This is a genomic window from Mesorhizobium sp. BR1-1-16, from assembly GCF_020165495.1.
GTDB lineage: Bacteria > Pseudomonadota > Alphaproteobacteria > Rhizobiales > Kaistiaceae > Kaistia.
The window spans coordinates 1-111,533 of record NZ_JAIUIE010000006.1; the positions used below are offsets into that span (position 1 = coordinate 1).

General features: G+C 64.4%; 114 protein-coding genes and 3 pseudogenes (1 of these 117 running past the window's edge). 64 read left to right on the top strand and 53 right to left on the bottom strand.

Features of this window, described 5'->3' with window-relative positions:
- The 6 genes from LB518_RS14315 to LB518_RS14340 form a co-directional block, all read right to left on the bottom strand.
- A partial coding sequence (locus tag LB518_RS14315; protein WP_224578202.1) for a tetratricopeptide repeat protein occupies positions 1-1,904 on the bottom strand: 1,904 nt, incomplete at its 3' end.
- Positions 1,895-2,962 carry a family 8 glycosyl hydrolase gene (locus LB518_RS14320; protein WP_224578203.1) on the bottom strand — a complete coding sequence of 356 codons (1,068 nt, stop codon included), beginning with the start codon at positions 2,960-2,962 and terminating at the stop codon, positions 1,895-1,897. The genes LB518_RS14315 and LB518_RS14320, both read right to left, overlap by 10 nt.
- Entirely contained in the window at positions 2,959-5,601 is a 2,643-nt protein-coding gene (locus tag LB518_RS14325; RefSeq protein ID WP_224578204.1) for a cellulose biosynthesis cyclic di-GMP-binding regulatory protein BcsB, read from the bottom strand. Before LB518_RS14325 ends, LB518_RS14320 begins: the two co-directional genes overlap by 4 nt.
- Positions 5,598-7,790, bottom strand: coding sequence for a UDP-forming cellulose synthase catalytic subunit (gene bcsA, locus LB518_RS14330; protein ID WP_224578205.1), 2,193 nt, complete (start codon positions 7,788-7,790; stop codon positions 5,598-5,600). Before bcsA ends, LB518_RS14325 begins: the two co-directional genes overlap by 4 nt.
- A gap of 180 nt (positions 7,791-7,970) precedes the next feature.
- Positions 7,971-8,954 carry a cellulose biosynthesis protein BcsN gene (gene bcsN, locus LB518_RS14335; RefSeq protein ID WP_224578206.1) on the bottom strand — a complete coding sequence of 328 codons (984 nt, stop codon included), beginning with the start codon at positions 8,952-8,954 and terminating at the stop codon, positions 7,971-7,973.
- 147 nt (positions 8,955-9,101) lie between these two features.
- Entirely contained in the window at positions 9,102-9,518 is a 417-nt protein-coding gene (locus tag LB518_RS14340) for an HIT domain-containing protein (RefSeq protein ID WP_224578207.1), read from the bottom strand.
- A gap of 228 nt (positions 9,519-9,746) precedes the next feature.
- Between LB518_RS14340 and LB518_RS14345 the strand changes: the two genes are divergently transcribed.
- Positions 9,747-9,956: a hypothetical protein gene (locus LB518_RS14345; RefSeq protein WP_224578208.1), complete on the top strand. Its 210-nt coding sequence runs from the start codon at positions 9,747-9,749 to the stop codon at positions 9,954-9,956.
- Here LB518_RS14345 and LB518_RS14350 read toward each other — a convergent pair.
- A complete protein-coding gene (locus tag LB518_RS14350) occupies positions 9,931-10,377 on the bottom strand; it encodes a hypothetical protein (protein WP_224578209.1) in 447 nt (148 codons plus the stop codon). The two genes, LB518_RS14345 and LB518_RS14350, sit on opposite strands and share 26 nt — an antisense overlap.
- Positions 10,378-10,683: 306 nt before the next feature.
- Between LB518_RS14350 and LB518_RS14355 the strand changes: the two genes are divergently transcribed.
- The gene (locus LB518_RS14355; protein ID WP_224578210.1) at positions 10,684-11,457 is read left to right on the top strand and encodes a hypothetical protein; all 774 of its coding nucleotides are present in this window, start codon (positions 10,684-10,686) and stop codon (positions 11,455-11,457) included.
- A gap of 49 nt (positions 11,458-11,506) precedes the next feature.
- Here the strand turns inward: LB518_RS14355 and folD are convergent, their stop codons facing one another.
- Both folD and purU read right to left on the bottom strand, forming a co-directional pair.
- Positions 11,507-12,424, bottom strand: coding sequence for a bifunctional methylenetetrahydrofolate dehydrogenase/methenyltetrahydrofolate cyclohydrolase FolD (gene folD, locus LB518_RS14360; protein ID WP_224578211.1), 918 nt, complete (start codon positions 12,422-12,424; stop codon positions 11,507-11,509).
- The gene (gene purU / locus LB518_RS14365) at positions 12,396-13,256 is read right to left on the bottom strand and encodes a formyltetrahydrofolate deformylase (protein WP_224578212.1); all 861 of its coding nucleotides are present in this window, start codon (positions 13,254-13,256) and stop codon (positions 12,396-12,398) included. Before purU ends, folD begins: the two co-directional genes overlap by 29 nt.
- Positions 13,257-13,421: 165 nt before the next feature.
- Here purU and LB518_RS14370 point away from each other — a divergent pair, with 165 nt between their 5' ends.
- Together LB518_RS14370 and LB518_RS14375 are read left to right on the top strand one after the other, a co-directional pair.
- Positions 13,422-14,114, top strand: coding sequence for a fumarylacetoacetate hydrolase family protein (locus tag LB518_RS14370; protein WP_224578213.1), 693 nt, complete (start codon positions 13,422-13,424; stop codon positions 14,112-14,114).
- A 38-nt stretch (positions 14,115-14,152) separates the two neighbouring features.
- A complete protein-coding gene (locus tag LB518_RS14375) occupies positions 14,153-14,935 on the top strand; it encodes an NAD kinase (protein ID WP_224578214.1) in 783 nt (260 codons plus the stop codon).
- Here LB518_RS14375 and LB518_RS14380 read toward each other — a convergent pair.
- Both LB518_RS14380 and LB518_RS14385 read right to left on the bottom strand, forming a co-directional pair.
- Positions 14,932-16,074 carry a DUF2336 domain-containing protein gene (locus LB518_RS14380; RefSeq protein WP_224578215.1) on the bottom strand — a complete coding sequence of 381 codons (1,143 nt, stop codon included), beginning with the start codon at positions 16,072-16,074 and terminating at the stop codon, positions 14,932-14,934. The two genes, LB518_RS14375 and LB518_RS14380, sit on opposite strands and share 4 nt — an antisense overlap.
- 114 nt (positions 16,075-16,188) lie before the next feature.
- Positions 16,189-16,764, bottom strand: coding sequence for a nitroreductase family protein (locus LB518_RS14385; RefSeq protein WP_224578216.1), 576 nt, complete (start codon positions 16,762-16,764; stop codon positions 16,189-16,191).
- 198 nt (positions 16,765-16,962) lie between these two features.
- On the opposite strand from LB518_RS14385, the gene LB518_RS14390 reads away from it, so the two are divergent.
- A complete protein-coding gene (locus LB518_RS14390; protein ID WP_224578217.1) occupies positions 16,963-18,123 on the top strand; it encodes an RgsD C-terminal domain-containing protein in 1,161 nt (386 codons plus the stop codon).
- A 30-nt stretch (positions 18,124-18,153) separates the two neighbouring features.
- Here the strand turns inward: LB518_RS14390 and LB518_RS14395 are convergent, their stop codons facing one another.
- Complete coding sequence (locus LB518_RS14395; protein ID WP_224578218.1) at positions 18,154-20,172, bottom strand: C1 family peptidase; 2,019 nt, start codon at positions 20,170-20,172, stop codon at positions 18,154-18,156.
- 430 nt (positions 20,173-20,602) lie between these two features.
- Positions 20,603-21,310: a helix-turn-helix transcriptional regulator gene (locus LB518_RS14400; RefSeq protein WP_224578219.1), complete on the bottom strand. Its 708-nt coding sequence runs from the start codon at positions 21,308-21,310 to the stop codon at positions 20,603-20,605.
- Between the two features lie 96 nt (positions 21,311-21,406).
- On the opposite strand from LB518_RS14400, the gene LB518_RS14405 reads away from it, so the two are divergent.
- Positions 21,407-21,823, top strand: coding sequence for a VOC family protein (locus LB518_RS14405; RefSeq protein WP_224578220.1), 417 nt, complete (start codon positions 21,407-21,409; stop codon positions 21,821-21,823).
- A 59-nt stretch (positions 21,824-21,882) separates the two neighbouring features.
- On the opposite strand, the gene thrS is transcribed toward LB518_RS14405, so the two are convergent.
- Positions 21,883-23,856 carry a threonine--tRNA ligase gene (gene thrS, locus LB518_RS14410; RefSeq protein WP_502845833.1) on the bottom strand — a complete coding sequence of 658 codons (1,974 nt, stop codon included), beginning with the start codon at positions 23,854-23,856 and terminating at the stop codon, positions 21,883-21,885.
- A gap of 202 nt (positions 23,857-24,058) precedes the next feature.
- On the opposite strand from thrS, the gene LB518_RS14415 reads away from it, so the two are divergent.
- Positions 24,059-25,351, top strand: a complete 1,293-nt coding sequence (locus LB518_RS14415; protein ID WP_224578222.1) for a hypothetical protein — start codon at positions 24,059-24,061, stop codon at positions 25,349-25,351.
- 12 nt (positions 25,352-25,363) lie between these two features.
- On the opposite strand, the gene yidD is transcribed toward LB518_RS14415, so the two are convergent.
- The 4 genes from yidD to LB518_RS14435 are packed head-to-tail and all read right to left on the bottom strand — an operon-like array spanning position 25,364 to position 26,855.
- Positions 25,364-25,669: a membrane protein insertion efficiency factor YidD gene (gene yidD / locus LB518_RS14420; RefSeq protein ID WP_224578223.1), complete on the bottom strand. Its 306-nt coding sequence runs from the start codon at positions 25,667-25,669 to the stop codon at positions 25,364-25,366.
- 31 nt (positions 25,670-25,700) lie between these two features.
- Positions 25,701-25,997 carry a hypothetical protein gene (locus LB518_RS14425; RefSeq protein WP_224578224.1) on the bottom strand — a complete coding sequence of 99 codons (297 nt, stop codon included), beginning with the start codon at positions 25,995-25,997 and terminating at the stop codon, positions 25,701-25,703.
- A gap of 30 nt (positions 25,998-26,027) precedes the next feature.
- The gene (locus tag LB518_RS14430) at positions 26,028-26,396 is read right to left on the bottom strand and encodes a VOC family protein (protein ID WP_224578225.1); all 369 of its coding nucleotides are present in this window, start codon (positions 26,394-26,396) and stop codon (positions 26,028-26,030) included.
- A gap of 9 nt (positions 26,397-26,405) precedes the next feature.
- The gene (locus tag LB518_RS14435) at positions 26,406-26,855 is read right to left on the bottom strand and encodes an iron-sulfur cluster assembly scaffold protein (protein ID WP_224578226.1); all 450 of its coding nucleotides are present in this window, start codon (positions 26,853-26,855) and stop codon (positions 26,406-26,408) included.
- Positions 26,856-26,943: 88 nt separating this feature from the next.
- Here LB518_RS14435 and folE point away from each other — a divergent pair, with 88 nt between their 5' ends.
- From folE to hisI, 3 genes are all read left to right on the top strand, one after another.
- Complete coding sequence (gene folE / locus LB518_RS14440) at positions 26,944-27,564, top strand: GTP cyclohydrolase I FolE (RefSeq protein ID WP_224578227.1); 621 nt, start codon at positions 26,944-26,946, stop codon at positions 27,562-27,564.
- A gap of 74 nt (positions 27,565-27,638) precedes the next feature.
- Positions 27,639-28,928 carry a 3-phosphoshikimate 1-carboxyvinyltransferase gene (locus LB518_RS14445; protein ID WP_224578228.1) on the top strand — a complete coding sequence of 430 codons (1,290 nt, stop codon included), beginning with the start codon at positions 27,639-27,641 and terminating at the stop codon, positions 28,926-28,928.
- The gene (gene hisI, locus LB518_RS14450; protein WP_224578229.1) at positions 28,925-29,380 is read left to right on the top strand and encodes a phosphoribosyl-AMP cyclohydrolase; all 456 of its coding nucleotides are present in this window, start codon (positions 28,925-28,927) and stop codon (positions 29,378-29,380) included. The genes LB518_RS14445 and hisI overlap by 4 nt, the downstream gene beginning before the upstream one ends.
- A 22-nt stretch (positions 29,381-29,402) precedes the next feature.
- Here hisI and LB518_RS14455 read toward each other — a convergent pair whose 3' ends face one another.
- Entirely contained in the window at positions 29,403-29,834 is a 432-nt protein-coding gene (locus LB518_RS14455; RefSeq protein ID WP_224578230.1) for a CBS domain-containing protein, read from the bottom strand.
- Positions 29,835-29,957: 123 nt separating this feature from the next.
- A complete protein-coding gene (locus tag LB518_RS14460) occupies positions 29,958-30,701 on the bottom strand; it encodes a rhomboid family intramembrane serine protease (protein ID WP_224578231.1) in 744 nt (247 codons plus the stop codon).
- A gap of 393 nt (positions 30,702-31,094) precedes the next feature.
- Between LB518_RS14460 and LB518_RS14465 the strand changes: the two genes are divergently transcribed.
- The 3 genes from LB518_RS14465 to LB518_RS14475 all read left to right on the top strand — a co-directional run bounded on the left by LB518_RS14465 (position 31,095) and on the right by LB518_RS14475 (position 33,499).
- A complete protein-coding gene (locus LB518_RS14465) occupies positions 31,095-31,751 on the top strand; it encodes a PAS domain-containing protein (RefSeq protein ID WP_224578232.1) in 657 nt (218 codons plus the stop codon).
- Between the two features lie 84 nt (positions 31,752-31,835).
- The gene (locus tag LB518_RS14470) at positions 31,836-32,444 is read left to right on the top strand and encodes a PilZ domain-containing protein (RefSeq protein ID WP_224578233.1); all 609 of its coding nucleotides are present in this window, start codon (positions 31,836-31,838) and stop codon (positions 32,442-32,444) included.
- Between the two features lie 443 nt (positions 32,445-32,887).
- Positions 32,888-33,499 carry a transglutaminase-like cysteine peptidase gene (locus LB518_RS14475; protein ID WP_224578234.1) on the top strand — a complete coding sequence of 204 codons (612 nt, stop codon included), beginning with the start codon at positions 32,888-32,890 and terminating at the stop codon, positions 33,497-33,499.
- Positions 33,500-33,502: 3 nt separating this feature from the next.
- Here the strand turns inward: LB518_RS14475 and LB518_RS14480 are convergent, their stop codons facing one another.
- From LB518_RS14480 to LB518_RS14500, 5 genes are all read right to left on the bottom strand, one after another.
- A complete protein-coding gene (locus LB518_RS14480; RefSeq protein WP_224578235.1) occupies positions 33,503-34,024 on the bottom strand; it encodes a gamma carbonic anhydrase family protein in 522 nt (173 codons plus the stop codon).
- Positions 34,025-34,036: 12 nt separating this feature from the next.
- Positions 34,037-34,369 (bottom strand): DUF6949 family protein, encoded by a 333-nt coding sequence (locus tag LB518_RS14485; protein WP_224578236.1) that lies wholly within the window; start codon positions 34,367-34,369, stop codon positions 34,037-34,039.
- Positions 34,370-34,555: 186 nt separating this feature from the next.
- Entirely contained in the window at positions 34,556-34,771 is a 216-nt protein-coding gene (locus LB518_RS14490) for a DUF3126 family protein (RefSeq protein WP_139251392.1), read from the bottom strand.
- Positions 34,772-34,878: 107 nt separating this feature from the next.
- On the bottom strand, positions 34,879-35,706 hold the full coding sequence (cysE, locus tag LB518_RS14495) for a serine O-acetyltransferase (RefSeq protein ID WP_224578237.1): 828 nt from the start codon (positions 35,704-35,706) through the stop codon (positions 34,879-34,881).
- 126 nt (positions 35,707-35,832) lie between these two features.
- Complete coding sequence (locus LB518_RS14500) at positions 35,833-36,591, bottom strand: alpha/beta fold hydrolase (RefSeq protein WP_224578238.1); 759 nt, start codon at positions 36,589-36,591, stop codon at positions 35,833-35,835.
- A gap of 175 nt (positions 36,592-36,766) precedes the next feature.
- Here LB518_RS14500 and LB518_RS14505 point away from each other — a divergent pair, with 175 nt between their 5' ends.
- The gene (locus tag LB518_RS14505) at positions 36,767-37,015 is read left to right on the top strand and encodes a zinc-finger domain-containing protein (RefSeq protein WP_224578239.1); all 249 of its coding nucleotides are present in this window, start codon (positions 36,767-36,769) and stop codon (positions 37,013-37,015) included.
- A gap of 14 nt (positions 37,016-37,029) precedes the next feature.
- Positions 37,030-38,199: an FAD-dependent monooxygenase gene (locus LB518_RS14510; RefSeq protein WP_224578240.1), complete on the top strand. Its 1,170-nt coding sequence runs from the start codon at positions 37,030-37,032 to the stop codon at positions 38,197-38,199.
- Between the two features lie 13 nt (positions 38,200-38,212).
- On the opposite strand, the gene LB518_RS14515 is transcribed toward LB518_RS14510, so the two are convergent.
- Positions 38,213-39,799, bottom strand: a complete 1,587-nt coding sequence (locus LB518_RS14515; RefSeq protein ID WP_224578241.1) for an AMP-binding protein — start codon at positions 39,797-39,799, stop codon at positions 38,213-38,215.
- A 209-nt stretch (positions 39,800-40,008) separates the two neighbouring features.
- Here LB518_RS14515 and LB518_RS14520 point away from each other — a divergent pair, with 209 nt between their 5' ends.
- Positions 40,009-40,704 (top strand): PadR family transcriptional regulator, encoded by a 696-nt coding sequence (locus LB518_RS14520; RefSeq protein ID WP_224578242.1) that lies wholly within the window; start codon positions 40,009-40,011, stop codon positions 40,702-40,704.
- Positions 40,705-40,717: 13 nt separating this feature from the next.
- Here LB518_RS14520 and LB518_RS14525 read toward each other — a convergent pair whose 3' ends face one another.
- Together LB518_RS14525 and LB518_RS14530 are read right to left on the bottom strand one after the other, a co-directional pair.
- On the bottom strand, positions 40,718-41,536 hold the full coding sequence (locus LB518_RS14525) for an SDR family NAD(P)-dependent oxidoreductase (RefSeq protein ID WP_224578243.1): 819 nt from the start codon (positions 41,534-41,536) through the stop codon (positions 40,718-40,720).
- 92 nt (positions 41,537-41,628) lie between these two features.
- Positions 41,629-42,240 (bottom strand): TetR/AcrR family transcriptional regulator, encoded by a 612-nt coding sequence (locus tag LB518_RS14530; RefSeq protein ID WP_224578244.1) that lies wholly within the window; start codon positions 42,238-42,240, stop codon positions 41,629-41,631.
- Between the two features lie 429 nt (positions 42,241-42,669).
- On the opposite strand from LB518_RS14530, the gene LB518_RS14535 reads away from it, so the two are divergent.
- Genes LB518_RS14535 through LB518_RS14565 form a run of 7 tightly spaced genes read left to right on the top strand, consistent with a single transcriptional unit; the run spans position 42,670 to position 51,385 of the window.
- On the top strand, positions 42,670-44,865 hold the full coding sequence (locus LB518_RS14535; RefSeq protein ID WP_224578245.1) for an alpha-amylase family protein: 2,196 nt from the start codon (positions 42,670-42,672) through the stop codon (positions 44,863-44,865).
- 51 nt (positions 44,866-44,916) lie between these two features.
- Complete coding sequence (locus LB518_RS14540; protein WP_224578246.1) at positions 44,917-46,245, top strand: ABC transporter substrate-binding protein; 1,329 nt, start codon at positions 44,917-44,919, stop codon at positions 46,243-46,245.
- Positions 46,246-46,250: 5 nt separating this feature from the next.
- Positions 46,251-47,213 carry a carbohydrate ABC transporter permease gene (locus LB518_RS14545; protein ID WP_224578456.1) on the top strand — a complete coding sequence of 321 codons (963 nt, stop codon included), beginning with the start codon at positions 46,251-46,253 and terminating at the stop codon, positions 47,211-47,213.
- Positions 47,203-48,078 carry a carbohydrate ABC transporter permease gene (locus tag LB518_RS14550; RefSeq protein WP_502845834.1) on the top strand — a complete coding sequence of 292 codons (876 nt, stop codon included), beginning with the start codon at positions 47,203-47,205 and terminating at the stop codon, positions 48,076-48,078. The genes LB518_RS14545 and LB518_RS14550 overlap by 11 nt, the downstream gene beginning before the upstream one ends.
- A gap of 4 nt (positions 48,079-48,082) precedes the next feature.
- On the top strand, positions 48,083-49,546 hold the full coding sequence (locus LB518_RS14555) for a hypothetical protein (RefSeq protein WP_224578247.1): 1,464 nt from the start codon (positions 48,083-48,085) through the stop codon (positions 49,544-49,546).
- 16 nt (positions 49,547-49,562) lie between these two features.
- Entirely contained in the window at positions 49,563-50,438 is an 876-nt protein-coding gene (locus tag LB518_RS14560) for an aldo/keto reductase (RefSeq protein WP_224578248.1), read from the top strand.
- Positions 50,435-51,385: an amidohydrolase family protein gene (locus LB518_RS14565; protein WP_224578249.1), complete on the top strand. Its 951-nt coding sequence runs from the start codon at positions 50,435-50,437 to the stop codon at positions 51,383-51,385. Before LB518_RS14560 ends, LB518_RS14565 begins: the two co-directional genes overlap by 4 nt.
- A 26-nt stretch (positions 51,386-51,411) precedes the next feature.
- Here the strand turns inward: LB518_RS14565 and LB518_RS14570 are convergent, their stop codons facing one another.
- Entirely contained in the window at positions 51,412-52,557 is a 1,146-nt protein-coding gene (locus LB518_RS14570) for a LacI family DNA-binding transcriptional regulator (RefSeq protein WP_224578250.1), read from the bottom strand.
- Positions 52,558-52,776: 219 nt separating this feature from the next.
- On the opposite strand from LB518_RS14570, the pseudogene LB518_RS14575 reads away from it, so the two are divergent.
- From LB518_RS14575 to LB518_RS14595, 5 genes and pseudogenes are all read left to right on the top strand, one after another.
- Positions 52,777-53,068 (top strand): annotated as a pseudogene (locus LB518_RS14575) (transposase); the annotation flags it as partial.
- Positions 53,061-53,870, top strand: a complete 810-nt coding sequence (locus LB518_RS14580; RefSeq protein WP_224578251.1) for an ABC transporter permease subunit — start codon at positions 53,061-53,063, stop codon at positions 53,868-53,870. The pseudogene LB518_RS14575 and the gene LB518_RS14580, both read left to right, overlap by 8 nt.
- A gap of 251 nt (positions 53,871-54,121) precedes the next feature.
- A pseudogene (locus tag LB518_RS14585) lies at positions 54,122-54,538 on the top strand (amino acid ABC transporter permease); the annotation flags it as partial.
- A 137-nt stretch (positions 54,539-54,675) separates the two neighbouring features.
- Positions 54,676-54,936 carry an ABC transporter permease family protein gene (locus tag LB518_RS14590; protein WP_353619958.1) on the top strand — a complete coding sequence of 87 codons (261 nt, stop codon included), beginning with the start codon at positions 54,676-54,678 and terminating at the stop codon, positions 54,934-54,936.
- Positions 54,937-55,762: 826 nt separating this feature from the next.
- Positions 55,763-56,503, top strand: coding sequence for a hypothetical protein (locus tag LB518_RS14595; protein ID WP_224578252.1), 741 nt, complete (start codon positions 55,763-55,765; stop codon positions 56,501-56,503).
- Between the two features lie 16 nt (positions 56,504-56,519).
- On the opposite strand, the gene LB518_RS14600 is transcribed toward LB518_RS14595, so the two are convergent.
- The 3 genes from LB518_RS14600 to LB518_RS14610 all read right to left on the bottom strand — a co-directional run bounded on the left by LB518_RS14600 (position 56,520) and on the right by LB518_RS14610 (position 58,280).
- Entirely contained in the window at positions 56,520-56,840 is a 321-nt protein-coding gene (locus tag LB518_RS14600; RefSeq protein WP_224578253.1) for a hypothetical protein, read from the bottom strand.
- A gap of 12 nt (positions 56,841-56,852) precedes the next feature.
- Entirely contained in the window at positions 56,853-57,350 is a 498-nt protein-coding gene (gene gpt, locus LB518_RS14605; RefSeq protein WP_224578254.1) for a xanthine phosphoribosyltransferase, read from the bottom strand.
- A 168-nt stretch (positions 57,351-57,518) separates the two neighbouring features.
- The gene (locus LB518_RS14610; protein WP_224578255.1) at positions 57,519-58,280 is read right to left on the bottom strand and encodes a competence/damage-inducible protein A; all 762 of its coding nucleotides are present in this window, start codon (positions 58,278-58,280) and stop codon (positions 57,519-57,521) included.
- Positions 58,281-58,467: 187 nt separating this feature from the next.
- Here LB518_RS14610 and map point away from each other — a divergent pair, with 187 nt between their 5' ends.
- The 4 genes from map to LB518_RS14630 all read left to right on the top strand — a co-directional run bounded on the left by map (position 58,468) and on the right by LB518_RS14630 (position 62,252).
- Positions 58,468-59,301 carry a type I methionyl aminopeptidase gene (gene map, locus LB518_RS14615; RefSeq protein ID WP_224578256.1) on the top strand — a complete coding sequence of 278 codons (834 nt, stop codon included), beginning with the start codon at positions 58,468-58,470 and terminating at the stop codon, positions 59,299-59,301.
- Positions 59,298-59,999: a RadC family protein gene (gene radC, locus LB518_RS14620; protein ID WP_224578257.1), complete on the top strand. Its 702-nt coding sequence runs from the start codon at positions 59,298-59,300 to the stop codon at positions 59,997-59,999. The genes map and radC overlap by 4 nt, the downstream gene beginning before the upstream one ends.
- Positions 60,000-60,051: 52 nt before the next feature.
- Positions 60,052-60,570: a flavin reductase family protein gene (locus LB518_RS14625; RefSeq protein ID WP_224578258.1), complete on the top strand. Its 519-nt coding sequence runs from the start codon at positions 60,052-60,054 to the stop codon at positions 60,568-60,570.
- A 293-nt stretch (positions 60,571-60,863) separates the two neighbouring features.
- Positions 60,864-62,252, top strand: coding sequence for a DUF1254 domain-containing protein (locus LB518_RS14630; protein ID WP_224578459.1), 1,389 nt, complete (start codon positions 60,864-60,866; stop codon positions 62,250-62,252).
- 85 nt (positions 62,253-62,337) lie between these two features.
- Here the strand turns inward: LB518_RS14630 and LB518_RS14635 are convergent, their stop codons facing one another.
- Positions 62,338-65,418 carry a type 2 periplasmic-binding domain-containing protein gene (locus LB518_RS14635; protein ID WP_224578259.1) on the bottom strand — a complete coding sequence of 1,027 codons (3,081 nt, stop codon included), beginning with the start codon at positions 65,416-65,418 and terminating at the stop codon, positions 62,338-62,340.
- A gap of 537 nt (positions 65,419-65,955) precedes the next feature.
- Positions 65,956-66,843 (bottom strand): 2OG-Fe(II) oxygenase family protein, encoded by an 888-nt coding sequence (locus LB518_RS14640; RefSeq protein WP_224578260.1) that lies wholly within the window; start codon positions 66,841-66,843, stop codon positions 65,956-65,958.
- 312 nt (positions 66,844-67,155) lie between these two features.
- On the opposite strand from LB518_RS14640, the gene LB518_RS14645 reads away from it, so the two are divergent.
- The 4 genes from LB518_RS14645 (at position 67,156) to LB518_RS14660 (ending at position 71,310) form a co-directional block, all read left to right on the top strand.
- Complete coding sequence (locus tag LB518_RS14645; RefSeq protein ID WP_224578261.1) at positions 67,156-68,574, top strand: circularly permuted type 2 ATP-grasp protein; 1,419 nt, start codon at positions 67,156-67,158, stop codon at positions 68,572-68,574.
- Positions 68,575-68,718: 144 nt separating this feature from the next.
- On the top strand, positions 68,719-69,660 hold the full coding sequence (locus LB518_RS14650) for an alpha-E domain-containing protein (protein WP_224578262.1): 942 nt from the start codon (positions 68,719-68,721) through the stop codon (positions 69,658-69,660).
- A 10-nt stretch (positions 69,661-69,670) separates the two neighbouring features.
- Positions 69,671-70,483: a transglutaminase family protein gene (locus LB518_RS14655; RefSeq protein WP_224578263.1), complete on the top strand. Its 813-nt coding sequence runs from the start codon at positions 69,671-69,673 to the stop codon at positions 70,481-70,483.
- Between the two features lie 83 nt (positions 70,484-70,566).
- Positions 70,567-71,310, top strand: a complete 744-nt coding sequence (locus LB518_RS14660) for a proteasome-type protease (RefSeq protein ID WP_224578264.1) — start codon at positions 70,567-70,569, stop codon at positions 71,308-71,310.
- Positions 71,311-71,412: 102 nt separating this feature from the next.
- Here LB518_RS14660 and LB518_RS14665 read toward each other — a convergent pair whose 3' ends face one another.
- The 4 genes from LB518_RS14665 to LB518_RS14680 form a co-directional block, all read right to left on the bottom strand.
- Positions 71,413-71,679: an usg protein gene (locus tag LB518_RS14665; protein ID WP_224578265.1), complete on the bottom strand. Its 267-nt coding sequence runs from the start codon at positions 71,677-71,679 to the stop codon at positions 71,413-71,415.
- 198 nt (positions 71,680-71,877) lie between these two features.
- The gene (locus tag LB518_RS14670) at positions 71,878-72,486 is read right to left on the bottom strand and encodes a nucleotidyltransferase family protein (protein WP_224578266.1); all 609 of its coding nucleotides are present in this window, start codon (positions 72,484-72,486) and stop codon (positions 71,878-71,880) included.
- A complete protein-coding gene (locus LB518_RS14675; protein WP_224578267.1) occupies positions 72,483-73,175 on the bottom strand; it encodes an XdhC family protein in 693 nt (230 codons plus the stop codon). The genes LB518_RS14670 and LB518_RS14675 overlap by 4 nt, the downstream gene beginning before the upstream one ends.
- Positions 73,175-73,516, bottom strand: coding sequence for an XdhC family protein (locus LB518_RS14680; RefSeq protein WP_224578268.1), 342 nt, complete (start codon positions 73,514-73,516; stop codon positions 73,175-73,177). The genes LB518_RS14675 and LB518_RS14680 overlap by 1 nt, the downstream gene beginning before the upstream one ends.
- A gap of 207 nt (positions 73,517-73,723) precedes the next feature.
- Between LB518_RS14680 and pcaD the strand changes: the two genes are divergently transcribed.
- Complete coding sequence (gene pcaD, locus LB518_RS14685) at positions 73,724-74,509, top strand: 3-oxoadipate enol-lactonase (RefSeq protein ID WP_224578269.1); 786 nt, start codon at positions 73,724-73,726, stop codon at positions 74,507-74,509.
- Positions 74,510-74,537: 28 nt separating this feature from the next.
- Here pcaD and LB518_RS14690 read toward each other — a convergent pair whose 3' ends face one another.
- The gene (locus tag LB518_RS14690) at positions 74,538-75,224 is read right to left on the bottom strand and encodes a hypothetical protein (RefSeq protein ID WP_224578270.1); all 687 of its coding nucleotides are present in this window, start codon (positions 75,222-75,224) and stop codon (positions 74,538-74,540) included.
- A gap of 164 nt (positions 75,225-75,388) precedes the next feature.
- Between LB518_RS14690 and LB518_RS14695 the strand changes: the two genes are divergently transcribed.
- The 10 genes and pseudogenes from LB518_RS14695 (at position 75,389) to LB518_RS14740 (ending at position 85,962) form a co-directional block, all read left to right on the top strand.
- A complete protein-coding gene (locus tag LB518_RS14695; protein ID WP_224578271.1) occupies positions 75,389-76,393 on the top strand; it encodes a L,D-transpeptidase in 1,005 nt (334 codons plus the stop codon).
- Between the two features lie 55 nt (positions 76,394-76,448).
- Positions 76,449-77,312: a uracil-DNA glycosylase gene (locus LB518_RS14700; RefSeq protein ID WP_224578272.1), complete on the top strand. Its 864-nt coding sequence runs from the start codon at positions 76,449-76,451 to the stop codon at positions 77,310-77,312.
- Between the two features lie 146 nt (positions 77,313-77,458).
- On the top strand, positions 77,459-78,712 hold the full coding sequence (locus LB518_RS14705; RefSeq protein ID WP_224578273.1) for an MFS transporter: 1,254 nt from the start codon (positions 77,459-77,461) through the stop codon (positions 78,710-78,712).
- 391 nt (positions 78,713-79,103) lie between these two features.
- Complete coding sequence (locus LB518_RS14710) at positions 79,104-80,021, top strand: branched-chain amino acid ABC transporter permease (protein ID WP_224578274.1); 918 nt, start codon at positions 79,104-79,106, stop codon at positions 80,019-80,021.
- A 2-nt stretch (positions 80,022-80,023) separates the two neighbouring features.
- Entirely contained in the window at positions 80,024-81,415 is a 1,392-nt protein-coding gene (livM, locus tag LB518_RS14715) for a high-affinity branched-chain amino acid ABC transporter permease LivM (RefSeq protein ID WP_224578275.1), read from the top strand.
- Positions 81,415-82,287: pseudogene (locus LB518_RS14720) on the top strand (ABC transporter ATP-binding protein); the annotation flags it as partial. The gene livM and the pseudogene LB518_RS14720, both read left to right, overlap by 1 nt.
- A gap of 20 nt (positions 82,288-82,307) precedes the next feature.
- Positions 82,308-83,045 carry an ABC transporter ATP-binding protein gene (locus LB518_RS14725; RefSeq protein WP_224578277.1) on the top strand — a complete coding sequence of 246 codons (738 nt, stop codon included), beginning with the start codon at positions 82,308-82,310 and terminating at the stop codon, positions 83,043-83,045.
- Between the two features lie 85 nt (positions 83,046-83,130).
- The gene (locus LB518_RS14730) at positions 83,131-83,475 is read left to right on the top strand and encodes a DUF6867 family protein (RefSeq protein WP_224578278.1); all 345 of its coding nucleotides are present in this window, start codon (positions 83,131-83,133) and stop codon (positions 83,473-83,475) included.
- Between the two features lie 169 nt (positions 83,476-83,644).
- Positions 83,645-84,760 (top strand): branched-chain amino acid ABC transporter substrate-binding protein, encoded by a 1,116-nt coding sequence (locus LB518_RS14735; RefSeq protein WP_224578279.1) that lies wholly within the window; start codon positions 83,645-83,647, stop codon positions 84,758-84,760.
- 101 nt (positions 84,761-84,861) lie between these two features.
- On the top strand, positions 84,862-85,962 hold the full coding sequence (locus LB518_RS14740; protein ID WP_224578280.1) for a branched-chain amino acid ABC transporter substrate-binding protein: 1,101 nt from the start codon (positions 84,862-84,864) through the stop codon (positions 85,960-85,962).
- Between the two features lie 3 nt (positions 85,963-85,965).
- Here the strand turns inward: LB518_RS14740 and LB518_RS14745 are convergent, their stop codons facing one another.
- Entirely contained in the window at positions 85,966-87,219 is a 1,254-nt protein-coding gene (locus LB518_RS14745) for an NAD(P)/FAD-dependent oxidoreductase (RefSeq protein ID WP_224578281.1), read from the bottom strand.
- A 165-nt stretch (positions 87,220-87,384) separates the two neighbouring features.
- Between LB518_RS14745 and rpe the strand changes: the two genes are divergently transcribed.
- From rpe to LB518_RS14760, 3 genes are all read left to right on the top strand, one after another.
- On the top strand, positions 87,385-88,053 hold the full coding sequence (gene rpe, locus LB518_RS14750) for a ribulose-phosphate 3-epimerase (RefSeq protein WP_224578282.1): 669 nt from the start codon (positions 87,385-87,387) through the stop codon (positions 88,051-88,053).
- An 85-nt stretch (positions 88,054-88,138) separates the two neighbouring features.
- Positions 88,139-89,455, top strand: a complete 1,317-nt coding sequence (gene purB, locus LB518_RS14755) for an adenylosuccinate lyase (RefSeq protein ID WP_224578283.1) — start codon at positions 88,139-88,141, stop codon at positions 89,453-89,455.
- A gap of 79 nt (positions 89,456-89,534) precedes the next feature.
- Positions 89,535-90,008: a glutathione peroxidase gene (locus LB518_RS14760; RefSeq protein WP_224578284.1), complete on the top strand. Its 474-nt coding sequence runs from the start codon at positions 89,535-89,537 to the stop codon at positions 90,006-90,008.
- Between the two features lie 58 nt (positions 90,009-90,066).
- Here the strand turns inward: LB518_RS14760 and LB518_RS14765 are convergent, their stop codons facing one another.
- From LB518_RS14765 to LB518_RS14775, 3 genes are all read right to left on the bottom strand, one after another.
- Positions 90,067-90,762 (bottom strand): aquaporin, encoded by a 696-nt coding sequence (locus tag LB518_RS14765; protein ID WP_224578285.1) that lies wholly within the window; start codon positions 90,760-90,762, stop codon positions 90,067-90,069.
- A gap of 99 nt (positions 90,763-90,861) precedes the next feature.
- The gene (locus LB518_RS14770) at positions 90,862-91,632 is read right to left on the bottom strand and encodes an HpcH/HpaI aldolase family protein (protein WP_224578286.1); all 771 of its coding nucleotides are present in this window, start codon (positions 91,630-91,632) and stop codon (positions 90,862-90,864) included.
- Between the two features lie 24 nt (positions 91,633-91,656).
- Complete coding sequence (locus LB518_RS14775) at positions 91,657-91,980, bottom strand: DUF1476 domain-containing protein (RefSeq protein WP_224578287.1); 324 nt, start codon at positions 91,978-91,980, stop codon at positions 91,657-91,659.
- A gap of 306 nt (positions 91,981-92,286) precedes the next feature.
- On the opposite strand from LB518_RS14775, the gene purC reads away from it, so the two are divergent.
- The 3 genes from purC to purQ all read left to right on the top strand — a co-directional run bounded on the left by purC (position 92,287) and on the right by purQ (position 94,055).
- Positions 92,287-93,051: a phosphoribosylaminoimidazolesuccinocarboxamide synthase gene (purC, locus tag LB518_RS14780; protein ID WP_224578288.1), complete on the top strand. Its 765-nt coding sequence runs from the start codon at positions 92,287-92,289 to the stop codon at positions 93,049-93,051.
- 93 nt (positions 93,052-93,144) lie between these two features.
- The gene (gene purS / locus LB518_RS14785) at positions 93,145-93,387 is read left to right on the top strand and encodes a phosphoribosylformylglycinamidine synthase subunit PurS (protein WP_224578289.1); all 243 of its coding nucleotides are present in this window, start codon (positions 93,145-93,147) and stop codon (positions 93,385-93,387) included.
- Between the two features lie 5 nt (positions 93,388-93,392).
- Positions 93,393-94,055 carry a phosphoribosylformylglycinamidine synthase subunit PurQ gene (purQ, locus tag LB518_RS14790; protein ID WP_224578290.1) on the top strand — a complete coding sequence of 221 codons (663 nt, stop codon included), beginning with the start codon at positions 93,393-93,395 and terminating at the stop codon, positions 94,053-94,055.
- Position 94,056: 1 nt separating this feature from the next.
- On the opposite strand, the gene LB518_RS14795 is transcribed toward purQ, so the two are convergent.
- Entirely contained in the window at positions 94,057-94,449 is a 393-nt protein-coding gene (locus LB518_RS14795) for a VOC family protein (protein ID WP_224578291.1), read from the bottom strand.
- Between the two features lie 135 nt (positions 94,450-94,584).
- On the opposite strand from LB518_RS14795, the gene purL reads away from it, so the two are divergent.
- From purL to grxD, 3 genes are all read left to right on the top strand, one after another.
- Positions 94,585-96,795: a phosphoribosylformylglycinamidine synthase subunit PurL gene (purL, locus tag LB518_RS14800; RefSeq protein ID WP_224578292.1), complete on the top strand. Its 2,211-nt coding sequence runs from the start codon at positions 94,585-94,587 to the stop codon at positions 96,793-96,795.
- Positions 96,796-96,835: 40 nt separating this feature from the next.
- A complete protein-coding gene (locus LB518_RS14805) occupies positions 96,836-97,069 on the top strand; it encodes a BolA family protein (RefSeq protein ID WP_224578293.1) in 234 nt (77 codons plus the stop codon).
- A gap of 75 nt (positions 97,070-97,144) precedes the next feature.
- Positions 97,145-97,480, top strand: a complete 336-nt coding sequence (grxD, locus tag LB518_RS14810; RefSeq protein WP_224578294.1) for a Grx4 family monothiol glutaredoxin — start codon at positions 97,145-97,147, stop codon at positions 97,478-97,480.
- A 9-nt stretch (positions 97,481-97,489) separates the two neighbouring features.
- On the opposite strand, the gene LB518_RS14815 is transcribed toward grxD, so the two are convergent.
- Positions 97,490-97,741: a hypothetical protein gene (locus LB518_RS14815; RefSeq protein WP_224578295.1), complete on the bottom strand. Its 252-nt coding sequence runs from the start codon at positions 97,739-97,741 to the stop codon at positions 97,490-97,492.
- 43 nt (positions 97,742-97,784) lie between these two features.
- On the opposite strand from LB518_RS14815, the gene LB518_RS14820 reads away from it, so the two are divergent.
- Positions 97,785-98,258 (top strand): BA14K family protein, encoded by a 474-nt coding sequence (locus tag LB518_RS14820; protein WP_224578296.1) that lies wholly within the window; start codon positions 97,785-97,787, stop codon positions 98,256-98,258.
- A gap of 51 nt (positions 98,259-98,309) precedes the next feature.
- Here the strand turns inward: LB518_RS14820 and ttcA are convergent, their stop codons facing one another.
- Positions 98,310-99,173 (bottom strand): tRNA 2-thiocytidine(32) synthetase TtcA, encoded by an 864-nt coding sequence (ttcA, locus tag LB518_RS14825; RefSeq protein WP_224578297.1) that lies wholly within the window; start codon positions 99,171-99,173, stop codon positions 98,310-98,312.
- Between the two features lie 204 nt (positions 99,174-99,377).
- Between ttcA and LB518_RS14830 the strand changes: the two genes are divergently transcribed.
- A complete protein-coding gene (locus LB518_RS14830) occupies positions 99,378-100,430 on the top strand; it encodes an NAD(P)-dependent alcohol dehydrogenase (protein ID WP_224578298.1) in 1,053 nt (350 codons plus the stop codon).
- A 43-nt stretch (positions 100,431-100,473) separates the two neighbouring features.
- Here the strand turns inward: LB518_RS14830 and LB518_RS14835 are convergent, their stop codons facing one another.
- The 3 genes from LB518_RS14835 to LB518_RS14845 all read right to left on the bottom strand — a co-directional run bounded on the left by LB518_RS14835 (position 100,474) and on the right by LB518_RS14845 (position 103,522).
- Positions 100,474-101,373, bottom strand: coding sequence for a DMT family transporter (locus LB518_RS14835; protein WP_224578299.1), 900 nt, complete (start codon positions 101,371-101,373; stop codon positions 100,474-100,476).
- Positions 101,374-101,495: 122 nt separating this feature from the next.
- Positions 101,496-102,113, bottom strand: a complete 618-nt coding sequence (gene rpsD / locus LB518_RS14840) for a 30S ribosomal protein S4 (protein WP_224578300.1) — start codon at positions 102,111-102,113, stop codon at positions 101,496-101,498.
- 200 nt (positions 102,114-102,313) lie between these two features.
- The gene (locus tag LB518_RS14845; RefSeq protein WP_224578301.1) at positions 102,314-103,522 is read right to left on the bottom strand and encodes a transglycosylase SLT domain-containing protein; all 1,209 of its coding nucleotides are present in this window, start codon (positions 103,520-103,522) and stop codon (positions 102,314-102,316) included.
- Positions 103,523-103,722: 200 nt separating this feature from the next.
- Here LB518_RS14845 and LB518_RS14850 point away from each other — a divergent pair, with 200 nt between their 5' ends.
- The 4 genes from LB518_RS14850 (at position 103,723) to LB518_RS14865 (ending at position 107,104) form a co-directional block, all read left to right on the top strand.
- Entirely contained in the window at positions 103,723-104,757 is a 1,035-nt protein-coding gene (locus LB518_RS14850) for an LLM class flavin-dependent oxidoreductase (RefSeq protein WP_224578302.1), read from the top strand.
- 87 nt (positions 104,758-104,844) lie between these two features.
- A complete protein-coding gene (locus LB518_RS14855; protein WP_224578303.1) occupies positions 104,845-105,816 on the top strand; it encodes a glycosyltransferase family 2 protein in 972 nt (323 codons plus the stop codon).
- Positions 105,813-106,664 carry a ChbG/HpnK family deacetylase gene (locus LB518_RS14860; protein ID WP_224578304.1) on the top strand — a complete coding sequence of 284 codons (852 nt, stop codon included), beginning with the start codon at positions 105,813-105,815 and terminating at the stop codon, positions 106,662-106,664. The genes LB518_RS14855 and LB518_RS14860 overlap by 4 nt, the downstream gene beginning before the upstream one ends.
- Positions 106,664-107,104 carry a GtrA family protein gene (locus LB518_RS14865; RefSeq protein WP_224578305.1) on the top strand — a complete coding sequence of 147 codons (441 nt, stop codon included), beginning with the start codon at positions 106,664-106,666 and terminating at the stop codon, positions 107,102-107,104. The genes LB518_RS14860 and LB518_RS14865 overlap by 1 nt, the downstream gene beginning before the upstream one ends.
- Here the strand turns inward: LB518_RS14865 and LB518_RS14870 are convergent.
- From LB518_RS14870 to LB518_RS14880, 3 genes are all read right to left on the bottom strand, one after another.
- The gene (locus LB518_RS14870) at positions 107,055-108,266 is read right to left on the bottom strand and encodes a glycosyltransferase family 87 protein (protein ID WP_224578306.1); all 1,212 of its coding nucleotides are present in this window, start codon (positions 108,264-108,266) and stop codon (positions 107,055-107,057) included. The two genes, LB518_RS14865 and LB518_RS14870, sit on opposite strands and share 50 nt — an antisense overlap.
- Before the next feature lie 81 nt (positions 108,267-108,347).
- Positions 108,348-109,148 (bottom strand): glutamate racemase, encoded by an 801-nt coding sequence (murI, locus tag LB518_RS14875; protein WP_224578307.1) that lies wholly within the window; start codon positions 109,146-109,148, stop codon positions 108,348-108,350.
- Positions 109,145-109,972, bottom strand: a complete 828-nt coding sequence (locus LB518_RS14880; protein WP_224578308.1) for an RNA methyltransferase — start codon at positions 109,970-109,972, stop codon at positions 109,145-109,147. Before LB518_RS14880 ends, murI begins: the two co-directional genes overlap by 4 nt.
- Positions 109,973-110,221: 249 nt before the next feature.
- On the opposite strand from LB518_RS14880, the gene LB518_RS14885 reads away from it, so the two are divergent.
- On the top strand, positions 110,222-110,779 hold the full coding sequence (locus LB518_RS14885; protein ID WP_224578309.1) for an HdeD family acid-resistance protein: 558 nt from the start codon (positions 110,222-110,224) through the stop codon (positions 110,777-110,779).
- Positions 110,780-110,794: 15 nt separating this feature from the next.
- On the opposite strand, the gene LB518_RS14890 is transcribed toward LB518_RS14885, so the two are convergent.
- Positions 110,795-111,037 carry a hypothetical protein gene (locus tag LB518_RS14890; RefSeq protein WP_224578310.1) on the bottom strand — a complete coding sequence of 81 codons (243 nt, stop codon included), beginning with the start codon at positions 111,035-111,037 and terminating at the stop codon, positions 110,795-110,797.
- Positions 111,038-111,290: 253 nt separating this feature from the next.
- On the opposite strand from LB518_RS14890, the gene LB518_RS14895 reads away from it, so the two are divergent.
- On the top strand, positions 111,291-111,533 hold the 5' portion of the coding sequence (locus LB518_RS14895) for an NADP-dependent isocitrate dehydrogenase (RefSeq protein WP_224578311.1). Its footprint extends 975 nt past the window's final position; only the first 243 of its 1,218 coding nucleotides appear in the window; it begins with the start codon at positions 111,291-111,293; the stop codon falls past the right edge of the window.

A 111,533-nucleotide genomic window follows, 5' to 3' on the forward strand; every position in this document is an offset into this window, starting at 1 on the left:
CCGCCAGAGCTTGAGACGCGCGTCGTCCGCACCGGAGCAGCCTCCACGGCTGGCGCGGCAGCGTCCGGCCCGAGAAAAGCCCCTTCCGGCGTCGGTACGGCATAGTCGCTCGCAACACGGGTCGTCGGCGCGACCGCTCCGGAACGGCCCGGCTGCACGGCGCCCGGATTGGCGATGCTGGGCGGCAGCACGAATGTGTCGACAGGGCGAATGCCAGCCTTCTTCGTCGGATCAGCGAGGTCGGCAATACGCTGCGAACGCGGTCCCCAGACACGGAGGACCTGGGCGAACGCAACCTTGTTGCCGAGCTTCTGCGCCGCGAGCGCGAGGCCGAATGCCGCCGGCTCGGTGTCGGGCTTCCAGGTCAGCGCCGCCGAGAACCAGCGCGCCGCGGCCACCGTCTGGCCGGTGTTATAGGCATACCAGCCGAGATTCTGCGCGCCCTGCGGATATTTGGCCTCGCTGATGGCCTTCGCCATGCGCGCCATGACCTCTGGCTCGATCTTGGCCGGAGGATCGATCGCCAGCAGAGCCGTGGCGACGACCAGATAGACCTCCTTGTTCTCCGCACCGGCATCGCGCCAGCGATAGGCGGCGGCCTCCGCTTCGGCGGGGCGATCGAGCGCGTTGAGGGCATAGGCGAGACCGCGGGCGATCTCAGGCGTATCGGCGCGCGTCTTGGCGAGCTGGAACCAGGTCACCGCGCCGTCCGCATCATTGTGCGTGAAGAGGTACGAGCCGAGCAGGACCGCGTCGTCCGCCTTGGTGCCCGCGCGAGCAAGCTGTTCGAGCAGTGCAATGTCCTCGGCCGGGGCGGTCTTTGCGGCATCCTTGGCCGCAGCGCCGACACGGCGTCGCGCAATGTCGCCGCGCACGGCCGCAAACTCGCCCTGGCCATTGGCGCCGGTTCGCTCGAGCGCCAGCAGATCGCCGAGTTCGGCATCGCCGAGATAGGCCATCGCCTTCTGCACGGTGGCGAGCCGCTCCTTGGGATCCTGGCAGTTCGTAAGGACATAGACGTCGACGTCACGCGCGCGTCCGGCCCGGTCGCTGCGGGCGAAGGCCTCAGCGAGGCGCCACAGCACATCCACATCCGCGCAGGTCAGAAGGCTCGGCGTCGCCGCAGCGATCTGAACCACCGTGTCCCACTGCTTGGCGTTCGATGCGTTGATGAGCCGCTCGCGCTGTTCGCCGACATCGAGCCGCGCCAGAAGATCGGCCGGCACTTTCCAGTTCGGATCGCTCGCCAGCCGATCGGCAATGGCCGCGCGCGCGGCGGCGTATTGCCCTTGGCTGTAGAGCTTCCACATATTGTCGAGCGGCGCATCGGTGACCGGAACGGGCGCGCTCATGTCGGATGGCGGATACCAGTTCGGGTAGAGCGCGCGCAGCCGAGCGATCTCTGCATTGAGACGCCGCACGTCGCCCTGCTGCGCGAAATACCGGAGCGCCGTCTCGTCGACTGCCGGACCAGCCGCAGCCGGCGCTTGCATGGGAGCCGCGGACTGCGATCCACCGGCGACCGGCGCCGCGTTGGTGGGGACGGTCGCGGAAGGCACCACCGGGACGGATCCTGGCATAGTCGAGGCTGCGGGCTCTTTCGCAGCGGCAGCGCCCGGCAGCACCGCGGCACCCCCCGGCATCATCACAGGCGGAACGGCCTCGACCGGCTGGGCCTGAACGAGAGCGGTGCCGCTGATGGCGCCGCGCCCGGAAGGCACCGAGGGCGTGGTGGTCGGAGGCATAAAAATGTCGGGCGTCGACGGAGTTCCCGAAGACGCCCTCGCCCGCGTCAGGCTCGTCAGATCATCCGTCGGCGATGCGGCCTGACGCACGAAGACCGCGCCGAGAATGCCGACGATCGCGATCGAACCGATGACCAGGAAAACACCCCTCACAGGCATTGGGGTTTCCTTTCGGCCAGATAGGAAACGGCCAGCAGATAGAGCGTCGCGGGATAATAATGGGTTGGCGAGAACATCTTCAGATCGGGCGGGATCGGCGTACCATTCGCAACACAGTCGAGCAGCGCGGGCAGCATTCGATAGCCAGGCTCGGCGAGTGTGGCGGCCACCTGATCCGTCTGGACATTGATGAGCGGCAGACCCCGCGTCTGGCCGCCGCGCCAGACGGCGGCGAACGGCCCGAGCCAGGCGGGATCCGTGATGCCGGCGCGGACGAGATAGAGCGGAATGCGGATCGCATTATAGCCGAAGTCCGGATCGAACCCATCGGCGGGCTGCGGCGCCGGGCCATGCAGCGAGATCCAGTCGGTCGGCAGTTGCGAGCGGCCGAAGCGCGATGCGGCGATCAGATTGAGCCCGGATCGCGCCAGCTTCTGCCAGTCGCCACCCGGCACGAGCTGCTGCATGACCGGCATCGCCTCGAAGACCCAGTAGGAAAGATTGATCACGGGGCCGTCTTTGCGCTCATCGGCCGTGAACCCGTTGACGCCCGGCAACAGCAATGTGTCGTCGCCCGCCGCGACGATCGAGGTCTTGCCGAGCGCGACGGCGATCGCAGTAGCGGCGGCCGTGTAGCGGGGCATCTGCCAGGCATGGCCGGCCATCGCGAGCGCATAGGCGATCAGGAGATCGCCATCGCTGGCATTGTTGATGTCCGGGACATGCGGCTCCGAAGGCCGCCAGCTCCATACCGACAGCCCATCGCTGCGCAGGAGCATCTGGGTCTGCGTGAACGACCAGATCCGCTCGAAGCTCGCGCGGTCATCGGCGGCGAGCGCCAGGATGAGCCCATATCCCTGCCCCTCGCTGTGGCTGATCGAGCCATTGGCATCGTCGATGATGCGCCCGCTCGGATCGAGAAAGCGGCTGGCATAGGCCTGCCAGACGGCCGGGCTGATGGTCGCTTGAATCTTCAGCATTTCCGCTGCCGCGCCCCCCTGCGGCTGCAGCGCGCAGAGGCCGAGAAACATCGCACCAACCCATCCGGCGAGCCTCATGACGGCCTTCCAAGTCTGAAGAGCAGCCCGGAGGTGATCATGCCCAGCAGCAGGCACAGGAAGATCAGGCAGACCGCATAGGACACGATATTGCTGGAGAACCAGTTGGCAGCGATCAGCCGGAGATTCTGGAGCGAAAGCGGCTGCGTGACGACAAACCGGAAGTTCGACACGGCCCTGTTCTCGACGAGGCCCGTCGCGGCGCTGAACGCGCTGTACTGGCCGCCGACCTGGGACCAGGTCCGAATGGCGGCAACCGAGGCGGCGCCGTTGGCAAGCTCCGTCCCCGACGGGGCCGTCATCATGGTCCAGGTGCTGTTGCCGTTCGGGCTTGCCGCCTGAGCCAGCAGCAGCGTCGAATGTGCCTTCGGCTCGAACGCGATCTGTGGTGCAGGACCGATGCGCAGCGCGGAGAAGGAGATATCGAAATTGCGCTTCATCCAGTCCTCAAACGAGGACACTTGCCCCCGCCAGCCACCGCCACCAGCCAACTGGGTGCGCCAGCGATCAAAGACCGCGTCGGTATTCTCCTGGTCTGGCGGCATGGCGGCGCTGCCAGGCGTGCTGGCGCCGGGCATCTGCATGTCGGGCCCGGCCGGCGGACGTGGGACATCCCCCTTCCAGCTGACCCGAACCGTCTCGGCGATACCGAGGCGACCGAGCATCCCATCGGAGAACTGCGAGGCGACGCCGACGAAGATGGTCGGCTGATTTCCAACATTGGTTGCGGCCGACAGCGTCAACGGCACGATGCGGCCAGCCTGGATCGCGAGGCGGCTGACGAGCGTCCCGGCAGCCGACAAGGTGTCGATATCCGTTCGGCCGAGAACGAGCGCGGACGGGACCGGCGCAATGTTGTAGGGGAATCCGCTGCCGGCAAAGGCGGAGAGGTTGGGGCGACGGGCGATGCGGGCGAAGTTCGGCATCGAGAATTCGGTGGTATCGAACAGCACGAACCGATCCGGGCCGGCGATCGAGCCGCCTGGCGCACAGGCGAGATCCGCCTCGGTGTTGAGGGCGGCCTCGATCATGATGATGTTCACGCCCGGGTGAAAATGGCGGAACGGAATCTGAACCGGAAGGTGGCGGAAGATGCCGCCGTTCCGATTGACGATGCGCGTCGTCGCTGCGATCTGCCCATTGACGTAGATGTCGAGATGGCTGGCCGGCAGCACCGCCGACGTATAGGCCGCGTCGAGCAGCAGCGTCGCCTCGCCATAGGACTCGGCGTAGAAGTCCGACGGAACGCCGACCGCGAACTGGGCGCGGAACCGCCGCCCTGAGAATTGCTGCGTGCCGATTCCCAGCTTGTTGAGCGGCACGGCCTCCCGGCCCGTGAAATAGTGGACGTCGGGCGAAAGCCACGACGCGGTGTTGAGCGTCAGCCGAGACTGTCCGAGCGGCCGATCGGCCCGCGCCGCGATCGCATCGACCGCAGCGCCGACCTGGCCCCAATTCGCACCCGTGACGACCAGCACCGAGGCGCCGACCCGCGGATCGTCGACGAAGGTGACAACCGGCTGGGTCGCAGCGCTGGTGATCGGCGTCGAAAGCATCGGCACGATATTATCGGCGGTGCCGAGCAGCACCGTGAGCGTCCCGCGCGAATCGGGCGCTTCCTGGGTGCCAGTCACGGTGACGGCCGGATTGGCATAGCCACCGAGCACCCCGATCGCCTGAGCCAGCTTGAGCATGTTGTCGCTCGCGGCGCCCTGAGCGACGCCTGGAACGACGAAGTGAATCGCGGTGATCCCCTTGGCGTTAAAGCCGACCGCCGGCAGATCCTCAAGCGACTGAAGAATATCTGGCGACCCGCCCGCCTCCAGATTGAGTTTGGTGCCCGAGGGATCGATGTCGGTCCAAAGCTCATAGGTCGACTGGATCGAGCAGTCCGTCCGATGACGCTGGAAAGCCTGAAAATTCAATACATTCGCGCCTGCGCGCAGCAATCCAGACGGGATGGCGGCCGTAACCGGATTAAACTTTTCCGACGAGGCGAGCGGTGTCTCGAGCACGACTTCGCCGTTAAGAAGCACGCGAAGCCGCGAGGCTTCGGGCATCACCAGAATCGCGTTCTTGTAGGCGACCTCGATTTCGGCGCTGCGGGCCGCCTCATCTGCCGTCAGGAAGATCGACCAGCTCCTCTGATCGATCTCGCCCTCGAGGCGCATGGTGCTTTCCGGGACGATGTAGCGCGTCAGGCGGGCCGGAGCTGCGGCGGGAGCAGACGGGGTATCGGCTGCGACGGGCGCCGGCGGGATGATCGAGACACTGGGAACGCTCGGCTGCGCCGGCGCGACGGGCGTGCGCAGCGACGGCACCATGTTCGGCACGGTATAGCTCGGCGTGCTGCTTTGCGGCGCGGCCGCGCCAGGCATCGCCGGCATCGGCTGCGTCACCTCGCCCGACGGCTGGACCTGCAGTGGCGCGACATAGCCACCGGACGGCGCAGCTGGCTGCGTGGTGATGGGAACGCCGATGGGAACGCCATTGTCGGGCGGCCCGTCGGCGGGAGCCGTGCTGCGCTCGCCGCTCATGTCGAACGGTTGCGAGGCCTGCGCGAAGACCGCGCCGGGGGCCAGTGCCGCTGCCATGAGCGCGATCGAAGCCACGATCGAGAGGCGAAGCGCGACCATCATGCGGCGGGCTTCCCGGCGGGCGTCGTAGCCGGCCGGTCACGCCGGAACGACTGGACGAGATAACCGAGGCCGCGGCCGGTCTGATAGATCGAGAGGCCTATAAACCAGATCGTCCCTCTGAGTATCCCGATATTGACGCGGCGCGACCATTGGAATTTCGACCACTGGTCGGAACTCGAGAAGATCAGATCCGAGATCAGACGGTAGTGATCGGCGACGTGAGGCTCATAGCGGCAGCCGAGCATGATGCCCTTGGCGCCCGGCGCGATGGTCCTGAGCGTGATCGGAAGGTCCTGCGTCGGAATGTCGACACTCGTCTTGAAACGGATCGCCGCCGTCATGCCGCGCTCGACATCCTTCGGGGAGAGGCCCGAGACATTGATGCGCGCGCCGCCGACCGAAGCGTCCTCGATGGTCGCGGGCACGACGCGGTCGCCGACAATGAAATCGCAGCGGCGTCGCACCTCGATACGCCGGCTCTGGCGGTTTTCCTGCCGCTCCGAGACGACGCCGAGCGCGCAGCCGGCGATCAGGATATTGAGGATGTTCCAGCCACCCACGACCAGCGCCACGTCGGCCTTGTACGGCTCGGCATAGATGCGCCACACCGTCATGACGACGCCCAACAGAAGCACGAAGAAGATGATGTAGAACGGCCGCGACAACTCCGAGATGCGGGCCTTGTCGAGCGACTCGTTCTTGGCCGTCACCTTGAAGGTCGGCTTGCTGGGATTGAGGATCACCGAAACCAGCGCCGGCAGCAGATAGACGGCCTGCACGAACTCATAGAGCTCGGAAATCCATGGCCATCGGAAGCGGCCATAGAGGTAGTTCTGCATCATGAGATTCACGAGCATGTAGGACGAGGTGTAGGCGACGAACTCGCCTCCCGACGCCGTGAAGATCTCAAGGTCGAAGAACAGATAGCAGAGTGGCGCCAGCAGGAAGATCCAGCGCGTGATCGGGAACAGCCAGAACAGCGTCGACGACATGTAGCAAAGCCGCTGCGGGATCGAAAGGCCGCGCTTGCCGGGCGGGAAGCGGAACCGCAGGATCTGCATCATGCCCTGCGCCCAGCGGCTGCGCTGGCCGATGAACGAGGTGAAGGTGGCCGGCTGCAGACCGGCGATCAGCGGGCGGTCGACATAGACACTGCTCCAACCGGTGGCGTGCAGCTCGAGCGCCGTCTCCGCATCCTCGGTGATCGAGACACCGCTGAAGCCGCCCGTCTGCTCCAGCGCCTCGCGGCGCAGCACCGCAGCCGAGCCGCAGAAGAACGAAGCGTCCCACTTGTCGAGCCCGCGCTGGATGATGCCGTAGAACATCTCATTCTCGGACGGCATCGTCTCGAAGGTCCGCAGATTGCGCTCGATCGGATCGGGGTTGAGGAAGAAGTGTGGGGTCTGGACGAGGAAGAGCTTCTCGGTCTGCTGGAAATAGCCGACCGTGTAAGTCAGGAAGTCGCGCGCCGGCGCATGGTCGGCGTCAAAGACGGCGATGAGGTCGCCGCTCGAATATTGGAGGCCGTTGTTCATGTTGCCGGCCTTGGCGTGTTCGTTGCGCTCGCGCGTCAGGTAGCGGCAGCCGAGATCGGCGGCGAGCTTCTGGAGCGTCACATAGCGCTCCTCGGCCTCCTGCGCCGCCTCGATATTGTCCGAGTTGCGCTTCTGCACCGAGCCGCCATCGTCGAGCAGCCAGACGGTCAGCTTGTCGGCCGGATAGTCCATCGCCTTGGCCGAGGCGAGCGTCGTCGCCAGCAGAGCCGGCTCCTCGTTGTAGGTCGGCACGAACACGTCGACGGTCGGCAGGTTCGGGTCGGACGACGAAACCTTGAGCGTTCGCGGCGCCATCGGCCGCATGACGACGAATAGGCTGAGGAACAGCATGAAGATGCTGTACATTTCGGCGAGGTACACCAGCAGGCCGGGAATGAAATCCTCGGGCTGGTTGACGGGCGGCAGCGTCGACGTCGTCCGCCAATAGGCATAGCGCAGCACGATGGAGGTGCCGAGCGCGAGCGCGATCTGCCGCCATACGCCCTGCCGCGTGAAGAGCTTCAGCAGCACCATCACGCCCACGACCAGGGCGCCGCCGACGAGATGCGCCTGCAGGTTGATCGGCAAGGTGATGAGGATCGTCATCACGACCGCGGCCAGGGCCCAGACAAGGGCGTAAATCATGCGGGTCATGAAGCTTTCCTAACTCCGCTCATTTTGCCTGGGATCGACAATCACAATGTTCCCGGTTTCCCGTCGGGTCGGCCCCGATCGGATTTGCGTTCCGGAAACCTTGCTCGGTTTCTTCTCTCAGTTCTTGGTGAACAATCCGTCATCAGTACCGGCGGATCGTTCAGCTTGCTGCGCTCGCAGTCACGGCGAGGGCACCACCGGATAGCCATCGAGAGGCACCGCGGCGGTCGGATCGGTGGTGGCTGTGCTGTTCGGCGAAACGATGCTCGACGTCGTCACAGGCGCAACGGAAGGTGACGGCACCACGACGGCGTCGGGCGCAATGGTCTCCACCGGTATCGGCGTTTCGCTCACGGCGATTGCTCGCCGCACAGGCGTCTGCGGCACCACAGCATCGGGCGCCAGATAGGCACTGGCCGGAGGCAGGACGCTGACGCCCGGCTTGCCGAGATCCTCCGGCGGCGGCGGCACGGACCCATAGGGATTCCACCGCGACGACAGGAAATAGGCGTTGATCGTAAATCCGGTCATCACGTTCAGGAGTTCGATCTCGCTCGCGCGCGGCTCGCACAGGCGAAGGCGGATGATGATCGTTCCTTGGCGGCTGATCAGCGTCGAATCGAGGTCGGGCTGGCGGATGCGCTGCCAAGCATAGAGGCATGTATCGCCGGTCGTGCTGCGGCCTGTCGCATAGCCGAACGATCCGTAGCGATTCTGCGTGTAGTAATTGGACACCTGCATCTTGACGCCTGGGAAGAACCAGCCGAACTCGCGGCTGACATTCAAGAGGGCCAGCGGATCGTTGTTGAGCTTGTTCTCCGGGGCGGTCACCTGAACCACGGGCCCGAACATCGTGATCGTCAGCTTGTTCTCACCCGAATTGCGGGCGCGATTCTCGAGCGTGATTTCCTGTGTCGTGGCGTTGGAATAAGTCCGCTGGACCACGCCGAGCACGGCCGGACCGCCGGGCGGCATGTCGACCATCGCCTTCTCTGCCGGCTGCCGAAGCGCCATCGACGAGGAGATGATGTCCTGCGGTTTCGCCGCACAGGCGCCGAGCACCGAAGCACCGAGACAGACAGCGAGGAAGCCACGGACGGCGCCCCCACCCTGCTCTTGTGCCCAGCTGGCTGCTGTTGCCGTTCGCCGCATCGTCGGTCCCATGTGTCGCTCGTGGAAAGGTCGAAGGGCTACGGACGGTCTCCCGCCTCCCTCAGACCGTCACGCGCCCTGCTGGATGCAGAGTCCGGTCGGCATGGTTAACGGCGGGTTACGCCACACTGGATTCAGCCTCAAACCCTTCCCCGCAGCCTATGTTTCGCGGGTGAGGTGCAAACGCAGTTGCTCAATGATCACAGTATTTTGCGCCGTTTCGCGCGGAGCGCGCAATCCCTGTCCCCACACCGGACCGGGCCACGCCGAATCGGACTCGTGCCGACCGACGACGTGGATATGGAGCTGTCGAACAATGTTGCCGAGCGCACTGACATTGACGCGTTCGAACGGCAGCACGGCGCGGAGCGCCGCCGCCGCGACACGGATCTCCGAAGCGAGTTGGGCCGTCTCGGGCTCATCGAGATCGGTGAACTGCTCGAGGCCCGCCCGGCGCGGCAGCAACAGCAGCCAAGGATAGCGCGCATCGTCCATCAGACGAACAGCGCAGAGCGCGAGATCAGCCACCTCAAGGCTGTCGCCGAGGATCCGTGGGTCGATCGTGAATTGGGTCATGCAGCCTTCCAGACTTCGGGCCGTCGCCGACCCGCTCTCAGCCCGACGCGGCGTTGGCGCCGCGCTGGCTGGCAAACACATCTTTACCGGCTGTCGGCCATGATGCGCCCTTACTGCCGAAGTCAAGCATAACGCTCGTCGTTGGCGAATATCCAGCGCTGTTCTTCTTCCATGCGCCATCCGCGCCTCGCCCTGTTGCGCGGGCTTATGACCGGCACGGGGACGATCTTGGGCGTCTTCAGCTTTTCCCAGTTCGCAGTCGCCGAAACCTATTCGATCTTCCCCTGCACGGCGATCCTCGTGACGGTCCTTTCGATCGCCATTCCCGGCGCACGCGAGCGGCAACGCGCCCGCGAGAACGTCCGTCTGATCGAGCGCCCGTGGTTTTCGAAGAATAAGCCTCTCCGCAGGCTCACCGCCCGGCGGAAGGCCGGCTGAGATAGAGCAGCACCAGCGAGAGCGGGATGACGACATAGTCGAGGATCGAGCCCGGGGCGGTCGCGGTCGTTTCGATCACGCGGAGATGGCCGATCGTGATCCGCCCGGCATATTCAACGAACATCAAGACCAGCAGCAGCGGGATGAGCGACCGGTAGCGCAGAAGGGCGATCACATAGAGCGCGCCCATCATCAGCTGCGACAGACCCCAGAGCGAGAACAGAAAGATGACCGCATCCGCTGCAGGTGCCGGATAGGTGCTGAGCGGGATATGTGCCACCGATTGCGCCCCGCCATCGGGCGCAAAGATATGAAACAGGCTGCGTCCGACCGTCAGCGCCGTGAGGAGCGCAAAGACCGCCACGACGAGGCGGTGGCCCGGAAAGCGGTTGTCGAGCTGTGGTGGCAATAACCAGGTCATTGGCGGCTCCCTTTCGACCTGCGTTAGCTTGGGCTGCACGGGCGCTCAATGGCGTTATTTGGCCCGACATGTCGGTGCGGCGGCCCGGATCCACTCATGCGCATGATCGTCTTCTTTTGCCGTCGAACGACAGGCCGCCCGGCCGCACCGCTACCCGCGAACCTTAGCGAATGCGTTCAGATATTTTTCATCCTCACCAACCCTTGGTGGAAACCGAATCCGATGCCTTGGGTTGTATTTCTACCGGCCGCTCCCGCGACCGGCGCGGACTTCCAACATCGAAGTCCGAACCGAAGGGAGAAGATCATGACCAGAATCGCTACTATCGCAGCAATACTCTGCCTCTCGTCCGTTTCGGCTTTCGCTCTCGATGTCGGCGTCGCGGGTGTGAATGTCAGTGTCGGCCAAGGGCAGAACGGCGGCCTCAACGCTAACGTCACTGCCAACACCGTTGCCAATACGAACGCCAACGTCAACGCAACCGTCGGCGGCGGCAATGTCGCCAGTGCAAACGCCAATGCCAATACGGTTGCCAATACGAATGCCAATGTCGGCGCAACCGTGGGCGGGCGCGGCAATGTCGCCAATGCAACCGTCAACGCCAACACGGGTGCGCTCGGCGGCAATACCAATGCCAATGTGACGGCCAATGTCGGCAGCAGCGGCGTCCATGCTGCAACGGGCGTCGGCACAACGGCGCTTGGCAACCCCACGACCGCCAATGTCTCGCTTGGCATCGGCGGTCTGGGCGGGCTCGGTGGAAACGGCACGGGCGGAGGATCCGGCAGCGGCGGCTCCAGCGGGAATGGATCCAACGGCGGCGGCGGCATCATCGGCTCGGGTAATGGCGGCTCCGGCAGCGGATCGGGCGGCAACGGCGTCGGGGGCGGCCTCGGTGGCGGCTCGAACGGCGGCGGCTCCGGCAGCGTCCGCGTCCCGGCTCAGCTCGTGCGCGACTATTCGAACCTCGACAGAGCCCAGCAGGTTGCGCTGAAGAAGCGTTGCGGCAGCATCCTCATGCAGCCGGGCGGTTATGACGACGGCCTGGTCTCGCTCTGCCGGATGCTGAAGCGCATCTAGCAGAAAGCACGTCGCAGGGGGCGGCCGTGCCGGCTGCCCCCTCGCGGCATCAGAACCGCGGGACTGCGATGCCAGCCGCCCGGCACGCCGCAGTCAGTGTATTGGCCATCAGCATGGCGATGGTCATCGGGCCGACGCCGCCCGGAACCGGGGTGATAGCCGAGGCCCGCCCGATCGCTTCGGCAAAGGCGACATCGCCAACGAGACGCGTTTTGCCAGCGCCCCGCTCGGGAGCCGGGATGCGATTGACGCCGACATCGATGACGATCGCGCCGGGCTTGATCCAGTCGCCACGCACGATTTCCGGACGCCCCACGGCTGCAATGAGGATATCGGCGCGGCGCGCCAGTTCCGGCAGATCACGGCTGCGCGAATGCGCAATCGTGACGGTGCAGTTCTCCTGCAGCAGCAATTGCGCGATCGGCTTGCCGACCAGGTTGGAGCGGCCGATCACCAGCGCGTCGCGTCCCGAAAGATCGCTGCCGGCGATGCGCTTGATGAGAATGAGGCAGCCGGCCGGAGTGCAGGAGACAAGCGCGCGATCGCGGTCGCCGAGCGCAAGGCGGCCGGCATTCACCGGATGCAGGCCATCAACATCCTTGAGGGGATCGATGGCCTCGATCACCGGTACCGGATCAAGATGCGGCGGCAGCGGCATCTGCACGAGAATGCCGTCGATCGCATCATCGGTATTGAGGGCCGCGATGAGATCCAGCAGTTCCTGCTTCGTCGTCGTCGCCGGCAGCGTGTGCTGCACGGAATGAAACCCCAGTTCCTGCGCCTTGCGGCCCTTGGCGCCGACATAGACCTGGCTCGCCGGATCCTCGCCAACGAGCACCACGGCAAGGCCCGGCTTCAACCCGGAGGCGGCGACCGCCTGCTTGATGACATCCGTCACCTCGGCGGCGACGGCCTTGCCGTCGATCACCCTGGCGGCGTCAGCGGAAGACGACGGTGCGCGATCCATTGAGAAGAACCCGATGTTCGAGGTGGAACTTGATTGCCCGCGCCAGCACGGTGTTCTCTATGTCGCGGCCGATGGCGACCATTTCCTCGGCCGACATGGCATGATCGACGCGGCCGACATCCTGCTCGATGATCGGCCCCTCGTCGAGTTCGGCCGTCACGTAGTGAGCCGTGGCGCCGATCAGCTTCACGCCGCGCTCATGCGCGCGGTGATAGGGCTTGGCCCCCTTGAAGCTCGGCAGGAATGAATGGTGGATGTTGATGACGCGGCCCGCGAGCTTGTCCGTCATGCCGTCCGAGAGCACCTGCATATAGCGCGCGAGCACGACGAGATCGATGCGCTCGCCCTCGATCAGACCGAGAACCTCGGCCTCCTGCTCGGCCTTCGTCCGCCCATCGACCGGAACGAAATGGAACGGCAACCCCTCCCCTTCGACGCGGCGGCGCATGGTCTCGTGATTGGAGACCACCGACGCGAGCTCCATCGGCAACTGGCCGATGGAGTTGCGGTAAAGCAGGTCATTGAGGCAATGACCGAGCTTCGAGACGAGGATCATCACGCGCGGCTTGACCGAGAGATCATGCAACTGCCAGTCGAAGCCATAGCCCGTCGCCACCGGCAGGAAGCCGCTGATGAAGCTCGCCTTGGTCACGGTTTCAGGCGCCGCGAACGCGACGCGCATGAAGAACCTGCCGCTGTCCGGATCGCCATATTGGGCGCTCTCGACGATATTGCAGTCCTGCGAGGCGATCGAGTTGGCGACGGCCGCGACGATGCCGCGGCGATCGCCGCAGGAAAGAGTGAGCACGAAGCGTGCTGGCGCGGCCGGCATGGATGAACGAGCCTCGATGTGTCAGGACGGGCCGACTTCCTAGCGGTCGCGCCGCTTGGCCGCAACCTCGAACCGCCGCGACGGGGCGGCGCAGCCTTGCATCTCGGCGGCGGCTCGCCGAAAGTGCCGCACGCACCAGCTACAGCCGAATGGACAGGATCAGCGATGCCCGAGCCCAGTTTCGTGGTGGCCCCGCCGCCGATCGTCTCGCTTCCGATCGTCGGTCTCGACGCCCGCTTTCCCATTCGGCGCGTCTTCTGCGTCGGCCGCAACTATGCGGCTCATGCCCGCGAGATGGGGCATGATCCCGATCGCGAACCGCCGTTCTTCTTTCAGAAAAACGCCGGCGACGTCGTCAGCCCCGGCGATATCGCCTATCCGCCGCTGACCGCTGATCTCCATCACGAAGTCGAGTTGGTCGTGGCGATCGGGCGCGGCGGCAAGGACATCGCGATCGGCGCGGCGCTTGGCCATGTCTATGGCTATGCCGTCGGGCTCGACCTGACGCGCCGCGACGTGCAGGCGGATCTTAAAAAGGCCGGCCGACCCTGGGAAACCGCAAAGGCCTTCGCCGAGTCGGCGCCCGTCGGTGCAATCCAGCCGGCGGCGGCGATCGGCCATCCGATCTCGGGACGCCTCACGGCCAAGGTTGACGGCGCGCTGCGCCAGGACGGCGATATCGCCGACATGATCTGGAACGTCCCCGAGGTCATCGCCCATCTCTCGCGCTGGTTTGTGCTCGAAGCCGGGGATCTCATCTTCACCGGCACGCCGGCCGGAGTCGGTGAACTGCAGCGCGGCAATGTCGTCGAGGCCGAAATCGAGACTATCGGCGCGCTGCGGGTCAAGATCGTCTGATACAAGGCCCCGGCGGGGCAAAGGGGCAGCAGTCGGTCATGGCAAAGCAGGAACTCTTCGGCGGCGCGCTGGCGTTCATCGCAAGCGGCACCCCCGAGGCGGCCGCCGCCGAGGTGCGGCTGAAATCGCTTTATGGGAGCGTCGATCCCGAGCAGGCCGACATCATCATCGCGCTTGGCGGCGATGGTTTCATGCTGCAGATGCTCCATCGCTTCATGAATTCGGGCAAGCCGATCTATGGAATGAACCGCGGCTCGGTCGGTTTCCTGATGAACGAGTTCCGCGAAGACGAATTGCGCGAGCGCGTCCGCGCCGCCGTCGCCTCGACTTTGCATCCGCTGCAGATGGACGCGCTCGACCAGCAGGGCAACGAACACCGCGCCTATGCGATCAACGAAGTGTCGCTGTTCCGCCAGTCCTACCAGACGGCCAAGCTGCGGATTTCGATCGATGATCGCGTCCGCCTCGAGGAATTGAGCGGCGATGGCGTGCTGGTGGCGACGCCCGCCGGCTCGACCGCCTATAACCTGTCAGCGCATGGCCCGATCCTCCCGATCCATGCCCCGCTGCTGGCGCTGACGCCGATCAGTGCGTTTCGGCCGCGTCTCTGGCGCGGAGCGCTGATCCCCGATCGCGTCCGCGTCACGCTCGAAGTGCTGGAGCCCGAAAAGCGGCCGGTCAACGCGGTGGCGGATCACACGGAGATCAAGTCGGTCCTGAAGATCGTCGTGCGCCAGGACCGCCGCGCCAAGAGTCTGATCCTCTTCGATCCCGGCCATAGCTGGGACGAGCGCATCCTGAACGAGCAGTTCCGCTACTAGGCGGCGTTGCGAACGGCGCGCGCGACGGTGCGGGCGCTTTCGCGCGCTTCCTCGGCCGCGAAACGGCGCAGCATGGCGAGAAGCTCGTTGGCCTCGCCGTCGGTAATCGCGCTGTAACGTTCCATGACGCGCTCGACAGTGCGCCGTGCCAGTGCGTGACGACTGACCGGAACACTCTCATGCGAAGCCTCGCGGGCCGTTTCGATGGCGGCAGCAAAGGCTTCGAACGCCGAGGCCGGCATTCCCGCCTTCTGATAGACAGCCCGCAGGGCCGAGGGCCGACCCGAGCGGACCAGCCCGGCGACGCGGCCCTCCGGCATGCGCGAGAGGATCGCGAGCGCGGCTTCGAACAGACTGATATTGCCGGCGCAGACGGCGCGGAGCAGCAGGGCCGTGGTGAGCTGGCCAGTGACACGCAGATGCTCGACCAGCGCGGCGAGATCTTCCGTCGCCGATTCGGCGGCGATGGCGATCGTCGCTCGCTCGCAGGCATCACGCGTGACGAACTGCGCCCGTTCCGGGGCGATCCAGGCCTTGCCAGAGACGAACGCGCCCAGGCGGTCGCCGAGCTGGCGGATAAGCATCTGGCGGATGTCGGGCGGCAAGTCCGTGCGCTCCAGCAGCCGGTCGCGGATCGCCGCATCCTCGCCGTGGCGCTCGGCAAGCCGCGCAAGGCTGATTGCGGCGATCGAGGCGTCGGGATTGTCGAGCAACGCGATGCAGGCCTCGGCCTCGCCGATCTCGGCGATCGCCGCGGCAACCGCGCGGCTCACCGGCAGACGGGCCGCTATCGCCGCTTGGCGTCCGCCATCCGCGACTGCAACGATATCGACGAGTTCCGGATCGATGAAGATCGGCGAGCAGGTCAGCACCAGCCCGGCGATATCGAGGTGATCGGCCGCCAATGCCAGGATGATATGGCGCGGCGCACGAGGATCGACGGCCAGCGCATCGGCCAGCGCATAGCGGACCTCGGTCGCCGGATCATCGAGCAGGACGGTCATCGCCGCCTCCATCTCGGCGCGCGCTTCGTCGTCGACATCGGAATACAGATAGGCGCGCGCCATCGCATGCGCGGCCTCGGCGCGGCGTTCAGCCGGCGCCGTTTCCAGCCATTCCAGGAATTGACGGACGATCATGAAGCCCCCGAACCGACGGACAGCCGGCCATGAGACATGGGGCTGCTTTCGCGAGATCTGAGCATCAATGGATTAACGTTCCGTCAACCATAACCGAGGGTTAACGGCGAACCCTCAAGCCGGCGGGGTCCAGTGGGTAACGATGTCGGCAAGTTCAGGCCGCGGCCGCTCGAAAGGCGGGATGTCGCGCGTGCCAATATGAACGAGGCCGACCAGACGCTCCGCCTCGGCAAGGCCGAGCAGCGCCCGCGCCTCCGCGTCATAGGTCACCCATTCGGTCAGCCACTGCGTCGAGTACCCCATCGCATTGGCGGCGATCATCAGGTTCATGGCGGCGGCGGCGGCCGAGAGCAGCTGTTCCCATTCGGGAATCTTCACATGCGGCGCGGCCCGGCTCACCACGGCCACGACCAGCGGCGATCGGGAGAAGCGGTTGGCCTCGGCTGCGATCAGCTTCGGATCGGCATCGGGCCGACGCACGGCGAGGAGCGCTGCCGTCGCCGCGCCGGCTGCTGCCCGCGCCTCGCCCTGGAACAGCACGAAGCGGAACGGCACCAGCTTGCCGTGATCGGGCACGCGCGCTGCAATCGTCAGCATGTCCTCGATCTCGGCAGCGGAAGGGCCGGGCTCGACAATGTTGACGGCGGGGATCGAGCGCCGCGTCTTCAGAAGCGTCAGTGTATCGGTCATGATCTCGGATCTCGGAGGATCTACAGAAGGCGCAGGCATAGAGCCGGCGCGGCAAAGCGTGGTGTGGGCGACTGATCGGACGAATCCGTGGTCAATGCAACCCTCGCCGCCAGCTGCACGGGTCTTGAAATCGCCACCCTTCTTCGGTTCTAAGGTGATGATGACCGGACGGTTGGCGAAACCTCTTGGGGGAGATCGATGCTGATGACGCGCGGCTTTGCAGCCTGTCTCGCCGCGGCGATTCTCACGATCAGTCCGCTCGTGGCTGTGGCGCAGTCATCGGGTGGAGGCCCAGGTCCTGGGCCTGCGCCGATTCTCGGGGCCGGGAGCAACGCTCCACAGCTTAACGCCGACCCCGTTCCGCCCGCCGATATTCCTTCCGCGCCTGCATCCGGCGGCCTCAGCGCTCCGAACCTGACGGGCGGGGACCTCGCCACGTCACCGGGAGCCGCCGATCCCCTGCCGCTCGCCCCTCTGCTGCCGACGCCGATCGATCCGGGCGCATTGCTGAAGCCGGCCTTTCCGACCGCGCCCCGACAGGCCGCTCCGCTCCGCGTCAACCCGCATGCCGTCGAACTCCAGGCGAAGCTGACCGATGACGGCGCGGCGATCCCATCCGGCATGGTGTGGCGCATCTTTTCCGAGAAACGCGGCGGCGACGGTCATCTGCCGCTGGTGCGCGAGCAGCGCGGCGGCACGGTCCGCCTCGATCTGCCGCCGGGCAACTACATCGTCAACGCCGCCTATGGCCGGGCCGCCATGACCCGCACGCTCGCCGTCACCGGGGAAGGCGGCCACGATACCTTCGTGCTGAATGCCGGAGGCCTGAAGCTCACGGCCGTCAATGGCAAGGACCTGCCGATCACACCGGCCCTCTCGAAATTCGACATCTATCCGGGCACGGACGAGACGGATCAGGAGACGTCGCCGATCGTCTCGGATGTCGACCCCGATCAGATGGTCCGCCTGACGGCGGGCATCTATCACGTGGTCAGCCGCTATGGCGACGCCAACGCCGCCGTGCGCGCCGACATCAAGGTGGACGCAGGCAAGCTCGTCGAGGCGACCCTGTTCCAGAAGGCCGCGCGCATCACGCTGAAGCTCGTGGCCGATTCCGGCGGCGAAGCGCTCGCCAACACATCATGGTCGGTGCTGACGCCCGGCGGCGACAGCGTCTTCGACAGCGTCGGCGCCTTCCCGGACGTCGTGCTCGCGATCGGCGACTACACCGCTGTCGCCAAGCACGACAACCAGATCCACGAACGCAACTTCACCGTCGAGGCCGGCCGCGACCGCGAAGTGGAAGTACTGACCAAGGAAGCCGAGACCCCGCCGGCGTCAGCCGCGCCCGCACCCTGAGCCGGCCTGACTGAGTCCGGCATTCCGTCGTCATGTCGTCGGGCGGTCGAGCCGCAGCGCCGTGTTCAGGACCTTGCGGAAGCGCTGCCGGTCTGTGCTCGACGCTGTCGCCGCCGCGCCGGGAACCTGCAGTGCAGCCGAGCTGGCCGCGTCGCCGACGATACGGGCGAGCGTCGATTCGCGCGTTGCCGCGTCATTGTCGAAATCGCCATGGTGCAGCGCCTTGCTTGAACTTCCGGGTGACAGCGTCCAGGTGCGGCGGCCCTTCACCCAGAAAGCTGCGGGAATTCGAGAGGCAAAATGCTCCATGCCGAGCATTGGCTGGCCGTCAGGCCGGATGCCCGGTATGCGCGCCGTCTTCTCGAAGGCGTTGCTGACCAGATAAAGCAGCGACTTGTTGTAGATGTTGGCGCAGTTGTCGTCCTGCTCGGTGGCATCATCGAGCGTGTAGAGATCGAATTTCCTAATGCTGCCCTGCTCTGCCAGCGGCCGATAGATCGTATCGAAGACGTCCATCGTGCAGGCCGGCGCCCACAGGCTGACGCTGTCGATCACCACATTCTTGCTGGCGAGATAGCGGGCCAGTTCCGCATGGAAGATCGAACCGGCGCTATGGCCGACGAGATGGATCTCGTCGATCTTTCCCTTGGCCGAGAGCTTGACCAGATGGTCGGCGGTGAGGCGGGCGGCGCCCTTCGCCTTCGTCGTCGCATCTATGGCGTTCTCCTTCATCTCGTCCCACATGGCCTTGCCGCCGAGATTGCGGGCGACCACCTCGATCGTGTCGTCGAAGCGGTCGAGCATGAAGTCCTTCGCCTTGTCGAGCAGGCCCTCGTCGCGACGCTGGCCGATCGCCTCGCGCAATATGTTGGAGATCGTCGACCACGCATCGGACCGCCAGATGAAGGAGATTGGATAGATCTTGGCGTCCATCAGCGGTCCGAGATTGCTCGACACCGTCTGGATGGCCGAATTCGCCGAGACGAGCCCGCCATGCGCGTAGAGCAGCACGCGTTTCTTCGGCCAGTCGGCCATGGTCGCGGTCATACGCTCCGTGATCAGCGTCTTCAATCCGTCTTCCGTCAGCCCATAGGTACCCTTGTCGTCGAGGATGCCGTCATTCTTCGCCGTCACGATATGCGGCCGGAGATCAGCGAAGACCTTGCTCTGGTAGCTGCGCGGTGCCGAGCCGCGCATCGTCGCCGAAGAACCCGGCCCGACGAGATCGATGGGCGCCCCAAGCGCCGCCACCCAGACATCGGTGCCGTTCTTCAGCCAGTCGGCATAGGAGAGCCGCGCCAGCCCGCCCGCACCCCAGCCCTCGCCCCAGCTGTTCTGGATCCAGAGGCCCTGGCGGTCATAGCCGACGATGGCGAAGGCATGGCCGCCGATCGACCCCTCGCGATATTCGATGACCTCATCGCCGGACCTGACCGCCTGCCAGCCCTCATGCACCCTGGCCGTCGCATAGAGGATGCCGGCCTCGGTGATGGCCGAGTGCATGGCAACCAGATCCTTGTGATTGACGCGGAAATAAGCGCCGAGCGGCCGCCCCAGCGCATCGGCGGCGCGCTTCTCCTCGAGCGTCGGATCGGGATCGCGCTCGTTCCACAAGTCGTAGGCGCAAAGCCCATGCTTGAACCAGCCCTTCATCGCGCCACGCGCGCTGGAGCCGGAATAATCCTCGCCCGGCCACTCGTCATAGCGCTTGGCCATCGCGTAGAGCATCCATGCGCTCACCTTGTCGGCCGTGGTGGCGCTGCCGCGCAACCGAAGCAGGAAGTTGGCGACGCTGGCGAGGCCGAAGCCGGTGCAGGCGCCTTCACTGCCCTGATTGAGCACCGGCAGGCCGAAAGCGCGATAGGACGCCAGATCGGAAACGGCACCGACCCGGATCAGGGTCGGCACGAAGATCTGGTCGCGGAAGTCGAGCGTATCGGGCAGCGCATCGAAGGTGCGTTGCGGTTTGCCATCGCCGCCCGGCTTCGATTTCCGCGCCGAGGGCTCGGGCTTGGGCGACTTCGTCTTCGAAACCGACTTGCGGGCCATGCATGCCTCCTCCGATACGCATCTCGAACGGGCGCAGGGACGAGGTTTCGGGGGAACGCCGCGTCGCTCGCTATCGCGCGAGGACCGACGGTTTCGGTGGCGCTTCCCCGCTGCCGCAGAAGCGAAGACAGCACAGCACCACCGCCCGCAGGGCGGACGATGGAGAAGCCGACTAACTCTGGGACCGGTGACGAGCACGCCGAAACAGGCATCATGGCAATCCCCCTGCCATGCGCGTTCAACCCGTCGATCCTACGCCTTCCCGCTTCAGTTGCAAGCAACCGGCCCGCCCGAACCGCCGCCTTTGCCTACCGCTGGTCGACCTGCCGCAGCGCCGCTATCCGACGCCCTCGCCACGCGCGGAATGAAGGTTCTTCCGAAGCGGCAGCCGGCTCTGGCCGTCGCTCCCGTCATGTCGATCAGATCCAGACTATTCGCCGGTGACAGCTGGTGCCGCCCTCGCCGCGAATTGCCGCCGCCACGCCGACCGCAAATCGCCGGGCCGGCGCCCGTGATGCTCGTCGAGGAAGTCGGCCGAGACGATACGGTCGAGCCTGAACAGACGGAAGTCCTGACGCAACTCGCACCAGGCGGCGAGCAGGCGGACATGCTCGGTATAGCCGAGCATCGCCGGCCAGATGATCCGCTCGCTCGGCGCGCCTTCTTCCGTCTGATAGAGGATGCGGATCTTCTTGCCGTCGCGAATCCACAACCGGGCCTTGGCAACGTCGATCCCGTCCGGCGTCTTGTGCTGCGCAGGCGCCGCGGCGAGGACCGGGTTGGCCGCGAGTTCCCTGAGCCGTTCGGGCAGCGCCGCCGAGATCTTCGCGATCAGATCACGCGCGGCAGCGGCAAGCACGGGATCGCCCTTGTCGGCCACCCATTGCGCGCCGAGAACCGCCGCCTCGACCTCGTCCGCCGTCAGCATCAAAGGCGGCATGTCGAAGCCGCTTTCGAGCACATAGCCGAAGCCCGCCTCGCCATGGATCGGAACGCGCTGGCCGATGAGGTCTGCGATGTCGCGATAGACAGACCGCTTCGAGACCTCGAGCTCCTCCGCAAGCTCCGCGGCGGTGACCGGCAGGCTCGTGCGCCGCAGGATCTGGATCAGCTGGAACAATCGATCGGCGCGACGCATGCGGCTCTCCCTGCTGACGGCACGCTGGCAGCAGGCTCCTTCTACAAGCGGAGGGATTTCGTCGCCATGAAGACGTTTGCCGAAGGAGAGCCCGCCATGAATCCCGTCTCGATGAGCCTTGTCTCGATCCGCATCATCACCGCCGATGTCAGTCGGCTGGTGGCGTTCTATGAACGGATCACGGGCCTGCCGGCGGTGCTGTACACCGAGGACTTCGCCGAGCTGGCTACGCCGGCCTGCACGCTGGCGATCGGCAGCGCGCGGACCGCGCAGCTCTTCGGCGCGGGCGTTGCCCGCCCGGCAGACAATCACACCGCGATCATCGAATTCCGTGTTGCGGATGTCGATGCGGCGTTCGGCGAACTCGCAGAATTCCTCGCCGACGGGCTCGTTCAGTCGCCGACGACCATGCCTTGGGGCAACCGCTCTCTGCTGTTCCGCGATCCCGACGGTAATCTCGTCAATTTCTTCACGCCGGTCTCGGCTGAAGCGATCCAGCGCCTCGACCGGTAAATCACGGTTTGGACCGAAGCAGGCGGCGCGCAGCTCAACGAACCGCGCGCCGCAGAATGTCAGGCCGCTGCCGCCAACTTCCGCTGCAGGTCCGGCGGTGTTGCTTCCGCGAGGAGGTCGGCGAGCGCCTGATCGAGCGTTGCCGAGACCTGATCGCGCGAGCCGAGACGGCGGATATTGACGGTGCCCTCCTCCGCCTCGCGCTTGCCGCAGACGAGGATCACCGGGACCTTGGCGACCGAGTGCTCGCGCACCTTGTAGTTGATCTTCTCGTTGCGAAGATCGACCTCGGCCCGGAGGCCCGCCGCACGGAGCTTGTCGACGACGGCCTCGGCATAGCCATCGGCTTCCGAGGTGATCGTCGCGACCACCACCTGCACCGGTGCGAACCAGAGCGGGAAATGGCCTGCGAAATGCTCGATTAGGATGCCGAGGAATCGCTCCATCGAGCCGCAGATCGCCCGATGGATCATCACCGGCGTCTTCTTGGTGCCGTCGCTGTCGACATAGAAGGCGCCGAAACGCTCCGGCAGGTTGAAGTCGACCTGCGTGGTGCCGCACTGCCATTCACGGCCGATCGCATCGCGCAGCGTATATTCGAACTTCGGCCCGTAGAACGCGCCCTCGCCCTCGAGGATGCCGGTCTTGATCTTGCCGCCCGACTGTTCCTCGATGGTCTTGAGCACGCGCATCATCACCGCTTCGGCGTGATCCCACACCGCATCGGAACCGACGCGCTTCTCGGGCCGCGTCGAGAGCTTGACCACCACTTCGCCGAAGCCGAAATCGGCATAGGTCGAGAGGATCAGATCGTTGATCTTCAGGCACTCGTCCGCCATCTGCTCTTCGGTGCAGAAGATATGCGCATCGTCTTGCGTGAAGCCGCGCACGCGCATCAATCCATGCAGCGCGCCTGAGGGCTCATAACGGTGCACCGCGCCGAATTCTGCCATGCGCAGAGGCAGATCGCGGTAGGACTTCAGGCCGTGCTTGAAGATCTGCACATGGCCGGGGCAGTTCATCGGCTTGATCGCGAAGACGCGCTCGTCCTCGGTGTCATCGCCGGCCGACTGCGCCGCGAACATGTTCTCCTTGTACCAGCCCCAATGGCCCGAGGTCTCCCACAGCGACTTGTCGAGCAGCTGTGGCGCGTTGACCTCCTGATAGCCAAGCGGACGCAGGCGCCGCCGCATATAGGCGATCAGCTCCTGGAACATCGACCAGCCCTTGGAGTGCCAGAAGACGACGCCCGGTCCCTCTTCCTGGAAATGGAAGAGGTCCATCTCACGGCCGAGCTTGCGGTGGTCGCGCTTCTCCGCCTCCTCCAGCATGTGGAGATAGGCATCGAGCTCGACCTGATCATGCCAGGCGGTGCCATAGATGCGCGTCAGCATCGGCTTGGTCGAGTCGCCGCGCCAATAGGCGCCGGCAACCTTGGTCAGCTTGAACGCCGAGCCGATCTGGCCCGTCGAGGCCATATGAGGGCCGCGGCAAAGGTCAAACCACTGGCCCTGCTTGTAGATCTTGAGATCCTGACCAGCCGGGATCGCGTCGATCAGCTCGAGCTTGAACGCTTCGCCCTTGGCGGCGAAGACCCGCTTCGCCTCCTCGCGCGACCACACTTCCTTGGTGAAATGAGCGTTGCGCGTGATGATCTCGCGCATCTTCGCCTCGATCTTCGGCAGATCCTCGGTCGTGAACGGCTCGGGGCGGGCGAAATCGTAATAGAAGCCGTTCTCGATCACCGGGCCGATCGTGACCTGGGTGCCCGGAAACAGTTCCTGCACGGCCTCGGCCATCACATGGGCGGCGTCATGACGGATCAGTTCCAGCGCGCGCGGATCCTCGCGCGTCACGATCTCGATCGAGGCGTCGGCCGTTATGGGATCGGAAAGGTCGGTGAGCGTGCCGCCGAGCGTCATCGCGACCGACTTCTTGGCCAGCGATTTCGAAATCCCCTCGGCGACCTGGCGGCCGGTCGTGCCGGCGGCAAATTCGCGAACGGAGCCATCGGGGAAGGTCAGATGGATCATCATATCTCTCCTGCTCACTCCCGCAGACGAGCGCGGGTAAGCGGTTGGGCGGCATTGCCAGCCGCAGATTGGTATCGAGCGCCAAGGGCGCCGCCGTCCGGATAATCCAACTTGGGCCGGAAGGGAATGGCGAATGCGTCGAGACTATTGTGCAGGAATGCACTATACTCGTTCAACGTGTGTTCGGGACAGGGGGGCTCCTATGTCTGGAAATGCCGTAAGACTGCTTGTCGCCTGTCTATTACTGGCCGCCGCACCGGCTGCCGCCGATTCACTGGACGGCGGGATAATCGTCAGGGTTGACGACGAGAGCGTCGGCCGCTGTATCTCTGCTCAAGATGATGCTGTCACGCTCCAGCTCGTCCGCGCTGTGGAGAACAAGTATTCGGGCTGGATCAGCTCCGACAAATCCATCGGGCTCTATATCGAGACGACAATCGAGGGTGCCACCGGAAGCGCAACCAAGAAGGTCACGTTTCCTCGCGCGTTCCTCATCGGTGTGAACGACTATCAGAGCGGCAGGGTCAGCCTTCCCGTCGAGCAAAAGCTTCTGTCCAGGTTTCGATTGAAAAATGGCGACAACGTCTATTCCTCGGCTGAATTCGCGATACGCCTCGTGAAGATACAGAAGGATGGGGCGGCAACGATCGCACTCCGGATTCTGGCGGACTCGACCAAGAACCTGCCCATTCCGGCCAATCCATTTACTGACGGGCTCGATTTTTTCGTCGATCTCAGCAATCGCCTCGTCGACAAATACATCGACGGCGAACTCTCCGACACGGACAGTGCCGACAGGGCCAAGCTTGCTCTGGAATTCTCACCCAACGGGGACTGCTCGGGCGGCCTCGCGACGACAGGAGCACTGGCTGTCATCTTCAACAATGACCAACCGGAAACCGCCGACGATTCGCTCGGCGTCTTATCCATCTCCAAGGAAAGCGATTACTGCTTTCGTTATCGCTCTCAACCCGCAAGACGGATTGAATTGGCATTGTCGGTGAAAGGCGTTTGTCCTACGGACAACGCGTCCTTTCACACCTTGCAGAACGCTTACTATCTATTCGTGTTGAATGCCGCAAAGGCGCAGGCGGATTCGGCCAAGGTGAACAGGTATATCTGGTTCAATCCTAAGGAATCGGCAATTTCTCCAGTGCCAAATCTGGACAAGACTTCCATTGATAAGGTCGTGGGGAATTGGACGACGCTTTCGAAAGACAACCTTGTTAAGGGCGACAAGACCATTGCCGCTCTCAACGAGTTCGACTCCGTGTCACCGTCTCAGTACAAGACCAAATTCGGCATTGATACGATATGGGGCGAGGGAAAGAACAACGAGTTCATCGCAGATTTCGCCGGCGCGACACGTCCTGCGACCACGGATTTCTTCATCGGCAAGCAGTCCGTAAGCGGATATGACGCCGTTGCGCAGGATTTAGCCGTCGCCATAGGGCGCTGCAAGCAATTCGATATCCCTGAAGAGGATTGCTTCTAGCTGCCCCGAAGCTCAGCGATCGAGCCGCGTCTTCGGGTCGATATGCCGGCCCGTCCACTGGCCGTACCGCCAGGGCAGATACCAGCGTGCGTCAGCACGAAGGTTTTCGGGCACGGGATCGAAGCCCGAGGCGCCGAACGGGCCGCAGCGCTGGAAGCGCGCGAGCGTCATCCAGCCGCCGGCCCAGAGCCCGTGGTGCGTAATCGCCTCCTCGCCATAGCTGGAACAGGTCGGCAGGTAGCGGCAGTTCTGGCCGAGAAAGGGCGACAGGACGAGTTTGTAGACGCGGATGAGGCCAATGCCGATCAGCGCCGGCAAACCCTTCGGGCGCGCGCCAGGCGCCTTCGCCTCATGCCGGTGGGCAGTGGAAGTACAGATAATATCCAGCCTCCGTGCCGGCCTTCCTCGCAATCACGTGGTCGCCGTTGATCTTCTTCGCCTCGGCGAGCGCGATCGTCGCTGCGGTCACCGCCGCCGTCAGCTTGTTTCGATCGGAACAGACCGGCTTCAGGTCCGGGATCGTCGCCTTGAGCCGATCGACGATCGTCTGGCCATCGGCCGAGAGCGCGAAAGCCGGCGCGGGCAAAAGGCTGCCGGCGAACACGGCAAGTCCGATCAGGCCAGCCAGAATGCGCCTCGACATCATGCGATCCTCCTCACGCCTGCTCATTCCTTCTCACGCCTGCTCATGGAGCACGGCCTCGACATTGTGCCCGTCGGGATCGATGATGAAGGCGGCGTAGTAGCCGGGATGATATTGCGGCCGGAGACCGGGCGCGCCGTTGTCGCGTCCGCCGGCTTCCAATCCCGCAGCATGGAAAGCGTGAACGGCCGCGCGATCGCGCGCCTTGAACGCGAAATGGATCGGCCCCGGCGGATCGCCATAGCTGCCGATCCAGAGCAGTCCCTGCCCGTCCTCCCCGAACATCGCCCATTCCGCAGTTTCGTGAACGACGCCGATGTCGAGCGGTGCCAGCAGGCGGATGTAGAAATCGCGGCTTGCGAGAAAGTTCTTCACATTGAAGCCGAGATGGTCGTAGCCCATGCGCTCCTCCTACTCGGCGGCATCCGCGGCGCGCGCCGCCTCGATCTGGCCTATGGCATCGACCACGGCATCGAATGTCAGCAGCGTCGAGGCGTGGCGGGCGCGGTAGTCGCGCACCGGCTCAAGATATCTGAGATCGGCGAAGCGGCCTTCGGGCGGCGGGCCATTCTCCTTCAGCATCTTCTGCATCGCGAGACGCACCGCGCGGAGTTCCTCCGCCCGCGCGCCGACGACATGCCGCGCCATGATCGCGGAGGTCGCCTGGCCAAGCGCGCAGGCGCGGACGTCATGCGCGAAGTCGGTCACGACATCGCCGGTCATCACGATATCGACAGTGACGGTCGAGCCGCAGAGGCGCGAATGGGCCTTAGCGGTCGCGTCGGGCGCCGCAAGACGGCCGATGCGCTCGATATTGGCCGCGAATTCCAGGATCCGCGCATTGTAGATTTCATCGATCATCGGCGCCTCCGATGCGATGACATATAGAAAGTTCCGTGCATCCGATCCAGATACAAGGCTCCGAAACCGTTCGTCATCGGAGCCGAGCATGGATGCCAAGACCCCGCCTCACCTGAAATACGCGCCACGGCCGGCTGAAAGGCCGAGCGCGGCCGAAGCCGAGGCGGCCGTGCGCACGCTCATTGCCTATGCCGGCGATGATCCCGGCCGCGAAGGGCTGCTGGAAACGCCGGCGCGCGTCGCCAAGGCCTATCGCGAATTCTATTCCGGCTATGAGGAGGATCCGGCCGCCATTCTCGACCGTGTCTTCGACGAGGCCGGCGGCTATGAAGATCTTGTGCTCCTGCGCGACATCCCGTTCCATTCGCATTGCGAGCACCACATGGTGCCGTTCATCGGCAAGGCGCATATCGCCTATCTGCCGAACGGCGGCGTCGTCGGGCTGTCGAAGCTGGCGCGGCTGGTCGATGCCTACGCGCGCCGGCTGCAGATGCAGGAGCGGCTGACGCAGCAGATCGCCGACGCGATCGAGACGGGGCTCGCCCCGCACGGTGTCGCCGTGGCGATCGAGGCTGAGCATCACTGCGTCTCGATGCGCGGCGCGCGGAAATCCGGCGTCTCGACCGTCACTACGAGCTTCAAGGGCGTCTTCAAGACCGATCCGGCCGAGCGGGCGCGCTTCCTGCAGCTGGTCGAGGGCCGGCGCTGAGCCTCGCCCCTTGTGCGCGGTCGCGTCTTTGGTCTAAGCCGCTCTCCTTCCCCTACGATCCAAGGGCTGCACCCATGAGCGAAGCTGCACCGCGCACGACGAAGTCCATCACGATCACGCCGGCAACCGCTCCGCTCTACGGCCGTGTCTCGCCGCCCGGATCGAAGTCGATCACCAATCGCGTGCTGCTGCTGGCGGCGTTGGCAAACGGCACCAGTCAGATCACGGGCGCGCTCAAGAGCCTCGACACCAAGCTGATGGCGGCAGCGCTGCGCGACATGGGCGTCACGGTCGAGGAGCCCGACGCGACGAGCTTCGTTGTTACCTCCACAGGGCGCCTCGCTGCACCGGCCGGCCCGCTCTTTCTCGGCAATGCCGGCACCGCGATGCGCTTCCTGACCGCTGCGGTGACGCTCGTCGACGGCACGGCGGTGGTTGATGGCGATGATCATATGCGCAAGCGCCCGATCGGCCCGCTGGTCGCCGCGCTGCAATCGGTCGGCATCGATTGCAGCGATGCCGGCGGCTATCCCCCGGTCACGGTGCATGGCACCGGCGCCTTCGGCAGCGGGCGCATCGAGATCGATGGCAGCCTGTCGAGCCAATATGTCTCGGCCCTGCTGATGGCGGCAGCGTGCGGAACCGGACCGGTCGAGGTCGCGCTCACCGGCGACACGTTCGGCGCACGCGGCTATGTCGACCTGACCGTCGCGGCGATGACCACCTTTGGCGCCAAGGTCGAGAAGCGTGACGAAGCGACCTGGCGCATCGAGCCGACCGGCTATACGGCCGCCGACATCCATGTCGAGCCAGACGCTTCCGCGGCGACCTATCTCTGGGCAGCTTCGGTGCTCACAGACGGCGCCATCGACCTTGGCGTCGCAACCGAGGATTTCTCGCAGCCGGACGCCGCCGCGGCCGCCCTCATCGCGGAATTCCCCCATCTGCCGGCCGAAATCGACGGCTCGCAGATGCAGGATGCCGTGCCAACGCTGGCCGTCCTCGCTGCCTTCAACGAAACGCCGGTGCGTTTCGTCGGCATCGCCAATCTCCGCGTCAAGGAATGCGACCGCATCCGTGCGCTCTCGACCGAGCTTTCGCGCATCCGGCCGGGGCTCGCGCATGAAGAAGGCGACGACCTCATCGTCGCCTCCGATCCCGACCTCGCCGGCCAGACATTGCCGACCGAGATCGAGACCTATTCGGACCATCGCATCGCCATGAGCTTCGCGCTCGCCGGCCTCAAGATCGGCGGCATCACGATCCTCGACCCGGATTGCACGGGCAAAACCTATCCCGGCTACTGGGATGCCCTCGCCTCGCTCGGCGTCGGGCTGAAACTCCGAGAGGAGGAAGCCGCATGAGCGATCTTTTCGCTTCGCCCGGCACGCACGCCGAGATCGAGGAAGGCCTCGTCCTGATGCCCCGCTTCGGCGCGGATGGGCTGATTGCGGCCATCGTCGTCGACGATGCAAGCGGCGATGTCGTCATGGTCGCCTGGATGAACCAGGAGGCGCTGGCGAAAACGATCGAGACCGGCGAAGGCTGGTATTGGAGCCGTTCGCGGAAGGAGCTCTGGCACAAGGGCGCGACCAGCGGCCATGTCCAGACCGTGACCGAGATACGCGTCGATTGCGACCAGGACGCGATCCTCGTCCGCGTCGTCACGGCGGGAACAGGCGCCAACTGCCACACTGGCCGCAAGGGGTGCTTCTACCGGCGCATCCCGCTCGGCCAGCAATCGTCGCAGGCCGTCGCGCTGGAGCCGACCGGCGATGTCCCGCTGTTCGATCCGAAGGCCGTCTACGGCGGCTGAATGCGACGCCGAGCCGGCTGGCTCATGCCATCGCGATATAGGCCCGCATCTCGTCTGCTTCGCGCTCGACTTGCTCGATGCGCGCCTTCACGACGTCGCCAATCGAGATGATCCCGGCGAGCCGGCCGTCCTCCACCACCGGCAGGTGGCGGAACCGGCCATGCGTCATCCGTTCCATGACGTCATTGATGGTGTCCTGGTCGCTGCAGGTGATGACCTTCGCGGTCATGATCGATGCGACGCTCGCAACCAGCCCATCGGTTCCTGCCTGCGCGAGCATGCGCACGACGTCCCGTTCCGAGACAATGCCGAGAATGCGTTGGAAATCATCGGCAACCACGACAGCGCCGATGCGCCGCTCGGCGAGGATCGCAACCACCTCGGCGACCGATGTTTCCTTCGGGACTGTGAGAACGTCTCGGCCCTTCCGGGCGAGGATCGCGGCAACGGTCATGGCGTCGGCTCCCTTGAAACGAGGCGCCAGCCGCTCTCTCTCAGGTGGACCGGTACCGGACACCGCGTCTGGGGATGATGATCCCGGCGGGATCGAAGCGCAAGCGCGCAGGCCTCGGCAGGATCACGCCACGCGCCGCGCCACGGGATCGAAGATCGGGAAGAACAGCAGTCCGACGATGAACCCGCCAAGATGCGCGTCCCATGCGATCTGGCTCGACTGGATCCCCGGCGGCGTGAACAGCAGCCCGAACAGCAGGTTGAACACGAACCAGACGCCCAGGAACATCACGACCCGCGAATTCCGTATCATTTCGGGAATCGTCAGCGCAGGCCGATGATCGGCATCAGGACTGAAGGCCCCGCCGCCGCCAAGCCGTCCACCGGGCGAGAAAGCGAAGCGCGCGGCGGCGGCCATCTGCGCGGCGATGCCGGCAGACGCGCCGACGAGCGGAGCGACACTGTAGGGATCGAGTGCAAGATGCGCAGCCGCGCCGCCGGCAGCGCCGAGCAGCGAGAACGCCACGAAGCGCTGCGGACCGAAGCGCCGGGCGAGCGGCGTGCCGAAGGCTGCGAGCCACAGCGCATTGATGCCGAAATGCATCCAGTCGGCATGAAGGAACGCATAAGTGACGAAGGTCCAGACGTCGCCGGCGATGCCGCCCGGCCAGTCGAAGTCATAGGCGGCTGGAAAGGTGATCCGCACCGGCACGAACGAGAAGGCGGCGATCACCCATCCCTCCTGGTCCGGCGTCAGCAGCCAGACACGAATGGCATGGATGACGCCGAGCAGCGCCACCGAGGCGATGATCACGGGCGGCAGATTGAAAACCGGCTCGCGCGCCGTGGGCGGGGTGCGTTCTGACATGGCTTCGAGATAGACGCCCGTTGCTGCGGAGACAAGCGGCCCCGCATTCGGACGAAAGCCTGCATGTGGCCGAGGACGGAAAATGAGGGGCCGTCCGGCGCGGCTTCAAGAAGCGCGCACAAACGGCCCCAGTCACGCCCCGTCTTTACCCCCCGGTCAAAGACGCCCCGTGAACGCGACAGGATTGCCATGCGGCGCGTGAATTCGCAACCATGTCGCCAGGGCGCATGTGAGTCGGTCTGTTGCACCGTCATGCGCCGGTTGGCACGCTGCGTGCACACCCCGCATTTACCATGTTGGTCGGGGGGCCAGCTGTCCCGCTCCTGCACAAACGCAGGCGCCGGGGTGGCAGACGTGCCGTCCCTGAACCGAAATCGAACGTCGAAGGGCGGAATGAAGCATCGCAATACCAGGGAACTCTACGACTATTGGTCTCGCCTGCGCGGCCCGGACGCCGCGCCGTCACGCGGGGCCATCGAGCCGGCAGAGATCCACGCCCTTCTCGGTGACACGTTCATCCTCGAAAGTGCCGGGCCGACCCAATATCCCTTCCGCCTTGCCGGTACACGCCTCTGCTCGCATTTCGGCCGCGAATTGAAGGGCCGCAACTTCCTGACGCTCTGGGGCGATGAGGACATGGAGGCCATCGACACGCTGCTGACAGCCGTCTGCATCGATGCCGCCGCCGCAGTGATCGGCGTCGAGACGCTCAATGATCGTGGCCAGTCCGCGCCCTGGGAGATGGTCGTCCTGCCGCTGTCGCGCGGCGGGCGGGTCTATGATCGCATCCTCGGGCTGATGGCGCCCCTCGAGCGCCCTTACTGGCTCGACATCCATCCGGTCATCCGGCAGTCGATCACCAGCCTGCGCCTGATCTGGCCCGACGAACGGCCCGTCCTGCTGCATCCGTCCATTCCGGCGCCGAGCCGGGTGGCCATGTCGCCGATATCGGCCTATCGCGGCGATGATTTGCCGGAAATGCCGGCAGGTGCGATCGAGCGTGGACGCCGCCATCACCATCTCGTCGTCTTCGAAGGCGGCAAGCGGTGACGTCCGTCACGGCTCGCAGCGCATATGGCTTGTTAAGGGCGACCCGCTAAATTGTCCGGGACGACTGCATCCCGGACGCACTCCATGCTCGAACTGGCGACGACGCACCGGCCGACCCTCAACGCGTATGATCGCCGACGCTACCGGCGCTATGAGGTCGCCTTGCTCGGACGCTATATGCTGGAAAGCCGCCGGGAATATCCCTGCCAGACGATCGACATCTCGACCGACACGCTGTCGCTGGCGGCGCCGATCCAGGGGCGGATTGGCGAACGCATCATCGCCTATATCGACCAGCTCGGCCGGGTCGAAGGCACCATCACGCGCCATGCCGCGAACGGCTTCGTTCTTTCGGTCGTCGCAACGCTGAGAAAGCGCGACAAGCTGGCCACGACGCTCGAATGGCTGGCTGAGCGTTCGCTCGCCCAAGGCATCGACGAGCGAACCGGCGTCCGCATCGTCCCGCGCAACCCGTTTTCGCAGCTCGCGCTGCCAGATGGCAGCCTCGAGCGCTGCCGGGTGATCGATCTCTCGACGACCGGCGCGGCGCTCGCGCTTTCCGCCCGGCCGGCACTGGGCACATCGGTGGCGCTAGGGCGCATCGGCGCACGGGTGATCCGGCACACCGAGGACGGCGTCGCCATCGCCTTCGCCTCCGTGCAGGACGAGACCGAGCTGCGCGCGCAGTTTTGAATCTCGCCGCAGACCTGATCCCGACGCCGCAACATCCAGGCCATGCCGCATGCCGGCTTTGAAGCCGGCCCGGCCGGGCGGCGCCTCATCATCTGAGTTCCGCGCCCCGTAGGGCGATTCAAGGACAGTCGCTGCCGCCCGTCGCGGCCGACTGGCGTTCGGCCGCATTCCCCTGAGCCCGAAGTCGACAGGCTGCATTGCGGCGACGGAGAGCCCCGGCCGACGCCCCCCTCAGCTCGCGCACAAATTAACCTTAACAAAAGGTTGCGCTTGCCGCTGCCCGAGCCTCGCCATATTATTTAATGAAAGGTTAACAACAACAATAAACCTTTCGACGAATTCGAATTGAGTTGGATTTGAATTCGAGCTCGTGGCTTAGACCGGTGTCAAAACTCGACGGTCATAGTCATCGCAGCTCAAGGGAATTGGCGACTATGTATTGCGTGCGCTTGTTTACATCCTTGGTCGTGCTGGCTTTGCTTGGTGCAGCCGGCCTGTCCACTGCGAATGCGCAGGGCCAGTCCGCCTTCATGGAGGTTCTTGGCAAGACCACGCAGCCCATCGGTCATCATGACCTTTGTGCCCGCATGCCGATCGAGTGCCGCGAGCGCACGGCCGATGACAAGCCGGTGGTGCTGACGCCCGCGCTCTGGAACGAACTCATCGCCGTCAATGACAACGTCAATACCGCGATCGTCCCCGATACCGACAAGGACATCTACGGCCGCGAGGAATACTGGAATTATCCCGATACGCTCGGAAAGGGCGATTGCGAGGATTTCGTTCTCCTGAAGCGCCGCGAACTGATGCAGCGTGGCTGGTCGGCAGGCTCCCTGCTGATCACGGTTGTCCGCCAGACCAATGGCGACGGTCATGCCGTGCTCACCGTCCGCACCGATCGCGGCGATCTCGTGCTCGACAATCTCGAGGGCAAGATCAAGCTCTGGGAGCAGACGGACTATCAGTTCATCAAGCGCCAGTCCGATACGGATAGCGGCCGCTGGGTTTCGATCGCCGACGATCGCAACGTGCTGGTCGGCTCGATCAAGCGCTGAAAATCAGGCGAAACCCCTCGCAAACCGGCGCCAGTTCTCGACATAGCTCCGGGCCGACTGTCGAAGTTTCTCGATCTGCTCGGGCGTGAGCGTGCGCACCACACGGCCCGGCGCCCCGACGATCAGTGATCCCTCGGGATAATCCTTGCCCTCAGGCACGAGCGCACCAGCCCCGATCAGGGAATTGGGGCCGATCCGCGCACCATTGAGCACGATCGCGCCCATCCCGATCAGGCTGTTATCACCGATCGTGCAGCCATGCAGGATGGCGCGGTGACCGATCGTGCAGCCCTCCCCGACCGTCAGCGGAAAGCCCATGTCGGTGTGGAGGACCGCGTGCTCCTGGATATTGGTCGCGGCACCGATGCTGATCCGCTCATTGTCGCCGCGCAGAACAGCACCGAACCAGACGCCGACATCAATGCCGAGCGTCACCTGGCCGATCACGCGTGCGTCTGGCGCGATCCAGTAGTGCCCTGCCTCCGGCAGTTCGGGCCCGATCCCGTCCAATGTATGCTCAGCCATCTGTTCCTCTCCTCATAAGCTCGCCTGCGCGGCAAGGGCGAAATCAAGCACGATGACGCCCGAGCACGCGCTCCACAGGCCGGCGATCGCTACGCTGCCGACTATCCAGCCGGCTGCCGAGCGCTGCTTCGGCCCTTCGGCCAACGCGTACCGCATGATGATGAACGGACCGGCGACGCTGCAGAAGAGGAAAGTGACCATCATGGCCGGTGCGGAGCTCCCGAGCAGCGCAAATCGTGCCGGCTCGGACGTCACGAGCTGGTAGAAGCTGCCGACGATGCCGGCGGCGACGAAGCCGGCCGCAACCGAAAAGACAAGCACGAAGAGCTGTACGGAAAGCGGCATGGTCATCCTCGCTGAAGGCTGACACGCGCTGCTCGCAAGCCGCATGCCGACGAGGCTCTCGGCGAGAAACGGCAGCCGCGCTGCCATCTCCGCAAAAAAGAAAACGCCGCCGAAGCCGGCGGCGTCATGGTTACTGTTTCGTTAAGGCACAGCCGTCAGCGACGTGACCCGGATCGGGCCTGCCGATCAGACTTCCTCGAGATCGATATCGAGGATCGCCATCGTGAAATTGTAGGACAGCTCGCCTTCCTCATCGTCGCGGAACAGCACGCCCATGAACTCCTCACCGAAATAGACCTCGGCAGAATCGTCCTTGCGCGGCCGCTGGCGGACAGTGATGTCCTTCATGTTGAAACGCCGGCGGAAGAAGCCCTCGAGCTTCTGGATCTCCTTGCGATCCAATTTTCTCTCCATATGCGGGGGGAATGATCGGCGAACACCCGCGCAGCGCGCGGGCTGACCCGGCACGCCGCCCCGTGCGACGCCTCCGGCACCTTGTGGCGTCAGGCTTACTCGCCTTGACCCGAAAGCAGTTGATCCATCGACCGCGACGGTTCGGCGCAGGGCGCCGTGCCGACGACCTTGGCCGGAACGCCAGCGACGGTGGTGTTGGGCGGCACGGCATGCAGCACGACCGAGCCCGCTGCGACGCGCGAGCAATGCCCGATCTCGATGTTACCGAGCACCTTGGCGCCAGCGCCGATCAGCACGCCATGGCGCACCTTGGGATGCCGATCGCCGATTTCCTTGCCGGTTCCGCCGAGCGTCACGCCCTGCAAGATCGACACGTCGTCCTCGATCAGCGCCGTCTCGCCGATGACGATGTCGGTCGCATGATCGAAGAAGATGCCCTTGCCGATCTGCACGGCCGGATTGATGTCGACCTGGAAAACGGCCGATGAACGGCTCTGCAGGTAATAGGCGAAATCGCGCCGTCCCCGCCGCCACAGATAATGGGCCAGGCGATGGGTCTGGATGGCGTGGAAACCCTTGAAATAGAGCACCGGCTCGATCGAGCGGTTGCATGCCGGATCGCGATCGACCACCGCCTGGACATCGACCCGCATCGCATGGGCGATCGACGCGTCACTCTCGAACGCCTCGGCGAAGGCCTGGGCAATCAGGTCGCCCTGGACATCGGGGTGATCAAGTCGCCCGGCGATCCGGTGAGCCACGGCCATTTCGAGGCGATCATGCGCCAGAATCGAGCCATAGATGAAGGTCGAGAGCGCCGGCTCGCCGCGCACGATCTCGTCCGCTTCGGCGCGGATTCGCGACCAGAGCGGATCGAAGCTTGCGAGGCTATCGCCGCCGATGCGCGAAGTGACTGACGACATGAACGTCTCCTTGCCGGAGTTTGGTCCGGGATTTTCGCCGGGACACTAGCATGAAGGGTCTGATGCCACAAAACGGCATGTACCGGGTAAACTATGCCCGGCATCGGCGGTTGCGAGGGTCCGTCGTCATTCAAGGCCGCGCCGGCTGATGAAATCGAGCACGCCGGCCTTGTAGACCTTGTCTCCGACCGCAAGCATGTGATCCCGCTTCGGGATATCCAGCACTTCGGCTCCGGGAATGATGCGGGCCAGTTCCGCTGCCGACCCGGCCAGCTCGTCCTTCTCGCCGACCGCGATCAGGACCGGCATGTGCAGTGTCGCAAGGTCGTCCGCCGAGATCGGCTGGCGCGTCGCCTTCATGCAGGCCGCCAGCGCGACGCGGTCGCTGCCAGTCTGGTCGGCGAACTTGCGGAACATCTGGCCGACAGGGTCGGTGATCGTCTCCAGCGCGTCTGTCTCGAGTGCGTGCACCACCGGACCCCACGGGCCGATCCCCGTCACGATGCCATAACCGAGGCCGCCGAAGATGAGCCTCCGAATCATTTCCGGATGCGAGAGCGCCAGCATGGCCGCGATCCGGGCGCCCATGGAATAGCCCATGACGTCGGCGCGGCTAATCCCGAGATGGAGGAGGAGATTTCGCGCATCGTCAGCCAGCGCCGCGACGCGATAAGCCTCGACCTGATGTGGCTTGTCGCTGTCGCCATGGCCGCGATTGTCGAGCGCGATCACGCGCCGGCCGGCCTTGACCAGCGTGTCGACCCAGCCCGGATTGATCCAGTTGACGCGCGCGTTCGACCCGAAACCATGAATGAGCAGGATCGGGGCGCCCTCACCTTCATCGATATAGGCGATGCGGTGGCCGTTGGACTGGAAATCTGGCATGGCGAACCCGGATGGCGGCGGAAGGGGCAGCGTCCAGCGCTGCGAGGAGCGCCGTTATGACGGAAGCCGCCCGCCGCGCCAAGGTGTCGCCGCAGGAAGCGGCATCACGGTCTGTTCATCGCGGGCGCAACGCTCTATCGTCGCGCCAACTTTCGTCGAACGAGCGGATTTCGCCATGGCCGAGCACGTCATCCCGCATTTTCACAATGATTCCGGCGTCGCGCTGATCGAGATCGGCGTGCAGGAATTTATGTGCGTCGGCGCCAAGCCGCCCTTTGATCACCCGCATATCTTCATCGATCTCGGCGCTTCCGGCGAGCGTGTCTGCCCTTATTGCTCGACGCTCTATCGGCATAATCCCCGCCTGCACGGCACGGAATCAAATCCGCCCGGCCACCTTTTCGTCGAGCCACTGGCCGCCTGAGGCCGACGGCGAAGGTGTCGATCTCGACGATCGCCGTCGCCGGCGGCGGCATTGCCGGGCTCACGGCTGCGCTGCTTCTCTCCCGCGCCGGCTTTCGCATCGACGTTTTCGAGCGTGCGGAGCAGTTCACCGAAGTCGGCGCCGGCCTGCAGATTTCGCCGAATGCTGGCCGGATTCTGGATAATCTCGGCCTTGGATCAGCCCTCGACGCCGTGGCGACACGCCCCGAGGCGATCGAGATGCGCGGAGGTCAGAGCGGCCGCTTGGTCGTTTCGCTTCCGCTTGCGCGGGCGGCCATTCGCTATGGCGCGCCCTATCGGCTGCTGCATCGGGCCGACCTGCTCGAAATCCTGCTCGCGGCCGTGGCCGCCGATGGCAATATTGCGATCCACCTCGGGAGCCCGATCGGCAATATCGATGAGACGGCCGATGGGGTCCGCTTCACGGCCGGATCGTCCAGCCGCAATGCCGATGTCCTGATCGGAGCCGACGGGGTACGCTCCGCCATTCGCGCGCATCTTCGCGGTGGCCCCGCGGAGCCGACCGGGCGCACGGCCTGGCGCACGACGATCCCCGCGTCAGCGGCGCCGGAAGGCATTGCCCGCGACCGCGTGACGGTATTCCTCAGCGACCGCAGCCATGTCGTGATCTATCCGATCCGCGGCGGCCGCGAGATCAACATCGTCGCCATCGTCGAGGAAGCCTGGCAAAGCGCGGGCTGGAACGAGCCCGGCGACAGCGCCTTCATCCGCCAACGGTTTCGCGGGATGGCTGCCGATCTGGAGGATTTGATCGTCGCCGGCAAAGACTGGACGCGCTGGTGCCTCTCAGGTGTCGACGCCAATGGACCCTGGCAGCGCGGGCGGATCGCCCTTGTCGGCGATGCCTGCCACGCGATGTTGCCCTTTCTCGCCCAGGGCGCCGCGATGGCGATCGAGGACGCCGCCGTTCTGACGCGCATGTTGCTGCGCCAGGGTTTGCCGGCCGAGATCGCCCTCGAGCGATATGTCGCCGAGCGAAGGCCGCGGGCGGCACGCGTCGCCCACGCTGCGCGCCAGAGCGGCGCGATCTATCACATGAGCCCGCTCGCCGCGCCCTTCCGCGACGCCACGATGAAGGCACTCGGCGGCGACCGTCTGCTGGCCCGCTACGACTGGATCTATGGCTGGCGGCAGAGCGGCTGATCGGCCTTTTGCCTCAGCGTGCCTTCGCTAACTGGGTGATCGCCGGATAATCCGTCTTGCCCGTCCCGAGCATCGGCAGCGCCTCGACGGTCACGATTCGCCGGGGCAGCATGATCTCGGCGACGCCATGCAGCCTCGCCCCGGCAATGAGTTCCTCGCGATCGGGCGCGAGCCTGTCGGTGACCAGAACGAGTTGCTCGCCCTTGCGATCATCCGGCACGGCAACCATCGCGTGGGCGTTGTCGGGCCAGACCTGCGCGACATAGGCTTCGGCGGCTGCCAGCGAGATCATCTCGCCACCGAGTTTCGCAAAGCGCTTGGCGCGGCCACGGATGGTGATGTAGCCCTCGGCATCGACGCTGACGATGTCGCCGGTATCGTGCCAGCCATCCTCCGTCGCTTCCAGCACGCCGGGATCCGATTCCCGCATATAGCCGCGCATGACATTCGGGCCACGGATCCACAGCCGACCGCCCTCGTCGAGGCCAGGCACCGGCTCCAGCCGATAGGACATGCCCGACAGCAGCCGACCGACCGTTCCATCACGGTGGAACAGCGGCGTATTGGCTGCGATCACGGGCGCGGCTTCCGTCGCGCCATAGCCCTCGAACAATTCGATGCCGAAGCGCTCGCGCCAGAGCGTTCGCGTCTGCGGCTTGATCCGCTCGGCGCCCAGCACGACGAGGCGGAGGCTCTTGAACTGGTCGTCCTCGGCCTGTCGGCCCCAGCCAGCCGCGAACGTGTCCGTGCCGATCAGAATGGTCGAGCCGGTATCCTTGATGAGCGCGGGGATCTGTTTGTAGTGCAACGGGGTCGGATAGAAGAACACCCGCATCCCGATCGAGAACGGCGCGACGAGGCCGACCGTCATGCCGAAAGAATGGAACACCGGCAGCGGATTGAACAGCGAGTCGTCCGGGCTCAGCGCCAAAGTGCGCAGGAACTGCTCGACATTGGCGAGCACATTCTCATGCGTCAGCGCGACTCCCTTCGGCAATCCTTCCGAACCCGACGTGAACAGCACGACGCCGACATCGTCGGGCTTGGCGCCGCTCCGCGCGTGAATGGCGCCGGCGAACCAGGAGGAGACGACGCCGACCAGCTTGTCGAAGCCCGTCACCTTCTTGCCGACATCCTCGAGCCAGAGAAATGTGACGTCCTTGCCGATTGCCTCGACGAGATCCTCGAGCTTGGCTTCCGCAATGAAGCGGCGCGAGGAGATCACGAGCTGGACCTCCGCTGCCCTGCAGGCGACGGCGAGGTTCTTGGGACCGGCGGTGAAATTCAGCATCGCGGGAACGCGCCCGAAGGCGCAGAGCCCGAAAAAGGTCGGTGCCACCGTCGCCACATTGGGCAGCAGGATGCCAACCCGCTCGCCTGGCTTCGTCCGGGCAGCAAAGACGCGGCCGAGAACCATGGCGCCGATGACGACGCGATCGAATGTGAGCGGCTTGCGCTGGGTGTCTTCGATCACCGGACGCTTGCCGCCGAAACGGGCGCGCGACTCGAGCAGCATGCCGAACAGCGTCTTCTTCCAACGCCGTGCATCGAGCGGAATCGCCGCCGTGGCTGGGCTGGGTATCGCGGTCGGCATGTCCATGGTCGCCTCGGCTGGAGTATCGCCCGGCGCCACGGATGGCGTCGCGGCCGGCGGCGGATCATCGCCATCAAGGGACAACTTACTATGACAACGGTCACGCAGGCGACCGTGCGCCGCGAAAACAAGTTAGATAGCTCTTACGATATATCTTGACGAAGTCCGGATGCGTTAGTACGTAAGATATATCGTAACTCGCAGAGGAGCCCAGTATGGGTCATTTTCATCATCACGGCCGTCACGGCCACGGCTGTCGCCAGGCCGGCTTCGAGGGCATTTTGAGCTTCATGACGCGGCGCGGTGGTCCGGGCCATGGCGGTCCGTTCGGCGGCCGCGGCCCGATGGGCGGGCGCGGCGGCGATGGCTTCCGCATGGGCCGCATGGTCGCCGACGGCGACTTGCGCCTGATCGTGCTCTCGCTGCTGGAGAAGCAGCCGCGGCATGGCTACGACATCATCAAGGCCGTCGAGGAACTGACGAGTGGCAGCTACAGCCCGAGCCCCGGCGTGATCTATCCCACCCTCACCTTCCTCGAGGAAGGCGGGCATGTTGCCTCGGTGAGCGAAGCCAACAAGAAGGTCTATTCGATCACCGATGCCGGCCTCGCGCACCTGACGGCGAACCGCGCCGGCGTCGACGCGGTCCTCGATCATCTCGCCCGTATCGGCCGCCGCCTCGCCGAAGCGCGCGCCTGGTTCGATCGCGAGGAGGATGACCGTCGCGGCCAGCCGCGCGATCGTGACATCGAGGGCGTCGTCCCGGAACTGAACGACGCCCGTCGCATGCTGAAGGCGGCCATCGCCGCGGCGATCGGCGCGCCCGAAGAGGAGCAGCGCCGCATCGCCGACATCCTCGCCAAGGCCGCCGCGGCCATCAAGTCACAGCCGGACGACCCGGTCGATCTCTAGACGAGGCTTGGCCTCAGGCCGCCGCTCGCGCGGCGGTCTGAAGGCGCGCTGCGGATTCGCGGCGCGAAAGGTTGGGCGCAAGCGCAAGCCGCGCCGCCTCGAAGGCCTGCCAGTCAGCCACATCCGGCAATGCCGGGATGGTGACGATCTCGCCCTGGTCGAGACCCGCCAGCGCCGCATCGACCATCACACCGGTCGGCATCACCATTTCCGGCGGCAGGCTGTCGAGTGACAACCCGGAACGCTCCCAGATTTCAGTGGCCGTGGCGCCGGGCAACACGGCCTGGACACGGACGCCCTCAGCCGCCAATTCCGCGTGCAGCGACTGGCTGAAATGCAGCACATAGGCTTTGGTCGAGCCATAGATGCCCGGGAAGCTCTCGGGGATGAGGGGCACGACCGAACCGATATTGACGATGGTCCCCGCCCCGCGCGCCACAAATCCCGGCGCTGCGGCGAGCGCCAGCCGCGTCAGGGCGACGATGTTGAGGTCGATCATCCGCTCCATGCTGTCCGGATCGGCCGATACGATCGGCCCGCCGCCGGCGATGCCGGCATTGTTGATCAGCGCGGTAATGGACGCATCGGAGCGGAGCCGGGCCTCGACGACGGCAAGATCCGATTTCGCCGTCAGATCAGCCGCAAGAACCTCGACGTTTCGCCCGGTCTTCGCGCCGATTTCGGCCGCGAGCGCCGCGAGACGCTCCTTGTCGCGCGCGACCAGAACAAGGTCGTAGCCCCGCGCGGCCAGACGATCCGCATAAACCGCGCCGATGCCCGACGATGCACCCGTTACCAGCGCAACACCGCGCCCCTGATGACCTGCTGCCATGATGATCTCCGTTGGTCGGCACGGCCGCCGAGGTTCGGCGCCGCTGCCGTCCTTTTTAAATTATGATCATCATTTAAAAGTCGCAAGGCGGTTCAGGTGATTTTTTCCTCCGCCGGAGATCCGGGCCCGTTCGGCGCGCCGAGATGGTGCCTGACGGCCACCAGGAACTCGTCAGACAACGGCGTTCCGGCGCAGGCACGCGACAGGAGCAGGCCGCCCACCATCGTGGCGAGAATGGCGAGCGCGTCCTGCCGACCGGCGCCCTCCGGCAGCACATCAGCGACGGCAGCAATCATCGTTTCGACGCCGTCATGATAGGCGGCGTCCAGTTCGGAGCCGCAGCCATCGCGGGCATAGTCGATCAACGCCGAGACGGGGCAGCCTTCGCCGGGATCGTCGCGATGCTGCGCGGACATATAGGTGTCAACCAACGCGGCGAACGCCGCCCGCTGATCATCGCGATGGGCGTCGACGGTCGCGGCCAGCGCTGTGCCAATCTCGCGCGACGCCTCTGCAATCGCCTCGGCAGCCAGTGCGCTTTTGGATGGGAAATGGCCATAGAAGCCGCCATGCGTCAGCCCCGCGGCCGCCATCAATTCAGGTACGCTGACGCCGCCGATGCCGCGTTCCCTGAACAGCCGCGCCGATGCCGCCACGATTTCTTGCCGGTGCCGTTCGGCATCCTTCTTCGATGCACGTGCCATGGGAGCCTCCTTGTCTCGAAGACTTATATATGACGCCGATCATCGAACGAGAAGCGCCCTCCTCCGGCGATAGCGGCCGGGCGCCGCAGATCGGCGCGCTGCCGACGGCAAGCGCGACCGAGATGTGGTCAACCTTGGAATCTGGTGCGGGCCGCTGGGCCGCGGAGCGCAATGGCCTCGCGACGAGACCTAGGTTCGAGAGGACAAGAGGGACGAAGTCCGACGCTTGACATCGTCGAAATGGTAGCGCTACCGTATGCTCATCGCTCCGGTCGTCGAATGCAAGCGGCGACCCGGCGCATCGGAGGAATGCCAACGATATCGCGGGTAAGTCTCGTCGCTGCACGTAGCTGTGTTGCGAGGCTTTGCGACTGAACCGGCGGTTGGAGGACGCATTTGTGGTGTGCGAACTGAAGGGTGAATGCCATCATGGCTTCTGAGCCTTGGTACAAAACAACGCTTCGCTGGGCTCAAACCAATCTGGTCGAGATAGATCCTGAGCGCTACGACGCCAATTTCTGGCGCGAGCATTGGCGAAAGACACGTATTCAGGGCGTCATCATCAATGCCGGCGGAATTGTCACCTACTACCCAAGCGAGATTCCGCTTCATAAACCTGCCCTGAAGCTCGCTGGCCGCGACCTCTACGGCGAGATCGTCAAGGCGGCCCGTGAAGAGAAGCTCACCGTCATCGCGCGGATGGATTCAAATCGCGTGTCGGCCGAGTTCTACCGCGCACATCCGGACTGGATTGCAGTCGATGCAGCAGGCAATCCGTACCGGGAAGCCGACAAATACGTCACCTGCATCAACTCCGCCTATTATTCGGAATACCTGCCCAGCGTGATGCGCGAGATCATCTCGCGCAGCAAGCCAGACGGCTTTGCGGACAACAACTGGGCTGGACTGCGGCGCGGCCTCATCTGCCACTGCCGCAACTGCCAGGAGCAGTTCGAGGCTCTTTCCGGACTGCCGCTGCCCCACGCAGACAACTGGTCGAGCGAGTCCTTTCGCAGGTGGATCCAGTGGAGCTACCAGCGCCGCACGGAGATCTGGGAACTCAACAACCGGGTGACGACCGAAGAGGGCGGACCGGATTGTGCATGGATGGGCATGATCTCAGGCGACGTGCTTCACAATAATGAACGCTTCATCGACCTGACGGAAATCCTCTCTCGCACCCCGATCATCATGCTCGATCACCAGCGCCGAAACGGTGTCGACGGATTCGAGCAGAACACGGAAGCAGGCAAGCGCCTGCATGAGGTTGGTGGCTGGGACCTCCTGATCCCGGAATCGACGCCGCAATATCAGCTCGGCAGCCCGGCCTTCCGGCTCTCCAGCATGCCGCCGGCCGAGGTGCGGCTATGGTCGTCGTCCGGCTTTGCCGGCGGGATCCAACCGTGGTGGCACCATATCGGCTCCATGCATGAGGACAGGCGGCAGTACCGGACGGCCGAGCCGATCTTCAGGTGGCACGAAGCCAATCAGGACATTCTGTTCAGCCGCGAGCCGGTCGCCGACGTCGCCGTACTGTGGTCGCAGAAGAACCATGACTATCTGGGGCAAAACAACGCGTCGGAAGCGACTCTCAATCCCTATCGCGGCGCGACCAAGGCACTGGACAAAGCAGGGATCGCCTGGCTTCCCCTGCATGCCGACGCCATCGGCAAGGCCGCTGGCCGATTCAAGGTTCTGATCCTCCCCAATCTTGGAGCGATGTCGGGCCGTCAGATTTCGGCCGTGCAAGCCTTTGCCGACCAGGGCGGCTCGGTCATCGCCACGTCGGAATCGAGCCTCTACAGCGAGCATGGCGACCGGTTGGCCGACTTCGCGCTCGGCACGCTGTTTGGCGTGCATCGGCGTAGCGGCGAATTCGGCGGCCAAGGCAAGCCGGATGGCAACATCGAGACCCACGCACGCCACTCCTACCTCCGTCTTTCGCCGGAGCTTCGCACCGGCGTCTATGGGCCATCGGATCCGTCTGCCCCGAAAGCAGCGGGCACACGACACCCAGTGCTCGCCGGCCTCGACGACACCGACACGCTGCCGTTCGGTGGCTACCTCCCGGTTGCCGAGGCCGACGAGGACACGACTGTGCTCGCGACCTTCATTCCCGACTTTCCGATCTACCCGCCTGAAACCTCGTTCATGCGGACCTTCAGGACCAACCTTCCAGCGATCACCGTCAAGAAGGGCGCCGGTGGCGGAAACCTGATCTGGTTTTTGGCAGACCTCGATCGCTGCTTTGCCCGCGAAGAACAGTTCGAGCATGCGCTGCTGCTGGCCAATGCGGTGCGTTGGAGCATCGGCGTGGCCCAGGCGGTAAGGGTCGAAGGAGGACACGGCCTGGTGACGCCGACGCTGTATCGGCAAGGCAGCCGTCAGGTGCTGCACCTGAACAATCGGCTGATGACGTCACGCGTACCCGGACGCCAGGACGAACTGGTCCCGGTCGGTCCGACGACAGTTCGCCTTCGCGTTGCAGATGGCACCAAGGCACCTGCCACGGTAGATCTGCGGGTCGCCGGGCGACACGTCGACGCACAGATTGACGGTAGCGAACTCGTGTTTTCGGTCGACACGATCCTGGATCACGAGGTGGCTGTCATCGACTGGGCCTGACCCATATCAGTGCGGTCAGACCTCAAGGCCATTCACAGGGAGGAACCCAATATGGCGAAGCAAGAGGATCTGGAAGCGGCCGGCTCAGCCCGCCGGCTCACCCGTCGCACAATTCTCGTCGGTGCGGGTGCGCTGGCCGTCTCTCCATTGCTGTCCGGCGTGTCGTTCGCACAGGATGCCACCACGATGCGTCTGTCCTGGTGGGGATCCGATGACCGCCACAAGAAGACGCTGGCGTTGATCCAGCTGTTTCAATCAAAGCATCCGGGTCTGACCATCACGCCGGAATACGGTGGCTTTGTCGGCTATCAGGACAAGCTGTCGACCCAGTTCGCCGGCGGCAACGCCCCCGACGTCATGCAGGTGGCGGAGCCAGGCCCGCTGATTGCCTCTGGCAGGCTGCTGGCGCTCGACGATTACATCGCAGCCGGCACGATCGACGTCAGCAACGCCAGCAAGAGCGTGCTCGAGACGGCCAAGGTGAACGGCAAGCAGTACAGCGTGCCATGGGGTCTCGCCTGCGGCTGCTACTTCCTCGACAATCAGGTGTTCGAAGACGCCAAGGTCGACATCCCCGACTATGGCTGGACCTGGGACGAGTACGCCAAGGTCGCCAAATCGTTGTCCAAACCGGGCTTCTACGGCTCGGCCGACATCTGGGCTGCAGCGGGAACCCGCTCGCTCGCCGCACTCGAAGTGTTCCTGCGGGAACGCCAGAAATACGCCTTCACGCCGGAAGGCAAGATCGGGTTCGGCCCGGACGAGCTCACCGAGTGGTTCACATTCTGGGACGAACTGCGCAAGGCGGGCGCTGTGCCGCCTGGCGAAGTGACTGCGCTGGAGACCGGCTTCGAGACCTCGCCGATCATCACCGGCAAGGCCGCGATGTATCCGATCAACAGTTCGATCGCGTCTTCATTGCAAGGGCTGACCAAGCACAAGCTGACCGTAGCCCCCTTCCCGACCGGCGTCGGCAGCACCGCGCTCAAGGGCGACCAGTACGGCGCGTTCGTGAACTCGAGCATGCAAATCTACATCAATGTCGACGCCAAGGATAAGGACTTGGCTGCTGCGTTCGTGAACTTCGTGCTCAACGATCCCGAAGCCGCCAAAATCCAGCTGATGGCGCGCGGCGTGCCGGCCTCTTCCAAGATCGCAGAGCTGGTGACACCCAACATCTCGCCGGTCGAGCAGAGCATGGTGGCCACGGTCAAATACGTGGCCGATCATGCGTCGCCCGGCTTTGTTCCGTGGCCCAAGCAGGGTTCCGAAGTTCAGGATCTGATGCAGCGGTCGCATCAAGCCGTGGCATTCGAACAGGCCTCGATTGCAGACACGGTCAGCCAGTTTTTCGATCAGGCCGGGCAGATTCTAGGCTGATGGCGATTGGACATTCCAGCGAAAGCCCCACCGCGACAGGCCTCAGCCTGTCGCGGGCCGGCGCACGCCCGAAGCGAGCGCGCAAGCCGCTCAGCGACAACGCCTATGGGTACCTTTTCCTCGCGCCGTGGCTGATCGGACTGCTGGTGTTTCTGGCTGGCCCGACGCTGGTCTCACTTTATCTGTCCTTCACCGATTTCAATCTGTTGCAGCCGCCGAAATGGGTGGGAGCGCAGAACTACATAACGCTGTTCACCCGCGACCCCCGCTACATGCAGGCGCTTCGGGTCACGTTCACCTATGTGTTTACCGCAGCGCCGCTGAACCTGATCTTCGCGCTCCTGCTGGCACTCCTGCTCAACAGCAGGATCCGGGGCATCGGCTTCTACCGTGCCGTCTACTACATCCCCTCTCTGCTGGGCGGCAGCGTCGCGATTGCTATCTTGTGGCAGCAGATCTTCGGGCTGGACGGGGTGGTCAGCCAGATCCTTGGATTTTTCGGTGTTCACGGGTCGAGCTGGGTGTCCTCACCCAAACAGGCGCTCTGGACGCTGGTGATCCTGCATGTCTGGCAGTTCGGCTCGGCCATGATTATCTTCCTGGCCGGACTCAAGCAGATCCCGGGTGAGCTCTACGAGGCCGCGACGATCGACGGCGCCGGCAAAGTCCATCGGTTCTGGTTCATCACCCTGCCGATGCTGACACCGGTGATCTTTTTCAACCTCGTGCTGCAGATCATCAACTCATTCCAAGCTTTCACCCCCGCCTTCATCATCAGCGGCGGCAAGGGTGGGCCGCTCGATTCAACGCTGTTCTACACGTTGTATGTCTACATTCAGGGCTTCACTAACTTTCGCATGGGCTACGCGTCGGCGATGGGTTGGATCCTGCTCATCATCATCGGCGTCTTCACCGCCCTCGCCTTCTTGAGCAGCAAGTACTGGGTCCATTACGACGATGCGAGATAGCGCCGTGGCAACCAACGCTCGAACCGTCCGGGTTTTCCCGTTCAGTCAGTTGCTGACGCATCTTGTGCTGCTCGTCGGCGCGTTCTGCATGCTCTATCCGCTGCTCTGGATGATCGGCAGCTCGTTCAAGCCCGACAGCGAGATCTTCACCGAGCTCAATCCGATCCCCAGAAGCCTCGATCTGACCAACTATATACGCGGCTGGGTGCTTGGCACCGGCACGTCATTCACGACCTTCTACTTCAATTCCTTTGTCGTCTGCGCTGGCGCCATCATCGGTAATCTCTTGTCATGTTCGCTCGCGGCCTACGCCTTCGCGCGGATCAGGTTCAGGCTGCGTGGCATGTGGTTCGCCATCATGCTGGGGACCCTGATGCTGCCTTTCCACGTGACCGTGGTGCCGCAGTACATCATCTTCAATTCCCTTGGCTGGACCAATACCTTCCTACCGCTTGTGGTGCCGAAGTTCTTTGCTGTCGACGCCTTCTTCATCTTCCTGATGGTTCAGTTCATTCGCGGAATTCCTATCGAACTCGAACAGGCGGCGATGGTCGACGGCTGCAACCGGTTTCAGATCTTCACCAAGATCATCATGCCCCTGCTCGGCCCGGCCCTCGTGACGACCACGATCTTCACCTTCATCTGGACCTACAACGACTTCTTCAGCCAGCTCCTCTACCTTTCGACAGAGAATCACTACACCGTTTCGCTCGGCCTGCGGTTGTTCCTCGATGCCTCTGGACAATCCGCCTGGGGGCCCATGTTCGCCATGACGACGCTTTCGCTGGTCCCCGTAATTCTGGTGTTCGCATTCTTCCAGCGTCGGCTGGTCGAAGGCATCGCCACGACCGGCCTCAAGGGTTGAGCTCATGACTGAACGCACCATCGCCATTCAGATCGGCGCGGTTTCCTTCATCGACGAGGGCGTGGGAAACGTCCTCGATACGGTTCAATCGCGCGCCGGGGTCAACACGCTGTGGCTCGCGACACCGACTTGGAACCGTGCCAGCGGCGGCCGTGCGGAACCGGGGCGCCCTTTTCCCGATCACGGCAAGGCGGAATACGAGCCCGACTGGCGCGGCGGCAACTATGCCAATATCCACCCTGAATACTACCGGGGCAGCGTCCTGGGCCCGGCCGGCCGCGCACCGGAATATTCCGACTGGGATATGCTCGAGGCCGTCATCGCCGAGGCTAGACCTCGCGGGCTCAAGAGCTTTGCCTATTTCGATGAAAGCAGCCACGCCCGCGAACTGCGCCGCCTGCCCGGCTTCCAGCACTGCCTCGAAGTCGACATCTGGAACAAGCCGGCGCGCCGCCCCTGCTTCAACAACCCCGACTATCGCAACTGGGTCCTCGCCATCGTCGAGGACTACATAAAGAGCTATGAACTGAATGGCCTCGCCTTCAGCTCGGCCCGTCCGGGCCCGCTGGACCGCCTGCTGCAAGAGCCGACTCGGCAGGGTCTCGGGTTGATCGTCTGCTACTGCCCGCACTGCAAGGCGCGAGCCGCCGAACGCGGCATCGACTGGCGCCGGGCGCAGGAAGGCCAGCGCAAGATGGTTCTCCTCAATGCCGCCGTATCCGAGGGCAACCGCCCGCCCGACGGGGTTCTAGCGAGCTTCTGGCGACTGCTGTTGACCTACCCCGAAATCCTTGCCTGGCAGTCGCTTTGGGCTGACGGCCAACATCAGCTTTATCGCGATATCTTCGGAACCGTCCGATCGTTCCGCCCCGACATGAAAGTCGGCTGGGACCTCCACCAGGGCATCGGCTTCAGCCCGTTCCAGCGCGCCGGCCAGAACTACGCCGACCTGAGCCACATCGCCGACTTCCTCAAGATCTCGACCTATCACGATGCCGGCGGTCCGCGTTTCGCGAGCTTCGTGCGAAACATCGCCAGCGCCGTATTCGGCGACGCCGATCCGACTGCTGTTTATCCCGTATTGCTGAAAATGCTCGGTCTCGACGAAGGCGCGCTCGATGAGCTGCCGCAGACCGGGCTGTCGGCAGACTATGTCCGCCGCGAGGTGGCACGCGCCGATGTCGGGCGCGAGGGCCGCAGCACCATCTGGGCCGGAATCGGCATCGACATCCCGGTCGGGGAACCTGACGCGCAGCCGGCAGCGGAGGTTTCGATCGGCGACACACCGATGATCGACGCCGACCTGACCGCCGGCCCAGGCCTAATCGAAACCACCCCGGCGCGCGTGAGCGCCGCGGTTCGCGCGGCCTTCGACGGAGGCGCCACCGGCATCGTGCTGGGCCGCAAATATTCGGAGATGCGGCTCGATAACCTCTCGGGCGTCAAGACCGCACTGGCCGACCTCTAGATCCAAGGAACCTGGCATGAAGAAGATCACCCTCGGTCGCACCGGACTGTCGGTCTCCCGCATCGCGCTCGGCGGCTATCCCTTTGGTGGCGTCAACCGTGCCAATGACTGGGATCCGTGGTCGGCCGCGGGCCGAGCCACCGCGATCGGGACCGTGAACTACGCGCTCGACAACGGTATCAACTACATAGACACGGCTCCAGCTTACGGCGAGGGCAACAGCGAACGTATCATCGGGGAGGTGATGAAGACCCGCCGCGCCGAAACGGTGCTGGCGACTAAGGTCCGCTGGGAAGGCATGGGCAAGCAGGCGACGATCGACAGCGTGCATGAAAGCCTCAAGCGGCTGAACACAGACCGGCTCGACATCGTTCAGTTTCACGGTGGCATGTTCACCGCCGAGCAATACCAACACATCGTCAAGGGTGGCCCGCTGGAGGGCCTGATGGAATTGAAGCAGAAGGGCGAGATCGGCTTCATCGGCCTGACCGCCGAGGAGCCATGGACGGCAATCCAGTTCCTCGCCCACCCCGAGATCGACGTCTACCAGGTTGCCTACAACTTCATCTACCAGCATGCCGCCAAGCACTTTCTCATCGACGGCGCCAAGGCAGAGGTCGGCATCGTCACGATGAGGACCATGACGTCGGGCATCTTTCAGCGCGCGGCTCGCACCCTCGCGCCGGAATGGCAGCCGGCACATGATCTATTCCAGGTCTGCCTCGAATTCGCGCTGTCGGACTCCCGCGTGCATGCTCCTATCGTCGGCATGCGCTGGCCGCATGAGGTCGACAAGAACATCGAATTGCTGGAACGGTTCACGCCTGCCTTCGACCTGGCGGCGCTGCCGCGGATGACCGCGGACGTCTACAAGGCGGAAGATTCCGAATGATCGTCGATGCGTACTCCCATACCGGCCTGCCCCGCTTCCAGACCGTCGCAGACTATAGACGCATCATGCGGCGAGAGGGTATCGGGAAGGCCGTGCTCAGTTCGTTCGACAGCTCGCCCGATCTCGCCGGCATTCACGCGGCGTTCACCGAGCAGCCGGAGATCTTTCGCGGTCTCGGCGTGCCGCTCGGCGAGGATCGCGCCGAGATCGCGGCAGGCGCCCGCGCCCAACTCGCCGCCGGCTTCACGGGCCTGCGCCTGACAGCCGGCGACGTGCTCGAACGGCCGTTCCTCCTCGACATCGTTGGCGAAGCGGGCGGCGTCGTGCTGGCGGTCGGCCGGCTGGCCGAGGCTGCCTGTGCGCGGGCCCTGTACGATGCCCTTCAGCGCCAAGAGGGCCTCACGGTGATCGGCGGCCACTTTGCCGGCGGCGGCGAACCGGACGAACTCGAGCAGGATCCTGTCGCCAGCCTCTTTGCCCATCCTCGCTTCGCCGTCGTGTTCTCGCGCCATGGCGGCTATCCGGCATCCCCCATCCGGCTGTGGGCGCGCTCGATCGTCGCCCGCACCGGCTGGTCACGGATCCTGTGGGGTGCAGAAGCGCCGCTGTTGTTCTGGCGTAACGAGACGATGCCGGCGGCGATGGCCTGGATCGACTTCCTCGAACCGACGGCGGATGAGCGCGCCGCCTTCTTGGGCGGCAATGCGGAGCGCATCTATTTCGCTCGCCCGCACCGGCCTGCGCCGCTCGCGCTGCCGTTCGACCCGTGGACCTATATCAACGAGGTTTCCGCCGGGCTTTGGGCCAACGGCCTGCCGGTGCGGCAGGAACTCGCCGGCCGGCTGGTCCAGGATTGGTTGGCTGCCGGTGGCGAGGGTACGCTCGGCGGGCACCTCGAAACCGTGTTGCAGCGGGCGCTGCCGGAATTGTCGCAATCGCGCGGGTGATAACCCGCGCCCCTGCCGCCAGGCCGCTAGTCGCGTCGCTTGCCTGACCGGTCGGTGCTGCGCCGCTTCATCACCTCCACGCCCATGTCGATCACGCGTTCGCCGACCGGTGCGCCGCCAAGCCGCCTGCGGATAGCGACGACCGCATCGAGGCCGTTTCGATAGCGGTGCGTGCGCCCGCTCGAGAGTGAGGGAAATGCCGATTCCATGTAGTCGTGGTCGTTGAACCCGGCGATGCCCATATCCTCCGGGACGCGGATGCCCTGGGCCTGGCATTCGAACAGCACGCCCAGCGCCAGGATGTCATTGTTGCAGAACACCGCATCGAGCCCGGGATTCGCCGCGATCGCCGCCCGGAACAATTCGCGGCCAACGCGTGGCGTCGCAAGTTCGAGCACCGGCCGGCCTGTGGGCGTCTCCGATGCATCGGCGAGTTTTGGCATGAAGCCAGGTGAAAACGAATGCTCGAGGCTGGGCTGCGGCAGGCCCGCGGCCGCCAAGGCATCCCGATACCCGTCGAGCCGCCCCGACGAACGACGGCTTACCCAGCCGGCAATGAAGCCGATCCGGCGATAGCCCTCCTCGATCAGGTGTTCGGTGACCTTGCGTCCGCCACCGTAATGGGAGAAGCCGATGATCTGGTCGATCGGATCGGCTGAGAGGTCCATGATCTGGATGACGGGGCATCCCGCATCTTCGAGCATCCGCCGCGCCTCGGGCGTCTGGTCGATGCCCGACACAATCATGCCCGCAGGCTTTTCACGGAGGAAGACCTTGATCAGCCGCTCCTCCTCGGCCTCGTCATAGCGGGTATTGCCGACTTGGACCGTCAACGGACTGCCGTCGACACCATCGTAAACGCCGCGCAATACATCGGTGAAAACCGTCTGCGAAAGGGACGGAATGAGAACCCCGACCACCGACGATCGCGTCGACGCCAAAGTCCGGGCGCTGAGATTGGGGACGTAGCCGAGCGCCTGCACCGCTTCATCGATGGTCTTGCGCAGCGTGTCGGATACGAGCGACGGATCGCTCAGCGCCCGCGACACGGTGATTGCGGCAACGCCGGCCCGCGCCGCCACGTCGGCGATGGTAGGACGCCCATCGCCGCGCCTTCGCCGGGCCGACAGGTCCGCTGAAGACTTCTTTCTCTGTGGCCGAATACTGTCCATGGGCCCACTGCAATTGGTACAAACTGGCCAATGGCGAGAAGCCGTCGATTGGCCTTCGGTCTCGATCCTTTTGACCCTATAGCGCGCGCTGCATCAAGAGCCGGTTTTCAGCCCTTTGCCGATCAAGTTCCAACGGTAAGCATTATGCTGGTCACTGCCGCGGAAAACTCCAACTTCAATCGGTCAAGTTCTCAGGGAGCAGATCACCGGAGCAGGACCATGCGGCGCAGCCGTTTCAGTGAAGAGCAGATCATCGGCGTCTTGAAGGAGCACGAGGCCCGGATGAAGCCGTCGGACCTCTGCCGGAAGCACGGGATCAGCGAGACGACCCTCTACAAGTGGAAGGCTAAGTTCGGCGGGATGACGGTTCCGTAGACTGGGCGTCTGCGCGCGCTCGAGGAAGGGAACCGGCGGCTGAAGGAGCTTTTGGCCGAGCAGAGGCTCGACAACGCCGTGCTGAAGGACCTCCTGGGAAAAACTGATCACGCCTGCAGCCCCGTTCGATGCCGTGCGGTGGGCGATCGCCGGCCTACGGCGAGCTGATCCGCAACACGCCGCTCCTGCTGCAGCTCTTCTTCTGGAGCGCGACGCTGCATGCGCTCCACTCGCCGCGCCAGGAACTGGTGCCGCTGCCAGGCGTCCTCCTGACCAATCGCGGCCTCTCTAGTACGGCTATCCACTTCGCGAGCGGGTTTGCCGGCGCGCTCGCCCTTGCGACTCCGCTCGCGGCGCTGCTGGCCGGCCTCGCCCTCCGGCGTCGCGGCTGGAGCCCACGCGTTGCCACCGGCATCGGCCTCGCGATCCTCCTGCTCGGCATCGCCGGCCTCGCGCTGCATGGCGACATCCGGGCCGACCTGCCGACGCTGAGGGGCTTCAACATTTCCGGCGGACTGTCGCTGACGCCGGAATTCTCGGCGCTCCTGATCGGTCTCTTCGTCAACGCCTCGGCCCTGATCGCCGAGATCGTGCGCAGCGGCATCCAATCGGTGCCCAAAGGCCAGTGGGAGGCGGGACGCGCCGTCGGCCTCGGCAATGGCCAGATCATGCGGCTGATCGTGCTGCCGCAGGCGCTGCGCGTCATCACGCCCCTGATGACGTTGAGCTATCTGAGCCTCACCAAGAATTCGAGCCTCGCCGTCGCGATCGGCTATCCCGACCTCGTCAACATCATCAACACCACCGCCAACCCGACCGGCCAGGCGCTGGAGGTCATCATGATCATGGTCGCGATCTATCTTCTCATCTGCGCCGCCGTCTCGCTCGCCATGAACCGATACAATGCACGGCAGGTGCTGAAAGGGCTGCAGCGATGACGCTCGTGCTGCCGGACACGAGCCGCCGGGGGCCATCAGCCTGGCAGCGCGGGATGAAAGGGCTGTTCGGCACGCCGCTCAACATCGCCATCACCCTCGCCTTCCTCCTCTTCTGTGCGACCGTGGTCTGGCCGTTCTTGCGCTGGGCGACGATCGACGCGGTCTGGACCGGAACGGCGAAGGACTGCGCGGTGCGATCGGGCGCCTGCTGGGCGTTTCTCGGCGAGAAGGCGCGCTTCATCACCTTCAGCATGTATCCGCGCGACTATGACTGGCAGGCCGCGAGTGCGACGGGGCTGATCGCCCTGCTGCTCGTCGCCACCGCGATCCCGCGCTTCTGGACGCGGCACCTGCCGCTCCTGTGGCTCGGCACGATCGCCCTCGCGGTCGCGATCCTCGCCGGGCTACCGAGCGGCCGCTTCGTCGGCACCGAGAAATGGGGCGGCTTCCCGCTGACGGTTCTCCTGTCGACGGTCGGCTTTGCCGGCGCCTTCCCGCTCGGCATCGCGCTGGAGCTGGGGCGGCGATCCAAGCTGCGCCTCGTCAGGCTGCTCTCGGTCGGCTTCATAGAGGCGCTGCGCGGCGTGCCACTCATTGCCGTGCTCTATGTTGCGACGCTGCTCTTCCCGTTGATGCTGCCGGCCGGCGCGTCGACCGACAAGCTGGCGCGGGCGCAGGTCGCCATCATCCTCTTCGTCTCCGCCTATATGGCCGAGATCGTCCGCGCCGGACTGCAGGCCGTGCCGTCGGACAGTCCGAAGCCGCCCGGTTGCTCGGCCTCTCCTGGTGGGCGACGACGCGGCTCGTGCTGTTGCCGCAGGCGCTGCGCGCCGTCATCCCCGCCTTCGTCAACCTTGCGATCGGCCTGTTCCTCGACACGACGCTTGTCATCGTCATCGGCCTTTTTGACTTCCTCAACACCGCCCGCGTCGCTGCGACCGACCCGAACTGGATCGGCTTCTACAATGAAGCCTACGCCTTCGCCGCGACGGTTTATTTCACGCTCGCCTTCGCCGCCTCGCGCTACAGCCTGTGGCTCGAAGGATTTCTGCGCGGCGGCAGATAGCAAGGCATCAGGGAACCGTTTTCGAAACGCCTGCTCGCAGTATCGAAAGAAAGATATCCGGGCCACAGCACTCCCCTAGGGGACGCGTCTCCATCAAGGCGTTTGCGCCAATGGTGTTTGGTGCGGACGACGGGGCTCGAACCCGTACTCTCAATGAGAAGCAGATTTTCTTGCCACTTCGACTTTCGCCGCCGCCATCTGGCGTTCGTGGTCTGGACTGTCCCTTCACCGTGGCCCAAAGGCTTTAGGTGCCGCCCGTCCAGTCTCTACACCTTCCCCCAGCGGGGCTTGGCTCGGGATCGGCTTAGGGCTCCTGCCCGTTAGCGTTCCCCGACTTTGAGCGGTTCTACTCTACGGATTTCCCCGCAGGCACTCCAATTTCAAAAGTCTGCTGCGTCTACCGATTTCGCCACGTCCGCTTATCGCCGCCGATTCTATCCTAAGCGCGCTGCTTCTATCCTAAGCGCGCTGCACCTATGATGCACCTAGGAACGGATCTGGCTATCCCAACCTCCGACTGCGCGCATGAGGAGCGCGTTGAAAAACAAGAGCTTCTAGACGCGCCGACTTGTTTGCCCGATGGCAGAGGAAGGGCTTTTTAAGTCCCTTGCGTCTACCAGTTTCGCCACGCCCGCGCCGGCGGAGTTCTGTCATTTTGTGCGGCTGTGCGATAGTCCGGCAAGACGGCGAAAACGCCTCCATCACAAATTTCGGCTTCCATTGCTTTCTTCGGCTGCTAGGAAGGGCCGTGCAGTGAATCGTGGCACCACGACGGCTCGCTCACCTTTGATACCTCTGGACCCGAGCCGCCAGGACTCCGCTTGCCATGAACGAATCCCCTGCCACGCCCATCTCCCACCGCCAGTCCCTCCCCCTCGAACCGTTCGAGATCCTGTCGCGCGCACGCGCCATGGGCCGTACGCTGGTCGGCGTCCGCGCGCCCGGCGCGCTGCTCGAGCGGATCGGCATCTTCGATGGTCTGAGACTGGAGGACGGCTTGCTCGTGGCCGAGAATGCCGCCGCCCGCACCGTCATTGACCCGTCCGTCATCGCCGCCATCGTCGCCGATGTCAGCGAAACGCCGCATGACACCGTACTGACCTATGTCGATTTCCTCGATGCGGACGGTGTATCGGTGATCAAGGTCACGGCGCTGGAAGGGCCGGAGAAATTCGACGCCGCGCTCGAAGGCCTCGCCCGCGCTCCGCTGCCCTATGTGCCACCGCTGCCCCGCACGACTGTTCCTGTCGACGCCGCGGATATCGGCGGTGTTCCGCTCGTGGCGGCGAGCGCCAGCGCTGCGAGCGTGACGCTCAGCGTTCGCCGGTCGGGCGCCGAACAGTCATGGACCGGACCGCTTGAAGCGATCAAGTTCGGCCATTCCTATGTCAACGTGATCCAAGCCGACGTCCATCTGCATCTTGCCGCACGCGCGGTCGCAGCCTGGAATCGCGGAGTGGCGGGCGAGACTGTGACGTTCAGCGCGACCGACGGGGCCGGTCAGCCGATCGGCCTCACGGTGAGCGGTCCCCGCAATGCCTTCGAGGCGATGGCGGAGACCGTCTGACACCGGATGGCGCCGTTCAGTTCTCGTCGTTTTCCTTGCGGATATCGGCGATGAACTCTTCGGCGCCCTTCTTCACTTCGCGGACATGGTCGCCGGCATCCTTAAGGAAGCGGTCGAGCTCGAGGCGCAGGCCCGAAGCGGACGGCTTCTCGACGGTGTCGGCATAGGCGATCATGCGTGCCGTCACGGCGAGATCGAGCAGCAGCGCCACGAGAAGCCCGTCGTCCAGTTCCTGTTCGTCGGCATAGTCCGAGATAATCTCGAACAGGGCGCCGCGGTGCTCCTCATATTCCTCAGCGAAAGCCTCGAACTCGGCGTCTTCAGTCGGCTCGGTCATCGTTTCATCTCCTCAGCCGACGATCGGCGGTTGAAAGGTCAGCCCCATATCCCAGGGGAAGTAGATCCACGTATCCTGTGACACTTCGGTGATGAACGTGTCGACCTCGGGGCGGCCAAGCGGCTTGGCATAGAGCGTCGCGTAATGCGCCTTCGGCAGCATCTCGCGAACGAGGCGCGCCGTCTTGCCGGTATCGACCAGGTCATCGATCACCAGAATGCCCGCGCCTGCGCCGCCAGCGAGGTCGATCACCGCCTGGCTGACTGGCTTCAGGACCTTGAGCGAGCCCTGTTCCTGGTAGTCGTGATAGGACGCGACACACACCGTCTCGACGATGCGGATGCCGAGTTCGCGCGCGACCACCGCCGCCGGAACCAGGCCACCACGGGTGACGCAGACGATCGCCTCCCATTTCTTGTCGCCCGAAAGGCGCCAGGTCAGCGCGCGCGCGTCCCGATGAAACTGGTCCCACGAGACCGGAAAGGCCTTGTCGCTTCGCGCATCCGCCATGGCTTTTTATCCCCGTATCTTGATTTCGCCCCAGCCATGGAATGCCATGCGCCAGCATGCAATCTGCCAGAACTTGCGCTCCACAGGAAAGCACACTGTTCCGCCGTCATCGCCGGACTTGTCCCGACAATGCAGCCATTGGCTCGGCCGCGTGCCGCCGCAGGCAGCCTAGCGCGGCTGCACGAGCAATCCGGCGATCAGCCCCTCGACGGCGCGGACCGCGAGATCGAGCCTTGCCTGCTCCCGCGAGCGCAGCACGATGTCGGTCGCGAAGCCCCCGTCGAGCATTTTCGGATAGCTGCCGATCGAGACATCCGGAAAATCCTTCTGGATGGCACCGAGGCCAGCCGCGATCCGCCCCTCGCCCATCGAGGCGGGAACGGTGGCCGACAGCATCTTGGCGCCGGTCGGGATCGTCGCGGTCACGGCGTCGAGCATCGCCTGCATGATGACCGGGACGCCGGCCATCACATGGACATTGCGGATGGTGAAGCCCGGCGCCTTCGAGACGGGATTATCGATCAGGTCGGCGCCGGCCGGAATGCGGGCCATGCGCATCCGCGCCTCGTTGATATTGGCCTCGCCATAATGCGTCGTCAGGATGGCCACGGCGCGCGGATCGTGATCGATCGTGACGTCGAACGCCTTCGCCATGGCGTCGGCCGTGATGTCGTCATGCGTCGGCCCAATGCCGCCGGTCGAGAAGACGTGATCATAGCGGTCCGAAAGCGCACGCACAGCCGCGATGATGTCGTCCTCGACATCCGGCACGACGCGGACCTCGCGGACATCGATGCCGATCGCCGTACAATATTCGGCGATATAGCCGATATTCTTGTCCTTGGTCCGGCCTGAAAGAATCTCGTCGCCGATCACCAGGATCGCCGCGGTGACGATCCTGTGCGCCGTCTCGCTGCCGCCTGCCGTCATGTCCGCCGTCTCCTGATGCTGATCCGCGCCGAGATGTAGCCGCTCAGCGCGCGCCGCTCAACGCCGCCGCGACGTCAAAACCCTTGTATCTCGCTGCCCGATGCGCCAGATCGTTGCCATCCTCGTCAGCAACAGGCTTGTTCCGGAAGCAGAGGAATGCTGTGCTTCGGAACGAGGGAGCGTTTCCATGGTCACTTATGTCGATGCCGATGCCGCCCCATTGAAGAACAACGGCCAGATCCGCCTCTATGGGCCCCAGGCGTTTGAAGCCATGCATCGCGCCGGGCAACTCGCCGCGGCCTGCCTCGACGGCCTGGCCGATATCGTGCGGCCGGGCGTGCCGACCGACACCATCGACCGTTATGTCTATGAATTCGGCGCCGACCATGGCGCCCTGCCGGCGACACTCGGCTATCGCGGCTATACGAAATCGACCTGCACCTCGATCAATCATGTCGTCTGCCACGGCATTCCCGATGCGAAGCCGCTGCGCGACGGCGATATCGTCAATGTCGACGTCACCTTCATCCTCGACGGCTGGTATGGCGATTCGAGCCGCATGTATCCCGTGGGCAATGTGAAGCGCGCGGCCGAGCGGCTCGTCGAGGTGACTTACGAATCGCTGATGCGCGGCATTGCCGCCGTGAAGCCCGGTGCCACCACTGGCGACATTGGCTATGCGATCCAGTCCTTTGCCGAAGGCGAACGCTGCAGCGTAGTGCGCGATTTCTGCGGTCACGGCGTCGGCCGCCTCTTCCACGATTCGCCGAATATCCTGCATTACGGCAATCCAGGCGAAGGCATCGAGTTGCGCCCCGGTATGATCTTCACCATCGAGCCGATGATCAATCTCGGTCGTCCCCATGTGAAAGTCCTCTCGGATGGCTGGACTGCCGTCACGCGCGACCGTTCGCTGTCCGCCCAGTTCGAGCACACCGTCGGCGTGACCGAGACTGGCTGCGAAATCTTCACCCTTTCGCCGCGCGGCTATACCTGCCCGCCCTACCCGACCGGCGCATGAGCGGATTCGAAGACGGGGCGGACGCACCGCCGCACTTTCTCGGCCATCGCGAGCGGTTGAAGGCGCGGTTCCGCGACAGTGGAGCCGACGCCCTCGCCGACTATGAACTGCTGGAGCTGATCCTGTTCGCCGCAGTGCCGCGTCGCGATACCAAGCCGATTGCCAAGGCCCTGATCACTCGCTTTGGCACCTTCTCCGAAGTGCTGGCCTCGCCCGAGGCGCGGCTGATGGAGGTGCCGGGCGTCGGCGCCTCGGTCGCGCTGCATCTCAAGGTCGTTCATGCCGCCGCCAAGCGGCTGGCACTCGGCGCCGTTCGCGAACGGCCCCTGCTCGGCTCATGGAGCGCGGTCATCGAATATTGCCGGGTGGCGATGGCCTATGAGGAAAAGGAGCAGTTCCGCATCCTGTTCCTCGACAAGAAAAACGCGCTCATTGCCGATGAAGTTCAGCAGACCGGCACGGTCGATCACACGCCGGTCTATCCGCGCGAGGTGGTGAAGCGGGCGCTCGAACTCTCCGCCACCGCGATCGTGCTCGTCCATAACCATCCGTCCGGCGATCCGACCCCCTCGCGCGCCGACATCCAGATGACGAAGACCATTGTGGACATCGCCGCCCCGCTCGGCATCGCTGTACACGACCATCTCATCATCGGCCGCAACGGCACCGTCAGCTTCAAGGGGCTGAAGCTGATCTGATCCCTCTGAAGCATCTATTGGCGCAAATCCCGATCAAGATGGAGATCCTTCGATGACCGATGCGGCTTCGCCGGGCGAGATCGACGCAAAGACCTTCTGGCGCACGCTTGGCCAACGGGCGACCGGGATGACCGTCGTGACATCGGACAGCGATGACGGCCCAACCGGCTTTCTCGGTCTGTCCGCCAGCCATGTGACGGCAAATCCCCCGACGATGCTCGTCTCGATCGACCGCAAGACCCACGCGCTGGCCGGTGTGCTCGCCCGCCGCCACTTCGCGATCAACTATCTGCCGGCAGAAGCCGGCGCGCTCGCCGATGCCTTCGCCGGCCGAAGCGAGCTTTCCGGCGCCGCGCGCTTCGCACCGGAGCAATGGATGACGCTTTCCAGCGGGGCGCCGATCCTCAAATCCGCGCTCGGCGCCTTTGATTGCGCGGTGACCGACATCATCGAGCACGGCGATATCTCGATCGTCATCGGCCGGGTCCTCGCGGTTCACATCGGTGCGGACAGCGAGCCCCTCATCTTTTTCCGTGGCAAGAGCTGGCGAGGTGTCGGCGAGCCCGCTTGACCCCGCTGTCAAGGATCCCCCGGGCCGATCGCGCTCGCAAAGCGATCTGCGTCACACGCTGTCGCAAAATGGCTACCTGGATATCCGCTTGACCGGCGAAGTTGCGCCGAACACGGGCGCGGCAGAGCCTGCCGTACCGTCCGGTCAGGGGGAATTTCGGAATGCAACGATCCGCACTAAGGACATCCGTATCGTCACGCCAGCCGAGCCGGCCGCCCCGTCGCGGCTGGCAGGCCGCAACGCTTGCGGTGGCCGCCACCCTGGTGGCCGCCACACCGTCGCATGCCACGTCGATGACGCCTGCGGTGAGCAAGGACGAAGCGAGCGCAATCGCGGTCGACGCGTATCTCTATCTCTACCCGCTCATCACCATGGATCTGACGCGCCGGCAGCTCATCAATATGCCGGCCGATTCGGGTATCGGCGGACCGGCAAACGCCTTCGCCAATATTCTGGCGTTTCCAGCAGCGGATATGCGCACTGTGGTGCGGCCCAATTTCGATACGCTCTATTCGAGCGGCTGGCTCGACCTGACGAAGGAGCCAGTCGTCGTGACGACGCCGGATACCGGCGGGCGCTATTACCTCCTGCCTATGCTCGACATGTGGAGCGATGTGTTCGCAGCGCCCGGCTGGCGCACCACCGGGACGGCGGAGGGCCACTTCCTTGTTACCCCACCCGGCTGGCGTCCGGAACTCAAGGAAGGCTGGCAAGCGGCCCTGAACCTGCCGGCGGACACCCAGCGCATCGAAGCGCCAACGCCGAATGTCTGGATCATCGGCCGAACCAAGACGGATGGGCCGGCCGATTATGATGCCGTTCACAAGATCCAGGCGGGCTATCGTATCACGCCGATCTCCGCCTGGGGCAAGGATGCCGGGCCTTCGGCGCCGTTCAAGCCCGATCCGTCCATCGACATGAAGACCCCGCCGAAGCTGCAGGTCGATACCATGCCGGCGGCTGCTTATTTCGCCTATGGCGCGAGCCTGATGGGCGAGAATCCGCCGCATATCACCGACCAGCCGATCCTCGCGCAGATGCGGCGCATCGGCATCGAGCCCGGCAAGCCGTTCGATGCCTCGCAGCTTTCCGCCGATACCAAAGCAGCGATCGAAGCCGCCCCGTCCGGCGCGCAGGCGCTGATGAAGTGGAAGGTGCCGACGCTGGCGCGGATCGCCAATGGATGGTCGCTGAACACCGACACGATGGGCGTCTATGGCAACTACTATCTGAAGCGGGCCATCGTCGCGCAGCTCGGTCTCGGCGCCAATCTGCCCGAGGACGCGATCTATCCGATGAACCTGGCCGATGCCGAGGGCCAGCCGCTCACCGGCGCGCATGATTATGTCATCCATTTCGAAAAGGGCGCGCTGCCGCCCGTCGATGCGTTCTGGTCGATCACGCTCTATGACGGCGAGGGCTTCCAGGTTGCAAATCCACTCAACCGCTTCGCGGTCTCGAGCTGGATGCCCTTCGTCACGAATCCTGATGGATCACTCGACCTCACCATTGGTCCGGACTCGCCCGGCAGCGCGACGGAAGCCAACTGGTTGCCGGCCCCGAAGGGACCGTTCAACCTGACCATGCGGCTCTATGCGCCGAAATCAGACGCTCTCACCGGCAAGTGGGTGCCACCGGTCGTGCGGCGCGCCGCCGCGCTGGCGCCGATCGGCGCGCAGTAAAAGACGTCGCCTTCAACAATACCGGTCCCGCCGGAGCCAAGGCTGCGGCGGGACCGCGCTCGATTGACGTCGCCCTGTTCGCCGTTCACTGGACCGGGACAGGTTCAGTCGTCCGAACGCCTCTGAAGAACGGACTATTGGACAGGGGGTCAAGGCAGCTCGCGTCCCAGTCCTTGGTGGCGTCAGGCAATGTCGACGTCGAGCAGAGAGTCGAGGTGGGGATTTCCTCCGGCGGCCCCTTGGGCCCTCGCAGCATGTCGCCCTCGTCCATCACGCCGTTAAGCAGGAATAGCCAAGCGAGCGTGAGCGACATGTTCTGGCCGGGAAACCACTTCTCGAAGAGCGCTCTAGCCCCGGAGCGATGCGAGAACAGCTCATAGACCCGCCTCTGCACGAAGGCGACGAGTTCCGTGTCGTGCCGCGAGACGAGCAGCGCATAGGGCTCATAGGTATATGTCTTTCCGGCCGGCTGGACCCCGGGGCAGTCGCCGCCCCGCGCACGCCGCTCGGCCTCCTTTCCCTGGATGATCTCGAGATCGCCGGCATAGATCTTGTCCCGCGCTGCCCCTTCGCAGAACCAGGCGATGAGGTCATCGTGGCTTGGCTTCGGGCAAAGAACGTAGGACTGCGAAATTTCCGACACCGCCCTCAGGGACTGCGTCGGCTTCTGGACTGGTACGCCGCTGCCGGCGCCATCCGGGACAGGTTCTGGTTCGACACAGGCTGACGGCGTCCCTCTGGCGCAGCCCGCCGGCTTGTTGGCTGTACCCACCTTCAGGACGTCGGCCGTGCATATTTCCCAAGCGACGCGCTCGGCCGTGGATGAGGCAAGATAGCCGATCTGGACGGGATCACTGTTATACTGTCGCGCCGAGCGATAGAGATACGAGACGCCGGACACGAAGATGATGGGCGAGAAGATGCCGGCGTTCATGCGCTCGCTGTCGCCGAGCCAAAGCGTCGTCGCATCGCAGAGAACGTCGATCTTGTCGTCCGCGCCGCCATTCGCGATCATCTTGTCGTGCGATGGATCATTCGGTCCGCGAAGCCTTTTGAACCGGCTCTGCGGCTGGTCGATCACACGCTGCTCGATCTGCCACGGACTGTTTTCGAAGATCTGGTAACAGAGCTCGGCGACGTAGCCGAGATAGGGCTGCGGCGTGTCCTTCCTCTGCCCGGCCGGTTGGAACGAGAATGGTGGAATGTCGGATCGAAAGCCCAGCACGATCGTCGGCATCGCCGATTTGGCGGCATCGGCACGGGCGGGTGTCGCCAACCCGAAGACGAGGCCGCTGGCAACCACGGCCAGCGCGAGAACGCCAGCTTGAGCGGCCGCTTTGGCGGCCTTGGAGGAGGTCTGTCTCCTGATCTCATAGCGTTGCTGCGAACGACGATGCTGCCTTGTGAGCCCGATCACAGAGATGAAGACCGACGCCGAGATGACCAGGAGGTCCAGCGTCGAATAATAGGCGAAGCAGGTCTCGAGATTGTCGCGTCCCGCCCACCACATGCTCCACAGCGACAGCTCGAACGGCTCGTTGTGCCCGTCGATGAGACGCCGACACGGGATGGCCGCCGAGGTGCTCGCGACGAAGCTGAGATAGACGAGCGTGACTATCCCGGCTGTCGCCGCGATCCACAGGCGTCGGCGCGCAAAGGACTTGTCCGGATAGCGCAGGACAATGTTGATGCCGAGATAGCAGATGCCAGACACGGGCGCGAGCACGACATAGAAAAACAGGGTTCCCATATAGCGTTCCGACCCGAGCAGAGACTGCGTCATCTGCTCGATATTGCGGCTGGCCAGGGCCGTCTTCAGGATCGCGAAGAGCATCATGCCGCCAGCGGAAATGGCCAACGCCGCCAGCAATCCCGCGATATCACGCCACAGAACCGTGGTTTCAAGCATTCCCTCACGCGAAAACCGGCCATCTGTGACTTCGGCCAGCGTCGCGATTGTGGTCGCCGGCAACCAGACCAGGATGAACAGCTTGATCGTTTCCGCAGCCGCAATCAGCGTGAGATTGGATACCGAAAGCGGCACTCGAAAAATGGGCGGATGCCACTGGATCCATACGAAGATGAAGTAGACGGTGAAGATGACGGCCAGCATGTAGAGCGGAAAGCCCGTCGCCGGATTGTTATCCTCTTCCCGAAAGCGGCTGATGATCGTTTCCCTGAGATCGTCCTTCAAGTTCGCGAATTTGGACCCATAATCGACATAGATCGCCATGATGATGGCAAACTCGTCGCGGATGCGTTCAAGGACAACACAGGTATCGAGCAGTAATTTTTCATCATTCTTGCTCGTCGAGGCGCTATCGCTGCTGTCGCCTGTCCTTTGACTGGAATTGATCAGGCTGTCGAACAGCGCGAGCGCATCCTCCGCTTCGTCTCGCACCTCTCTTTCATATTCGTCGAGTTTTCGTCTGATATCCGGGTCGGACCACTGGAGATTTTCCTTGTAGGACCAGACGACAACCGCATGGAGGTTCTTGCTGAGCGTAATATAGCTCGCAAGCTTTGGTCCCAGGGTCTTCCTCACCCAGGCCGGATAGCTGGCGAGCGCCGTGACATCCTCGACGGGATTGCCATCGATCAGCGTCTTGATCCTGGTTGCCTTTTCCCGCAGGCGCGTCGGAATGCCGACGATTTCATGCGCGAACCGGCGCAGTATGTTTTCAGCTGGAATGAGTGGATTGAGCAGCGGCGCCAGGCCGCCGATGCCGGCAGCCAGAAGCAGAGGCCAGCGCCAGGACGTGAATTCGACCGAGCCGACGCTGACCTGAAGACCGGACACATTGATCTGCGAGGCCAGTTGGAAAATCACGCGGCCAAAGAACGACAGCATCGCGTAAATGAAGATGAGCAGGATGCAATAGATGACATAAGCCCGCCGGAGGGACTCGCTGTCCTTCAAATTCCAGATCTTGAGCTTCTTGAAATCGCGGAACGCGTCGGTATTGACGTCATAGCTGGGCTCGGCAAAGCGTTTCCATGCAAAAGCACAGATGAGGACCACACCCGCCAGAAAGGCGACGACGAACTCCCAGGAAACGGCTATTCCGACAAAGGGAAAGTCCCGTTGTGCTTCCGGGGTCAGTGAGGCGTACTGCCAAAGTGTCGTCGGGACGCTGTCCGGCCAATAGGCAGAGTTTGTGTCCACTTCCACCCCCTACGCAACGCAACATCACACCCGGGCACCATCATTGAAGGCAATGTCAGGCGGTCCGGCCGCGCGGTCTTCCACGACCGCTGCCCGGCGTTTCACCGGCCAGATGAACGGCACCGGGCCCTGCGATGGCGAACAGGCCTCGATCGATCCCGATCTCAACTTTGTCGACCGTCGAATGCGGACAGCAAAACGCAGCATTGCGGAGCGGCGCGCAGGCTCTGACGCAGCTATCGTTCAGGCTTCAGCGGCAGTGGCTCAGGCTAGCACTTCTGCTGTTGAGGATTGCATGGATCAGCCAGCGCGCTTTGATTTCCGAGCGACACGGGCGTGAGCAACAGCGCGAGAACTGCGAGGGCAAGCAAATACTTCATGATACGACCTCCGACATTCGACGTCAGGTCTGTGGAAGCATGCTATTGACATCGGCAGCAACTTATACCCCCTGGACGCGCCACGCAACTGCCACAATTGTGGCAGTCGACAGTTCGATGGCGGCCTGATTCTTCGGATTTCCGCGGGGTGTTCCGTCTATGTTTTGTCGTTACGCGCGAGCTCCCTCAGCCGCTCGCCGAGATAGCTGCCAGCCGTATAGCGCTCCGACAGCACGACGTCAGGCCGGGGCTGCAGGAACAGCGGGATCGACACGCGCGACTTGAAGCGCGAGTCGCCAGCCGGGTTGACGACGCGATGCGTCGTCGACGCATAGTAGCCGCCCGACGCCTCCTGCAGCATGTCTCCGACATTGATGACCAGCATACCGAAATCGAACGGCACGTCGACCCATTCGCCTTCGCCATTGAGGATCTGCAGCCCGCGCTCGTTGGCGGCCGGCAGGATCGTCAGGAGATTGATGTCCTCATGCGCCGCGGCGCGGATCGCGTCGGGATCCTCCTCGCCGGTCAGCGGCGGGTAGCGAAGAATGCGGAACAGCGTCCCCTCGCTACCGCGCATCATTTCAGGCAAAGGAACCGAGAATTTCGCCTTGACCTCGGCCGGCGTGTTGTCGTCGACCCAGGTCAGCAATTCCTCCGCGAGATCATGCGCCAGGCCGAAATAGCGCCGCGCCGCATCGGAGACCTCATCAGGGTAACGGCCCCACGAATAGAGGTGGAAATACTCCTTGAGGTCGCGCTTCTTGCCGCCCTTCGCCGTTTCAGCCTTGGCCGGCGGGAAGAAACCGTCATGCTTCTCGCCGACGAGATATTTGTGCTTGGCCTCGCTGTCGAAGAAATCAAGCCATTCGGAATAGATCTGTTCGACAAGCGGCTGTGGGATTGGGTGGTTGGTGAGGACGCCGAAGCCGGTCCGGCGCAGCGACTCGGCGAACAGCGCCGGTGCATTCGGATCACGATAATCGACGACGATGATGCCGCTTTCATGCGGCACCGCATCCCGCCTCGCATCGAACGCAGTCATGATAATCCCTCTCTGTTTTTGGCCGCGGCAAGCGCCGCTGCTTTGTCGGCATCATGAACCCGAAGCCGCGAGTGAGGCAATCCAGTTGCGCTGCGGCGGTCGCTCTCTGCCTAATTTCACGGCAGATGCTGCCTTCTGTGCCGCGTCATCCCGACATCATCACGACGTCCGATTGGCACTAGCCAAGAGTGAGCGCGTTATGTGCAATATCGTGAGACGAATTCGCGAGGATCAAACCGGACGAACAGAAGGCACGGCCGTTGGCACAGTGCTTGCCGGATTGATCGGGAACGCAGGGGAGTAAGGGCGGGAATGGGCGTTGCCTTCGACGAGATGGGCGCAAGCGGTGATGGCTGCCGGCCGGGCTATGAAGTCCTGAAGCGCTGGCTGGAATCGACTCCACCCGATCTTCTGGTGACGCGGCGCGCGGAGGCGGAGCTGCTGTTCCGCCGCATCGGCATCACCTTCAACGTTTATGGCGATGATGCGGGTGAGGAGCGGCTCATCCCGTTCGACATCATCCCGCGCATCCTGACCAAGCCGGAATGGAACATTCTCGCGCGCGGGCTCGAGCAGAGGACCAAGGCACTCAACGCTTTCCTCGCCGACATCTATTCGAAGGGCGAGATCCTGCGCGCCGGCCATGTGCCGGACGACCTTATCTACCGCAATCCCTACTACCGGCCCGAAATGGCCGGGCTGAAGTTAGCGCATGACATCTATGTGATGATCGCCGGCATCGACATCGTCCGCGTCGATCCCGAGACGTTCTATGTCCTCGAGGACAATGCCCGTACGCCCTCCGGCGTCTCCTACATGCTGGAGAACCGCGAGGTCATGATGCGTCTGTTCCCGGATCTCTTCGCCGAGCAGCGGATCGCCCCGGTCGAGAATTATCCCGACGCCCTGCTGGCGACGCTGAAGTCCGTCGCCCCGCGCTCGGCCTCGTCGGATCCGACCGTCGCCCTGCTGACGCCGGGCCCCTATAACAGCGCCTTCTACGAGCACTCCTTCCTCGCCGACAAGCTCGGCATCGAATTGGTCGAGGGCCGCGACCTGCAGGTGCGCGACAATGTCGTCTATATGCGCACGACCGAAGGGCCGAAGCGTGTCGACGTTCTCTATCGCCGCCTCGACGATGATTTCCTCGATCCCCTGACCTTCCGCCCGGACTCGGCGCTCGGTGTGCCCGGACTGATGAACGCCTATCGCGCCGGCAATATCACGCTGTCGAATGCGGTCGGCACAGGCGTCGCCGACGACAAGGCCGTCTATTCCTACATGCCGGAGATCGTCCGCTTCTATCTCGGCGAAGAGCCGATCCTGAAGAACGTCCCAACCTGGCGTTGCCGCGAGCCCGACGCGCTCAAATATGTGCTCGACCATCTTCCCGAGATGGTGGTGAAGGAAGTCGCCGGCTCAGGCGGCTATGGCATGCTCATCGGCCCTGCCGCCGACAAGAAGACGATCGCCGACTTCGCCGCCAAGCTGAAGGCCAATCCCGACGATTTCATCGCTCAGCCAACTCTGGCTCTGTCGACCTCGCCCACCTTCGTCGAGTCCGGCATCGCGCCGCGCCATGTCGATCTCCGCCCCTTCGTCCTTTCGGGCGGCGACAAGGTGCGGATCGTACCCGGCGGGCTCACGCGCGTTGCGCTCAAGGAAGGCTCGCTCGTCGTGAATTCGAGCCAGGGCGGCGGCACCAAGGACACATGGGTGCTCGATGCGTGAGGAACAGGCCATCCTCGCTCCGGCCGCCTCCCTTCGGGAGAAGCGGCGCTGTTCTCGAAATTCGTTCGCGTTCCAAGGTCTGACGCCCTCGCCCGCCTGCATGTCGTGGCGGGGCGGGGACCTTTGCATCCGGAGTTTCCGCCCGTGCTGAGCCGTACCGCCGACAATCTGTTCTGGCTCGCCCGTTATGTGGAGCGCGCCGAAAACACCGCGCGCATCGTCGATGCAGCCAATCGGCTGGCAGCGATGCCGATCGCCTATGCCGGCGAATCGAATGAATGGGAATCGGCCGTCGCCGCGACCGGAACGCTCGGCCTGTTCAAGTCGCTCGGCAAGGAGGCAACGGCGGAGAACGTCGTCGAATTCCTCGCTCTTTCACCGGAAAACCCGTCCTCAATCCGTTCCTGCCTCGAACGCGCCCGCGTCAACGCCCGCACGGTCCGCACCGCGCTGACTGGCGAGATGTGGGAGGCGATCAACGGCGCCTGGCTTGGCCTCCGCGATTTCGACCGCCTCGCCGGCGACCGCCTGAAGCTCAATGCCTTCCTGACCTATGTGAAAGAGGCATCGCTCCGCTTCGACGGCTCGGCCTATCGGACGATGCTCCGCAACGACGCCTTCTTCTTCTCGGGTCTCGGCAGCTTCATCGAGCGCGCCGACAACACCGCGCGCATCCTCGACGTCAAATATCACCTGCTGCTGCCCGAGCATGAGAGCGTCGGCGGCGGTCTCGACTTCTTCCAGTGGTCGTCGATCCTGCGCTCGGTCTCGGCCAACACGGCCTATCACTGGGTCTATCGCGAGAGCGTCAAGCCGTGGCTCGTCGCCGACCTCCTGGTTCTGAACGAGCAGCTGCCGCGTTCGCTTTCCGCCTGCTATGCGCGGATCTGCGAGTTCCTCGACGAGCTTTCGCTCGCCTATGGCCGCCAAGGGCCGGCCCAGCGCGTCGCGCGCTCGACTCGCAACCGGCTGCAGAATGCGACGCTGGAGGAGGTGTTCCAGGGTGGGCTGCACGAGTTCCTGACCGAGCTGATCGGCGAGAACACGCGTCTCGGCCAGGCCATCACCGATCAGTATCTCGCCTGAGGATCCTGACATGCGCCTCAGGATCGTTCACGAAACTGTCTATGCCTTCGATCCGCCGACCACCGGCGCGATCCAGACCCTGCGCCTGACGCCGCGCGGCCATGACGGCCAGTTCGTCGTCAACTGGCGTATCGAGGTCGATCACGACTGCCGCCTCGCCGGCGTCCTCGATCCCTTCGGCAATATGGTCCAGTCCTTCACCACCGAGGGCAAGCTCGACGGGCTCACCATCACCGCGCTCGGCGAAGTGGAAACGCATGACATGGCCGGCATGGTGCGCGGACAGTCGGAACGCTTCCCCATCGCCGTGTTCCTGCGCGACACGCCGTTGACGCAGTCGGACGCCGCGATCCGCTCGTTCGCACAGGTGATCGACGCCGCCGCGCCCAGCGATCCCTTGTCGCGCATGCACGCGCTGATGGACGGCCTGCATGACGAGATCGTGCCGGGCGAGGCCTCGGACGAGGGGGCGATCGCGACTTTCGCCGCCAAGACGGGCGATCCCCGCGCCATGGCGCATGTCTTCATCGCCGCCGCGCGCCATCTTGGCATTCCCGCGCGCTATGCGAGCGGCTATCTCTATCATCCGGATGCGACCGAACCGGCACAGGCCGAGCACGGCTGGGCCGAAGCGTTCATCGAAGGCGTCGGCTGGATCGGCTTCGACCCCTCGACCAATCTCTGCCCGACTGATTCGTATGTCCGCCTTGCGATCGGCCTCGATCGGGTCGCCGCGGCGCCCGTGCGCGGCGCCGCCTATGGCGATTGGAGCGCGGTTCCCAAGGTCTCGATCCGCGTTTCCGAAGCCGGTGCGTCAAAGTAGCGGTGATGTCGGCGCCATAGCGCTTGCGACTCGTGCCGTGAGTGTCGACAATCCGGCGCCCCGGACGGAGACGATATGCGGCCATGACCTATTGCGTTGGAATTCTCGTGCGCGAGGGTCTCGTCATGATCGCCGACACCCGGACGAATGCCGGGCTCGACAACATCGCGACCTTCCGCAAACTGCACCTCTTCCAGAAGGAAGGTGACCGCGTCGTCGCGATCGCCACGGCCGGCAATCTCGCCGTCAGCCAGTCGGTGCTCAACCTGCTCAGCGAGGGCATCAAGAACCCCGAGACCGGCGAGATCGAAACCATCTATTCGATCCCGAGCATGTTCAAGGTGGCGCAGTTCATCGGCCGCGCCATTCGCGAGGTCTATCGCATCCACGGCAAGTCGATGGAGCAACAGGCGGCGAGCTTCGACGTCACCATGCTGCTCGGCGGTCAGGTGAAGGGCGGTCGTCTCAGGCTATTCATGATCTATTCGGCCGGCAATTTCATCGAGGCGACGAGCGACACGCCCTATCTGCAGATCGGCGAGCACAAATATGGCAAACCGATCCTCGATCGCGCGGTCACGAGCGAGACGAGCCTCCAGGAGGCGTTGAAGCTCGGTCTCGTCTCGATGGATTCGACCATCCGCTCCAATCTCGGCGTTGGCATGCCGGTCGATGTCGCCACGATCCGCCGCGACGCGATCGAAGTCGACGTCCTGCACCGGATCGATCGCAACGACGAATATTTCCTCGATCTGCGTGAGCGCTGGTCAGCGGCGCTGCGTGCCGCGCATCAGGCGATCCCTGCCCCGCCCTATGGTCGCGACTGATCGAAGCGCGCCGACCCCTCAAGAAATCGGGTTGCCGGCCTGGAGCCAGCAACCCGATCCATCCGGTGCCGTGCAACGGGAGGAACCTGCGGCGCCGGCAGTCTAGTTGAGCGCGTATTCCGACGAAGCGATCCGCATCTCGGCGGCACTGATGACGCCATGATGCGCGACCTTGACCGAATGCAGCGGCCCCTCGATCTCCCGCTTCCAGAAGTCGAGGAAACGGTTGAGCTCGGGAAACTCCGGGGCGAGATCATAATCCTGCCAGACATAGGTTTGTAGCAACGCGGGATGATCAGGCAGGCGGTAGAGAATTCGGGCCGTGGTCAGACCGTAGCCCTGAAGCTGACGCAACAACGATGAAGGCATGGACACCTCGACATTGCGATTTCACGACGTCCTGGGAGGGACACTGAAATCGTGTCGCAGGGGGGCCTTGATTTCAACTGCACATTCGACGATTGTTCTGCTGAATCAATATTTTAGCAGCATAGGCGGCTGAGTGCTGCCAACCGGCCGGCGAACCCATCTTTACTGCAGCGCGCGTCGCCCAGACGGACAGCCAAACTAGAGCGCGTCAGGCAGCAACCGCCCGCCTGCCGCCTTGACGGCCTCCGGCGTGTCTAGGTCTCGGCTCACGCCCTCGCCAGCCGCAACCTCGATGACCTCCGTTGCGTGCGTCACAATGAGATCGCGGGCGCCTTTGTCGCCCTCGATCGCCATCAGCGCGGTGAAGAACCGACGCGGCCACAGCACGGGATTGCCGCGGCGGCCCTCGTGAACCGGCGCGATGATTGCGGTGCGGCCTGACGTCTCGAAAACATCGATGATCCGGTCAATGGTCTCGGCATCCATGAAAGGCATATCGCCAAGAAGGATCAGCGCAGCATCGATGTCCGCGCCGAGGGAGGCGATGCCGGCCCGGAGCGATGTCGCCATCCCCCGAGCAAAATTCGGATTGTGAACCTCGGCGCTATCCAGTCCAGCAAGCGCTGCCGTTATAGCCTCGCGTCGATGGCCGGTGACGACGATGACCGGCCGCGCACGGCTCGCCAGCGCGGTTCCGGTGACACGTCGGATCATGCTGGTGCCGTCGATCTCGGCGAGCAGCTTGTTCGGGCCGCCCATGCGGCGCCCCTCGCCGGCCGCGAGGATGACGGCTGCGACGCCGCTCACGCGCTCGCTCCGCGCCGCCGCAGCGCCTCGACCACTTCGGCAAGGATCGAGACCGCTATCTCGGCCGGCGATTGCGCGCCGATATCGAGCCCGATCGGCGCACGGATGCGTGCAGAATCAAAATGCTCGATGCCAAGCTGCGCGAGCCGATCGAGGCGCTTTGCATGCGTCTTTCGGCTGCCGAGCGCGCCGACATAGAAGCAGCCCGCTCGCAGCGCATCTGCCAGCGGCTGGTCATCGATCTTGGGATCGTGGGTCACAGCCGCGAGAGCCGTGAAGACATCGAGCGGCGCTTTCGCCAGCACCTCCTCCGGCCAGGCGGGAAAGAGTCGCGCCCCGGGAAAGCGACCCACGGACGCGAAAGCGGTGCGCGGATCGATGATCGTGACGTCGAGGCCGGCAATTTCGGCCATCGGCGCCAGCGCTTGGGCGATATGCACCGCGCCGATGACGACAAGGCGCGGAGACGGAAGCCGAACGGTCAGCATTACGCGGCCCGTCGCCGTCTCGATGAGGCCCGAACGGCCGGATCGGAAACGCGCAGTGATTTCCTCGCCCAGCGGATCGCCCTCGATCGCATCCGTCTCGAAGACCACGCGGCCGTCGCCGCCCTCAAGATCCGTGACGAGAATGACGGCGCGGCGTTCGCGGCCGGCCTCGGCGAGGGCAGCAAGTACGGGCGCACGCATCAGACGACGGTCTCGACATAGATGGCGATACGGCCTCCACAGGAAAGTCCGACCTGCCACGCCGTCTCATCGGCGACGCCGAATTCGAGGAGCCGCGGCCGCCCGTTCGCGATCACATCCGCCGCCTCTGCCACGACCGCGCCCTCGACGCAGCCGCCGGAGACCGAGCCTTCGAAGGCGCCGTCGGCATCGACGACCAGCTGGCTGCCGACCGGCCGCGGCGCCGACCCCCAGGTCTCGATCACGGTCGCGATCGCAATGCGCCGCCCTTTCTGCAACCATTGCTCGGCAATGGCGATCACGTCGCGGTCGGCGGGCGTGTCGGATTGGGTTCTGGACATGAAATGCTCCGCTTCTCCAACAAGGAGGTATCGATCGTCATCGATTGAGGTAGCCGCAGCGCCATATGGGGGGCCAGTCGAGGCTGGTCGGGGCATGTTCGAACCGCCGTCTCGGTTATATAGGTTGACGCCGACCCCGACCATGATGAGATGATTCCGACCGGCGAAACGCCATGGCGGAATCGGGGCAGCGGCAAGGACAGGGTAATGCCACGCATTGCGATGGACGATGGGATTGAACTCTATGTCGAGGCCGATCCGGATAACGGTAAACCACCGCTGCTGTTCCTGAACGCGCTGGGCGCCGACCACACGATGTGGGACGGACAGATGCCGCGATTTCGCGAGCATTTCCGCATCGTCCGCTTCGACGACCGCGGTCACGGCCAGTCGGAGCCGCCCGAGACCTCCTACACGATCGACCGGCTGGGGCGCGATGCACGCGGCGTTCTGGAGTCGCTCGGCATCGATGTGGCGCATGTCGTCGGACTGTCGAAGGGGGGCATGACGGCGGCATGGCTCGGAATCAACGCAGCCGAGCATGTCGAGAAGCTCGTGATCATCTCGTCCTCGCCACATCTTGCGCCGCGCGAAGTCTGGGAGGGCCGGGCCCAGACGGCCCGGAATGAAGGCGTGGAGGCTCTGGTCGACGCTGTCGTCGGGCGCTGGTTCACGGAGGCCTTCCGCACGCGCCATCCGGAAGTTTGCGCGCGCATCAGAGCGATGATCCTGACGGCCTCGGATGAGGGCTATGCCGCTTGCTGCGAAGCGCTGGCGGAGATGGACCTTCGCGACGACCTCGAACTCATCCCCGTTCCGACGCTCGCCATCTGCGGCGATTCGGACGCGGCGACACCGATCGCCAAGACGCGGGAGTGGGTATCCTCGATCGAGGGCGCGCGCCTCGAAGTGATCGGCAAGGCTGCCCATCTCGTCAATGTCGAGCAAAGCGCGGCCTTCGACGATCTGGTGCTGGAGTTTCTCCTGAAGTAGCCAGACCGCGGAAACCGCAGCGGCATTTTCAAGCCGGAGGCGGCGCCTCGTGCATCCCGACATCGGGATGCACGTGAAGGAGATACGGCGAGAGGGCATGCCGCTTTGGCAGGCCCATCACATGCCAGACGACCTGATAGGCCGCCTGCCAAGCTTCTTCCGAACTCGGCCCCTGCGTATCCTTATCGCCAGTGAAATTGACCAATACCAGCCAGGCATCGACGCCGTGCCGGCGCAGGAAGTCGAGATAGGCGATACGGTTGGCGAACTGATAGAAGTGCCCCGTCCATGGCGCCCGCTGCGGGGAAGCCTTGAGCCGCGTTGCAAGCTCGTCGAAAACGGCGTCGACCCGCACACGCGTCGCCTCGCCCACGGCTGTAGCCGGCGAAAACAATTCAGCGATCTGCGCTTTCGCCTCGACGAGCACTACGGCGCCGGTGTCGGTTTTCCCGAGCGCGTCCCATTGCGGCCCGCGCGCCGGCCAGAAATTCTGCAGCGCATCGGCAAGATGAAGTTGGCCCAGCAGGCCGAGGCAGGCCTCGTCGCGATATTCCGCATAGGCATCGGCAGCAAGTGGTGAATGCCAGCGGAGATCATTTCCGCCCGTTGCCGCGAGGATGGGCGCACCAAGCGTCGGCCATTGCTCGGCGACAGCGCGCTGAATCCATTTGAGGCTGCCTCGGCGGCCTTGCGGCTGTTCAATCCTCATGACCATGAACAATAGAGCGCCGCCCCGCCCGAGACCAGCCGGCAACCGCGATGAGCCGGCAAAAATATAAGGGACCCGCATGATCGTCCCGTTTTGCGCTGTGTGAGAATTGACCCGCTGCGCCCCAGCGCCCTAATTCTCGGCCATCTTGCAGCGGAGGTGATTCGATCATGGCGGTGCGATCGGACAAGCGATCCTCACGGAGCGGACTGACCCGGCGCGCATTTGGCTTCGGCGCCGCTGCGATGGCTCTCATCCCTGCTGCGGCGAGCGCGGCCGAGGTGGAAGATGTCGCCGACATGAAGCCCGGCGACTTCACCTGGCATCCCGACCGGTCGCCGAACGGTCCGGTCGCGATCGTCGTCTCGATCCCGAATCAGATGGTGTTCGTCTATCGCAACGGCATCCGCATCGGCGTTTCGACCTGTTCGACAGGCAAGGCTGGTCACGACACGCCGACCGGCGTCTTCACCATCCTGCAGAAGGATCGCACGCACCATTCGAGCCTCTACAACGAGGCTTCGATGCCCAACACAGAGCGGCTGACCTGGTCTGGCGTGGCGCTGCACGCGGGCGGCCTGCCCGGCTATCCCTCCTCGCATGGCTGCGTGCACCTGCCGCTGGCTTTCTCGTCGCTTCTCTACAGCGTCACGACGCTGGGAACGCCGGTGATCATCGCCGGTACGCATGACGAGCCGGTCGACGTCGGCCGCGATGGCCTCGTGCTGGCCGATATCGTCGCCGAGGAGGCCCGGACCGCTGCCGCCGTTGCCGAGCCGCATGGCGCATCAGCAGCGGCTCCCGAGCAAGCCGTGTCGATCATCGTCTCCAGCGCGGACAAGCGCATCCTCGTGCTCGTCAATGGTGTTACTGCGGCTGACGGTCCGGCGCATTTCGATTTTCCGGACAAGCCGCTCGGCTCCTACACCTTCGTGCTCAATCGCTCGGATTCGCCCACTGGTGACCTGCGCTGGCACGCGATCGGCTTCGATCGCGACAGCGCCGCGGCGGCCGATGCGCAGGGGACGTTGTTCCGCATTCATGCCGATCCGATGGTGACCGCAACCATCCAGTCGCTGATGAAGCCCGGCGACGTGCTCGTCACCACCGACCTGCCGCTTCATCCGGACGCGACGGGCAAGGATCTCGTCGTGATGAATTCAGCAATCAGCTGACCAAACGCCGGAAGGTCGCTTTGTCATTGACCGGCTCTGCCGGTAATGTTGGCGGATGAGGATTGAGACAGACCCCGGCACGCTGACCGCCGACGCGCTTGCCGCGCTGATCGAATGGTATCAGGCAAACGGCGTCGATACGGCAATCGACGAGGTTGCGATCGATCGTTTCGCCGCGCCACCGCCCGAGCCGACCTCTGCTCCCGTACCGCTCCCGGCCTTCGAATCATCCACGGCTGACGCGGCGGCATTCTCCGCCCGTTCGTCGGCCGCCGCGACGGCCTTCGCCCCTGCCCCGCCACGCGCGCCAGAAACGCCGGATACCGACATCGAGGCGGCACGGATCGCTGCGGCGTCGGCGCAGACGCTGGACGAACTGCGCGAGACGCTCGGCCGTTTCGAAGGCTGCTCCCTCCGCCTTACCGCCCGTTCGCTGGTGTTCGCCGACGGCAACCCGGCCGCCCGCGTCATGTTGGTCGGCGAGGCACCCGGCCGCGAGGAAGACCTGCAGGGCGTACCCTTTGTCGGCAGGTCGGGCCAGCTGCTCGACCGCATGCTCGCCGCCATAGGCCTTGATCGCGATCAGGTCTACATCGCCAATGTCGTGCCCTGGCGGCCGCCGGGCAACCGCACGCCGACGCCCGAGGAGACGGCAATCTGCCGGCCCTTCGTCAGGCGTCAGATCGCGCTGGTCGACCCGGATTTCCTGATCTGCCTCGGCGGCGCGGCGGCCAAGGAACTGCTCGATACCCGCGAGGGAATACTGCGCCTGCGCGGGCAATGGCTGGGTTTCGACACGGGCATGCGGACAATCCGCGCCATGGCGACGCTTCATCCAGCCTATCTGTTGCGCCAGCCGCTGCAGAAGCGGCTCGTATGGCGCGATCTTCTGGCGCTGAAGGCAGCCCTCGACACATAAAAACGCGGAAAGCTTGGGATATCCGAGCGTTGAGCGTTCTGGTGACGAGATATTCACGATGACGCGCCATGATTTCGACATGGCACGGGTCAACAAGGTGGCCGAAGCAATTTCCGCGTCGCGGCTCCTCGGCATCGTCGATCATCATGGCATCGCAGCTTGTTCCCGTCGCCGCGCTCCTCATGGGATCGGCCCTTCTCCTTGTCGCAGGCGGGCTGCATGGATTGCTCCTTCCCATCCGCGGCTCGATCGAGGGATTCACGACGACCGAACTCGGCCTGATCGGCACGGGCTGGGCCATCGGCTTCGTCGCGGGCTGCCTCGTCGTGCCGCGCATCGTCCGACGCGTCGGCCATGTGCGCGCCTATGGCGTGATGGCCTCGATTGCCAGCGTCGTCATCCTGCTGAACCTTCTCTATGTCTCACCGATCGCCTGGATCACGCTCAGGGCCTTTTCCGGTTTCTGCTTCGCCGGCGCGGCGATGATCGTCGAAAGCTGGCTCAACGAGCGGGCGACGCGTGAAAACCGCGGCACGATCTTCTCGGTCTATCAGATGGTGAATTTCGCCGCCTCGACGGCCGGTCAGCTGCTGATCACCACGGGCTCGACCCAGGGCTACGAGTTCTTCGTCCTCGGCGCGATCTTCTATTCGCTGGCGATCCTGCCTTCCGCCCTTTCGACGGCGCAGACCCCGCGCCCGCTCAAGACCACCAAGCTTGACCTCCGCCGCCTGTTCGTGAACTCGCCCGTCTCGGCGGTCGGCTGCTTCATCATTGGGATGGTGAACGGCGCCTTCGGCACGCTTGGCGCCGTCTACGGTCAGAAGATCGGCCTGCCGACCAGCGCGATTGCCCTCGTGATGAGTGGCGCCGTGCTCGGGGGCGCAATCACGCAGGTCCCGCTCGGCCGCCTGTCAGACAGGATCGACCGCCGCTATGTGCTGATCGGCGTCTCGTTCGCAGCCATCATCATGAGCGGAACGATCAGCCTCCTCAATCCGAACAGCGCTATGGTGGTCATCGCCCTGGTCGCAGGATTTGGCGGCATGATCTATCCGATGTACGGCCTCGCCGTCGCCCACGCCAACGACTATGCAGCGCCGGATGATTTCGTGAAGATCGCCAGCGGCCTGCTGCTGATGTCCGGCATCGGCACGATGATCGGCCCGATCGTCGCCGCCTTTGCGATGGAATGGGTCGGGCCGCAGGGCCTGTTCACCTTCTGCGGGCTGATGCATGCCAGCCTTATCGCCTATATTTTCTTCCGCCTGAGCCGCCGCCCCGCCGTCGCCGACGTGCCGCGCGACGCCTATCAGCCGATGCCGCCCCTGCGCGATGCGACGCCCGAGACGATCGCACTCGACCCACGCGCCTCGGAAGGCAAGCAAGCTTCCGTTTGATTTATCAAACCCTTGCTGGGGGTGGCGGATTCAATCTCTGAAGCGCCGAGCAGTTTCAATGCATCTTCAGCCGAGCCATCCGCCGCAGCGTTCGGCGCGATGGACCATGCGTGCACGCGCCGCTTGGTTACAGCCCTGAACCAGCTGAACCTGGTCGTCGCCCCCCCTCGCCGGGCGCGATGTCCACGACCTGCCGTCCGCCCGGTCAGCCCACTTTGGACCGAACATAGTCCCCGGCCTTTTATTCACACCCCGAAACATCCATCGTGGCTCGCCGGCCGGTGCTGTTGTTTTGTGCGTGCCGAATTGCTAAGCCAAAGGATCAACGAGGGGCCGACCGCAGGGTACGAGCCTCCGGCAAAAAGCGCGCTGCACCGGGGAACTTTCGCAGATGGAAATCTTCCTACAGCAATTGATCAATGGGATTACGCTTGGCTCGATCTACGGGCTGATCGCAATCGGCTACACGATGGTGTTCGGCATCATCGGCATGGTGAATTTCGCCCATGGCGACGTCTTCATGGTGTCCGCCTTCATCGCCATGATCTTCTTCCTGCTGTTCACGACCGTTCTCGGCGTGTCCTCCGTGATCATGGCCCTGATCGCGGTGATGATCATCGCGATGGTCCTGACCGGCCTGCTCAACTGGGCGATCGAACGTGTCGCCTATAGGCCTTTGCGCGGCTCCTTCCGCCTCGCGCCGCTGATTTCCGCGATCGGCATGTCGATCGTGCTCTCGAACTTCATCCAGGTCGCGCAAGGGCCGCGCAATAAGCCGCTGCCGCCAGTTCTGTCCGGCACCATCACGTTGATGGAGCGCAACAACTTCGCGGCCACGATCTCCTACAAGCAGATCATGATCTGGGTGGTGACGGCCGTCCTTCTGGCCGGCTTCTGGTATGTCGTTCAGAAGACGCCGCTTGGCCGCGCCCAGCGCGCCTGCGAGCAGGACCGCAAGATGGCCGCGCTGCTCGGCGTCAATGTCGATCGCACCATCTCCCTGACCTTCGTGATGGGCGCTGCGCTGGCGGCTGTCGCCGGCACGCTTTACCTCACCTATTACGGCGTCGTGAACTTCTCGGACGGCTTCACGCCGGGCGTTAAGGCGTTCACGGCCGCGGTTCTCGGCGGTATCGGCTCGCTGCCCGGCGCCGTGCTCGGCGGCCTCCTGATCGGCCTCATCGAGACATTCTGGTCGGGATATTTCTCGATCGACTACAAGGATGTCGCCGCCTTCTCGATCCTCGCCATCGTGCTGATCTTCATGCCGCAGGGCCTGCTCGGCCGACCGGAAGTCGAGAAGGTCTGACCATGGCAGCGGCAAAAACGACGTCCGGCCCCGGCGGTTCGATCGCCGGCGCCGCGCGCGACGCTATTCTTGCGGGCGTCGTCGCCCTTGGCATCTTCGGCCCGCTGGTCGGTCTCAAGACCGAGCAGAACATGCAGAACGAACTCGTCATCACGACGCGATGGGGCCTGGTGGCAATCATCGTCGGCATCGTGATCGCCGGACGCTTCCTGCTGACGACGACGATCTGGCCGGCCATGACGCGCAACAAGATGCGCGACAAGCCGGCGGCCACAGCGGGCGAAATTGCCTTCCGGGCCAGGCTTGCGCGCTGGTTCGCCCCAACCGGCCTCGTCTTCCTGTTCATCTATCCGGCGCTCATGGTCTATTTCCTGGGCTTCCAGGGCTCGTTGAAATGGGTCGACAATTTCGGCATCCAGATCCTGATCTATGTGATGCTCGGCTGGGGTCTCAACATCGTCGTCGGCCTCGCCGGCCTGCTCGATCTCGGTTATGTCGCCTTCTACGCTGTCGGTGCCTATTCCTACGCGCTGCTCGCCACGCATTTTGGACTGTCGTTCTGGCTGCTGCTGCCGCTCGCGGGAACGCTCGCCGCGCTCTGGGGCATCATGCTCGGCTTTCCGGTCCTGCGCCTCAGAGGCGATTACCTGGCCATCGTGACGCTCGCCTTTGGCGAGATCATCCGTCTGGTGCTGATCAATTTCCGCGAGCTTACCAACGGTTCGGCCGGCATTTCCTCGATCCCGAAGATCACCTTTTTCGGCATCTATTCGTTCGAGCTCTCGGCCCCCAACAATTTCGCCAAGGTGTTCGACCTGCCGATGTCGAGCGCCTATTACAAGATCTTCCTCTATTACCTCATCCTGCTGCTGGCGCTGCTGACCGCCTTTGTGACGTTGCGGCTGCGCAAGCTGCCCGTCGGCCGGGCCTGGGAGGCGCTGCGCGAGGATGAGATCGCGTGCCGCTCGCTCGGCATCAACACGACGAATACCAAGCTCACCGCCTTCGCGCTCGGCGCGATGTTCGGTGGCTTCGCCGGTTCGTTCTTCGCGGCGCGGCAGGGCTTTGTTAGCCCCGAGAGCTTCACCTTCATGGAATCCGCCGTGATCGTCGCCATCGTCGTGCTCGGCGGCATGGGCTCGATGATCGGCGTCGCCCTCGCGGCGGTGGCTATGATCGGCGGCACGGAGCTGCTGCGCGAGCTCGACTTCCTGAAGGCAGTGTTTGGCGAGGGCTTCGATCCCGATCAGTTCCGCATGCTGATCTTCGGCCTCGCGATGGTGCTGGTCATGATCTGGAAGCCGCGAGGCTTCGTTTCGGCCCGCGAACCGACCGTGTTCCTCAACGAGCGAAAATCGATCTCGGGCTCGTTCGTCAAGGAGGGTCACGGCTGATGTCGTCCGCCCTCTCAAGCGAGCCGACGCTGCGCCGCTGGACCGCCGACCCGGTACTCACCGTTGAGCATGTCCAGATGCGCTTCGGCGGCCTCGTCGCGGTCAACGATCTCTCCTTCGAGGTCGGCCGCGGCGACATCACCGCGCTGATCGGACCGAACGGCGCCGGCAAGACGACGGTCTTCAACTGCATCACCGGCTTCTACAAACCGACGCAGGGCATGCTGCTCTTGAAGCATGCGAAGGGCGACACATTCCTGCTGGAGCGAATGCCGGACTATCGCATTTCGGCCAAGGCCAGGGTGGCGCGGACGTTCCAGAACATCCGCCTGTTCTCGGGCATGACGGTGCTGGAGAACCTGCTCGTCGCGCAGCACAACCGCCTCATGCTCGCCTCGGGGATGACAATCCTCGGCGTTCTCGGCCTGCCCTCCTACAAGCGCGCTGAGAAGGAATCGATCGAGGCCGCGAAGTTCTGGCTCGAAAAGACGGGGCTCACCGCACGTGCCGATGATCCGGCCGGCGATCTGCCCTATGGCGCCCAGCGCCGGCTCGAGATCGCCCGCGCGATGTGCACGGAGCCGCAACTGCTCTGCCTCGATGAGCCCGCCGCAGGCCTTAATCCGCGCGAATCCGCCGAACTCAACACCTTGCTGCTCGACATCCGCAAGATGGGGACGACGTCGATCCTCCTGATCGAACACGACATGTCCGTGGTGATGGAGATCTCTGATCATGTCGTCGTGCTCGAATATGGCGTGAAGATCTCCGACGGCACGCCGTCCGAGGTCCGCAACGATCCACGCGTCATCGCCGCCTATCTCGGCGTCGACGACGAAGAGGTCGAGAAGGTCGAGGAACAGTTGGACGAACTCACCGAAGGAACAACGCCATGACCGTCACGACGGCCACGCCGCTGCTCCAGGTGCGCGGCGCCAAGACCTATTATGGCAAGATCATCGCGCTGAAGGGCGTCGATATCGACGTCAACAAGGGCGAGATCGTCACGCTGATCGGCGCCAACGGCGCCGGCAAGTCGACGCTCATGATGACGATCTGCGGCAACCCGCGTGCGCGGGAGGGCCAGATCCTCTTTGAGGGCCGCGACATCACCCAGATGCCGACGCACGAGATCGCCCGGCTTCGCATCGCCCAGTCGCCCGAGGGCCGGCGCATCTTCCCGCGCATGACGGTCCTGGAAAATCTCCAGATGGGCGCGGCGCTCGACAATCTGGCCTATTTCGACCAGGACGTGGAGCGCATGTTCACGCTCTTCCCGCGCCTCAAGGAGCGGATCAGCCAGCGGGGTGGCACGCTTTCGGGCGGCGAACAGCAGATGCTGGCGATCGCGCGTGCCTTAATGGCCCGGCCGAAGCTCCTGATGCTGGACGAGCCGTCGCTTGGTCTGGCGCCGCTTATCGTCAAGCAGATCTTCGACGCGATCGGCGAGCTGAACCGCAGCGAAGGGTTGACCGTCTTCCTCGTCGAGCAGAACGCCTATCATGCGCTGAGGCTCGCCCATCGCGGCTATGTCCTCGTCAACGGCTCCGTCACGATGTCCGGGCCGGGTCGCGAGCTGCTCGAAAAGCCCGAGATCCGCGCGGCCTATCTCGAGGGTGGCGCGCATTGACCGGTCCTCTGCCCTCGGCCCTGGCCGCCGACCGCCTTGCCCTCCCGCCGTCCGACGGCGTGGATAGACTTCGGGAGTGACGACGATGCAGGGCCTTCTCTACGAAGAACAATCGATCTTCATCTTCACCTTCGTCACGCTGATCCTCGGCGGGGCCGGCGCCTGGATGACGGGACGCGCCTGTGCCCATACCTGGCGGCCCTATCCGCCGCTGGTGGTCTATCTCGTGATCCTCTCGTTCGGGGTACGCTTCATCCATTTCGCGCTTTTCGGCGGTACGCTCTTGTCGCTGCACTACTGGCTGATCGACCTGGCAATTCTGCTGGCCATCGGAACGATCGCCTATCGCTATACTTTGGCGGAACAGATGGTTGCTCAATATCACTGGCTCTATGAAAAATCGGGCGCCTTTTCATGGCGCGCGAAATAGCCTTTGCCAACAGACATAAGCTTTTGTGAAAGCAACGACTTACTGGTGGAGAAGGATCCAGAATCCGGGTGACAGGACCCGCAAAATCGGCAAGATGCCTGATCAAGGCGCGTTCAACATCCGCCGAAAACGCTCCAGAGCGAACTTCCAGTAACAACGGGAGACATCAATGAAGAAGTCCCTCATGTCCGGCCTCGTGCTTGCAGCGAGTCTGGCATTTTCCGGCGCCGCCCATGCCGATATCAAGATTGGCGTCGCTGGTCCTCTGACTGGCGCCAATGCGGCGTTCGGCGCCCAGCTCCAGAAGGGTGCGGAGCAGGCCGTCGCCGACATCAACGCGAAGGGCGGCGTGCTGGGCCAGAAGCTAGTCGTCGAACTCGGCGACGACGTTTCGGACGCCAAGCAGGGCGTCTCGGTCGCCAACAAGTTCGTCGGCGATGGCGTGACCTTCGTGGTCGGCCACTTCAATTCGAGCGTGTCGATCCCGGCGTCCGAAGTCTATGCCGAGAATGGCATCCTTCAGATCACCCCGGCCTCGACCAACCCGACCTTCACCGAGCGCGGCCTGTGGAACACGTTCCGCACCTGCGGTCGTGACGATCAGCAGGGCGCGGTTGCCGGCAAGTACATTGCCGAAAACCTCAAGGGCAAGCCGGTCGCGATCATCCACGACAAGACGACCTACGGTCAGGGCCTCGCGGACGAGACCAAGAAGGCGCTCAACGCTGCTGGCGTGACGGAAGTCATGTATGAAGGCGTCAATGTCGGCGACAAGGACTTCTCGGCCCTCATCTCCAAGATGAAGGCCGCGGGCGTCGAGATCATCTACTGGGGCGGCCTGCACACCGAAGGCGGCCTGATCGTCCGCCAGTCGGCCGAGCAGGGCCTGAAGGCGACCCTCTTCTCCGGCGATGGCATCGTCTCGAACGAGTTTGCCTCGATCGCCGGCCCGGCCGCCGAAGGCACGCTCAACACCTTCTCGCCCGATCCGCGCAATAACCCGATGGCAACCGCTGCCGTGAAGGAATTCCGCGATGCCGGCTTCGAGCCGGAGGCCTACACGCTGTACTCTTACGCGTCCGTCCAGGTCATCGTCGACGCGATCACCAAGGCCGGCAGCGCCGATCCGCAGAAGGTCGCCGAAGCCCTGAAGTCCGGTGGACCGTTCGAAACCGTGATCGGTCCGCTTTCCTTCGACGCGAAGGGCGACCGCACGACGGCCGACTACGTCATGTGGATCTGGAAGAAGGGCGACGACGGCAAGATCACCAACGTCCCGATGTAATCCACGGACGATCGATGCATCAGCGCCGGCCCCGATCGGGGGCCGGCGTTTTCATTTCGGCCGCGCTTGTGCATGATCGGCCATCCTCGATGGACATGAGCATGAGACGGCTTCTTCTCGCATTCCTTCTAGCTACGGCCTGTGCCGGGCTCGCCCGCGCCGATATCCGCATCGCGGTCATCGCGCCATTGTCTGGCCCGTATCAGACGCTTGGCCAGGAGATCAAAGCCGGGGCCTCACGCGCCGTGGCAGATTTGAATGACGCTGGCGGCATCGACGGCGAAAAGCTCCGCCTCGACATCGCCGACGACATCTGCCGGGCAGACACGGCCGCAACCGCCGCGGCCAAGGCTATCGCGCGCGGCGATGTCTTCGTCGTCGGCCATGTCTGCGCTGCGGAAGGCGATGCCGCCGCCGCCGTGTATGCCGACAAGGGCATCCTCGCGATCAGCCCGGCCATCACGGCGAATGACTTCACAGATCACCGGCCCGGTCCATCGATCCTCCGCCTCGCCGCCCGCGACGACGCGCAAGGCACTGCTGCCGGGGCCTTCCTGGCAAAGACCTATGGCAAGAAGCGGATCGCCGTCGTCAATGACGGCTCGCCCTATGGCAAGACGCTCGCCGAGGCCGTCGTGGCGGGGCTGAATGCCGCCGGGGTCAAGGAAGCGCGAAGCGACAGTTTTGAGCCCGGTGCCAAGGACTATGCCGGCCTCGTCGATGTCATGATCGATGACGGCATCGGCGTGCTCTATGTCGCCGGCTATGACGGCGACGTGGCATTGATTGCCGCTGCGCTGAAGTCGCGCGGCTCCGACATCGTGCTGATGGGCGGAGATGCGCTGGCGACGAGCGAATTCGGCAACGCTGCCGGACCCGCCGCGGACGGCACGCTGATGACCTTTTTCACCGACTGGCGCAGCCACAAGCCGGCCGAAGCAATCGCCGCGGCGTTCCGGGCTGACGATATCGAGCCGCGCGGCTTCGTGCTGCCGGCCTATGCCGCAGTGCAGCTTTTCGCCGCCGCTCGCAAGGCGACCGGCTCTGCCAAGGGGAGCGCCCTCGCCGCGTGGCTAGGTAGCCACACTGTAGATACGGTGCTCGGCCCGGTCGGGTTCGACGCCAAAGGCGACGCGACGCTGCCCGGCTTCGAGATCTACCGCTGGGGCGCGGAGTCCTTCGAGCCGCTGCCAGGCTCTTGAGCGCTAGCGACCGCCAAAGCGCAGCGCGCTGAACGGCGCCGGGTCGACGAACGGCATCTCGCGCGTGATCTGTTCGGCGAGCAGGCGGCCGGTCGCGGGACCGAGCGTGAAGCCGAGGTGACCATGGCCGAAATTGAGCCATAGACCCGGATGCTTCGGCGCCGGCCCGACGATCGGCATCGAATCCGGGAAGCACGGCCGCGCACCCATCCAGGGCTCCCGCTCGATCGCCTCGCCGATCGGGAACAGCGCCCGCGCCTGCGGCATGATCCGCTCGATCTGGACAGGCGTCGGCGGAGCGTCGCGCTCATCGAATTCAATGCCCGTCGTGATGCGGTAGCCCTGACGCATCGGCGTCAGCACATAACCATGATCGACATCGACGATGGGCCGATCGAGCGCGGCATCGCCCCGCGGCTTGAAATGCTGGTGATAGCCGCGCTTGACGGCAAACGGCAGCCGGTAGCCCATCGGCGCCAGAAGGTCCATCGACCAGGGTCCGAGCGCCACGACGACGTCGGGTGCCGTCGCGGGGCCGGTCGTTCGGTCGACGACCCAGAGATCGTTCTCGCGGCGCAGTGAGCGCGCATCGCCCTGGGCCAGCACGCCGCCCATCAGATCGAACAGCCGCGCATGCGCCTTGGTGACGCCGCCCGGACTGGACACGGACACCGATTCGGGCCAGAGGACGCCGCGCGCGAACACAGGCGAGAGGTCTGGCTCGAGATCGACGATCTCATGGCTGCCAAGCACCTGGTAGCGGACGCCGAAATGATCGGCCAGCGCGAGATGCGCCTTGGTCCCGGCCTCGAAGCTCGCAATGCTGCGATAGCCCTTCAGCCAGCCGGTGCCCCGGAAGAATTCGACGGCGCGGCTCTTGCCGGCGAGCGAACCATGCTCGGCCGCGGCATGCGAGAGGATCGGGTTCATCGCCTCCGCATAGGCATCAATGCCGCGCGGTCCCGTGGCCGTGCGCAGCTTCAAGAGCCAGGGCGCGAGCCGGGGCAGGAAGCGGCGGTTATAGTTGAGCCGCGCTTCCTCGTTGCGGGCGATGCGGTAGAGCTCGGCAAGGCCACGCGGAAAGACGATCGGATAGAAACCTTCGCGCTCGATGACGCCGGCATTGCCATAGGAAGTGGCCTCGCCGGGCAAACCCTTGTCGAGCAGCAGGACACTCCGATTGCGGCGCAGGAGATGAATGGCGGCGGACACGCCGACGATGCCGGCGCCGAGCACGATCGCATCGAACTTGTCCATGAATGCTTGTCGACCTTACCGATGAATCGCCGCGACGCGGCGTCAGATAGGGGAGTTTGCCCGCAGTGCTCGCCCGCGGCAATTGCCGCTGTCTCACCCTCGTGTTACGGCCGTTGTAAAGGCCTCGGTTTCCTGCGTCCGAGGTTTCTGTCCGGAGAGTCCGCCATGGCCCATCTGCCCCTCATTGCCCCGTCCGTCCTGTCATCCGATTTCTCAAAGCTCGGCGAGGAAATCCGCGCAATCGACGCGGCGGGAGCGGACTGGATCCATCTCGACATCATGGACGGGCATTTCGTGCCCAATATCACATTCGGACCGGATGTCGTGAAGGCAGTACGCCACGCCACGACCAAGATCTTCGATGTGCATCTCATGATCGCGCCAGCCGACCCGTATCTCGACGCCTTCGCGGCGGCCGGCGCCGACGTGATGACCATCCACGCCGAAGCCGGGCCGCATCTCCATCGCTCGCTTCAACACGTTCGTGGGCTCGGCAAAAAGGCCGGCGTCGCTATCAATCCCGCGACGCCCGAGAGCGCGCTCGAATACGTTCTCGATCTCGTCGACCTCGTGCTGGTGATGACGGTCAATCCGGGCTTCGGCGGCCAGAGCTTCATCCCCGCCTCCGTCGAAAAGGTTGCGCGGGTGCGCCGGATGATCGGCGCGCGGCCCGTGCGCATCGAGGTGGATGGCGGCGTCTCGCCTGATACTGCGCCGGCACTGATCAAGGCGGGCGCCGATGTCCTGGTCGCCGGGTCCGCCGTCTTCAAGGGAGACCCCGCGGCCTATGCCAGCAATATCGCGGCGATCCGCGGTGTAAGGCGCGGCGCCTGAGCGCGCCGGGGGTTACGCCGAGCGGCGAAATTCGCTAGATCAACGCCGACCCGCTGCCCTCGCCATTCGCCAAGGAAGCCACTGCATGATCCCGCGCTATTCCCGCCCCGAGATGACGACGATCTGGTCGCCGGAGACGCGCTTCCGCATCTGGTTCGAGATCGAGGCTCATGCGCTCGACGCACTGGCTGAAATCGGGACTGTGCCGAAGTCGGCCGCCGAAACGGTCTGGGCCAAGGGCAGCGCGGCAACCTTCGATGTCGACCGCATCGACGAGATCGAGCGCACGACCAAGCATGACGTCATCGCGTTCCTGACGCATCTGGCTGAGATCGTCGGTGAGGACGCTCGCTTCGTGCATCAGGGCATGACCTCCTCGGACGTGCTCGACACCTGCCTCAACATTCAGCTCGTCCGCGCCGCCGATCTGCTGATCGCCGATGTCGACCGCCTGCTGGCGGCGCTGAAGCAGCGCGCTTTCGAGCACAAGGACACCGTCACCATCGGTCGCAGCCATGGCATCCATGCCGAGCCGACCACCTTCGGGGTCAAGCTGGCGCAGGCCTATGCAGAGTTCGAGCGCGGCCGCGCCCGTCTCGTCGCCGCGCGCACCGAAGTCGCCACCTGTGCGATTTCGGGCGCGGTCGGCTCCTTCGCCAACATCGATCCGCGCGTCGAGGAACATGTCGCGGCTGCCCTCGGCCTTGCCGTCGAGCCCGTCTCGACGCAGGTCATCCCGCGTGACCGTCACGCGATGTATTTCGCGACGCTCGGCGTCGTCGCGTCGTCGATCGAGCGGCTGGCGACCGAAATCCGACACCTGCAGCGCACCGAGGTTCTGGAAGCCGAGGAGTATTTCTCGCCGGGCCAGAAGGGCTCCTCGGCGATGCCGCACAAGCGCAATCCCGTCCTGACGGAGAACCTCACCGGGCTCGCGCGCCTCGTGCGCGGCATGGTCGTCCCGGCGATGGAAAATGTCGCTCTCTGGCACGAGCGCGATATCTCGCATTCCTCGGTTGAGCGAATGATCGGACCGGACGCGACGGTGACGCTTGATTTCGCGCTGAACCGGCTCGCCGGAGTGATCGAGAAGCTGCTGATCTATCCCGCCAATATGCAGAAGAATCTCGACCGGCTCGGCGGCCTGGTCCATTCGCAGCGCGTATTGCTGGCATTGACCCAGAAGGGCGTTTCGCGTGAGGACGCCTATAGTCTGGTCCAGCGCAATGCGATGAAAGTCTGGGAACAGGGCGCTGACTTCCTCACCGAGCTCAAGGCCGACAAGGACGTGACCGCCGTGCTGTCCGACGAGGAACTCGAGGAGAAGTTCGACCTCGGCTATCACACGCGGCATGTCGACACGATCTTCCGCCGCGTCTTCGGCGAAACCGCCTCCGCATGACACGGAGCGGATGACGCGAGCGGCGGACTTGCCTTATTGAGGAGGGGTCGCACCCCTCCCTCGTGATCCGGATCTCCGCATGGCCTCCCCCTTCGACATCCCCCTGAAGCGCATCGACGGCAGCGAGACGACGCTCGCCGACTATGCCGGCAAGGTGCTTCTCATCGTCAACGTCGCCTCGAAATGCGGGCTGACGCCGCAATATGACGGCCTCGAAGCGCTCTACGCGAAATACAAGGACAGCGGCCTCGTCGTGATCGGCTTCCCGGCCAATGATTTCGCCGGGCAGGAGCCGGGCTCGAACAAAGAGATCGCAGAATTCTGCCGCGCGACCTATGGCGTCGATTTCCCGATGTTCGCCAAGATCTCCGTGAAGGGCGATGACCGTCACCCGCTCTACGATTGGCTGGCCGGCGACGAGGATATCAGCTGGAATTTCGAGAAGTTCCTGATCGGACGCGATGGCGCCGTCGCGGCCCGCTTCAGCCCGAAGACCGTGCCCGAAGACCCGGAAGTCGTCGGCGCGATCAAGGCTGCGCTCGCCGACGCCTAGTATGTCGGAACATGCGAGGCCGGGTCGCGCCCGGCCTCGCTTTTTGCAAACGCGGGGTTCAGGTATCCTCGCCGTAAAGCACGCCCGAACGGAACAGCAGTCCGGCGAGCGCCGCGCCGAGGAATGGTGCGATGATGAACAGCCAGAGCTGCGCAATCGCCTGGCCGCCGACGAACAGCGCCGGACCAATGCTGCGCGCCGGATTGACCGAAACGCCGGTAACATTGATGCCGACAATATGGATCATGACCAGCGTCAGGCCGATGGCGACGCCCGCGAAGTGATTGAGCGCGATCTTGTGGGTGACGCCAAGGATGACGACCAGGAAGATGAAGGTCGCGGCCGTCTCGAACAGGAACGCTGAGACGGTGTTGTATTCGCCGAGATAGCCGGCACCCCAGCCATTGGTGCCCATGCCGCCCTCCCAGCCCGACGCCTTGCCCTTCATGATCAGGAAGAGAAGCAGCGCGCCGACGATCGCGCCGGCGACCTGGGCGATCACATAGGAGATGAAGTCGCCAACGGACAGGCGGCCGGCAACCAGCGCGCCGAGGCTGACGGCAGGATTGACGTGACAGCCGGAGACCGGACCGATCGCATAGGCCATGGCGACGATGGCAAGACCGAAGGCAAAGGCGATGCCGAGGACGCCGACCGTGGTCGCACCAACTTGCGGACCGGCGATCACCGCCGCTCCGCAGCCAAAGAAGACGAGCGTAAAGGTGCCGATAAACTCGGCAATGGGCTTTCTCATGATTTCCCCCCGAGCGGCATAAGTCGCCGCCACAAGAGAAAATACGTCTCGCCAATAAAAAGTGCAAAAGTGAACAGAGCGAGCTAGGCCGGCCCTTCGTCAGTCGCGTCGCGCTTCCGACAGCATGGTCGCGGCGCCAAGCGCGAAATAGGCCGCATCGACGCCGACGGCGATGAAGTCATAGCCGAGCATGCGATAGAGCCGGGCCTGGGCGCCGTTGAGCGCGAAGATGCCGACCTTCTTGCCGGCGGCGTGCGCACGCGTGCGGATCAATGAGGCGGCTTCCTGGTTATCAGTCCGCATCGGGTCGACATTCGCGCCGGCCGAAAGCGCGATCGAGAGATCCGAAGGTCCGATAAAGACCGCATCGAGGCCGGGGACCGCCAGGATCGCATCCAGAGCCGTCATGGCCTCGACCGTCTCGATCATGGCGAAGACAAGCGTCGTCATGTTGGCGGTCGCGAGATAGTCAGCGGCTTCGACCCCTTGAAGCTGGATCGTGCGCGTCGGACCCCAGCTCCGCTGGCCGACAGGCGGATATTTGGTGGCAGCGACCAAAGCCGTGGCGTCATCCGCCGAATTGATCATCGGCGCGATCACCGCCGAAGCGCCCATGTCGAGCGCGCGGCTCGCCATCGCGAAGTCGCCGACCGGGACACGGACAATCGTCGATCGCCCCGCGAGCGTCACAGCACCGATCCCGCGCATGACGCTGATTGCGTCATGGAGCCCATGCTGCATGTCGAGCGTCACACAATCGAAGCCGGCCCGCGCTGCGCTTTCAGCAACGAGGGGATCCGGCATCGCAATCCACGCCGAGAGCGCGGGAGAACCTTTCGCCAGCCGCGCGGCGAGCGAGACGAATGTCATGGCAGCGCCTCGTGCGGCGGGCCCTCAGCCCTCGGTCTTGATGTCTTCGATCGCCTTGGCGAGCAGTTCGTCCATGGTGCGGCGGATCTGATGGTCCGACTGCGCGATGCCGGCGGCGTCGAGGTCCTGGCGGATCTTGCGGAAGACGTCCTCGTCGCCCGCTTCCTCGAAATCAGCGGCGACCACTTCGCTCGCATAGGTCTCGGCCTCGGCGCCCGCCTTGCCGATCAGAGCCGCGGCCCAGAGGCCGAGCTGCTTGTTGCGGCGGGAGATGGCCTTGAAGCGAAGCGCTTCATCATGGGCGAACCGGTTCTCGAAGGCGTCCTTGCGCTGGTCGAACGTCGTCATCGGGCTCTCCGCTTGGATCAATGGACTGACGGCGAGCTGTTCGGCGGGCCGCAGGCTGGATGGCCTCTTGCATATAGTGACGGATACCCCAAATCAACGTCGACGCCGCCCCGACCCAACCGCCACAAGGTGGCCTCGCTCCAAATGGCCGCAATTGTGGCTCATTGTTAATTGGGGAGCGATCGGGTAGGTTCACGCCGCGCGGACGGCCCTGATCGGGTTCGGCCGGCTGAACTTTCGCCGCGGCGAATCCCTGTATATTGGAACCCCGGCCTAATGGATTTCCTCAAACCACGGTATGTGCCCATGAACCGCCGTCGGCGCATCTATGAGGGCAAGGGCAAGATCCTTTTCGAAGGACCTGAGCCCGGCACGCTGATACAATTCTTCAAGGACGACGCCACCGCATTCAACAAGAAGAAGCATGAGGTGGTCGACGGGAAGGGCGTGCTCAACAACCGCATTTCCGAACACATCTTCACTCATCTGAACAAGATGGGCATTCCGACTCACTTCATTCGGCGGCTCAACATGCGTGAGCAGCTGATTCGCGAAGTCGAGATCATCCCGCTCGAAATCGTCGTCCGGAACATCGCCGCCGGCTCGCTGGCGAAGCGCCTCGGCCTCGAGGAAGGCACCGTCCTGCCGCGCTCGATCATCGAGTTCTATTACAAGGCCGATGCGCTCGACGATCCGATGGTTTCGGAAGAGCACATCACCGCCTTCGGCTGGGCGACGCCGCAGGAAATCGACGACATCATGGCGCTCGCCATTCGTGTCAACGACTTCCTCTCCGGTCTTTTCCTCGGTGCCGGCATCCAGCTCGTCGATTTCAAGATCGAGTGCGGCCGGCTCTGGGAAGGCGACATGATGCGCATCGTTGTCGCCGACGAGATTTCGCCCGACAGCTGCCGCCTGTGGGACGTCGCCACCCAGAACAAGCTCGACAAGGACCGTTTCCGCCGCGATATGGGCGGTCTCGTCGAAGCCTATCAGGAAGTGGCGCGCCGCCTCGGCATCCTGATCGAGCCCGATCGCCCCGTCGGCGGCGGTCCCGTGCTCGTCCAGTAAGCCATCACGACTGCGGCCGCCCCAAAGGGCGGCCGTTTCCGTTCCGCCTGTCAGGCGGCATCGTCCATCCTCTTCGCGTCTACCGGAGCATCCATGAAGGCCCGCGTCACCGTCACCTTGAAGAACGGCGTCCTCGATCCGCAGGGCAAGGCGATCGAAGGCGCGCTTGGCGCGCTCGGCTTTGCCGGCGTCGGCGGCGTCCGCCAGGGCAAGGTGTTCGACATCGAGATCGCCGGAACCGATGCGGACAAGGCCAAGGCCGATCTCGAAGCCATGGCGGCCAAGCTGCTGGCCAATACGGTCATCGAGAATTACCGCGTCGAGATCGTGGGCTGAGCGACATGAAATCCGCCGTCGTCGTCTTCCCCGGGTCCAATCGCGAGCGCGACATGATCGCGACGCTGGAAAAGATCAGCGGCCAGCGCCCGGTCAGCGTCTGGCACGCCGACAGCGAACTGCCCAAGGTCGACCTCATCGTCATCCCCGGTGGCTTCTCCTATGGCGACTATCTGCGCTCGGGCGCCATCGCGGCCCGTGCGCCGATCATGGCGGCAATCGCCCGCGAGGCGGAGCGCGGCGTCGCGGTTCTCGGCGTTTGCAATGGCTTCCAAATCCTCTGCGAAGCCGGGCTGCTGCCGGGCGTGCTGATGCGCAATGCCGGCCTCCGCTTCATCTGCAAGGAGGTCGAGCTTCGCGTCGAGACGACCGCCTCGGTCTTCACATCCGGTTATGCCAAGGGCCAGGTGATCCGCTCGCCCGTCGCTCATGGCGACGGCAATTACCGCGCCGACGACGAGACGCTGGCCCGCCTCAAAGGCGAGGATCGCATCGCGTTCCGCTATGTCGGCAATCCGAACGGCTCGATCGACGACATCGCCGGCATCCTTTCGGAAAAGCGCAACATTCTCGGCATGATGCCGCATCCGGAAAACCTGATCGAACCGCTGAATGGCGGCACAGACGGGCGCCCGCTGTTCGAGAGTGCGCTGAAGGCTGTCGCCTGAACTATTCCTTGACGGGATAGTCCGCGAGCTCCGGCCGCATCGCCTCGATGACGAAGTCGACCAACGCGTCAGGCGCTTCGAGGTAGAATTCGCGATCGGAATAGGCGCCGACATGAGCTGTGACGCCGCGCTCGGCGAGCCAACCGGCCAGGGTCTCGAGTTCGTCGCGCGGCGTCAGGCTGAGAAACGAGACCTGCGAGCGCGCGCGCTCGGGATCGTCATGCGAGGCTGCGACGCGGGAGAATTGCAGGTCGATGTTGAAGCCCGCCTTGCGCAGCCAGATCGCGCGCTCGGTGCGCCGGAGTTCGGTGAATCCGAGACGCTCCTTGAACAGCGCAACGATCGTTTCGAAATGTCCCGCGGCAACGCGGTTGGCGACGTGATTGAATTCCATGGCTCGCTCCGGTCGCCTCGCATCTGTCATGAGCTTGGCTGATTCGCGCCGAGGCGGCAGCTTTTTCGTTGCTGCCATTTACATGCGGGCCGCCGCGCTCTATCCGAACCTCAAATCCCAAGGTCGAGGTCATCCGTGCTTGCCAACGATACGCCGATCACGCCCGAACTCGTCGCGAGCCACGGCCTCAAGCCCGACGAATACCAGCGCATCCTCGATCTGATCGGCCGGACGCCGACGCTGACCGAGCTCGGCATCTTCTCGGCGATGTGGAACGAGCACTGCTCGTACAAGAGTTCCAAGAAGTGGCTGCGCACGCTGCCGACCACAGGCCCGCGCGTGATCTGCGGGCCGGGCGAGAATGCCGGCGTCGTCGATATCGACGATGGCGAGGCGATCATCTTCAAGATGGAAAGCCACAACCATCCCTCCTTCATCGAGCCCTATCAGGGCGCGGCGACGGGCGTCGGCGGCATCCTGCGTGATGTCTTCACCATGGGCGCCCGTCCGGTCGCAGCGATGAACGCGCTGCGCTTCGGCGCGCCGGAGCATCCCAAGACCCGCCATCTCGTCTCTGGCGTCGTTGCCGGCGTCGGTGGCTATGGCAATTCGTTCGGCGTGCCGACCATCGGCGGCGAGGTCAATTTCCACGCCCGCTACAATGGCAACATCCTCGTCAACGCCTTTGCGGCCGGCCTCGCGCGCGCCGACAGCATCTTCTATTCGAAGGCCGAGGGCGTCGGCCTGCCGGTTGTCTATCTCGGCTCCAAGACCGGCCGCGACGGCGTCGGCGGCGCCACCATGGCCTCGGCCGAATTCGACGAGACCATCGAGGAGAAGCGCCCGACTGTGCAGGTCGGCGATCCCTTCTCCGAGAAACTGCTGCTCGAAGCCTGTCTTGAGCTGATGAAGACCGGCGCGGTGATTGCGATCCAGGACATGGGGGCGGCCGGCCTCACCTGTTCGGCGGTGGAGATGGGCGCCAAGGGCGATCTCGGCATCGAGCTCGATCTCGACAAGGTGCCCTGCCGCGAGGAGGGCATGAGCGCTTATGAAATGATGCTCTCCGAGAGCCAGGAGCGCATGTTGATGGTGCTGCGGCCCGAGCAGGAGGCCGAAGCCGAGGCGATCTTCCGCAAATGGGGTCTCGATTTCGCGATCGTCGGCTACACGACCGACGACCTGCGCTTCCGGATCCTGCGCCATGGCGAGGTCGTCGCCGACCTGCCGATCAAGGAACTGGGCGACGAAGCGCCCGAATATGATCGCCCCTATACGCGCGCCATACCGCCAGCCGCGATCGCGGCCGGCGATGTCGCAGAGCCTAACGATTATGCCGCTGCACTGATCAAGATCGTCGGCGCTCCCGACATGGCCTCGCGCCGCTGGGTCTGGGAACAGTATGATCATCTGATCCAGGGCAATACGGCGCTTCGTCCGGGTGGCGACGCCGGCGTCATCCGCGTCGAAGGCCACGAGAAGAAGGCCCTTGCCTTCTCCCTCGACGTCAGCCCGCGCTATTGCGAGGCCGATCCCTTCGAGGGCGGCAAGCAGGCGATCGCCGAATGCTGGCGCAATCTGACGGCGGTCGGCGCCGAGCCGCTCGCCGCGACGGACAACCTCAATTTCGGCAATCCTGAAAAGCCCGAGATCATGGGCCAGCTCGTCGGCGCCATCGAAGGCATCGGCGAAGCCTGCCGCGCGCTCGACTTCCCGATCGTCTCAGGCAATGTCTCGCTTTACAACGAGACCAGCGGCGTCGGCATCCTGCCGACCCCAGCGATCGGCGGCGTCGGCCTGCTTCCCGACCTCTCCGTCATGGCGACCGTCGCCTTCAAGCAAGATGGCGACGCGATCCTCCTGATCGGCAAGGCGGGCAGCCATCTCGGCCAGTCGATCTATCTGCGGGAAATCCTCGGCCGCGAGGAAGGGGCGCCCCCCCCGGTCGATCTCACGGAGGAACGCAAGGTCGGCGACTTCGTCCGCAGTCTCATCCGTGCCGCCAACGTCACCGCCTGCCACGACATTTCCGATGGCGGCCTCGCCGTTGCGCTCGCAGAGATGGCGATGGCCGGACGGCGCGGCGCGGCGATCCGCCTGCCGGCGACCGACGCCCGCCATGCCTATCTGTTCGGCGAGGACCAGGCGCGTTATGTCGTGACGGTTCCAGCTGGTGCCGCCGATGGCGTCCGCGCAGCTGCCGAGACGGCAGGCATCTCGGCTACACTCCTTGGTCATGTCGGAGGCGAGAGCTTGGATGTGGCGGACATCGCCACCATATCTGTTGCAAAGTTGACCGAGGCCCACGACAATTGGTTCCCGGCATTCATGGCGGGCGGCATCTGAGCCGTCACGAGAGCGCGACGACGACCGGCGGGGAATGATCATGGCAATGGACGCGCGCGAGATCGAAGGCCTGATCAAGGCGGCTCTGCCCGACGCTCGGATCGTCATCCGCGATCTGGCCGGCGACGGCGACCATTATGCCGCCGAAGTTGTGTCGGAGATGTTTCGCGGCAAGAACCGTGTGCAGCAGCACCAGATGGTCTATGCCGCGCTGAAGGGCAATATGGGCGGCGCGCTGCATGCTCTGGCCCTGCAGACGAGTGCACCTGAATGACGACGCGCTGAGGCGCGATTTGCAACGACGCCGGATCGGCCCTCCCCCGTCCGGCCAGCCGAGGAAGTTGAAGACATGTCCGATATCAGCGCTTTCATCGACAGCGAAGTGAAGTCGAACGACGTCGTGCTGTTCATGAAGGGCACGCCGGCCTTTCCGCAGTGCGGCTTCTCGGGCCAGGTGGTCCAGATCCTCGATTACCTCGGCGTCGACTATAAGGGCATCAACGTGCTCGCCGATGCCGACATTCGCCAGGGCATCAAGGACTATTCGAACTGGCCGACGATTCCCCAGCTCTATGTGAAGGGCGAGTTCGTCGGCGGTTGCGACATCATTCGCGAGATGTTCCAGGCCGGCGAGATCCAGTCCTTCCTGACAGAGAAGGGCATCGTGGTCGCTCAGTCGGCCTGAGCCGATTCATCAGCTACCATTCAGGAGCGCCGCCGGAATCCATCCAGCGGCGCTCGTTTGTTTGCTGCGTGTGAAATGGGAATTCAGCGGAGCCGCGTCGCCTGGCAATGCCAAGCGACTGGCGTGATGCGCTGCAGCTTGAAGCCGAATGATTTTCCGCTTGGATAATAAAACGGAACCGCCACGGTCGTCGATCGTTGAAGCAGCGATGCAATGCGTGGCGATGGCTTCAAGCATCGGATGATGGGGCGGGATCATCATCAGACGAATAGCATGCCATCGCCGTGATCGACGGAGAGTTACTATGATGAAGCCCATGAAGACGATGATGTCAGCGGGTCTTGCCGCAGCCATTGCGATCGCAGGTCTGGCAGCAGTGCCGTTGTCGGCACAGGCGGACACCGCCGTCCGCGCCGATGGCTCCTACGATGTCGCGCAGTATTATCGTGGCAATGGCTGGCATAATCGCGGCCCCGGCTGGAACCATGGTCCCCGCCCCGTCTATCGTCACCCCGGCTGGCGCGGCCCTGGCTATTATCCGCGCCCGGGCTATCGCGGCACCTACTACTATAACAACTATAATTCCGCCCTCGCCGCCGGCGTCTTTGGCCTGGCAGCTGGCGCGATCATCGGCGGCGCCGTCGCGAACAACAATCAGCAGCGCTACGCGAACGACTATGTTGCCTATTGCTCGCAGCGCTACCGTTCGTTCAATGCCGCGACCGGTACCTATACCGGCTATGACGGGTTGCAGCATCGCTGCATCGCCCCGCAATAATCAGGGCATCGTTTCCGCCTTTGCCGCGGCCCCGAAAGGGCCGCGGTTTTTCTATGGGCGAAGCGCGAGTCCCGCGAAGTCGAACAGGCTGCGATCGACCAGATGCGAGGGATTGGCGTTGCCGAGCGCCTTCAGCATGATGTCCTTGCGCCCCGGCGACTTCTGCTCCCAGTCGGCCAGCATGGCCTTGATCTGGTTACGCTGCAGACCCTCCTGCGAACCGCAGAGATCGCAAGGAATGATCGGAAACTGCATCAGCGCCGAAAAGCGCCCGATATCGTCCTCGGCGGCATAGGCAAGCGGCCGCAGCACGAACAGATCACCTTCCTCATTGACCAGCTTCGGCGGCATGGTTGCGAGCTTGCCGCCATGGAAGAGATTGAGGAAGAACGTTTCGAGGATGTCCTCACGGTGATGGCCAAGCACCACGGCCTGGCACCCTTCCTCGCGCGCGACACGGTAGAGATGGCCGCGCCGCAACCGCGAGCAGAGCGCGCAATAGGTTCGGCCCGCCGGCACCTTCGAGACCACAACCGAATAGGTGTCCTGCCGCTCGATGCGGTAGGGCACGCCGACACTTTCGAAGAAACGCGGCAGCACGTCGGCCGGGAAGCCCGGCTGTGCCTGATCGAGATTGCAGGCGAGCAGATCGACCGGCAGCAGGCCGCGCCATTTGAGATCGAGCAGCATCGCCAGCATGGCGTAGGAATCCTTGCCGCCCGAAAGGCAGACTAGCCAACGGTCGCCGGGACGAACCATTCCAAAATCATCGAGCGCCGCGCGTGTCTGGCGCACCAGCCGCTTGCGCAGCTTGGCGAAGGCGACCGATTTGGGCGCGTCGCGGAAAAGCGGATGCGCCCCGGCGACATCGTGTTCAGGCTCGTCGATGGTCGCGTCGTCGATCAGATCGGTCATTGGAACGGATTCCTGCGAAGCGCGCGGGAGACCTCTTTGCCGCGAAGCCCCGGCGCATGCAAGGCGGTTGGCCTTCCCAGCGGCCGATCGGGCATGACGTCTTGTGCGCAATGCAGCAAATGGCCTATCCTTGAGGCCTGCGCCGGCGCGTCCTGGCCGGCGTTCAGCCCCATCATCATCCCCCATACCGCCACGGAGCCACAGATGTTCATCTGCACAGGCTATGCCGCGCAATCGGCCGACGCGCCCCTCGCACCCTACACATTCGAGCGCCGCGACCCCGGTCCGAGCGATATCGAAATCGAGATCCTTTACTGCGGCGTCTGCCATTCCGACCTCCACACGAACCGCAACGAATGGCACAACAGCGTCTATCCGACGATTACCGGCCATGAAGTCGTCGGCCGCGTCCGCCGGATCGGAAGCGCCGTGACCAAGTTCAAAGTGGGCGACCTCGCTGGCGTTGGCTGCCTGGTCGATTCCTGCCGCACTTGCGAGAACTGTGCAGTCGGACTGGAGCAGTATTGCATTCCAGGCGCGACCGGGACCTATAACAGCCCCGACAAGCACACCGGCAAGATGACCTATGGCGGCTACTCCAAGGCCATCGTCGTCGATGATTATTTCGCGCTGAAGATCCCGGAAAACCTCGATCTAGCCGCCGTGGCGCCGCTGCTCTGCGCCGGAATCACGACCTATTCGCCGCTGCGCCATTGGAAGGTCGGCCCGGGCCAGACCGTCGGCATCGTCGGTCTCGGCGGCCTCGGCCATATGGGCGTCAAATTCGCCCGCGCGTTCGGCGCCCATGTCGTCCTGTTCACGACATCCGAGAGCAAGCGCGCCGATGGCGAGCGGCTTGGCGCGCATGAAGTCGTCGTGACGCGCGAGCCTGACGCCTTGAAGCCGTGGGCCGGCAAGTTCGACTTCATCCTCGACTGCGTCTCGGCCGATCACGACATCAACGCCTATCTGAACCTGCTCCGCCGCGACGGCACGCTCTGCCTCGTCGGCGCGCCTGAGAATCCGCAGCCGATCGCGGCCTTCAGCCTTTTGGGCGGACGGCACAGCTTCGCCGGATCCGGCATTGGCGGACTGCCCGAAACGCAGGAGATGCTCGATTTCTGCGCCGAGCACGGCATCACCTCCGATATCGAGATGATCGCAATCGACCAGATCAACACCGCCTATGAGCGGATGCTGAAAAGCGACGTGAAGTATCGCTTCGTCATCGACATGGCGACCCTTCCGGCCGCCTGACCTGCCAGAACGAGCGGCCGGCGCGGACCTTTCGCGCCGGCCGTCAGCGCGAGCGCATGAGATTGACGATGAGCACGCCGCCGATCGCCATGAGACCGCCAACCAGCGAGAGCAGCGTCGGCACCTCGCCGAGCCAGACAAAGCCGATCAGCGTCGCGGTCGGCGCGATCAGGTAGAGGAAGTTGGACGCCCGACCGGCCGAGAACCGCTTCAGCGCGGTGGCCCAGGTCAGGTAGCCGACAACGGTCGGCAGGATCGCCAGATAGGCGACCGAGAGAACGACGTCGGTCGGCGCATCGCCGAGTGCACGTATGGCGGCAGGCAGCGCCGGGGCGACCGGCAAGGCGCCGATGAACAGGATCCAGGCTGTCACGGTCAACGCCGGCATGCGACCGAGCAATGGCTTCTGCAGGATCGTCGAAACCGATGTGCAGATGGCGGAGCCGACGATCAGCAGCGCGCCGGGATCGAGCGCGAAGTGATCGCCCCGCCCGAAGGCGATCAGTCCGACACCAAGGAACGACACCACGGTGCCGACCCAGCCCCAGGCCCCGAAGCGCTCGCCCAGTAGCGGCGTCGCGATCAGCGCCACCAGAACCGGATTGATCTGCAGGATGAATGAGGCCGGCCCCGCCGGCACCGTGCGCTCGCCTGTATTGAGCAGCACGGCATAGACGGCGATGAACAGCGGCCCGATCACCGCCAGCCGCAGCAGATCGCGCTTCGAAGGCAGTGGCGGGCGCGCGATCACGAGGTAAAGCACGGCAGGGACCGCGGCGGCGCAATAACGGGCGGCGGCAAGTTGGACCGGCGTCAGATGATGCAGGCCGACCCGGATCGCGGCGAAGGCCGAGGCCCAGGTGACGATGGTGATGATCACCGCGCCATAAGCGATGAAGTCAGGCTGAGACGTTGCCGTCGCGGTCGAGGCCGATCGAGTCATGCGGAGGGTCCTCGGCGATATGGAGCGCCTCAATAGCGCGTTCCGCCGAGGGGCAACACCCGAAATGAAAAAGGCCGCCCTCGCGAGCGGCCTTCCAAAGTCTTTCGCAGAAAGCCGAAGGCTTAGCGCGAATAGAACTCGACGACGAGGTTTGGTTCCATGTGCACCGGATACGGCACATCGGCGAGGCCGGGAACGCGGGCGAACTTCGCGGTCATCTTGTTGTGGTCGACTTCGATGTAGTCAGGCACATCGCGCTCGGCGAGCTGCGTCGCCTCGATGACGATCGCGAGCTGCTTCGACGAATCCTTGACCTCGATGAGGTCGCCGACCTTGACGCTGTAGCTGGCGACCGTGACGCGGCGGCCATTAACCTTGATATGGCCGTGCGAAATGAACTGGCGCGAGGCGAACACGGTCGGCACGAACTTGGCGCGGTAGACCACCGCGTCGAGACGGCTCTCGAGCAGGCCGATCAGGCTCTCCGACGAATCGCCCTTGCGGCGCGTCGCCTCGGCATAGATCTTCCGGAACTGCTTCTCGGAGACGTTGCCGTAATAGCCCTTCAGCTTCTGCTTGGCGCGCAGCTGCGTGCCATAGTCGGAAACCTTGCCCTTGCGGCGCTGGCCATGCTGGCCCGGGCCGTATTCGCGCTTGTTGACCGGGGACTTCGGACGGCCCCAGAGGTTTTCGCCAAGGCGACGGTCAATCTTGTGTTTGGACGAAGCACGCTTCGACATCGCATATCCCATGCATCAAGAGTTCAGGGACACGCGCCCTCCTCTGCCCGCTTGTGGCGGACCGACAGGACAAGGCGATGGACTGCCTTCTCCGCGGGTGCGTGAAAATGAGACGCGGGCCCGAAGGACCCGCGAATGAGGGGGTCTTTAACGAAGAAGGACCACCCTGTCAAATCCGGCCGGGGCCGGAAGACCGCTCGCTACTCGGAAACGACTGGCCGGGCGCGCGGCATCGGAACCGCATCATGGCGGGCGGCAACGCGCACCGGCGCAGCGGCCGCTTCGTTGCCGCGGAGAGCCGTGGACGCGATGACGACAGGCGCCGCCTCAGCGGCGGCAACGGGCGCCGGATTGGCCGCAGCCTTGGCGGCAGCAAGCTCGGCGCCCTTCTTGGCGGCGGCCGCGAGCAGCGCAATCTCAAGCTTCGATTTCGGCGGCTCGACAGCGTCGGCAGGCACGGACGCGGCAGCCGTGACCGGCTTCGGACGCGGCATCGGCACGGCGCCATCGGCCTTGGCAGTGACCTCAGGCTGATCGGCCGCAGGCGAATCGGGCACGAGGCCCGGAGCGACGATCGGGGTCGGCGACAGCGGTTTGGCCAGCGGCTGCGACTTGGCGAAAGGCAGCACCGAGGCATAGACGACGGTCGGATGGGCGACAGCGGGCCCGACGACAGCCGGCGCCGCAACCGGGACTGGCGCGGTCATTGGCGTCGGCACGGCCTCGGCCACCACTGTCTCGACAACCGGCTTCTCGCGCGGAATTGGCGCCGCGACGGCTTCGGCAATCGCCGCAGAAGCCGAAGTCGCCGGACCAGGCACCGCCTCGCCACTCCAGAGCGCGCCGGTGCCGTCCTGAGCGTCAGCCATTGCGAGCAGCGTCGGCGCCTCGCCGACTGGCCTGAAGTCGCGGACCAGGATCATCTCGTCCAGCACGCGCTTCCGCTTGGCTTCGTAGTAGTAGCCCTTGCGATAGAGCATGTGGCCGCGAGACATGTTGCCGTCGGCAGCCTTCAACGCATTGGCGAGATAGGCGATGCCGAAGGCGAGATTGGTTTCGGCGTCCAGCAGCCCCTTGGCCGAGCCGCGATAGCCCATGCCCTGCGCGGTGTCGTAACGGATCTGCATCAGCCCCCAATAAGGGCCGTTGCGGGCGAGCGGGCGATATTCGCTCTCCGACCGGACGACTTCGCGAGCGAGCGAAACAGGGACATTGTATTTCTTGGAGTAGAAGACGATCAGCCGATCGATCTGCGCCTTCTGGCTCTCGTCGGGATAAGGGGCCGACGAACGGTTGAGCGCAGCAGCGCCAACGGTCAGCGAGGCCAGCGCCGCGGTTACAACCACGAGACGCCGAACAATACGCCCGGCGACCTCTTTTCCAGAGGCTTTTTCGTTCACAGACGGCATCGGATCGAATGGATCTCCGGTGTCGGGATGGCCCTTCGGCTCGCGACATATTACCGGATAATTACCGTCTGCGAAGTCCCTTGGAAAAACCTTCTCATGCGGCAGCTCTGCACTCTTGTAAAATCAAGGTGTTGCCCCCTGCCGATCCGGCCCTCGGGACACCATATCGGGTATTCTCATCCTCCTCTTGGAGCATTCCGATGCCGAAACTCGGCCAGACGCCGCTCTCCATTCTCGACCTCGCGCCGATCCGGGCCGGCGGAACGCCGTCGGACGCCTTCGCCAATATGGTGGACCTCGCCCGCCACGCCGAACGGCTCGGCTACAACCGTTTCTGGCTCGCCGAGCATCACAACATGCCGGGCATCGCCTCCTCGGCAACCTCGGTGCTGATCGGCCATGTCGCCGGCGCGACGAGCCGCATCCGTGTCGGCTCCGGCGGCGTCATGCTGCCGAACCACGCGCCGATCGTCATCGCCGAGCAGTTTGGCACGCTCGAAGCGCTCTATCCTGGCCGCGTCGATCTCGGCCTCGGCCGCGCGCCGGGGACCGACGTGTTGACGACGCGGGCTCTGCGTCGCGATCTCGTCGACGATGACAATGCCTTCCCCCAGAATGTGCAAGAGCTGCTGGCGCTGCTCGCGCCGGCGGGCGAGAACCAGAAGGTGCGCGCCGTCCCCGGTTCCGGCTCCAATGTCCCGGTCTGGCTGCTCGGCTCCTCGACCTTCAGCGCGCAGCTCTCCGCCCTGCTCGGATTGCCCTTCGCCTTCGCCAGCCATTTCGCGCCGCAGCGGCTTCTTGAAGCGATCGAGGTGCACCGTCACTATTTCCGCCCGTCCGAATATCTCGACAAACCCTACATCATGGTCGGCCTGCCCGTGATCGCGGCCGAGACCGACGAAAAGGCGCAGTATCTGGCGACGACGCAGTTCCAGCGCCTCGTCAATCTCGTGCGTGGCAAGCCGACGGTCCTGCTGCCGCCGGTCGAGAGCATGGAGGGGCTGTGGGACGAGCGCGAGGAAGCCTATGTCGCTTCGCATCTGGGCGTCGCCGCAATCGGCGGACCGGCGACCGTGCGCGCAAAACTCGAATCCATGCTTGAGCAAACCGGTGCCGACGAGCTCATCATCACGTCGGATTTCTATGACCACGCCGACCGCATCCGCTCCTTTAAAATCGTTGCCGATGCGCGCAAGGCTTCGGCCGCCGGGGAGCAGCTTCTCGCGACCGGATGACATTCGGAGCGATCCTGTTAGGTTGCGGCCGGTTCGGCCAGGCTCCGCGCGGAGCCTGGCTGGTCATGCCGTGCCGGGGAACGCAGAATGGCTGAGCGGATCACGATCGTCGTTCCGGTCTACAACGAGGCAGAGGGCCTGCCGCTCTTCGTCGGCCGCCTGACGCCCGTCCTCGAGAGCCTCGGCGTCGACTGGACCGTCCTGTTCGTCAATGACGGTTCGGCCGACGCGACGCTGCTGCGCCTTCGCGATCTCCATGACAGCGACCCGCGCTTCACGGCGATTTCGCTCAGCCGCAATTTCGGCAAGGAAACGGCGATTGCGGCCGGCCTCCATTATGCCGATGGCGATGCGGTCATCCTGATGGATGGCGACGCCCAGCATCCCCCCGAGATGCTGCCGGCCTTTCTCGAGCGCTGGCGCGCCGGCTTCAAGGTCGTGCTCGGTTCGCGCGAAGGCATGGCCGAGGAAGGCGCCCTGCGGCGGCTCTATTCGCGCAGCTTCCATGCGCTTTTCCGCCTCATCGCCGCCCCGCGTCTGCCTCGCGGCGCGGTCGATTTCCTGCTGCTCGATCGCAAGGCCGTCGACGCGATGAACCGCCTCGGCGAGCGCACGCGCTTCTCCAAGGGGCTCTATGCCTGGATCGGCTTCGAGCACACGACGATCCCGTTTGCAGTCGGCGGGCGCGTCGCCGGTCAGTCGAGCTGGAACTTCACGCGCCTCCTCGGCTTCGCCGTCGACGGGCTCGTGTCGTTTTCCACCATCCCGCTCAAGGTCTGGTCTTATCTCGGCCTCGTCGTCTCGGCCTGCGCCATGGTCTATGCGCTGGTCTTCCTGATCATGACGCTCGTCTCGGGCACCGACCAGCCCGGCTTCCCCTCCCTGATCGTGTCGATCATGTTCTTCTCCGGCGTGCAGCTCATCTCGCTCGGCGTGCTCGGCGAATATGTCGCGCGCATCTATGAGGAAGTGAAACGGCGGCCGCTCTTCCTCGTCGGTGAGGAAATCGGCGTCACCGAACGCGATCATGGTCGCCGCGCGGGCGACCGGGCGTCATGACCGGCGCGCGGCGCATCGTCCTGTCGGCGGATGACTATGGAATTTCGGAAGGCGTTTCGCGCGGCATCATCGAGCTCATCGTCGCCGGCCATCTTTCGGCGACCGCCGCGATGACCAACTGGCCGGAATGGCCCGCGCTGGCGCCGGCGCTGATCGCCCGCCGCGAGCGGATCGCGATCGGGCTGCATCTGAACCTCACCGCCGGCTGCCCGCTCGGCGCGATGCCGATCCTCGCTCCGACAGGCCGTTTGCCCGGCATCGCGCCGTTCCTGCATGGCCAGGTGGATGCGGCCGCCGATGAGATCGCGACCGAGATCGCCCGCCAGCTCGACAGCTTCGAGGACGCGGCCGGCATGGCGCCCGATTTCGTCGATGGCCATCATCATGTGCACATCTTCCCGGTCGTGCGGCGGGCTCTGATCGCGGCGCTCGTGACCCGCTATCCGAATCGAAAGCCCCTCGTCCGCAATCCCGGCGACCATCCGGCACGGATTCTCCTGCGGCGCGCCTTCCTGGTGAAGGCTGCCGGCGTCGCTTTCCACGCGCGCGGGCTCGCGACCGATCTCGCGCGTGCCGGCTTGCCGTCCAATGACGGCTTCTCGGGCTTTTCCGCCTTCGATCGGGCGACGGCCTATGACCGCGAACTCGACATCGCACGCCGCGCAAAGGGGCCGCGGCATCTCGCCATGTGCCATCCCGGCCATGTCGATGCGACGCTGCAGGCGCGCGACGATCTCACGGACCGACGGGAGGATGAACTGGCGACGCTTCTCGATCGGCGCGATATCGGCGCCTGGCTGTGGCTGTGCCGCCGCGACGCGGACGGCCGCGTGCTGTGGTGGCAATGATGATCCGCCGCGCCCTCGCCGATCCCCGGATCCGGCATCTCGTTCATTTCGCCATCGCCGGTTTCACCGCCTTCGCGGTCGATGCCGCGATGCTGCAGCTGCTGCTGCATTTTGGGCTCGGCCCGCTGGTCGCGCGGCCTTTCGCGATCCTGACGGCAATGATCGTCGGCTGGCTGATCAACCGCACCTGGACGTTCCCGATGCCGGGGCGCCCGCATCTTCGCGAATTTGCCCGCTACGCCGCCGTCGCCTCGATCTCGTCCGTGATCAATTACGGCATCTATGCCGCGATCATCCTCGCACGGCCGCAGACGCTGCCCTTCTTGGCGCTGGTGATCGCGACGGCGATCTCCACAGTCGCATCTTATTCAGGCTATCGCTTCTTCACCTTCAGGCATCGGCCGAAGGCTCACCCGGCCGCACCGTCAGACAGTCCCTGACAAGGAACGGCAGATAGATGAGGCAGAGCAGCGGATCCCACCACAGATCGGTGGCCCGCAGCATCGCTGTACCGAGGCCGCCGGCTGCCAGCGCGACAGCGAGCACGATGAAGAGGACCGGCACCTTGCGCTCGCCATCGACATGCCAGGCGATCACCGAGCCGATCGCCAGCGTCGAGGACAGCATCAGATAGGTCTGCGCCTCGGTGCGCGGGCTCATCAGCATCAGGTAGACGACCGAGAGCGCATAGAGATTGATCATGCCGCGCACGCGCCCGTTGCGGCGAAGCGCGACGAAGCCGAGCGCCAGCGTCAGGATCGCCGTGATGAGGCGGGCGACGGTCAGCAGGCTTTCCGGCGCGACGATGCCGAACCGCCCCATGAGCCCCGTAATATCCGACCAGCGCCCGGCTTCGGGCGCGCCCGACATCAGCACCTTGTGGATGCCGATCCCATAGAGCTCCAGCGCGCGGGCGGGATTGACGTTTACCAGCGGCAAGGCCAGCAGCACCACGAGCGCCACGATCAGCTTGGGGATGATCTTCGGCTGCAGGGCCGCGACAAGCAGGATGTAGACGATCGCCAGCGGCTTCAGCGCGAAGGCGAGGCCAAGCAGGATCGCACCGCTCCACCAGCGCCGCTCGATCACATGAACGGTCGCGAGCAGCATCAGCCCGTAGAGAATGTTGGTCGCCTGACCGTTGCGGAGCGAATTCGCGGCACCCGGCAACGCGATCAGGAGCGCGGTACCGACAATCAGCCAGCGCGTGCGCGCATCGAAGCGCGTCAGCACGACACGAAACACCTCGGCGATCGCATAAGCCAGCAACGCCGCCGAGACCGCACGCCAGGCGATGTCGCCAAACTGCGCGCCGAGTAGCGCAAACGGCGTGTAGAGGACGGCGAAGCTCGGCAGATAGATGAAGCCAGCCGTCCCCGCACCGAAGATGTCCTGACCAGCCCACCAGCCGAGCGAGCCGACGCGGTAGATCGGCACGACGCTGCGCGCCTCGGGATTGAGATAGACCAAAACGAAGATGACGAGGTTGAACAGCGCATAGAGCGCGAGGCCCACGCCGCCGATCGTCAGAATCCAGCGCGCCGGGGGCTCAGCCGATGCCAAGGTTTGCCGCGAACCGGCGGCCGTCACAGTGCTGGTCATGGAGTGTTTCCGCCGCGATCAGGGGCCGGCAAAATAGGCTGCGCACCGGGGCCCCACAAGGGCGCCGAACGGCCGACGGTGTCACAGGGCCGAGCCTTCCTGCGGCGACAGACCGAAATTCGCCAGCAGCGGCTGCAGCGGCAGTGGCCACGAATGGCCGGACGAAAGATAGGCCGCGCCGGGAACGCCGATCATGCTCGGCGTCTCGTCGAGACCGAGAAGCGACACGACGCGGCGGGCAATCGCCTCCGCCGGATCGATCCAGGCAACCGGCCATGGGGCGATCCGCACGAAACGATCGAGAAGGAACGGGTAATGCGTGCAGGCGAGCACCACCGCGTCGGTGCGTCGGCCCTCGACCTCGATGAACGCCGGCTCGATCTCGGTCAGGATCGCCGCATCGCCGACCGCCTCGCCCCGCATGACGCTTTCCGCAAGCGGAGCCAATTCATAGGAGCCGACCAGCCGAACATGGCAGTTCTGTGCAAAGGAGCGGATCAGCGCGCGCGTATAGTCCCGCCGCATCGTGCCAGGCGTCGCCAGCACGCCGACGACGCCGCTTTTCGTGCGCTCGGCGGCTGGCTTGATGGCCGGGACAGTGCCGACGAAGGGAATCGAATGGGCGGCCCGTAGTGCCGGCAGGACCAGCGTCGCGGCCGTATTGCAGGCTATGACGACCGCATCCGGCGAAAATCGCTCGATCAGGCGGCCGACCAGCATCACGATATGATCGCGAAGCGGCGCCTCCTCCCAGTCGCCATAGGGAAACGCCAGGTCGTCGGCGACATAGACGATGTCGGCCTCGGGTACGCGCCTGCGGATTTCCGAAAGCACGGAAAGACCGCCGATGCCTGAATCGAAGACGAGGAGGCGGACATTCATGCCGCGCCCTCCCCGGGGTCCTCGCGGCTCGTCGTCAGGCTGCCATCGGCGCGCCGTCGCGGCCGGGTCGGCCGATTCTCCAGTGCCGCGATGACCCCGCGCAGCGTGCGGATATCCTGTTCGGTGAACGAGGCCTTGGCGAGCATCGCTCGCAGCGTCTGCACCACCACTGGCTTCTTTTCGGCCGGGCGGAAGAACGTCACCGCTTCAAGCGCCCCTTCGAGATGCTCGAACAGCCCGACCAGTTCCTCCTTGGTCGCCGGCCGGCTCGGATTGGGCGTCTGGAAGCGCAGCCCCTCCTCTTCCGAGGCGAGCCCGCTGCGCCGCCACTCATAGCCAAGGATGAGCACCGCCTGCGCGATATTGAGCGAGGCGAATTCAGGGTCGACCGGCAGCGTCACGATCTCGTCGGCGAGGGAGATTTCCTCATTGGTGAGGCCGATGCGCTCGCGCCCGAACAGCATTCCGGTCGGCGTTCCGGCCACCGCATGGCCGCGCAGGATCATGGCCGCCGAGGCCGGTCCGCGCACGGTCTTGACGATCTCGCGCGGGCGCGCCGTCGTCGCGATCAGATAGCCGATATCGGCAATCGCCGCCTCGACCGTCTCGAAGACACGGATACGATCGAACACATGATCGGCCCGGCTCGCGGCGCGCCGGGCGCTTTCGTTCGGCCACCCGTCGCGCGGCTTGACGATGCGAAGGTCGCGCAGGCCGAAATTCGCCATGGCGCGGGCAGCGGTGCCGATATTCTCGCCGAGCTGGGGCTCGACCAGGATCACGGCGGGCCCATCGGCAAGAAGTCGGTCTGGGGAAGTGTTCATCAGGCAGGGCTCGGGCTGTGGAGCTTCCGGTCCTAGCGCATCATCCCGCGCGGTGCCAGACGCCGCTTGGCGATGACGCCTACGCGGTGTCGGATCGGAGCGGCCGGTGACGCTCCAAAGTCGCGAAAAGCACCACGCTAGCCACCGCTGCGCTGCCTTGCGGCAGGTCAAGGCCGCGAACCGCGCGATGCTGTTGTACTACCCGGTCGCTTCGTTCAAAATCGCGTTATCACAAGGGGGAGTCGAACCATGGCATCGAGCGTCGCCGTCACGAGCATTTCATCCACGGTCCAGCGCAAATGGGGCTGGTTCCTGGTACTGGGCATCATATTCCTGATCGGCGGGTTCTTCGCGATCGCGATGCCGCTGGTCTCGTCGATCGCGGTCGGCATCTTCCTCGCGCTCGTCCTTGTCGTCGCCGGCATCTTCCAGATCTGGCAGGCCTTCAGCGTGCAGAGCTGGACCGGCTTTCTCTGGCAACTCATCATCGGCATCGTCATGCTTCTGGGCGGCATCGCGATCTATATGTCGCCGGCCACCGGATCGGTCGCGCTGACGCTCGTCATCGCCGGCGTCTTCATCGCCAAAGGCGTGTTCCAGATCATTCTCGGCCTGCGCCTTCGCCCGCATGATGGCTGGGGCTGGATCCTCGCGGCGGGCATCATCGCCCTGCTCGCCGGCATCATGATCCTCACCAATTACCCGTTCTCGGGTCTCTGGGTGCCCGGCACGCTGGCAGGCATCTCGCTGCTCTTCACGGGCTGGAGCTATATCGCTCTCGGCCTCGCGGCCAAGCGCATCGCCTGATCCGGTTCACGTTGCTCAGCGTTCGTTCGCCGCGGGGCGAACGAACAGCGCTGCGTAGGCGAAAGTCGCCAGGAACGCTGCGAGGATTGCGGCGTTCTCATTCGCCCAGTCGAGCGCGGGGACAGAGACCATCGTCCGCGCCGCGCCGACGACCAAGCCGATGGCGACCACCGATCCGGCCCAGGCAATCAGCCCGAACAGAGCGAAAATTGCGCCGCGCAGCAGCAATGTCTGAAGCGTTTCGTGAAGATCCGACATGACGACCCCTCGCCTGACCCATGACGCGGCAGAGCGCGCCCGCTGCAGTGAAACGACGTTGCCGCGTCACGGTTCCCGCCGCCGTTAACGATTGCGTCGAATCAGCGGCAGCAGCTCTCCACGGCGGCCGCGTCCGCCGCCGCGCGCCTTTTCGGGCGGGGGACGCGATGCTATAGCAACGCTTCTCTCAAGCCCGATCGCGCCGGCCTCCTCCGCCGCGAGGGCATCCCAACGAAGGCGAGGCAGTCATTCCATGGCGAAGATCAAGGTAGCCAATCCTGTCGTCGAGCTCGACGGCGACGAGATGACCCGGATCATCTGGCAGGCCATCAAGGACAAGCTGATCCACCCCTATCTCGATCTCGATCTGCAATATTTTGATCTCGGCATCGAGCATCGCGACGCCACCAACGACAAGGTGACCGTCGAGGCCGCCGAAGCGATCAAGAAGGTCGGCGTCGGCGTCAAATGCGCCACAATCACGCCTGACGAAGCC

Bases quoted from the DNA above. Each gene is read 5' to 3' on its own strand.
- LB518_RS14700 (WP_224578272.1), top strand. From the start codon at position 76,449: ATGAGGATTGAGACAGACCCCGGCACGCTGACCGCCGACGCGCTTGCC.
- LB518_RS14630 (WP_224578459.1), top strand. From the start codon at position 60,864: ATGACGCCTGCGGTGAGCAAGGACGAAGCGAGCGCAATCGCGGTCGAC.
- LB518_RS14325 (WP_224578204.1), bottom strand. From the start codon at position 5,601: ATGATGGTCGCGCTTCGCCTCTCGATCGTGGCTTCGATCGCGCTCATG.
- LB518_RS14860 (WP_224578304.1), top strand. From the start codon at position 105,813: ATGACCGGCGCGCGGCGCATCGTCCTGTCGGCGGATGACTATGGAATT.
- LB518_RS14540 (WP_224578246.1), top strand. From the start codon at position 44,917: ATGGCGAAGCAAGAGGATCTGGAAGCGGCCGGCTCAGCCCGCCGGCTC.
- bcsN (WP_224578206.1), bottom strand. From the start codon at position 8,954: ATGGGACCGACGATGCGGCGAACGGCAACAGCAGCCAGCTGGGCACAA.
- LB518_RS14355 (WP_224578210.1), top strand. From the start codon at position 10,684: ATGACCAGAATCGCTACTATCGCAGCAATACTCTGCCTCTCGTCCGTT.
- LB518_RS14710 (WP_224578274.1), top strand. From the start codon at position 79,104: ATGGAAATCTTCCTACAGCAATTGATCAATGGGATTACGCTTGGCTCG.
- livM (WP_224578275.1), top strand. From the start codon at position 80,024: ATGGCAGCGGCAAAAACGACGTCCGGCCCCGGCGGTTCGATCGCCGGC.
- pcaD (WP_224578269.1), top strand. From the start codon at position 73,724: ATGCCACGCATTGCGATGGACGATGGGATTGAACTCTATGTCGAGGCC.
- LB518_RS14350 (WP_224578209.1), bottom strand. From the start codon at position 10,377: ATGACCTGGTTATTGCCACCACAGCTCGACAACCGCTTTCCGGGCCAC.
- LB518_RS14560 (WP_224578248.1), top strand. From the start codon at position 49,563: ATGAAGAAGATCACCCTCGGTCGCACCGGACTGTCGGTCTCCCGCATC.
- LB518_RS14865 (WP_224578305.1), top strand. From the start codon at position 106,664: ATGATCCGCCGCGCCCTCGCCGATCCCCGGATCCGGCATCTCGTTCAT.
- LB518_RS14775 (WP_224578287.1), bottom strand. From the start codon at position 91,980: ATGACGACGTTCGACCAGCGCAAGGACGCCTTCGAGAACCGGTTCGCC.
- LB518_RS14340 (WP_224578207.1), bottom strand. From the start codon at position 9,518: ATGACCCAATTCACGATCGACCCACGGATCCTCGGCGACAGCCTTGAG.
- LB518_RS14695 (WP_224578271.1), top strand. From the start codon at position 75,389: ATGGCGGTGCGATCGGACAAGCGATCCTCACGGAGCGGACTGACCCGG.
- LB518_RS14570 (WP_224578250.1), bottom strand. From the start codon at position 52,557: ATGGACAGTATTCGGCCACAGAGAAAGAAGTCTTCAGCGGACCTGTCG.
- LB518_RS14805 (WP_224578293.1), top strand. From the start codon at position 96,836: ATGGCAATGGACGCGCGCGAGATCGAAGGCCTGATCAAGGCGGCTCTG.
- LB518_RS14735 (WP_224578279.1), top strand. From the start codon at position 83,645: ATGAAGAAGTCCCTCATGTCCGGCCTCGTGCTTGCAGCGAGTCTGGCA.
- purQ (WP_224578290.1), top strand. From the start codon at position 93,393: ATGAAATCCGCCGTCGTCGTCTTCCCCGGGTCCAATCGCGAGCGCGAC.
- LB518_RS14870 (WP_224578306.1), bottom strand. From the start codon at position 108,266: ATGACCAGCACTGTGACGGCCGCCGGTTCGCGGCAAACCTTGGCATCG.
- LB518_RS14830 (WP_224578298.1), top strand. From the start codon at position 99,378: ATGTTCATCTGCACAGGCTATGCCGCGCAATCGGCCGACGCGCCCCTC.
- LB518_RS14370 (WP_224578213.1), top strand. From the start codon at position 13,422: ATGCCCGAGCCCAGTTTCGTGGTGGCCCCGCCGCCGATCGTCTCGCTT.
- map (WP_224578256.1), top strand. From the start codon at position 58,468: ATGGTCACTTATGTCGATGCCGATGCCGCCCCATTGAAGAACAACGGC.
- LB518_RS14435 (WP_224578226.1), bottom strand. From the start codon at position 26,855: ATGATCGATGAAATCTACAATGCGCGGATCCTGGAATTCGCGGCCAAT.
- LB518_RS14480 (WP_224578235.1), bottom strand. From the start codon at position 34,024: ATGGCTGAGCATACATTGGACGGGATCGGGCCCGAACTGCCGGAGGCA.
- LB518_RS14675 (WP_224578267.1), bottom strand. From the start codon at position 73,175: ATGCGTGCGCCCGTACTTGCTGCCCTCGCCGAGGCCGGCCGCGAACGC.
- LB518_RS14660 (WP_224578264.1), top strand. From the start codon at position 70,567: ATGACCTATTGCGTTGGAATTCTCGTGCGCGAGGGTCTCGTCATGATC.
- LB518_RS14850 (WP_224578302.1), top strand. From the start codon at position 103,723: ATGCCGAAACTCGGCCAGACGCCGCTCTCCATTCTCGACCTCGCGCCG.
- LB518_RS14535 (WP_224578245.1), top strand. From the start codon at position 42,670: ATGGCTTCTGAGCCTTGGTACAAAACAACGCTTCGCTGGGCTCAAACC.
- LB518_RS14430 (WP_224578225.1), bottom strand. From the start codon at position 26,396: ATGGGCTACGACCATCTCGGCTTCAATGTGAAGAACTTTCTCGCAAGC.
- LB518_RS14400 (WP_224578219.1), bottom strand. From the start codon at position 21,310: ATGCGTCGCGCCGATCGATTGTTCCAGCTGATCCAGATCCTGCGGCGC.
- LB518_RS14855 (WP_224578303.1), top strand. From the start codon at position 104,845: ATGGCTGAGCGGATCACGATCGTCGTTCCGGTCTACAACGAGGCAGAG.
- thrS (WP_502845833.1), bottom strand. From the start codon at position 23,856: ATGATCCATCTGACCTTCCCCGATGGCTCCGTTCGCGAATTTGCCGCC.
- LB518_RS14885 (WP_224578309.1), top strand. From the start codon at position 110,222: ATGGCATCGAGCGTCGCCGTCACGAGCATTTCATCCACGGTCCAGCGC.
- LB518_RS14645 (WP_224578261.1), top strand. From the start codon at position 67,156: ATGGGCGTTGCCTTCGACGAGATGGGCGCAAGCGGTGATGGCTGCCGG.
- grxD (WP_224578294.1), top strand. From the start codon at position 97,145: ATGTCCGATATCAGCGCTTTCATCGACAGCGAAGTGAAGTCGAACGAC.
- LB518_RS14820 (WP_224578296.1), top strand. From the start codon at position 97,785: ATGATGAAGCCCATGAAGACGATGATGTCAGCGGGTCTTGCCGCAGCC.
- LB518_RS14485 (WP_224578236.1), bottom strand. From the start codon at position 34,369: ATGCCGCTTTCCGTACAGCTCTTCGTGCTTGTCTTTTCGGTTGCGGCC.
- LB518_RS14795 (WP_224578291.1), bottom strand. From the start codon at position 94,449: ATGGAATTCAATCACGTCGCCAACCGCGTTGCCGCGGGACATTTCGAA.
- LB518_RS14890 (WP_224578310.1), bottom strand. From the start codon at position 111,037: ATGTCGGATCTTCACGAAACGCTTCAGACATTGCTGCTGCGCGGCGCA.
- radC (WP_224578257.1), top strand. From the start codon at position 59,298: ATGAGCGGATTCGAAGACGGGGCGGACGCACCGCCGCACTTTCTCGGC.
- bcsA (WP_224578205.1), bottom strand. From the start codon at position 7,790: ATGACCCGCATGATTTACGCCCTTGTCTGGGCCCTGGCCGCGGTCGTG.
- LB518_RS14770 (WP_224578286.1), bottom strand. From the start codon at position 91,632: ATGACATTCGTCTCGCTCGCCGCGCGGCTGGCGAAAGGTTCTCCCGCG.
- LB518_RS14880 (WP_224578308.1), bottom strand. From the start codon at position 109,972: ATGAACACTTCCCCAGACCGACTTCTTGCCGATGGGCCCGCCGTGATC.
- LB518_RS14425 (WP_224578224.1), bottom strand. From the start codon at position 25,997: ATGATGTCGAGGCGCATTCTGGCTGGCCTGATCGGACTTGCCGTGTTC.
- rpsD (WP_224578300.1), bottom strand. From the start codon at position 102,113: ATGTCGAAGCGTGCTTCGTCCAAACACAAGATTGACCGTCGCCTTGGC.
- LB518_RS14520 (WP_224578242.1), top strand. From the start codon at position 40,009: ATGGGTCATTTTCATCATCACGGCCGTCACGGCCACGGCTGTCGCCAG.
- LB518_RS14380 (WP_224578215.1), bottom strand. From the start codon at position 16,074: ATGATCGTCCGTCAATTCCTGGAATGGCTGGAAACGGCGCCGGCTGAA.
- LB518_RS14415 (WP_224578222.1), top strand. From the start codon at position 24,059: ATGTCTGGAAATGCCGTAAGACTGCTTGTCGCCTGTCTATTACTGGCC.
- LB518_RS14740 (WP_224578280.1), top strand. From the start codon at position 84,862: ATGAGACGGCTTCTTCTCGCATTCCTTCTAGCTACGGCCTGTGCCGGG.
- ttcA (WP_224578297.1), bottom strand. From the start codon at position 99,173: ATGACCGATCTGATCGACGACGCGACCATCGACGAGCCTGAACACGAT.
- LB518_RS14390 (WP_224578217.1), top strand. From the start codon at position 16,963: ATGCTGATGACGCGCGGCTTTGCAGCCTGTCTCGCCGCGGCGATTCTC.
- LB518_RS14760 (WP_224578284.1), top strand. From the start codon at position 89,535: ATGGCCTCCCCCTTCGACATCCCCCTGAAGCGCATCGACGGCAGCGAG.
- LB518_RS14375 (WP_224578214.1), top strand. From the start codon at position 14,153: ATGGCAAAGCAGGAACTCTTCGGCGGCGCGCTGGCGTTCATCGCAAGC.
- LB518_RS14320 (WP_224578203.1), bottom strand. From the start codon at position 2,962: ATGAGGCTCGCCGGATGGGTTGGTGCGATGTTTCTCGGCCTCTGCGCG.
- LB518_RS14745 (WP_224578281.1), bottom strand. From the start codon at position 87,219: ATGGACAAGTTCGATGCGATCGTGCTCGGCGCCGGCATCGTCGGCGTG.
- LB518_RS14765 (WP_224578285.1), bottom strand. From the start codon at position 90,762: ATGAGAAAGCCCATTGCCGAGTTTATCGGCACCTTTACGCTCGTCTTC.
- LB518_RS14625 (WP_224578258.1), top strand. From the start codon at position 60,052: ATGACCGATGCGGCTTCGCCGGGCGAGATCGACGCAAAGACCTTCTGG.
- LB518_RS14515 (WP_224578241.1), bottom strand. From the start codon at position 39,799: ATGGACATGCCGACCGCGATACCCAGCCCAGCCACGGCGGCGATTCCG.
- purU (WP_224578212.1), bottom strand. From the start codon at position 13,256: ATGCCGGCCGCGCCAGCACGCTTCGTGCTCACTCTTTCCTGCGGCGAT.
- LB518_RS14395 (WP_224578218.1), bottom strand. From the start codon at position 20,172: ATGGCCCGCAAGTCGGTTTCGAAGACGAAGTCGCCCAAGCCCGAGCCC.
- LB518_RS14655 (WP_224578263.1), top strand. From the start codon at position 69,671: ATGCGCCTCAGGATCGTTCACGAAACTGTCTATGCCTTCGATCCGCCG.
- LB518_RS14525 (WP_224578243.1), bottom strand. From the start codon at position 41,536: ATGGCAGCAGGTCATCAGGGGCGCGGTGTTGCGCTGGTAACGGGTGCA.
- LB518_RS14405 (WP_224578220.1), top strand. From the start codon at position 21,407: ATGAATCCCGTCTCGATGAGCCTTGTCTCGATCCGCATCATCACCGCC.
- LB518_RS14385 (WP_224578216.1), bottom strand. From the start codon at position 16,764: ATGACCGATACACTGACGCTTCTGAAGACGCGGCGCTCGATCCCCGCC.
- LB518_RS14600 (WP_224578253.1), bottom strand. From the start codon at position 56,840: ATGACCGAGCCGACTGAAGACGCCGAGTTCGAGGCTTTCGCTGAGGAA.
- LB518_RS14845 (WP_224578301.1), bottom strand. From the start codon at position 103,522: ATGCCGTCTGTGAACGAAAAAGCCTCTGGAAAAGAGGTCGCCGGGCGT.
- LB518_RS14460 (WP_224578231.1), bottom strand. From the start codon at position 30,701: ATGTCAGAACGCACCCCGCCCACGGCGCGCGAGCCGGTTTTCAATCTG.
- LB518_RS14530 (WP_224578244.1), bottom strand. From the start codon at position 42,240: ATGGCACGTGCATCGAAGAAGGATGCCGAACGGCACCGGCAAGAAATC.
- rpe (WP_224578282.1), top strand. From the start codon at position 87,385: ATGGCCCATCTGCCCCTCATTGCCCCGTCCGTCCTGTCATCCGATTTC.
- purC (WP_224578288.1), top strand. From the start codon at position 92,287: ATGAACCGCCGTCGGCGCATCTATGAGGGCAAGGGCAAGATCCTTTTC.
- cysE (WP_224578237.1), bottom strand. From the start codon at position 35,706: ATGTCGTCAGTCACTTCGCGCATCGGCGGCGATAGCCTCGCAAGCTTC.
- gpt (WP_224578254.1), bottom strand. From the start codon at position 57,350: ATGGCGGATGCGCGAAGCGACAAGGCCTTTCCGGTCTCGTGGGACCAG.
- LB518_RS14665 (WP_224578265.1), bottom strand. From the start codon at position 71,679: ATGCCTTCATCGTTGTTGCGTCAGCTTCAGGGCTACGGTCTGACCACG.
- LB518_RS14505 (WP_224578239.1), top strand. From the start codon at position 36,767: ATGGCCGAGCACGTCATCCCGCATTTTCACAATGATTCCGGCGTCGCG.
- LB518_RS14580 (WP_224578251.1), top strand. From the start codon at position 53,061: ATGCCGTGCGGTGGGCGATCGCCGGCCTACGGCGAGCTGATCCGCAAC.
- LB518_RS14550 (WP_502845834.1), top strand. From the start codon at position 47,203: ATGCGAGATAGCGCCGTGGCAACCAACGCTCGAACCGTCCGGGTTTTC.
- purB (WP_224578283.1), top strand. From the start codon at position 88,139: ATGATCCCGCGCTATTCCCGCCCCGAGATGACGACGATCTGGTCGCCG.
- folE (WP_224578227.1), top strand. From the start codon at position 26,944: ATGGATGCCAAGACCCCGCCTCACCTGAAATACGCGCCACGGCCGGCT.
- LB518_RS14725 (WP_224578277.1), top strand. From the start codon at position 82,308: ATGACCGTCACGACGGCCACGCCGCTGCTCCAGGTGCGCGGCGCCAAG.
- hisI (WP_224578229.1), top strand. From the start codon at position 28,925: ATGAGCGATCTTTTCGCTTCGCCCGGCACGCACGCCGAGATCGAGGAA.
- LB518_RS14730 (WP_224578278.1), top strand. From the start codon at position 83,131: ATGCAGGGCCTTCTCTACGAAGAACAATCGATCTTCATCTTCACCTTC.
- LB518_RS14835 (WP_224578299.1), bottom strand. From the start codon at position 101,373: ATGACTCGATCGGCCTCGACCGCGACGGCAACGTCTCAGCCTGACTTC.
- LB518_RS14445 (WP_224578228.1), top strand. From the start codon at position 27,639: ATGAGCGAAGCTGCACCGCGCACGACGAAGTCCATCACGATCACGCCG.
- LB518_RS14610 (WP_224578255.1), bottom strand. From the start codon at position 58,280: ATGACGGCAGGCGGCAGCGAGACGGCGCACAGGATCGTCACCGCGGCG.
- LB518_RS14465 (WP_224578232.1), top strand. From the start codon at position 31,095: ATGAAGCATCGCAATACCAGGGAACTCTACGACTATTGGTCTCGCCTG.
- purS (WP_224578289.1), top strand. From the start codon at position 93,145: ATGAAGGCCCGCGTCACCGTCACCTTGAAGAACGGCGTCCTCGATCCG.
- murI (WP_224578307.1), bottom strand. From the start codon at position 109,148: ATGAATGTCCGCCTCCTCGTCTTCGATTCAGGCATCGGCGGTCTTTCC.
- LB518_RS14455 (WP_224578230.1), bottom strand. From the start codon at position 29,834: ATGACCGTTGCCGCGATCCTCGCCCGGAAGGGCCGAGACGTTCTCACA.
- LB518_RS14640 (WP_224578260.1), bottom strand. From the start codon at position 66,843: ATGACTGCGTTCGATGCGAGGCGGGATGCGGTGCCGCATGAAAGCGGC.
- LB518_RS14680 (WP_224578268.1), bottom strand. From the start codon at position 73,516: ATGTCCAGAACCCAATCCGACACGCCCGCCGACCGCGACGTGATCGCC.
- LB518_RS14815 (WP_224578295.1), bottom strand. From the start codon at position 97,741: ATGATGATCCCGCCCCATCATCCGATGCTTGAAGCCATCGCCACGCAT.
- folD (WP_224578211.1), bottom strand. From the start codon at position 12,424: ATGGATCGCGCACCGTCGTCTTCCGCTGACGCCGCCAGGGTGATCGAC.
- LB518_RS14470 (WP_224578233.1), top strand. From the start codon at position 31,836: ATGCTCGAACTGGCGACGACGCACCGGCCGACCCTCAACGCGTATGAT.
- LB518_RS14500 (WP_224578238.1), bottom strand. From the start codon at position 36,591: ATGCCAGATTTCCAGTCCAACGGCCACCGCATCGCCTATATCGATGAA.
- LB518_RS14595 (WP_224578252.1), top strand. From the start codon at position 55,763: ATGAACGAATCCCCTGCCACGCCCATCTCCCACCGCCAGTCCCTCCCC.
- LB518_RS14690 (WP_224578270.1), bottom strand. From the start codon at position 75,224: ATGGTCATGAGGATTGAACAGCCGCAAGGCCGCCGAGGCAGCCTCAAA.
- LB518_RS14565 (WP_224578249.1), top strand. From the start codon at position 50,435: ATGATCGTCGATGCGTACTCCCATACCGGCCTGCCCCGCTTCCAGACC.
- LB518_RS14705 (WP_224578273.1), top strand. From the start codon at position 77,459: ATGGCATCGCAGCTTGTTCCCGTCGCCGCGCTCCTCATGGGATCGGCC.
- LB518_RS14555 (WP_224578247.1), top strand. From the start codon at position 48,083: ATGACTGAACGCACCATCGCCATTCAGATCGGCGCGGTTTCCTTCATC.